This window comes from Streptomyces sp. NPDC029169 (assembly GCF_055563935.1).
The window spans coordinates 56,266-152,101 of sequence record NZ_JBVHXA010000021.1; the positions used below are offsets into that span (position 1 = coordinate 56,266).

Sequence of the window (95,836 nt, forward strand, 5' to 3'; positions counted from 1 at the left end):
AGGCCATGGTGGCCGTCACCGCCGGGGATCTCTCGCCCATCGTCACCGGGGTGATCTACTGCGCCGTGATCGACGCCTGCCGTGCGGTGTACGAGCTCCGCCGCGCCCAGGAGTGGACCGAGGCGCTGACGTCGTGGTGCCGGCAGCAGCCCGACCTGGTGGCCTTCAGCGGTGAGTGCCACCTCCGCCGCGCCGAGATCATGGAGCTGCACGGTGCGTGGCGGGACGCGCTGGCGGAGGCGGAACGGGCGGGCGAGCGGTTCCGGCAGGAGATGATCCAGGGGCGGACCGCTCCGTCCTCCTACCGGCAGGCGGAGATCCACCGCCTGCAAGGGGCGTTCGCGGCGGCCGAGGAGGCGTACCGGGAAGCCAGCCGGTGCGGAGGGGATCCGCAGCCGGGTCTTGCCCTGCTGCGGCTGGCCCAGGGGAACGAGGGCGCCGCGGTCGCCGCGATCCGCCGGGTGAGCGAGGAGACCACCGAGCCCTTGGCGCGGGCGAGGCTGCTGCCCGCCTGCGTCGAGATCATGCTGGCCGTGGGAGACACGCAGGCCGCGCGAAGCGCCTGCGACGAGCTCGGGGCGATCGCCGAGAGGTACCGGGGCGGCGTACTGCCTCTGATCGCGACGGCCGCCCGCGGCACGGTCGAGCTGGCGGCGGGTGACGCACGGTCCGCCCTGATCGCGCTCCGTAAGGCGGAGCAAGGGTGGCAGGAACACGACGCCCCGTACGAGACCGCACGGACGCGCATGGTCATCGGCAGGGCCTGCCGTGCGCTGGGCGACGACGAGACGGCGGAGCTTGAACTCGAGGCGGCCCGCGCCGAGTTCGAGCGTCTCGGAGCCGTACCGGACGTCGCCCGGGTCGACGCGATCACCCGGGGCGCCGGAGCCGAGGAGGCGCCCGGGAGCATCGCCGGACTGACCCAGCGGGAGCAGGCGGTCCTGCGCCTGGTCGCCGCCGGGAAGCACAACCGGGAGATCGCGTCCGCCCTGGTCATCAGCGAGCACACCGTCGCCCGACACATCCAGAACATCTTCGCCAAGCTCGACGTGTCGTCGCGGACCGCGGCGAGCGCCTTCGCGTACGAGCACCACCTCGTCTGACGTGGTGAGAACGGACCACGCCCCCCTTCCGGGGCGAATTGGTGAATCCGGGCGATGCCCGCCATCCCTCCCGGCGAGGACGCTGAGAGCGGATGGAGGTGGCGACGATGAACAAGTCCCCTGCCGACAGCGGCATCCGCGAACGGCTCCTCGCCGGGTTCCCCGCCACGGAACGACGCATCGACCTTGCCGGAATCCCGACCGCCGTACTGGAAGGCGGTGACGGCCCCCCACTCGTACTCCTGCACGGCGCCGGGGAGTTCGCCGCGACCTGGATGCGCGTGATGCCGGAGCTGATGCAGACGCATCGGGTGATCGCTCCCGACCTGCCCGGCCACGGCGCCTCGGAGGTGGGCGAAGGCCCGCTGAAGGCCGATCGCGTCTTCGCCTGGCTGGGCGAGCTGATCGAGCGGACCTGCCCGTCCCGGCCCGTCCTGGCGGGTCATCTGCTCGGCGGCGCCATCGCCGCCCGGTTCGCCTGCGACCACGGAGACCGGCTCGACCGGCTGGTCCTGGTGGACTCGTACGGGCTCGGCCGCTTCCGCCCCGCCCTCAAATTCGCCCTCGCGATGACCCGCTTCATGGCGCGGCCCACGGAACGAGCAGCCGACCAGCTCATGGACGCCTGCATGACCGACCTCGGCCGGCTGCGCGAACAGCTCGGCAATCGCATGGAGTTGCTGGAGGCGTATGCCCTCGACCGCGCCCGGTCACCGGGCCAGAAGGCGGCTCTGCGCAGCCTCATGCCGGAGTTCGCGATGACCCCGGTCCCGGAGGCCGACCTGGCCCGGATCGCCGTACCCACGAGCCTGATCAACGGGAGGCACGACCTCCAGGTGCGGCTGAAGGTCGCCGAGGCGGCGAGTGCTCGTTACGGCTGGCCGCTGCGCGTGATCGAGGACGCGGCCGACGACCCCGCCTTCGAGCAGCCCGCGGCCTTCCTGGAAGCGCTGCGGACGGAGATCGGACAACCCCGCGTGACGGAGAGGAGGCAGTGATGGCCATCGCCATGCTGGTGGACAATCCACACGGCTCACTGGAGATCTACGACAAGGCCCGGGAGCGGCTGGGCATGCACGAGAGGCCCTTCGGCGGCATCTTCCACGCCGCCGGGCCGAGCCCGGACGGCGGCTGGCGTGTCATCGAGATCTGGGAGTCGGAGGACGAGGCGAGGCGCTTCATCACCGAGCGTCTGGCCCCCGCCCTCCGGGCCGCCGGCGCCCAAGGGCCGCCCCCGACACCCCAGTTCTGGCCGCTCTACACCACCTACCTGGCCTAGCGAGGAGACCTCCGGCCTCCGCGGGTGAACCCCACCCACGGAGGCCGGCCTCACGCGGTCCGTCTCACGCGGTCCGCCTCATGCGGCGCGTAGCTCCTCCACCGCGTGCTTGGACAGGCTGACCCGTACGAGGGCGGCTGCCAGGCGGGCCAGATCCTTCTCGGGGACATGCCGGGCGAGGCCGGCCGGAGTGTGCGGGAGTCCGAGTTCGGCGGCCGTCTCGCGGGAGCGTTCGTCGAAGAACGGGCGCAACTCCGGCCACACCGCCTGGGCTTCCCGGCAGAAGATGTCCGCGCCCACCGGCCCGATCCTGGGCACTTCCTGGAGCAGCTCCCGCAGCTTCTCCGTGTCGCCCGCGGCCTCTTCACGGAGCTTGCGCAGATCGCCGTCGTAGCGGTCGAGCAGCAGTTCCGCGCCGTTACCGAGCGCGGTCGCGGTGCTCTCGTCGTACCGGACGTAGTGCGCCCGCCCGAGGGCGTCCACGCGCTCCTGCCAGGTGGAGTCCGCCATCGCCTGGGGCGTCCGCATGCCTGCCGTGAACAGCTCCCGGGCCGCGGCGGCGGCGATCTCCGCCTTGATCCGGATCGAGCACAGGACCGTGAGGACGAGGAGTTGGTACAGCGGGGCGGGCTTGTCGGTGAGGGTGATGCCCGCTTCGTCGGCATAGGTCTGTCCGTGCTCACGCAGCAGCTCATCGATCATCCGGGCGGTTTCCATCGGACACTCCTTCCGACTCCTCGGGCTGTGTACAACCCACGGTCGTTGATGGCTCACGCCGGGCGTTCGCGGACCACCTCCTCCGGCCGCTTGTCGTCGCGCAGCCCGAGGAAGCGCGGGTGGCGGAGCCGACCGGCCTTCGTCCACTCGGTGAAGCCGATCTGCGCGACGAGCCGCGGGCGGACCCAGACCGCATGGGACTCGCGGACCTCGTCCGCGAAGGGTGAGCCGTCCTGGCGGAGCCGGTCGAGACGGTCACGCAGATTGCGCAGGGTCGCGTCGTCGTAGCCGGTGCCGACCTTGCCGGCGTAGCGCAGGCGGCTGCCCCCGTCGGACTCGTAGTAGCCGAGCAGCAGAGCGCCGAAGCCGATCCGGCTGCCGGCCGGCTCGGTGAAGCCGCCGACGACCAGCTCCTGGCCGCCGGCGCACTTGAGCTTGAGCCAGTCGGTGGAGCGTCGGCGGACGTAGGCGCCGTCCGCACGCTTGGCGATCAGCCCCTCCCAGCCGCGGGCGCACGCCTGGTCCAGCAGGTCGTGGCCGTCCTGGTTGCGGTGCGGGGTGAAGCGCAGCGGGGCCCCGAACGTGAGCACGTCGCGGAGCAGGGCTTTGCGGGTGCGGAGCGGCAGCCGGGTGGTGTCCCGTCCGTCCAGGCGCAGCAGGTCGAAGACGTAGTAGGTGACGGTGACGCCGCTGGCCCGGGCGGCGCGCGCGTCGGTGAGCTGCATGCGCTGCTGGAGCAGGGCGAAGTCGGTGCGGCCGCGCCGCAGCGCGACCATCTCGCCGTCCACCGTGAAGTCCCGGCACGTCTGGGCAGCGAGCGCGTCCACGACCTCCGGGTACGTGGCGTTCAGCGACCTGCCGGTACGGGAGAGCAGCCGGACGTCGCCCTGCTGACGGGCCGCCAGGACGCGTACGCCGTCCAGTTTCCGCTCGAAGATCCACTTGTCGTCGAACGAGCGGCGGGAGCTCAGCGTGGCCAGCATGGGGGTGCCCGGCGCCGACGCCCGGCGCAGCAGGTCCTGCTGCTCGCTGGGCAGCCGTTCGAGCAGCCGGCTCATGACGCGTCACCCGGCCGGCTCATGACGCGTCACCGCCGGACGCCTCGTCCTGCTTCGCGACCTGCTTGAGCGTGTGCCCGCTGCGGGCCGAGCGGGCTCGCCAGGGGTCGGGGGTGCCGTCGCCGGAGGCACGTTCGTCGTCGTGCTTGACCAGCAGCCACGCCTCGCGTTCTCCGTCGCTGCCGGTGCGGATGCGGGTGAGCGAGTAACCTCCGTGCAGCTTCCGGCCGTCCAGCCAGAACGAGGCGTGGCCCTTCTCCAGGGCGTCGGAGAACGGGATCTCCTCGTCGTGGCGGTCGGTGGAGAGGTTGCGGTAGGTGCCCTCGTCCCAGACGATCACGGTGCCCGCGCCGTACTCGCCCGCCTCGATGACACCCTCGAACTCCCGGTACTCCAGCGGATGGTCCTCGGTCGGCATGGCAAGGCGTTTGTCGTGCGGGTCGCTGGACGGCCCCTTCGGGATCGCCCACGACTTCAGCACACCGTCCACCTCGAGGCGGAAGTCGAAGTGCAGCGCGCTCGCGTCATGGATCTGGACGACGAAGCAGGGCCGCTCGTCGTCCGTCTTCCCGCCGGTGCCGCCCTTCGGCTCGGCGGTCTTGGAGAAGTCACGCCGACGGCGGTACTCCGCCAGCGACTGCCTCGCTGTCATGGCCTCCTCCTGGAGTACGGCGGATCATGTGCGGAGCCGGTCCGCTGCCGCGCCGAGCGAGCGGGGCCGGGGCGCGGGGCTCCAGGGGTTCTCCTTGAGGAGCCGGTCCGCGTCGGCGAGTTTCCACCGGCGGGCGTCGAGTTCCGGGTCGTCGAGATCGCCCCAGGCGAGCGGGGCCGCGACGGGAGCGCCGGGGCGGGCGCGTACCGAGTAGGGCGCGACGGCGGTCTGGCCGTAGGCGTTGCGCTGGATGTCGAGGTAGATGCGCCCTTTGCGCTCCTTCTTGCGCACCGCGGTCGTGAGCCGGTCCGGGTGACGGTCGGCGAGGGCACCGGCGATGTCGCCCGCGACGGCGCGTACGTCGTCGAAGGCCATGTGCCGGTCCAGAGGCACGAGCACGTGCAGTCCGCGTGAGCCGGTGGTCATCAGCAGGGCCGGGAGTTCTATCTCGTCGAGGAGTTCGTGGAGCCACCGCGCGGCCTCGCGGACCCGGGCGAAGCCGTCGTCGCGGCCGTCGTCGGGCGGGTCGAGATCGAAGACCAGCCGGTCCGGATGATCGGGCCGGTCCGTCCTGGAGAGAAAACGGTGCAAGGTGATGCAGCCCTGGTCGGCGAGGAGGACCAGAGTCGCGGTGTCCTCGCACACCACGTACGTGACGGTGCCGCCCTCCTTGGGCAGTTCGGCGCGGTGGACCCAGTCCGGGAAGTGCTCGGGGATGTCCTTCTGCATGAACCCCGAATCGTCGATGCCGTCCGGATGGCGCTCCAGCATCAGCGGGTGGCCACGCAGGTGCGGCAGCATCCGCCGGGCGACGGTGCGGTAGTAGGTGGCGAGGTCGGCCTTGGTGATTCCCTGCTCGGGGAAGAGCACCTTCTCCGGCCTGCTGACCTCGACGGTGCGCCTGCCGGCCCGGACCTTGTGTGCCGCACTCATCATGTCCCCCTGTTCCGGATCTGGCCGGATCTGGACGTGAACCCCTGATCGGCGGGTGCCCGTCGGCCCCGGGCACAAACGGTCGCGAGCGGTGCGTGGCCGAGGGCCGGCCGGGTAGCCGCGCGGCAGGAACCACAGGCAGGGGGGCAGGAACCACAGACAGGGCGGGAGGCAGCGTGATCAAGCCGTCCGAGGTCGTCTCCTTTCTCGTGGCGCTGCTCGTGGTGTGGCGCCAGAGGCACGGGGGATGGCCTCCGTCGAGGCGTACGGAACCGAGCGGGCCCGCGCACGGCATGTGATCGCCGGCGGGCCGCTCACCCCGATGACAGCGTGTACGTCCGTCCCTCGCGACCCCACTCGCCCCAGCCGGGCGGCTGTCCGGCGTCCATCGCCCGCAGGCAAGGGCGGCCGATGTGCGCGTACACCAGGCGCCGTACCTGGTGCCGCGCGGCCTCGGAGCCGATCTCCTGTACGTGGGCGTGGCCGCCGACCCCGCCGCGGAAGCGGATCCGCCGGTCCCAGCCGGCCGCCTCCGCGAACATGAGGTCGGCGCCCGCCGCCCAGTCCGGGAACTCCCAGAACTCCGGCGCCCACACGGCCACCACCCCGCCGGCCTCGATCCGGTAGCCGCAGGTGGGGTGCGAGGTGTGGACCACCGGACACGCCCGGATCCGCAGCTCGCCCAGGTCCAGGTCGCCCATGCGGAGCGGCACACCACGTTCCGCCGCCATGCGGCGCATGACCGAGCGGAGCTCGGCGTGTTCGTCGGTGACCAGCCAGCCGTCCACGTGCTGCGGCGGATCCGCCCCGGGTCCCCCGTCGAGGGCGACGGAGCGGCGTCGGTAGCGGACCAGGAGCCCCGCCGGTGCGAAGCGCGGCGAGTTCATCGCGCCCACTCCCAGCAGGGTCATCCGCAGACGCCACGCCACGTGCGACACCTCCGACCGACAGGGACCCATGCCTGCCCCGTACATGCGCGCCCCGTATACGGACAGGATGACCCAAGCCGTTCCCGTACGTCCGTGTCAGCAGGCGGCGCCCGGGTAGCCGCCTGCCGAGAGCCCGTGCCTCACTACGGGCCACGGGCCGGAGCGGGACGGAGACGGTCATGGGTACTCCTCCAAACGATCCCGTACCCCCGAGTCCCACGCCGGCACCAGGACCAGGCCCTGGTCCGCAGCCGGGGCCGGTGCCAGGACCGGTCCCCTCGCCGGGCGGGCCCGACCCGACCCCACCGGCACCACCCCAACCGGAACCCGACCCCCAGCCCCCACCCGCCCCACGGCCCGAGCCGCGCCCCCACCCGGGCCCGCTGCCCGGTCCCGTACCGGCCCCTGAGCCCGTCACACGAGGAAGGAAGTCGTCATGACCATCCGTAACGATCGGAGTCCCCACGTGGTCGTGGGCGTCGACGGCTCGTCGGCCTCACAGGAGGCGTTGCGGTGGGCGGTGCGGCACGCGCGGCTGATCGGGGCGACCGTGGACGCGGTGGCGGCCTACGACGTACCCGGAGCAGCGGCATGGTCCGCTCCCGCCGTGGACGCCGCATTCGACGAGGAGAAGGCCCGGCAGGCCCTGTCGGAGGAGCTCAAGGCCGTGCTTCCCGAGGGCGGTGGGGTGCCGATCGCGGAGCACGTGGTGCGGGGCAACCCCGCCAAGGTGCTGATCGGAGCATCGGTCGGCGCCGAGCTGCTGGTCGTGGGCAACCGGGGGCGGGGCGGATTCGCGAGCCTGCTCCTTGGCTCCGTCAGTCAGCAGTGCGCGGTGCACGCGTCCTGCCCGGTCGTCATAGTCCGCCCGGAAACCGCCGACTCCTGACGCCGACTCCTGACCAAGTCTCTCTGGCTACGGGCCGGCTACGGGAAGCAGGAGCTACGGGAAATAGGATTCGAGCGTCCCGCGACGCCGGATGTCGAGCGCCGCGCAATGGAACGAGCCGCCGAACGGCGCGTAGTGCAGCAGGTCGCCGAGGATCGGCTCGAACCCCCACCGCTCGAGCGCGCGCAGCATGTCGACGTGGTGGCGCTCCGCGATCGCGTGCGTCTCGTCGATCATCAGGATGTTCATGCTGAGCCACTTGCCGCAGATCGAGGTGATCTCAAGGAGTCGCTCGTCGATCGGGTTCGGCTCGGGGGCGACCAGGACGTCCCATGACCTCAGGACGTCGGGCAGGTGGTCGACGTCGACGTACTCGGGGTTGACCAGCACCTTTCCGGGCGCGAGCGGGAGGAACGTCGTGTCGATGTGCATGGGGGTGCGGCAGCGGCTCTCGATCTCGTGGATGCGGTAGCCGGGGCCGAGGTGACGGCGCAGCCACTCGATGCCCATGCGGTTGGTGACGTTGCTCCGCGTCACGAAGAGGTCGCGCCCGGCGCGGACGAAGTCCGCCGCGTCGAACACCGGCTCGAACTCGTTGGTGATGTGACGCGGGGGTTCGCCGTCCTTGGGGACGGTGTAGTCCGCCTCGAACAGCTCGTCGGTGAGCTGCGGTTTCGGCGCCGCCGTCCAGCGCGCGCCGCGCCGGAAGTAGTCCTTGATGACCGTGCGGTAGGGGTGGGTCTCGAAGTAGCGGCACGGCCAGGCCATCGGTGTCTCGATGATCTCGTCGCCGATCACGAGCAGGCTGTCGCGGGGACAGGTGGGGCCGAAGCCGCGCGAGGACCAGTCGGGGGTGCCGAAGCGGCGCTTGTGGTCGACAGGGTCCGGGCGTCTGACGGTGACGTCGAGGGACCGCAGGAGAGCGATGAAGTCGTCGAGTTCCCGCTGGGCGGGCTCGATCAGCCGCTTCGGATACGTGGATCCGGCGGCGAACCTGTGCAGCCGCGCGGCCCAGGGCGGCAGGTTGCATGTCACGACCGGGTGGCTGGAGGGGATCGTCGCGCCCTCGAGGCGTCCGACGATGACCTCCTCCAGTGGGTCCCACTCGTTGTGCGAACTCACCGGCGACACAAGAGGCTTCGCGGCGTCGACCGCCGTGGCCGATGGCGCCGGGGTCGGCGTGACATGAGACTGTGCACGGAATTCCGGCACGGTTGGCTCCTGTCGTCACCGTCGGGGTGATCGTCAGGCGGCCTTTTCCTCGCCGCCGGAGATGGCGATCCGGCGCGGCTTGGTCACGCCCGACTTGGGGATGCGGACCCTCAGCACTCCGCTGTCGAGTCCGGCCTCGATCTTGTCGCTGTCGATGTCGCCGGACAGAGTCGTACGGTAGGAGAACTTGCCTTTGCGATGGGCGAGCACCTTGCCCTCGGACTTCTCGTCCAGCTCGCCGGTGATGCACAGATCGTTGCCCTCAAGCTCCACGGCGATGTTCTCGCGGGGAACGCCGGGCATCTCGGCCTTGATCACGTACGCGTCGTCGGTCTCCTCCTCCTCGGCCATGGGCGTCCACCCCTGAGCGGCGATCATGGGAGTGGCCATCGTGGGAGCGGCGGCCTGCTCCAGGAAGCGGCCCATCTGGTCCCACATGGTCTCGAAGTCGTGCCAGGGATCCAGCAGACCGTGCCGGCGCCACATGGGGTCACTGGTGCTACGTCGAACCGGGAAGGTCATGACGGACTCTCCTTCCTTCAGCGTGCACAGCGCGACTTCCCTGTTCCCCCGCTGCCATGCACGTGGGGACGACGGCCGGGCGATCGAAGGGGATGCCCAGGGCGGCGCAGAGACGTTGCGTACGCAGGACTGCGCTGAGCGTGGCAGGAGACGGGTCGTACGGCAGCAGCTCGACCACGACGCGCGAAGGGCGGTGCCCGTAGAGAAGATCCTGGACGTCGAGAACGGCCGCGGCACGGCTCGTGACGTCCAGCTGACAGCAGAACCTCAGGAACAGAGTGCCGCTCTTCACGGTGTGCCCGACGAGCATGACGACCTCCAACCAGGGGTGGCAGTAACCCTCCCCACCCCGGGAACAGTGTCCGCCCCGGCACGGCGACTGTCTCGTTCAGCGGATGCACACCACGAGCAGGCAGATCTCCGCCGGCGAGGTCGCGGCCGGCGCGGGGCTCGCCTCGGAGGTACCCGTACCGGTGCTGTCTGTGGGCGCGGGTGCGGGCGGCTGCGTAGCCGGCGTCTGCACCACGTCCGCGGTGTCCGGCTGCGGAGCCGACGTCTCCGTGGTACGAGGCGGGGCGTCGGCGGTCGGCTGGGCGGGCGGCGGTGTGGCGGGGAGGGGCGCGACGGCGTGGTGCCGGCGCGGACGCTCGGGCGGGAGCGACTGCGAGGGAGGAGGCGTGGGCGAGGAGCGGTGCGTGTCGGGCGGTGTCGAGGTCGGGCGGGTCTCGTGCTCCGCCTCTTCCCCGGCGGCTTGTTGCTCGGCTTGTTCCTCGGCGGCGCCCATGCCCGGGTTCTGCGGCGCCGTGGCCGCCTGTGCCTGGTCGCCGGACTGCCGGTCCATCGCGGTCACGGTCAGACCGCCGCCCACCAGTGCGAAGGCGGTCGCGACCACGGCCCGGCGCTGGTTCTTCCGCCAGCGCTCACGCTGGCGACGCCGCGCCGCCCGCCCTTCCGGCGCGGTCGGCACATCCATGAGCTCCTCGGCCGTGGCCGCCGCATTCGCCGTCGCCATGGTGGCCGAGGCCGGGGCGACGCGAATGTGGGCGATGTCCGGAGCGATGTCCGGGGCGTAGGCGCCGCATCCGGGGCACACCAGGGCGCCGTTGAGATGCCGCCGACACGAGGAGCAGTAGTCCATTTCCCGGTCTTCCTGAGTTGACATGCCGTCGACCCGCCGGGGTGGCGGTCCGGTCACGTTCGCAAAGGGAATCGAGCGGCCAGCAACGCTAACGAAGCTTTCGAAAGACTGTGCGCAGCCGGTGCGCAGCCTGTGTGAGGCTCCTGTGGGGATTGCCCCGCTCACTGAGCGGCCGGCCCCGTCAGGGGACAACCGGCCACGGGACGGCGGTCGGTGACTGCTCGAGCGTGAACAACCCGCCGTCCGGGTTTCTCGGCCGCCTCCTCGACCGGGCCGCTGTTCAGGCGGGCGACCGGCTGTCCGTCGTGGCGGAGGACGACCTGGTCCTCCTCGTACGAGACCTCGCAGCAGCCGTGGCCGGTGTCGTCCTCGTCCGCCGCCCATTCCAGGACTTCGCCGTAGAGGACGGCGGCGTCGAAGGCGTTCTTGGTGCGCAGCTCCAGCCACGCGGGCGCCTCACCGTCGCCGACCCGCCACTCGGAGAGGACGCGGCCCTCCCAGATGCCGAAGGCCGCGCCTTCGGGGTCGGTGCCGAGGGCGGCCCGCCCGCGCGGCGGGTAGGAGACGGGACCGACGCCGGATCCGCGCGACGGCCTCGTCGGCGTCGGCCACGGCGAAGTACGCGGTCCATGCGACCGGCACGGCCAGCTCACCGGCCAAGGCGCCGATACCGGCCACGGGCACGCCGTCCGACTCAGCGACGGAGAACGCCCGGCCGAGACTGCCCGCGAGGGGGCGGGCGCGCGCTCCCTGCTCAGCGCGGCTTCCCTCAGAGTCAGTCCGTATTCCGGCTGGTCGAGGCGGTGCCTCGGCGGCGACGCCAACCGCGCTGCAGGAGCCGGATCAGGCAGACCGCGGCGGCCACCCACACCGCGGCGAAGAGCCAGAGCAGCACCTGGGAGGACGTGGCGACCGTACGTACGAACAAGGTCACACAAGCGACTCCGAGACACGCCGTGCACAAGCCGAGGCGGTGCCGGAGCATCCAGCCCCAGGCGCGGGACCACGGTGTGCTTTCCAGTCCGAGGGTGCGCAATCGGTGATCAAGGGGCTCATCGCCCCGCAGGTCCTCCTCGATGCCGTCGAGGATCATCTGCTCCTTGCGGGAGAGCTTCCGACCGTCCATGACGAGCTCCCGTCTGAGGCTGCCCACGAGTTCCTTGCTGTGAGGGGGCCGGGGTCTCCTTACGGACGGGATCCCCTCACTCCCTGCCCTTGTCACGCGGGTGCGGGGGCTCGTCCACGGGTGGCTCCGGGTCGTGCCACTCCTCCGCCCTGGTCGGGTGGCCGGAGGTGACCTGTCCCCTGACCTCCTTCTTGCGCTCGTCGTCCAGCCGCGGGCCGGACTTGCTGCTGCCGCGATCCGGTTCCTTCATCGCGATCTCCGTGTGGTCGTGCGATGTCTCCGATCACCCCACCGGTGCCCGCCGGCCCCCGGCACAAACAGTCGCGAGCGGTGCGTGGCAGAGGCCCGTCCGGGTAGGCGCGCCGCAGGAACCACAGGCACGGCGGGAGGAGGTAGCCATGACCCGGCACATCAACGAGATCATGTCCGAGCGCGAACCGGACTCGCCGCTCGCGGACATCTCCGCCGCCCACGCCAACACCTGACGCGGCCCGCTCACGTCTCGGAGGCGATCGACCATGGCGATCGCGCTTTCCCTGGTATCCGCCGACGGGGCCCATCTCCTGGTCCCCGCGGACGAGGTCACCGCTCTGCTACGGCACCTCGCTGACAGCTACCTGCGTTCCCTGGACGAGAGGGGTCTGGAAGCCGAGGAGGCCAGGATGCTTGCCAGGGAGCTGCAGGCGGTCGCCGACCAGCTTGACGCGGAGTGCATCGCGTTCATGCCGTCGCGGGACGAGGAGCAGTGAGCGCCGACGGCACGGCGTACCGTGGATGACACCGCGGTGAATGCAGGCCCTGAATACAGGAACGGCGACGGCGGACGTCATTCCCACCGTGCGCCCCGGGCGAGAGGTCGTGAGTCCGATATGGCGGTCTTCGAGCTGATGGGCGTGACTCTGGTGTCGGACGAGTTCGACCGGATCACCCTTCCGTTCGACCCGGACGGGCGGGAAGCTGTCGACCTTCCGGAGGGCGCGGTGGTCAGCGTCGCCCTGACCTTCCGGGTCGGCGAGGAGCTCGAAGGGTTGACCTTCGAGGAGGAACGGCGGCGCGAGGGACACCTGATCGCCACCGGCCGTACCGCACTGGGCGGGTTCCGGCCGGGCGGGCCGTACGAGATCCAGCTGTCGGCCGAGCGGCTTCCCGTCGGGAAGGCGAGCTGCGGTACGTACGAGGTGGCGGGGCGGTTCACCGACGCCGAAGGCCGCGAACTGGCACGGGAGAGCCACCGCTTCCGGATCGTCCACGTGGGGCCACCGGAAGAGCTGAAGGGACGGCGGCGCCAACGCTCCGCGACCGCGGCCGAGGCCCCGGTGCCGCCGGGAGCTGCTCGGCGCTGACCGTTTCGTGGTGGCGGGCGACCCGGCCTGCTCCGCTCACCCGCTCGGGTCACCCCAGGTGTGGGCGGGCGGTTCCCGGTGTGGACTTGGCGCGGATCGACCAGTGATCGCGCCAGGCGGAGGAATGCACCGACCACGAAGAAGCCGAGCATCGTCTTCGCCCACGACCTGTGGGCCGACGGCTCCAGCTTCAGCAAGCTGACCCCCGCGCTGCAGCGCGAGGGCCACGAGGTGATCTCGGCCGAGGCCGTCCTCGACCTGATCCGCAAGGCGGCCGACGCGGTGGCCGCAGCGTAGATGTGGACGGTCGCACAGTGGGACCGAGGGCCCCCAGGGGAGGCATCCATCTACCACCCCGTACCCCCGGTCCCACTACGCGGCTATCCCATCCCACCTGCCGCCAAACCTCGGCGCCGACGAGCTCGACGGTGCGTGAGAGCACAGCACCAGGCGGTAGCCCTTACCTGCGGGTAGAGGTCGTTCAGCCGGACTGGGCGGGGCTGGATTCGAAGTGGAATGCGTTGATGAAGCAGTCTCTGGGCTGCTGAATCGCGAAAGTGATGCAGTCCAGCAGGGACTGGGCAGCCAGCGGGGCGTGGGAGTCGCGCGGGGTCGCCTCCCATTCCGGCGACAGGATGTCGCGGGAACTGTCGAAGTCGGGCGGGAACAGGGAGATGACGCGTACACCCTGCGGACGCAGGCGGCGGGAGAGCGCCTCGGTGAAGCCGCGCTGGGCGTTCTTGGCCGCGTAGTACGCCTCGTGGGCACGGGCGTGCTGGGAGCCGGGCACACCGCAGACGGAGACCATGGTGACGACGTCGGGCCGGTCGGAGGCCAGTAGCAGGGGCAGCACGTTCTTGGTGACCAGGATGGTGCCGGTGCCGCCGGAGGCGAGGGTGTCGACCACGTCCTCGTCGGAGACGGACAGCAGGTCGGGGGCCTCGAGCCACCGGGCGCCGTTGTTGACGAGCACGTCGATGCGGTCGGTGTGCTCGCCGAGTTCCTTGGCGAAGGCGCGGATCGAGACGGGGTCGCTCAGATCGCACGCGAAGGCCTGCACCTTGTCGTGGCCGCGGGTACGAATCTCGGCGCACGTACGCTCGGCCGCCTCGGTGGTGCGGGCAGCGAGGAAGAGTTCGGCTCCGAGGCCGGCGAAGTGGTGGGCCAGTGCGCGGCCGAAGTCACGCCCCGCACCCGTGATGACCACTCGGCGGTCGATGAGGCTCATGTCAGGGGCTTTCCATCAGGGTGAGCGGCCGGTGTGGCGGCCGTGAGCAGAGTAGTCTCACGGCGATCAGACTGTGGATGCCGGGGCCACCCGCACGCGTCCAAAGTCCCGTTGGCAGCCGTTCGTTGACGGCTGCGACGCGTACGGTCTCCGTCCCTACGGGCACGTTGTGGCACGGCCTTTCGAGGGGCCCTGTCGGGTCTGTTCGTCCGCCGGGTCACGGCTCCAGCAGTCGGCGGACGGTGTGCACGATCTTCGGAGCGTCGGCGGTGTCCTGTCGTTCGAGGGCCCAGGTCGCTGACCTGAGGCTTTGCCGTGGAGCGGATGGCGGGAATCGACAGCGCCGTGCGCGCCGGGGACGACCCGTAGCCAGTTCTTCGTGATCACCTCCAGCCGGGGGCTGGTGGTAGGGGCCAGTCGGGCGGGATCGGCCGTGGACGGTCGGACGTGAGCGGGGAGTCGGGCGCGCGGCCGCTGAGCCAGGCGAGGAGGGCGCGGCCGGAGCCGGCGATCTCGGGGCCGGTCGGGGACAGGGTCCAGGACTGGCCGAGGTCGAGGGCTTCGACCCGGGCGACGGGGAAGTCGCGTGCGGCGAGCGCCGTGAGGGTGTCGTCGAGGGCCCAGGTCACGTACGTGCTGGGCCAGTCGGTCGTGCGGTAGCCGACGTTCAGGTCGACGTGGTGCGTTTCGAGCTCGCGCCAGCAGCGGTGGAGGGTGTACCAGGCCGGGTGCCGCCAGCCCGCCAGTGCCGTGACCAGGGTGTCCAGGAGCTCCACGGGCATCGATGTGGCGTCTTCGGCCAGGCGCGCAAGGCGGCTGCGCAGGTCCGTGGCGAGCTCGGCCGCGGGGCGGTCGGCGTCTTCCCGGGCAGCACGGGCGAACGCCTCGGCATCCGTCCTCGGGGCGGGGTCGATGCCGGTGCGGGCTATGGCGAGCAGCCGCCGGTAGGCGCCGACGCTGTGAGCGACGTGCGTGATGACGTGGCCGCGGGTCCAGCCTGCCAACGCCGAGGGCGCGCGCGTCTCCGCGTCGGTCAGCGTGTCGAGGGTGGCGGTGATCCGGGCAGCGGAGCGGGTGACTTCCTCGAGTACGTCGAGCATGTTCGTACCGTAGAGGCGGGTGATCGTCGCCGAGCGTCGGACCGACATGTGACGCGGGCTACCGGCCCCTGAGCAGGCCGCCGATCGCCGCGATGCCCGCTGTGACGGTGCGTTCGCCGACGTTGCCGAACCCAAGGATCAGCTGCACCGGCTCCGTAGCGTGCGAGGAGCGGCAGGCGCTCATTCCGTACAGTCCGACGGACCGGGCTCGGGCGGCGGCGATGAGGTCCTGCTCGTCGGCCGGTCCGTCGACGTGCGCCACCGCGTGAAAGCCTGCCGCGAGGCCGGTCAACCTGACCTCGGGAGCGTGTTCGGTGAGCGCTGCCAGCAGGGCGGTACGCCGTGCCCCGTAGGTCGTCCGCATCCGGCGCAGGTGCCGGTCGAAGCGGCCTGACTCGATCAGTCTCGCGAGGGCGAGCTGATCGAGTGTGGAGGACCCGCGGTCGTTCAGCTGCTTGTGCTCGGTGATCAGCTCGGTGAGCGCCGGCGGGCAGAGCATCCACCCGATGCGCAGCGCGGGCGCGAGGGACTTGCTGACGGTGCCGATGGAGATCACGCGGTCGGCGGCGAGTCCCTGCAGTGCGCCCACCGGCTCCCGGTCGTAGCGGAATTCGGCGTCGTAGTCGTCCTCGATGACGACGGCGTCCCGCCTCCTGGCCCAGTCGATCAGTGCGAGTCGCCGCTCGGGTGCCAGGGCGACGCCGGTGGGCCACTGGTGCGCGGGGGTCAGGACGACCGCGCGGGCGTCGGTCGCGGCGAGTGCGCGCACGTCGATCCCGCGCTCGTCGACCGGTACAGGGGTGGCCGACATGCCGACCGAGGCCGCGGTGGAAGAGATCGTGGCCGGTGAGCCGGGGTCCTCGTACGCCACCGTACGGACACCTGTCCTGGACAGGGCGGCCAGGGCCAGGCCGAGTCCCTGCGCGTAGCCGGAGCAGATCACGATCCGTTCCGGTTCCGCCGCGGCGGCGCGCACCCGCCGCACGTATCCGGCCAGGACCTCGCGTAGTGCCGTACTGCCGCGTGGGTCTCCGTAGTCGAGCGCCGTCGTCGGCATGGTGCGTGCCGCCTCGCGGGTGGCCCACAGCCAGTCGGCGAGCGGGAAGCTGCTCAGGTCGGGGACGCCGTACCTGAAGTCGGCCACGAGGCGTGACGGCGCCGGATGCGGTGACGTGGGCACCGGCGGTACGCCCGCCCCGGCGGCGACCCGGGTGGCCGAACCGACGCGCGTCACGAGGTATCCCTCGGCCTGGAGCTGTGCGTAACAGTCCTGCACAAGGCCGCGTGACAGGCCGAGCGCCCGGGCGAGTTCACGGGAGGACGGCAGCCGTTCACCGATCTGCAGCCGCCCGGTACGGATCGCGTCCCGCAGCCGGAGTTCCAGCTGGGATCGCAGCGGCTCGCCGCTGTCCCGGTCGATGACCAGCAGCAGATCGGGGGACAGACCGGACCACTCGAGCGGCATGGAATTGGAGCTTACTGGCGATCCGCTCGGCCCTTAGCTTCCTCGTGTGACCAGGATGAGCAACTCTCAAGCCGACGGCGCCGGTTCGCGGCCGGGACTGGTGACGCGGCCCCTGCTGCTGCGCTTCGTCTCGGTCATCGGTGCCTCGACGAGCTTCTACCTGCTGTTGTCGGTCGTCCCCCTCTACGCCGAGGCGTACGGAGGCGGTCATGCCGCGGGCCTGGCCTCGGGTGCGCTGATGCTGGCGACGGTCGGAGGCGGCCTGGCCACTCCCCGGCTCGTCGCACGCTTCGGTTACCGTCTGCCGCTGGTGGCAGGGCTGGTCCTGCTCGGTACGCCCGCGCTCGTGCTGACCGCGTCCGGGGGCACGGTGTGGATCACGGCGGTCTGTGCCGTGCGCGGTCTGGGCTTCGGGGTCACGGTCGTCGCGGGTGGCGCTCTGACGGCGTCGCTGATCCCGCCCGAGCGCCGTGGTGAAGGCCTGGCGCTGGTCGGCATCGTGTCCGGGGTTCCGTCGCTGGTGGCCCTGCCGCTGGGGGTGTGGTGGGCAGCGCACGTCGGGTACGGACCGGTGTGCGCCGCCGGCGCGGTGGCCGCGCTGGCCGCCATCGTCTCGGTGCCGGGCATGCCGGACCGAGAGCCGGCCTCGGGGCGGTCGATCGGGGTCCTGGCCGGGTTCCGGACGGCCGCTCTTCTGCGGCCCGTCATCGTCTTCTCGGCTACCGCGCTCGCCGCCGGAATCATCGTCACCTTCCTGCCCCTTGCCGTCCCGTCGGCTTCCACCGGAGTCGTCGCCGCGGCCCTGTTCGTCCAGTCAGCCGCATCGACCGCGGCGCGCTGGGTCGCGGGCCGGCACGGCGACCGGCGCGGACCGGCCTCACTCGTCGTGCCCGGCCTGGTCGTCTCGGCCGCAGGGACGCTGCTGACCGCTCTGACCCACAGCCCGGTCGCCGTCGTCGTGGGCGTTGCCCTGTTCGGGGTCGGATTCGGAGCCACCCAGAACGCGACGCTGACGCTGATGTACGCGCGTGTCCCCGAATCCGGCTACGGCACCGTCAGCGCCCTGTGGAACGTCGCCTACGACGCGGGCATGGGCGTCGGCGCCGTCGGCTTCGGGATGCTCGCCGGCCGGACCGGCTACCCATGGGCCTTCGCCCTTACCGCCGCACTGATGCTCACCGCCCTCGCCCCGGCCAGGCGCGACCGCTTCCTACAGCGAGTCAGCAGTGACACCGGCGGCCGCACCGACGACGGGTGAGGCACGAGAGGCCTGGACAACGACGAAGGCCCAGGTCGCCGACATGGGCCTTCGTTCAAGAGTCAGAGCGGAGGCGTCGGGCAGGCCTCCGGCCCGTCGATGCATTCCTCACCGAAGTGCTCGACCAGGTAGCCGTTGTCCGCGAAGTCGGCACCGCCCCGCCCGCACGGTCGACGTGACCCAACAACCGTTGCCCCACTGCCGCTTCGCAGCCTGCTCTCGGTTCATGGAGCCGAGCGAGATCGCTCGTACCTGGATCAGCCGGCGAGCCGCCTGAGATCGGCCACTAGGGCGTGACGGCGGACTGACGTACGGGGTCGCGTCCAGCTGGTCCTGCGGTGTCCCGAATGCGGGTCCTGGAGCGTACAACCATTTGGCTGCTCGGGGGTCTCAACCGGAGAGGCGCATGGTGCGCCTGATGTTTCGGGAGGAATGCCTGTGCCTCTGGTCCGTTCGGCGCGACGGCGGCTCGCCGGCGCCGTCACCACCGTTCTCGTCGTCACGCTCGGGGCGACCGCGCTGACCGCTCCCGCGTACGCCGCTCCGGTCGCGGGCGGGGTGCTCGCGGCGGACGCGACGACGACCGCGGACCCGATCGCGTACCCCAAGAGCAGCAAGCTCGTCGGGGCCGGTGTGACCGGCTTCCTGACGACCTCCAGCACCGGCATCACGGCCTTCCGGCGCTACTCGGACGGCACCGGGCAGGGGTACGACGGCGCCGTGTACCTGCGGTCGACGCCGACGACCGACTTCCTGGTCTTCAGAGGCGCGTACCAGATCACGCAGCGGAACCTGGCGACGTACGGTTCCCTCGACGTCCCCGTCGGTTCCATGACGGGTGACGCGAGGTGGGCGGGCGCGGCGGGTGACGCCGTCTTCACGACCGTCGTGACCGAGGCGGGCACGGTGCTCCGCAAGCACGTCGACGAGGCCCCCACTGTGACGGTCACCGGGCTCCCCACCGACGCGACCTCCGTCATGGTCATGCCCGCCACGCCCGCCCACGCCAAGGTCACCTTCACGCAGAACTCGTTCGGCAAGTGGGGCCTCCTCGACCTCGCCACCGGCGACCTGACTCTTGGCACTCCCGGGATCGGCGCGCAGGCGGTCTCCGCGACCCACACTGCGTGGTCCGCTGCCACGGCGACGGACCAGGGCCCCCGGGTCTTCGTCGCGGACCGGGCCACCGGCGCCGTGCAGGAGGCCCCGGTGCCCCCGGTGCCGTCGGTCGGCAACCTCCAGGTCGGCCTGGTCGGCGACTGGGTCGTGTACGGACAGAAGGGCGGCATGGGATTCGCCCAGCCGAGCGTCCACCACGCCATCACCGCCTACAACCTCACCACCAAGACGACGGTGAAGGTGCTCGACCACGCCTACGAGCTCACGTCCGCCCCCGACGGCAGCCTGTACGCGCGCGGCGGCCTCGTCGGCCAGGGCGAGGGCATGTACCGGATCGCGGCCACGGGCGGCGACACCCTGAAGGCCGAGTTGGTCGCGGCGACCGGCGAGCCCACCGAGGTCGTCGCCACGGACTCCACCGTGCCCCCGGCGGTGCTCGACCTCGACCAGGTCAACGGGTTCACCTTCAGGTGGACGCTGTCCCGTGAGGTGCGGGACCCGAAGGTCACCGTCCGCCATGTGCCGACCGGGAAGACCCACACCCTGACCGTGGCATCCAGCACCAGCACGCCGGTGTTCGCCTGGGTCGACAACAACTGGGAAGAGAACGCCCCCAACGGCGACTTCACCTGGGAGCTGACCGGCGAGCCGGTCAACGGCATCGGCCCGGCCGTCACCGCCAAGGGCACGTTCACGGTCGTCCGCAAGGTCCAGCCGCACGACTTCAACGACAACGGCAGCCCCGACCTGCTCAGCCGGGACTCCGCCGGCCGCCTGTGGCGCACGGACCTCTTCTACCGTCCGATCGACGAGTGGCGCGGCATCAACGAGGCGGGGGCCAGGACCTACCTCGGTTCGGGCTGGGGCGTCTACGACCGGATCGAGGCCGCCGGCAACCTGGGCGGCACGCCGGTCGGCGACCTCTTGGCCCGCGACAAGTCCGGCGTGCTCTGGCTGTACCAGGGCAAGGGCACCGGCAACTTCGCCACCCGGGTCCAGGTCGGCGGCGGCTGGCAGGTCTACGACAAGATCACGTCCGGCAGCGACCTGACCAACGACGGCCGCGTCGACGCGCTCGCCACCGACAGGTCCGGCGGGCTCTGGCTCTACCCCGGCACCGGCAGCGCCACGAAGCCATTCCTACCCCGCCAGAAGATCGGCACCGGCTGGGGGATCTACAACGACATCACGGCCGTCGGCAACATCGCGGGCGGCACCGCCGACGATCTCGTCGCCCGTGACAAGGACGGCGTCCTCTGGCTCTACCTGGGCAAGGGCGACGGCACGTTCGCGCCGCGCACGAAGATCGGCGGCGGCTGGAACGCGTTCCGTCCACTGATCGCCGCCGGTGACGCGGACGGCGACGGGCGCCCCGACCTCATGGGTCTCGGCGTGACCTACCAGACGCCGAAGCTGTACAAGAGCACCGGCGACTGGAAGGTCCCGTTCCGGACCGGCGAGGTAATGCACCTGGAGCAGGTCGACGCGAACACGTCGGACCTCGTGTTCTGACCTCGCCGCACCGCGGAGGGGGGAGGCCGCCGAAACAACAGGCGCCTCCCCAGGTGCGGTAGAGGATCGCGTAGCGATTCGGGCGGTCGAGGGTCTCGAAGAAGGCCGCTGCGGCCGGGTCGGTGGCCAGGGCGGCGGCGAGGTCGTTCGGCACGGATGCCGGGGGATTCGGCGTGGTGCTCCCCGACCTGGGCTGCAGCCCGCCGGTTACAGGCCGCCGGTGAACAGCAGCTTGTTGGGGGTGCCGGTGCTGAGGTTGGTCAGGAGGCCCTTGGTGGAGTTGCCGTCGAGCCACTGGCTGATCTCGGCCGGGCTCGCCGTGGGGTGTTCGGCCTTGTAGAGCGCGGCGACGCCGGCGACATGCGGGGCGGCCATGGAGGTGCCGCTCAGGGCGACGGCTCCGCCGCCGAGCTTTGCCGACAGGATGTCCTGACCGGGCGCGAAGAGTTCGACGCACCGGCCGTAGTTGGAGAAGGACGTCTCCTCGTCCCACCGGTTGGAGGCCGCGACGGTGACCGTGCCCGCCGCCGACGCGGGCGAGACGTCGCAGGCGTCCTTCGCGGAGTTGCCGGCCGCGATGACGGGCAGTACACGCGCGGAGGCAAGGGCCGTGGCTGCGTTGTTGACGGCCACGGACTTGTCCCCGCCGAGGGAGCCGTTCAGGACCGCGGGCTGTCTGGCGTTCCTGGCGACCCAGTCGATTCCGGCGATGATGCCCGAGTACGAGCCCTGGCCGTCGCAGCCCAGCACGCGGACGCTCACCAGGCTGGCCTTGCGGGCGACCCCGTACGTCATTCCGGCGACCGTGCCCGCGACGTGCGTGCCGTGGCCGTTGCAGTCCTGGCCATTACGCCCGTCGCCCACCGCGTCGAAGCCGAACGTGGCCCGGCCGCCGAACTCATCGTGCTTGTAGTCGATGCCGGTGTCGAGGATGTACGCGGTCACCCCGGCGCCGCTGCCCCGGGTGGTGAAGTCGTTGTCGAGCGGCAGGTTCCACTGGTTGATCCGGTCCTGGCCCCAGGAGGCGGCCGGGCTTCGGGTGGCGGCGGGTGCGGACGGCTGGGGCTTGGCGAGGGCCACCGCGTCCTCCTCGACCGACGTCACCCCCGGCGTCTGCCTGATGGTCGCCAGCTGAAGCGCGGTCAACGGTGCCGCGAACCCGTTGATGGCCTTCTCGTAGACGAACGTGGGCTTCAGGTTCAGCTTCTCCGCGACCTTGGCCGCGTCGGCCGCCTTGTCGAGGGTCACGATGTACTTGCCGGGCACCGCGTTGGCGGCGGTGACGAGCGGCGCCGGGGTCGGCTCCGGACCGGCGACGGCCTCGGACGCGGTCGCCGTCGGGACGGTGAGGGCCAAGGCGGTCATGGCGACGCTCGCGAGAGCGAGTCGGGTACGCGTGTTCATGTCGGTGAGGGCATCATGCAGAAACGATCAACCTCTACGACATTCGCGACCGATTCAGACGGATGCCTGAAGCGTCACCGTAATGCGCTCCGCCGAAGCGGTGTCATGAGCCCGAACGGGTTGGTGCCACCACCCGAGGGTGCCGGCCGACTTCTGGTCGACGGGCGCGCGTCGCCGAGGGCGGCACGGGTGACGCGCTCGGCTCCGCTGTCAGCGGACCCGAGCGGCCGTCGCCTGGGTGAGGACGGTGCCCGGTCGGTGGCCGCGATCTCCGCCTCGGCGAGGGCTGCCGAGAGGGCAGCCCATGCGGGGTCATCGAGGACCGGCTGGGCGTGGGCCGGTACGGCTGCTCAGGGCAGCGCGGTGGGCTTGCGCGGCGGGGGTACGGCGACGCGCTGATCACGTGGAACCTCGCCGACTTCCCTGAAGGCGACTGGCTGAGCGTGGGGTGCGGGTGGTCGATCCGGATTCGTACCTGTGCGGGCTGTATGACGAGTTGCCGCATGAGGTGGTGGAGACGGTGGTCAGGCTCGCCGGAGAGAAGCGCAACCCGCCCGTCACGGTCGCCGATGCCCTCGCCCGACTTGCCAAGGCCGGCCTACCCGGCTTCGCTGACCTCCTGACGCAGCACCTCGGACCCGAATGAGGCGATGTGATGGCGGGTGGCGCGAAGGTGGCGCGCGGCACCTGAGGGGAAGGTACCTGGGAGCTCGTACTGACCACTGTGCACCCCTCTCGAGGGCACGGATGGCACTTGCTCTGGGGATGCTGACACCGGATCAGGTGGTGACTGCCAGGTCAGCGTCCCAGCCTGGTCCGTCGGTGACCAGTGAGCCGGCGAGGACGTGGCCCCGCCGAATGCGTAGAAGTCTTCCCCACCAGCTCCTCCTCGGGCCGGGGCATCCGGACGGGCCCGAGGGTGGCCCGGTCGTCCCTCTTGTGTCAGGAGCTGGCCTGACCCCCGACCGGTTCGGGCTTGGCCGCCCCCGGAGGGGGCGGTCAGCCCTTCCCGTCAGAGACCGAGGGCTTCGGCGGCCATGGCAGTCCCCCTCACACAGGCCTCGATCGTGGCGAAGGCGAGATCACGTGAGGCGGAAGTGTGGTGGCGCAGGGCGAGAATCCACTGTCGTCACAGGAGTCCACCGGGTCCACCGGGAGTTGGGCGCTACCTCCAAGCCCAGCCCTGTGGGGCCGGGGCACGTTCATTCGAGATCGCCGACGATGCCCAGTACCAGTGCCAGGCGCCGCTTGGGTACCGAGCCGAACTTCCGGCGGACGTTCATCACGTAGTTGCGCGCGGTGCCGACCGAGATGCCCAACTGGTCGGCGATCTCCACAGCGGTGAACCCCTGGGCCGCGAGTAGTGCGACGTCGCGCTCGCGAGGGGTGAGGCCGGCGTTCACCTGATAGCGCTGGTTCTCCGGTACGTGGAGCAGGCCGTGATGGAGGGAGCGGTCGCGGGCGAGCGCGGCGAGGGATCTGTCGGCTCCCGTCGAGGTGAGGAGTTCGGCGGCGCGGTCGCGGGCGCGGGTGCGTTCGGGCAGGGAGGGGGCGACCTTGGCGGCGGCGTGGTAGGCGCGGCCGGCGGTGATGGGCTCGCCCAGGTCGGCGAGGGCGTCCGCGCCCTCGATCAGCGAGATCCAGCCGCGCTTGCCGGCGATGTGCCCCTCGACGATCGAACGGATGGCGGCGGCGCGCGGGTAGGGCGACCAGAACCGGGCCATGGCGGCGGCCTCGTCCCGCGCCGCGCCGGGTGCGATTTCGGTCAGCGCCAGCAGGGCGTCCTCCCAACCGACGTGGTGCTCGGCGTCGCGTGCGAGCCGCAGGATCCGGGGGAGCCCGCGCGCCGGGCGCGGCTCTCGGCGCGCATGACGTATGTACGCGAGGGTCGCCGCCGCGCTCGCGCCGTACGGAGGCGATGTCGCGTATGCCACCTCGACGACCGCCTCCAGGTCGTCGTGCCGGAGGCGGCGGGCCGTCTCGAACGTCACCGCGGCGGCGACCGTACGGCCGAGTTCGCGGATGCCCGGGGCGGCGCCCGTCATCGCGATCGCGGCCTGCTCCTTCGCGGTGTCCAGGTGTCCCGTACGGTGCCGCACGAGCGCCTCGACCGCGGCGAACTTGTTGACCCAGGGCCCGCGGCCCACCACCCGGCCGCGGGCGACGGCCTCCAGGGCGGTTTGATAGTCCCCGAAGTAGGCACAGGTCAGCGCCCAGTTCAGGTAGTTGAGCGAGGCGATCTCCCCGGTGACCGCATCGAGGTCGGCCGGCAGAAGGGAGGCGGCCTGGCGCCAGCGCTTGGGCGCGCGCTTGCGTCCCTGGTAGGTCTCCCCGGCGGCAAGCATGCCGGCGACGAGGGCGATGATCCACGGTTCGCCGGACTGCTGAGCCAGGGCCAGGCCCCGGCGCGCTAGTTTTCGCCGGTAGGAGGGGCTGAGACCGGCGTCGGCGGGAAAGGACATGCGGCTCAGCGCGAGGGCCTGTCCCCCGATGTCTCCTACCGCGGTGAACTCGAAGAGGGCCCGGGTGCCGTACTCTGCCATCGCCTTGCCCCGGGCGGCCCGTGCCTGCGCGAGAAACACCGCACCGCGTGCACGGGGGGTGTGGCTTGCGGCGGCCAACTCGTCGAGGAATTCCCAGGGGGCGGCTCCGGGTGCTCCCCACCGGGTGAGCAGCGAGACCATCTCGGCGAGGGCGACCCGGTCGTCGTCGGTGAGCCGCGGCAGTTCCGCCAGGAAGTTCCTGAGTGTTGCGAAACCGAGGTCGGCTCGGCCGCTGAGCGCGGCCGACTCGGCGTTCCGGAGCTGTTCCTGGACGGCGATCGACACGTTCTCGGCGAAGTACGCATGGGACTGGACCGGCAGGAGCGGGCGTGCTCCGGACGCGTTGTCGTTCATGGTGGCAGCAAGAATAGGTGCAGTTTTTGGATTGTCCAGGGGGCTGAGCCAGGGCTTTCATGACCGCTTACGGGGGCATCCCTTCCAGCTGAGGAGTGCCCATGAACGGATCCCGCAAGTTGGTCGCGTCGGCGCTCACCGCAGCGCTGATCGCGACGCCGGCGGTCGCCCACTCGGCGACCGATGACCAGTTGTCCGTACCGGCGTCGATCATCGCCGGTGACGAACCGCAGGACTCCATGGACGTGCGGCGTGACCTGCCGCCCCTGTCGCCCACGGAGGCGCAGCTCGCCGCCGTCTCGGCGCTGCAGACATCCGTACCCGGCGGCAGATCGCCGCGAATAACCTGGAACACCGCCTATGGCACACCTCGGACCGTGCGAGCGCCCGGCGGTTATCTCACCGGTCCTCAGAGCGGCGAACCGCTAGCCATCGCGAAGGGGTGGCTGCAGGCGAACCGCGAGGCGTTCGGCCTGTCGGCCGCGGACGTCGAGGCGCTGGCGGTGCGGCGTAACCACGAACTCCCCGGCATCGGCGCCCGGGTGGTGAGCTTCACGCAGACCTTCGGCGGCGTCGAGGCCGTGCACGGCGGCGTGCTGACGGTGACCGTGGCCAAGGACGGCCGCGTGCTGTCCTACGCCGGCGATCCGGTACGGAGCGGCGGCCTGCTCGCCGGGTACGACAGGTCCCCGGCCGACGCACTCGCCGCTGCCGTGTCGTCCCTGTCTCCTTCGTCGGTCTTCGTCCCTCTGCCGACGGGTGAGACCCAGGCGGGGTACCAGGTGTTCGCGGCCGGGCCGTTCGCACAGGTGCAGCGGGTCCGCAAGGTCGCGTTCCCGACGGCCGCTGGTGCCCGCCCGGCGTACAGCGTGCTGTTCGTCAAGAGCCTCGACGAGGCATGGGACGTGGTCGTCGACGCGGCGACCAGCAAGACACTGGCCAGGCACTCCCTGGTGCAGCACGAAGGCCCCTTGGAGCCCGAGGGCACGGTCTACGAGAACTTCCCGGGCGCCACGCAGGGCGGCGGGCCGGTCATCAAGAGCTTCGGCCCGAACGCCTCGTCGCCCGGCGGCTGGGTCGACCCGACCGGGGCCCTGGGCCTGCCTGGCCCCACCACGCTTGGCAACAACGCCAACACCTTCGCGCAGTACACGGCCCCGCTGGCGCCGACCGACGAGCACAACCGGCCGGTCAGCCCGACGGCGCAGTTCAACTACGCGTACGGCGCCAACTGGGCGCGCACCAAGGGCCAGACGCTGCCGCCGTCGTACGTCCTCGACCGCGATCCGGCGGTGACCAACCTCTTCTTCCACCACAACCGGATCCACGACGAGTACTACCAGTTCGGCTTCACCGAGACCGCGGGCAATTTCCAGGTCAACAACTTCGGCAAGGGTGGCCAGGGCGGCGACCCGATCAGCGGCCTCGCGCACTCCGGCGCCGCGAGCGGTGGCGCGCCGACGTACCTCGGCCGGGACAACGCCAACATGCTGACCCTGCCCGACGGCATCCCGTCGTTCTCCAGCATGTACCTGTGGGAGCCGATCAACGACGCCTTCGAGGGCCCGTACGCCGACGGCAACTTCGACCAGACGGTGATCCAGCACGAGTACAGCCACGGTCTGTCCAACCGGTACGTCGGCGGCGGCGGGCTCGGCTCGCTCGGCGGCGAGCAGTCCGGCGCGATGGGCGAGGGCTGGGGCGATTGGTACGCCATCAACCACCTGGGCCGCGAGGGGCTGTACGACAAGGCCGTGGTCGGCGAGTACGCCGTGGGGAACGCCGAGCGGGGCATCCGCAACTGGGCGTACGACAAGAGCCCGTTGACGTACGGCGACTACGGCTACGACATCACGGGCCCCGAGGTCCACGCGGACGGCGAGATCTGGACCGCCATGCTGTGGGACCTACGCCGCGCACTGGTCCAGCGGTACGGGAACAAGGCGGGCAGCGACATCGCCGAACACCTGGTGACCGACGCCATGCCGCTGTCCCCGCCGTCGCCGTCGTTCCTCGACATGCGTGACGCGATCCTCGACGCGGACACCCTGCGCTTCCACGGTGACAACACGGACGCCATCTGGACGACGTTCGCCCGCCGCGGCGCGGGTCTCTCGGCCTCTACGTCGGGATCCGAGGACACCGACCCGAAGCCGGGCTTCGACCACGCGGCCCCGTCGCGCAACGGTCTGCTCGCCGTCAAGCTGGTCAACGCCTCCACCGGCCGGCCCATCCCCGACGCCCGGGTGATCATCGGTGAGTTCGAGGCCAGGGTGACGCCGCTCGGCATATCGGGCCCCAGCGGTGCCGTGTCGGCGCCGATGGTCGACGGCACGTACACGATCACCGTGCAGGCGCGCGGCTTCGGCATCCAGAAGTTCCGGGGCCTGTCGGTGCAGTCGGGCAAGACGACCGGGCGGACGCTCAAGCTGGCGCCGAACCTCGCCTCGAAGCACAACGGCGCGACCGTCGTGAAGACCTCCAGCCAGGACGAGGGCCTTCCCGCGAGCTTCCTGATCGACGACACAGAGGCGACCGCGTGGAAGACCAAGGACGCGGGCACGCCGTACAACGCCGGAGCGAACCAGGTGGCCGAGGTGAAGCTGGCCAAGGAGGCGCAGGTCTCCAGCATCGCGGTCAGCACGCTCAAGCCGACGACGGCCGGACGGTTCAACGTGACGAAGGACTTCACGGTCCAGGTCTCGACCGACGGTGTGCTGTGGCAGACCGTCAAGGCGGGCACGTTCGGTGCTTCGGCTCCGCGGCCGACGGCGCCGGACATGCTGATCCAGACCCTCGAGCTGGACATACAGGTCAGGGCGAGCCATGTCCGGGTCTTCATCGATTCCATCCAGGGGGAGACGAAGACGTACGCCGTGCTCTCCGAACTGGAGGTGTTCGGCAACGCCTCCGGTGTCGAGCCGCTGCCGTTCACGCCGGACGAGCCGGTCAGCGAGTCGGGAACGATCCAGGCCGGTGAGCCGCAGGGGCTGTGGTACCTCCCGGGCACCGAGCCCTACCGTCCCGGCGTGACTGTGGCGTCGTGGCAGGCCGCCTGCGGCACGACGCCGACAGCTCAGGGTGTCGACGCGTGGATCACGAAGCTGCCGGCCGGCTGGGGTGACGGGCTGCATGTGGCGTCCTACATCGCGCCGGAGGGCCAACTCGGCGAGATGCAGATGTTCTTCTACGACTCGACGTGCAAACCGATCGCCGGCGACTTCGCGGTTCCGGGCCAGAAGCTCGTGATCGCGCCGGGCGCGGCCTACATCGGACTGCTCTACCTGTACGGCACGGACTACAAGTTCACCCTCACCGCGCAGCAGGCCGGCTGAGCATCGGCGCTCAGGGCCGTCAACCAGGAGAGGAACGCATGTATCGCAACAGCAAGCTTGTCATGGTCGCGTCGTTCATCGGTGCCGCCGCCCTGTTGAGCACCTCGGCCGGACTCGCGCATGCCGGCACCAACGACCCCTTGAGGGCCGACCAGTGGGGCCTGACCCAGGTCCATGCCGAACAGGCCTGGGCGACCAGCACCGGCACGGGTGCCGTGGTCGCCGTCGTCGACACCGGTGTGGACCTGAATCACCCCGATCTCAAGGCCAACCTGGTGGCCGGCGCCACGTTCACGGACTGCGGCCAGGCGGGCGGGCCGTGCGGGAACGGCGACTTCCGCGGCCCCGACGGGCAGAACAACGGTGACGAGCACGGCACCCATGTCGCCGGCATCGTGGCCGCCGTCGCGAACAACGGCACCGGAGTCGCCGGGGTCGCGCCGAACGCCAGGATCATGCCGGTCAAGGTCCTGGAGAACGGCAGCGGCACCTTCGAGGACATCGCCGCCGGCATACGGTGGTCGGTGGACCACGGCGCCGACGTGATCAACATGAGCCTCGGCGGGCTGGCCGGAACGCAGGCCCTCACCTTGACGGGCCTGGAGACCTCGGTCACGGAAGCGATCGCGTACGCCAACGCGCAGGGCACCTCGGTCATCGTCGCCGCTGGGAACTCCGCCACCGCACTCTGCAACACCCCGGCGTGGGAGCCCGGCGCCATCTGTGTGGCGTCCACCGACCGCAACGAGCTGAAGAGCTGGTTCTCCGAACTACCGAACAAGCCCGACCTGAAGGCCGTGGCAGCGCCCGGCGGCGCGGGACTGACCTCCTGTCAGGACGACATCGTGTCCACCGTGCCCGTCGGCACCGGGGCCGCGTCCTGTGGCCAGAAGGACTACGACTACTACGCCGGCACGTCCATGGCCACCCCGCACGTGGCAGGCGTCGCCGCCCTCCTCTTCGCACAGGGCCGGACTCTGGCCAACGTCGAGGACGCCCTCCTCGACACGGCCCGCCAGCCGGTCACCGGCCTGACGGGCATCTACTCCCCGGCCTACGGCTGGGGCGTCGTGGACGCCGCCGCCGCGGTGGAAATTGCCGGTGCGACCGCAGCCAAGGGACGTAAGGGCGGCACCGAGAAGCGTTGATCCGATCGGACTGCCTGGACCGTCGGGCGGCCACCCAGGCGTCCCATGACGAAGCCCCAGGTCGCTGACCTGGGGCTTCGTCATGGAGCGGATGACGGGAATCGGACCCGCGCTATAAGCGAAGGTGGCGTTGCCCTCGTCGATGCCTGCCTGGTAGATCGCAACGACCTCTTCGGCGTGTGCCGCGGTCAGGGGCACGACGACGGCGGTCGCTACGGTCACGCGGCAGACGCCTGGGTGAGGAGCGCGCCCATGGCCGCGAGGACGGCGGGCTCCACGCGGTAGTACACCCAGGTCCCGCGCCGCTCCGAGGAGAGCAGACCCGCCTCCTTCAGCTTCTTCAGGTGATGGGAGACAGTCGGCTGCGAGACCCCGACGTCGGAGATGTCGCAGACGCACGCCTCGCCGCCCACGTGTGAGGCGACCGCCGAGAACAGGCGCAGCCGGACCGGATCGCCGAGGGCCTTGAACATCTTCGCAGTCCGCTCGGCCTCCTCGGCGTTCAGCGGGCGCTCGGTGAGCGGCGGGCAGCAGCGGACGACCTCGGGCTCAAGCAGCGGCAGCGCGGTGACATTCGACATGCATCTATGTTGACACATGTCGAACCAGGCGCCCAGGCCGCGGGCCGCCTCAGGCGCGTTCATTTCGATGAATGTCTATGTTGACGAGTGTCGATTCAGGTGCCATGCTGGCGGCACAAGAGATCGACGGATGTCGAAACAAAGGGGAATCGTCGTGAACACCACCGCCACCGACCAGCTGCCCGTCGTGGTCATCGGGGCCGGGCCCGCCGGCCTCGCCGCCGCCGCGAACCTCGTCGAGCGCGGCCTCGAACCGCTGGTCCTGGAGGCCGGGCCGACGGCTGGTGCGGCGGTACGCGAGTGGGCACACGTCCGTCTCTTCTCCACGTGGGGCGAGGTCACCGACCCGGCCGCCGAGAAGCTCCTGGCCCCCACCGGCTGGGTAAAGCCCGACGCGAAGACGTACCCGACCGGTGGCGACTGGGCGGCCGACTACCTCCAGCCGCTCGCCGACGTCCTCGGCGACCGCGTTCGCACCGGCGCCACGGTCACCGGTGTGTCGCGCGCGGGCCGCGACCGGATCGTGGACGCGGACCGCGAGGCCCAGCCTTTCGTCGTCCACGTCGCGTACGCCGACGGCCGCGAGGAGCGGCTGTTCGCCCGCTCGGTCATCGACGCCTCCGGCACGTGGGCCACCCCGAGCCCGGCCGGTGCGTCCGGCCTCACCGCCCTTGGGGAGAAGGCCGCAGCCGACCGCGTCACCTACCGCGTCCCCGACCTCAAGGACCCCTCCGTCCGAGCCCGATACGCGGGCAAGCGCACCGCCGTCATCGGCTCCGGCGCCTCCGCCTTCACCGCTCTTGCCTCCCTTGCCGAGCTGGCCGAGGCAGAGGACGGCGCGGGGGCGAAGGCCGTATGGATCCTGCGCCGCGGCATCTCCGGCTCCACCTTCGGCGGCGGCACGGCCGACCAGCTCCCCGCCCGCGGCGCACTGGGTCTTGCCGCGAAGGCAGCGGTGGACGAGGGCCATGCCGACGCCGTGACCGGCTTCCGTACGGAGGCGATCGAGCGCGACGGCGACCGCCTGGTCCTCGTGGCCGAGGACGGCCGCCGGCTCGACCCGGTCGACGAGGTCATCGTCCTCACGGGCTTCCGCCCCGACCTCTCCTTCCTCTCCGAGCTCCGCCTCGGTCTCGACGAGCGCCTCCAGGCCCCGGTCGAGCTGGCCCCGCTGATCGACCCCAACCAGCACTCCTGCGGCACCGTCTACCCCCACGGCGTGAACGAGCTCTCCCACCCCGAACAGGGCGTCTACCTCGTCGGCATGAAGTCCTACGGCCGCGCCCCGACCTTCCTTGCCCTCACCGGATACGAGCAGGTCCGCTCCGTCGTCGCCGCCATCGCGGGCGACCGGGAGTCGGCCGAGCGCGTCGAGCTGGTCCTCCCTGAAACGGGCGTCTGCGGCGGCGCGGGCCTCTTCGATCAGCCGCAGGCCGACGAGGCGGACGGCGGAGGCTGCTGCGCTCCCGCCCCCGCGCTGATCCAGCTCGGCACCACGACCTCCGCGCCCTCCTGCGGCTCGTGACCGACCTCAACACCCGCACGGACGGGGTCGCGACCGGAACGGGGGACCGGTCGCGGCCCCGCGCCGTGCTCCCCGCCCTCTGCCTGACGCAGATCACCGGCTGGGGGATCGTCTACTACGCCTTCCCCGTTCTGCTCTCCCGCATCACAGCCGACACCGGCTGGTCCCTCGGCGCGACAACAGGTGCGTTCTCGCTGGCCCTTCTCGTCTCGGCGGCAGCAAGTGTGCCCATAGGCCGGATCCTGGACCGGCGCGGCCCGCACCTCGTCATGACGGCCGGCTCCATCCTCGCCGTCGTTGCCGTGCTGGCCGTGGCGGCAGCCCCCAACCTGCCTGCCTTCTACGCCGCCTGGGCCCTCGCGGGCGTCGCGATGGCCGCCACGTTCTACCACCCCGCCTTCGCCGCCCTCACGCGGTGGTGGGGTCCCGACCGCGTCCGCGCCCTGACGATCGTCACCCTCGCCGGCGGCCTGGCCTCCACCGTCTTCGCCCCGCTCACGGCCGCCCTCGCCGAACACCTCACCTGGCGCACCACGTACGTCATCCTGGCGGGCATCCTCGCCCTCGTCACCATCCCCGCCCACGCCCTCGCCCTACGAGCCCCCTGGCCACCCCTGCCGCCGGGTCCCGGCCCTGAACAGCCGACCGGGAAAGACGAGACCGCCCGCAGCCGCCCCTTCGTCCTGCTCGCCATCGCGTTCACGCTCTCCGGCTTCGCCATGTACGCGGTCGTCCTCGGCCTCGTGCCCCTCCTCGAAGAACGCGGAGCGAGCCCGACCGCCGCCGCCTGGGCCCTCGGTCTCGGCGGTGCCGGCCAGACCCTCGGCCGCACGCTCTACGCGGCCCTCGCCGCTCGCACCACCGTCACCACCCGCACCGCCACGCTGATCGCCCTCGGCGGCGCCACCACCTCAGCCCTGGCCTTGGTCCCCGGCCCCATCCCGCTCCTTGTCCTGCTCTCCGTCCTCGCCGGCGTCGTCCGCGGCAACCTCACCCTCCTCCAGGCCACCGCGGTCACCGACCGATGGGGCGCCGGCCGATACGGCCACCTCTCCGCCCTCCTCACGGCCCCTGCCACCATCGCCGCCGCCCTTGCTCCCTGGGCCGGCGCCACCCTCGCCGGACCCCTCGGCGGCTACAGCGGCCTCTTCCTCGCCCTGGCCGGAAGCTCCGTCGTAGCAACCCTCCTGGCGATGAGAACGGGTCCGCGACGCCCTGTCGGGACTACGGGGGACTGACGTCCACCAGCGCTCGACAGAGGGCGGTGGCGTCCGCGATCGCCTCCCGGCAGTCGGCGTCCAAGAGCACCGGCCGTTGCCCGACTCGGCGCAGGTACCTCTCGTCGACGACGTCCGTCGTTGTGGGTGAAGACATGGCGCGCTGCCCACGACCGCGTCAATCCGGTGGAGGGCGCCGGCGTCGACCCAACGGACCTGGGCGTGCTTTCGGGGTTCGCGGTTCTCGGGTTCGCCGGCTTGTGCCCGATGGAAGCTCGTACTAGATCCTGAACGACATCTTCCGGCTCAACTACGGCGCCTGAGGCGATCCGAGGCCCCTGAGCGGGCGCCACGAAGGTGGCGTGAACTGCTCGAACAGCGGACACATGCAGTTGTACTGCTGCTTGTGGCGGATCAGAAGCAATGCGCAGTGGTGCGGACCGGGCGCTACCAAGGGGTCTAGGGGTGGCACGTTCGGAGCAGGTATCAGTGCGCGTGATGGCCACCGGCAGCCGGGGCCGCCCTCACCTGCACGAGGGTCACGAGTCGGCCATCTTCACCCAGTCCGGGCAGGCAGAGGTATGGCACGGTGAGGGCCTGGCCGAGCACGTGGTCCTCCACGCCGGTCACTACATCCACATCCCTGCCGACACCCCGCACCTGCCGGTGAACACCGGCACCGAGGAGATGGTGTGCCTGGCCGCGCGGACGGACCCCGACGAGCAGGAAGGGGTCCGGCTCCTGGACCTGCCGGCCTGGCTGGAGACCCGAGTCGGCCCCCTGTCCATCGGGGCCGGCTGAGCCCCGCCGGGGCGTCCTGTGGAACGGTTTCGGCCCCGGACCGTCTCCACGACGCTCTCGTTGGCCTGGGTCGCCTCCGGCAAACACGGGGATCGACGGCGCCCCGATCGGACAGGCGGGCGGCGGACTCGTCGTTGCCGTCGATGGCGGCACCCACCAACTGCTGATGTCGGTGATCCGCATCCGAAGCCAGCGGCGTCTGAGAGGTCGCCCTGTGCCGACCTCGAACGAGCGTCCGCCCGGGTGCGGGGGCCGACTCGTTCAGGCGGCCCCCGCTGTCGGCAACAGCTTCTCAGCCTCCCAGAGTGTGGTCGATCACGTTGCCGAGGCTGCAGTTGTTGACGTGGTTGCCGGCCCAGTCGCCGAGGACGGGCACGACGGCCAGTTCCTGCAGGCAGACCGCGGCTGCGGCGAAGTTCCAGTTGTTGGCGGCGTTGACACCGCCGCCGAAGTTGCTGTCGTTGTCTGCCTGTGCCGGGGCGGCCATGCCGATGATCACGAGGGGCAGGGCGGCGAGCATGATGATCTTCTTCATGTCGTGAGCAACGAGTGCCTCCGCCACAGGATGCGCCGGTCATCGTGGACTCACTCACTGAGCGGTCGCTCGTGTGGGCGCGCGACGCAGGGCCAATGCGGCTGCGTTTGTAGGGAGCGAATTCGCGGGAGGTGAGCCGAGTGCGGCGGGTCACGCAGAGCGTCTCGTGATTCGAGACGACTCGGCTGCCAGATGGTGCAAGTGGTGCGCCGTGTGCCCTCCGAGCAGGGCATTCCTGCGAGTTGGGGCGGGGGACGCTTGGCGACTCGGAGCCTTCCGGCCGACTTGGCGGCGGGCCGTACCGCTATGCGCCTTCAAGGATGCTCCTCGGTGACCGGGTACGCCATACGGTGACCGTGCGTGCGGACGGCCGTGCCGAGGGCGGCCGACTCCAGGCCGGCGGTCAGCCGCGTTCTTCCTCTTCGGCCTCCATCCGCCTGATGCCCTGGTGGGTCAGGGAGACCATCGCGGGTGTGTTGCCCGGATCCCAGTCGACGGTGATCAGGCCCTCGCCGGCCAGGTACGTGCAGGCCGCCGCCAGGTCCTCCTCCGGGATGCGCAGGTCGTTCCGCAGCTTTCGCCCAGGGACTCCGAGAAGGCGGTTGCCTTCGGTGGCTTCGTAGAGGGCGGTCAGAACCCGTTCACGGTAGACCTGTCGCTCGCGGAGTGTCGCCATGGCCGAGTCCTTTCGTGCGTATGGGTCTGATTGCTCCTCAGACCTCGTCCACGTGGGTGCCGACGCCGGTGAGCGGCCTGCTGGTGGTCAGCCAGGACCGTGCGGGTCCGGCAGCGGATTCGGTGTCGACGGTGAGGTGGAGCCGGGTGCCGCCGTCGGGGGCCGGGTAGCTGCGCTGTTCCGGTCCGTCGAAAGAGCGGCGGATTGCTTCGGCGACCGCGCGGGCGGCCTCGGGGGAAGCGGCGACGATGCGGATCTCGGCGCGTCCTGCCTGCGGCAGGGTCTCGTGCTCGGTGGGGTACAAGGTGTGGGGTCCCTTCAGAGGACGGGCGAGAGGCCGGCGGGTGGGTTGTCCCGGGTGTCGGGTGCCCCACCCGCGGCCTTCGGTCGGAGGAGTGGTCTGGGTTCAGGGCCAGGTGCCCGTGCTCCTGCGGCTGGGGGCTTGCCCTGTCGGCCTGTGGTGGCTGTGGCCGGGTGGACGGGCGATGGCCGGGTAGGGGTCGCTGAAGAGGTACGCCGCGATGCGTGCGTCGTGCTGGGCGTTGAGCCGGTGGATCAGTGCCATGCCGAGGGCGGTCATGGAGACGATCGCGGCGATGAGGATGACGGTCGCCATGTCGTCACCTCCACCTGTTCCCCGGAAGGGGGATCATCCGCGCGCCGATGACGGGATGCCGGACGGGCGGCGGGATGGCCCCGCCATCGGTCTCCCAGACGTCCTCCCTGCCTCGGACGTCCCGCAGGCGGAGGCCGATCGCGGTTTCGTCGGACATGAGGGAGTCGGCGGTGAGGCGGCTGCCGGGGGTCGCGGCGGCGGTCATCAGCCGGGCGGCTGCGGCGGGTTCGGTCTCGGGCGGGATCACCAGCAGATCGCAGCGGCCGACGGTGTAGGAGAGCAGGATCATCTTGTCGGGATCCTGTTCGGTGAACCAGCCGACATGCACGGTGTGCCCGGAGACGGGAACCTTGTGTGGGACGACGGGCCAACGGGTGGGGTTCACCGTGACGCGTGTGATGCGTCCGAAGCGGCCCTCCAGCGCGTCGATCAGTGGCGGAAGTTCGGCTGCGAGATCGCGTGAGAACGGCCACCAGGCGCCGTCCAACAGGCCGGCGCGTGTGGTCTTAGGCGTCAGCGCCAGGCGCGCCAAAAGCGGGGAAGCGATGGTGGTCATGATCGCGGACCCGTCTCCGGGCCGCCCTGCAGGGCGGCCCAGTGTCTTGATCGCCGGAAACGACGTCCGCGTGGGAGCGGGTGTTCGAGTTACTCCCGGTACTTGAAGCCTACTCCGCCCCGTGCTCGGACGAGCGGTTTCTGACCAGGTGGTTTCCGACTGGGAACACCGCCCGGCCGATGCTCGCGGGCGTGGTCGCAGGCGCGCGGAGTACCGTGAGACCACGGCGGTTTCTCGCCGGCCATGAGGTGTCGGCGGCCCCGCGCAGGCAGGCGGACCACCATGGCCGAATCTGACGCTCCCACCCCTCAGAAGCTCCTCCCGGACGAGATCCACCGAGCGGTGAAGCCCGGCACGGCCGTGCTCCGACTGCAGACGACGCACTCCCGCGAAGGCGTCCTCGACGGCGCGTGGTGGCCCCGCTCCCGGGACGTCGTGACCGAGCTGCCCGCCCTGATCCAGGCGCTCACCGCACACCTCGGCCCCATCACGAGGGTCGGCCTGGACACCGCCGCCTGGGAGGAGGTTCCGACTCGTGTGGTCGTCGACGACCGTGTGGTGCACCTCGACTCCTTCCCCGTCGGCGACGACACCGTCCTCATCACCCGTGGCGACAACGACCACTTCGCCCTGATGGTGGTACCGCCGGACACGGCACCCGATGCGGCACGTGACGCCATGGCCCGCGCGGTCCGCGCCGACAACGTCACCCAGGCCGCCGAGATCCTTGTCGCCCCGCTTCCCGAACCGGTCACCGACCACGAGGAGTTGGGATGATCCACATGGCCGACATCCGTGAGTGGCGAACCTACGACGTGGTGGACACGCGGGGCCGCAGGATCGGAGAGCTGGAGGCGATCTACGTCGACACCAGCACTGACGAGCCCTCCATGGCCACGATCCGGGTCGGCCTGCCCACCCGCCACCGTCTGGTGTTCGTTCCCCTGGACGGTGCGACGGTGGGGCCGGGCTATGTGAAGGTCGCCCACGACAAGGCGCTGGTGAAGCAGTGCCCTTCGATCGGCACCGACGACGTACTTCCCGCCGGGGACGAGGAAGCGGTCTTCGGACACTACGGCCTCGCGTACAAGCCCGGGGCGAACGGTGAACGGCAGCTGGCCCGCCGCTGAGCCCCCGCCCGACCGAGGAGGCAGCACTCATGTCGGTCTTCCTGGCCTTGATCATCGTCGCGATCGTGCTGGGCATGATCGGCGCCACCGCCGACGGACTCCTCTTCCTTCTGTTCATCGGCATCGCGGTGTTCGTGGCAGCCCTCCTCTACGCCGCCATGCGCACAGGACGACGCTCTCCGCGCCGCCGCCCAGTCCGGTGACCGACCGAGCATCTCGGCTACGAGAAGGGCGACAAGGCCGGGGCGGGCTCGGGTAACTCCCGCAACGGCAGCTCGCGCAAGCGGGTGGGTGCGGTCGCCAACCGGCCGGTCTGCATCGCCGTCGGGATCAACCTCGAAGGCGAGCGTGACGTGCAGCATGGGGGTAGGCGCCGGAGGCGAGGGCGCCAAGCGGCGGTCCCCGGGCCGCAGCGTGGGCCGTACACTCGGCCCATGGGTCGCACACGTTCCTCGAGGCAGTGCCTGCAGCAGGCCGCCTCCGGGATGCGCCCGGCTGCCGGGGTTCCGACCGTCGTCGACCCGGCCGGCGCGGCCCTCGCAGCGGCGCCCAAGACCCGCCGTACCGCCCTGCACGGCCACGGCTAGCGCTTCGCGCCTCCGGCTCCTCCGCTCCACATCACCACAGCAGCTTCCCGGCATGCCGCCGGCGCTGCCGCCTGGCTACGGCCGCACGCCCGGGCCCGAGCCCCCTCGAAGGGATCATTGTGAAGCTGAGCGAATTGCTGGCCGGGCAGGAGCACCACGTTCTCCAGGGTGATCCGGACACGACGCTGATCACCGCGGGACCCACCTTCGACGCCGACCGGGTAACGCCTGGCTCGCTCTTCATCGCCGTACCCGGACACCGGGAGGGCGGCCTCGGCTCCGTCTCGCCGGCCTTGGCCCTGGGCGCCGCCGCCGTACTCGTCGACGGCAGTGAACCCGCCCTGCCGGCCGGGGTATGGCCCCCGGGCATCTGCGCCGTCCGGGTACCCGACACGCGGACGGCCGCCGCGGTGGTGACCTCCCGTTACTTCGGCGAGCCCGGGCGGCAGATGGACATGGTGGCGATCACCGGCACCAACGGGAAGACCTCCGTCTCGTACATGGTCGAGTCCGTCCTGCGGATCGCCGAGGGCTCCAGGGTGGGGGTGATCGGAACCGCCGGAAGCAGGATCGGCGACGAGCCGATCCCCATGCCGCCATCAGTGCTGACCACGCCGGAATCCCCCGACCTGCAGTACCTACTGGGGTACATGCGCGACCGCGGGGCCGCCGGCGTGGTGCTGGAGGCCACCTCGATGGCGCTGCTGACGCACCGGGTGGACCGTACGTTCATCGACGTCGGGGTCTTCACCAACCTGACGCAGGACCATCTGGACGACCACGGGACGATGGCGAACTACCGGGACGCCAAGCTGCGGCTCTTTCAGGGCCTGTGCCGGCATGCGGTGGTCAACACCGACGACCCGGTGGGCGCGGGCATCGTGTCGATGATGCCGGGTGCGGTGACCACCTACGCCCTGGACCGCCCGGCTGACTACCGGGCCACCGACCTCGTGGTGAGCGCCTCGGGTACGCGGTTCACCCTTCACCACGACGGACGCGCCTACCCGGCCTCGATCCCCGTCCCCGGCCGGTTCTCGGTGGCCAACGCGCTGGCCACCGTGGCAGCCTGCCACGTGCTGGGGCACCAGCTGGGCCCCCTGGTCGACGCGCTCGACCGGATGCCGCCGGTCCCGGGCCGACTGGAACGCTTCCGGACCCCGATGGGCACGTCGGTGATCGTGGACTACGCCCACTCGCCGGACTCCCTGGACAAGGTCCTGACCACCATCCGGGGCTTCGCCCACGGCCGGGTGATCACGGTCTTCGGCTGCGGCGGAGACCGCGACACCACCAAACGGGCCGCGATGGGCCAGATCGCCGGGACCCATTCCGACCTCTGTGTCCTGACCTCGGACAACCCCCGCAACGAGGACCCCGAGGCCATCCTGGACCAGGTCACCCCCGGCCTCACGGCGACCGGCACCCCCTTCCGGCGCTACACCGACCGCCGCCAGGCGATCGCCTTCGCCCTGACCGCGGCGGGCCCCGACGACACGGTCCTGATCGCCGGCAAGGGCAGCGAACCACACCAGATCGTCGGCGAGGAGCTGCTCCCCTTCAGCGATATGGCCACGGCGCGCGAACTGGCCCAGACCTAGGCAACGAAGAAGGCCCAGGTCGTTGACCGGGGCCTTCTTGGAAGAGCGGATGACGGGAATCGAACCCGCGCTATAAGCTCGGGAATCACTCGGCACCAGGGCGCCTGTAGGCCTTTGACCTGCTGGAACATTCCCCGAGAGGTCCGCGCTGGCGGTTGGGCCAGGCCCTCTGGTGACCGCTGATCACCGTCCTACTGGCACCCAGTGGCACGGGCCCCGTGCGGCTCAGCCCCCCCGTAACTAACTGCTACGCCTTCCGCGCGGACGTCCAGCCCTGGCGGCGGAGGTTTTCGAAGCCGTCCAGGAGGAGGTCCAGGGCGAATTCGAACTCGAACTGGTCGTCGCAGCCGCCACCGACCGTGGAGCCCCTGTCGTGTGCGGCCGTCGCGGCCAGTTCCGCGATGTTCGGGTAGCGCGCCGCCAGCCCGGGGTCCGGTGGTCCGGAGGGGCCCGAGGTGTCGAACAGTTCCTGGCTGAAGCCGAGGAGGCGGCTGCCCATCGCGTGCATGACGTGGTGCGTGAGGTCGGCGGAGAGGCCGCCGTCCCGGAAGCTCCCGGCCATCGAGTCCAGGTACGCAAGCACGGCTGGGGTGGGGCTGGTCCGCGACTCGATGACCCGGACCGCCCAGGGGTGGCGCAGCAGGACCCGCCGGGCCGAGAGGATCCGCCCGCGGACCACGTGCCGCCAGTCGGGGCCCCCGGCCGGCGGGTCGATCTCGCCGACGACGGCGTCGGCCATGCCGTCGAGCAGCTCCTCCTTGTTGGCCACGTGCTTGTAGAGGGCCATCGGTACGACGTCCAGCTCCTGTGCGAGCCTGCGCATGCTGAGCGCGTCGATGCCGGTGACGTCGGCGAGCGCGACGGCGGCGCGCAGGACGCGGTCCCTGTTCAGGGGGATCCGTTGCGTGCGCGTGGCTTCCTGCCGGGTCATTCCGGTTCGGCCCCTTCCCTCCTCGACGGCGCCCCCTCCTTGACGAGTGTACGCCGTACACCTTTGGTCGCCGTCAGGTGTACGGCGTACACCTCCACCGAGCGAGGGGTACAAAAATGAGTCCGGACCGGAGAACCGCAGTAGCCGCCGGGTCGCTGTTCCTGCTGACCGAGGCCGCCGCGATAGCCGGGGCGGTTCTGTACCGCCCCCTGCTGGGCGCGGCGGACGGCCGGCTCGCGCAGGGCGTCGACACGCGGGCACTGCTCGGGGTGCTCTGCGAGGTGGTGCTGGTGGTGGCGGTGGCCGGTACCGGGGCGGCGCTGTTCCCCGTCCTGCGGCGCCACGGCGAGGGGCTCGCGCTCGGGTACGCCTTCGGGCGGCTGCTGGAGGCGGCCGTCATCGCCCTCGGGATCGTCGCGGTCCTGGCGCTCGTCACCCTGCGGCGGGACGCGGGGGCGGCGGACGGCGCCGATGCCGCGCTGGTGGCCCTGCACGACTGGACATTCCTGCTCGGGCCCAATATCGCCCTCGGCCTGAACACCGTCCTGCTCGCGTACCTGGCGTACCGTGCACGGCTCGTACCGCGCTTCATCGCCGTGCTCGGGCTGGTCGGCGGACCGCTGATCTGCGCCTCGGCCGTCGCCGTGATGTTCGGGGCCTACACGCAGCTCTCCGTGGCGGGGTCGGCCGCCGCGCTCCCGGTGTTCGCCTGGGAGCTGGGGCTGGCCGGGTGGCTGATCGTCAGGGGGTTCGGGCCCGGCTCAGACGCCGCGTCCCGGGCAGACGGAGAAGTGGCTGATCCGGCAGGTGTCCGTCGGTGAGGCCGACCCGAGCTTGACGGCCGTGCCGTCCGCCAGGAAGCGACCGTGCTCTCGTTATCGCCGCCATCGCCGTGAAGGACTGAGAGATCTGGACAACAAACAAGCCCCAGGTCGCTGACCTGGGGCTTTTGCTATGGAGCGGATGACGGGAATCGAACCCGCGCCACAAGCTTGACCGCTGTTCACCGCACTGAAGCGCACGGATGGGGCACGCGCCTGGGTAATGAAGGCCAGCTCGCCACCTTCGTTCGGCGCGCCGAGCATGACGGCTTCGCGAAGCTTCGTTTTGGTGATCGGGAGGTCCTCGATGTCTGGGGGAGCCGGCCGGTCGGCGCCTGCGGCGCGTGACGCGGCGCCGTGACCCCTCGTCCTTGCCGGACGTTCTCTGGGCAATGGCGTAGATCGAGAAGAGGTCGCCTTGAGCAGCTACAGCGGTGGGGCTGCGGCGGCCCCGACAGTCGGGGTCGTGGTCGCCCGGACCGGACGGCTGGCAAGTCTGGGAGACCCGCTGGCCTTCGCGATGTCGCTCGTGGCACGTGGTCCGGCCGGGCGCTGGGTGCGGCTGGTGAGCCGGGACAGCCGGTCGAGCGCGGAGGGCGCTCGGCAGGCGGTACGGGAGCTGGCGCGGGACGAAAACGCCTCCGTCATCGTGACCCTCGCGGGGACGGAGGTCCTGCCGGCCGTGGCGGATGCCTGTGAGAGAGAAGGCGTCGCCTGCGTGTCGAGCACCTTCCCCTGGCAGGTGTACTACTACGGGCGAGGGGCGGACGACGACAGCCCCTTCCGCTGGACGTACCACTTCTGCTGGGGGCTGGACGACATCGCGGAAACCTTCGCCGACCTGTGGGAGTGCGTCGGTGGTTCGGAGGGGGCGGTCGGCTGCCTGTGGAACGAGGGACCGCAGGGCATGTGGTCGCGACACGGTACGAGGGGATTCGCGCCGAGGGCTCGCGCCCGGGGCCACCGTCTGGTCGACCCGGGCGGATACGCGGAGCCGGCCGGCGACTTCGGCCGCGACATCGCGGTCTTCCGCGCCGAGGGTGCCGACATCGTCACGAGCGCGGCGACCGCGCGCGACCTGGCATTGTTCCGCCGACAGCTCGCGGAGGCCGCCTGGCGCCCCCGGTTGATCACCTGCTCCCGGTGGCTGGCCTACCCGCCTGTGGTGGCGGACGACGGCGCGCGCCCGGCCCACGCGAACATCGCGACCCTGGTCTACTGGACGCCTGCCGTCCCCTACCGGTCCTCGATCGACGGGATGAGCGCGGCGGAGCTGGCCGAGGTGTACGAACAGAGCACCGGCAGGCAGTGGTTGCAGCCGCTCGGACTCGCCCACGCGCTGTTCGAGGTCGCGCTCCATGCCCTGGCGACGGCGGAGGACCCGGCCGACCGGGGCGCCGTGGCCGCCGCCGTGGGCAGAACCCGCCTGGACACGATCGCGGGACCCCTCGACTGGACGACCGGCCCCGTTCCCAACGTCGCCACCGTCCCGCTCGCGGGCGGACAGTGGCAGCCGGGCCGACGGCACGACTACGAGCTCGCGGTCGTGACCGACCGGCGGGCGTGCGGGCTTCCGCCGAATGCCGATCTGCTGCCTCTGTGACCCGCGCGCCTCGCCCGCGCCGCGCGCGCTCCGGCATCCGACGGACCTTCCCGCGACGCCTCCCGGAATTCCACTGCGTGTGGCAGATGCTGGGGCGCGGACCGCATTTCAACGAACGAAGGAGACCCTCGATGAGTGAGGCCGCCTACCAGGAGAAGATCGCAGCCCGTTTCAGCCGGTTCGATCGCGACGGTGACGGTGTGGTGACCGAGGCCGACTTCCACGAACTCGCCGGGGACATCCTGGCCGAGTTCGGCCTGTCGCGGAACTCGGCCAAGGGCAGCGCGGTGACAGCCGGCGCGCGGCACCTCTGGACTGCCTTCGCCGAACTCGCGGACAGGGACGGCGACGGGAAGATCACCAAGGACGAGTTCGTCCAGGCGGCCAGCGCTCATCTCCGCAACAACCGCGCGGCGTTCACCCGCATGGTGGAGCCCTGGGCCAAGGCCGTCATCGAGGCTGCGGACGCCGATGGCGACGGCACCGTGACCGTCGACGAATGGGCGCGCATGCTCCAAGCGATGCGGGCAACGCCGGAGATGGCCCGGGCCAAGGCGGCGGCCCTCGACACGGACGGCAGCGGCAGCATCGAGCTGGAGGAGGTCCTGGACTCCGCGGTCAAGTTGTACGCCACGGACGATCCGACCCCGGATCTCGCGGCGACCCGCTGACGCCTGCTCCCAGGTCGCGAGCGTCTCCTCGCCCCGCACCCACTCGACCTTCGTCGGCGCACGCCGACGGCTGAGAGGTCTGGCATAACAAACAGCCCCAGGTCTCTGACCTGGGGCTTTGTTATGGAGCGGATGACGGGAATCGAACCCGCGCTATAAGCTTGGGAAGCTCATGTTCTACCATTAAACTACATCCGCCTGGCGGTCCGTTGATCGGTACCGCAGACTCGGACACTGTACCCCATCCCTGAAGTCGAGGCGTACCTCCCCGTGACGGAGTGCCGCCTGGAGACGTGTCCCCTTGATCCCCTAATGTGGCTCTCTCGTCCACCACTTGTCGGGGAAGGGACTTGATGGGTTCGATGGAGCGCACCGTCGTCCGATGTGCCGAAGGGCATGTGTTCAGTACCACCTCGTTCCCGTTGCAGCAGCTCGGGGCCGGGCGGATCGGACCAGGGCGGCTCGTCCGGTGTCCGCGGTGTGCGCGGTTGCGGCACGCGGTGCCTGTGGAGCTTGAGCAGCGCTGAGGGGTGGAGGGGCGCGGAGCCTTCCCGATTGGGGCAGGTCCGCGCCCTCTGCGTATCGTGGGGGCGTGCTTCTCTCAGACAAGGACATCCGGGCCGAGATCGATGCCGGGCGGGTGCGCATCGACCCGTACGACGAATCCATGGTGCAGCCCTCGAGCATCGACGTGAGGCTTGACCGCTTCTTCCGGGTGTTCGAGAACCACCGCTACCCCCACATCGACCCCGCCGTCGAGCAGCTCGACCTGACCCGCGAGGTCGAGCCGGAGGGCGACGAGGCGTTCATCCTGCACCCCGGCGAGTTCGTGCTCGCCTCGACCTACGAGGTCATCTCGCTGCCGGACGACATCGCGTCCCGGCTGGAGGGGAAGAGCTCCCTCGGGCGGCTCGGGCTCGTCACGCACTCCACCGCCGGGTTCATCGACCCCGGCTTCTCCGGGCACGTGACCCTGGAGCTGTCGAACCTCGCCACCCTGCCGATCAAGCTGTGGCCGGGCATGAAGATCGGGCAGCTGTGCATGTTCCGGCTGAGCTCGCCCGCCGAGTTCCCGTACGGCAGCGAGCGCTACGGCTCGCGCTACCAGGGGCAGCGGGGGCCGACGGCCTCCCGTTCGTACATGAACTTCCATCGGACCCAGGTGTGACAGCAATGAGTGACGTACGGGAGAACCTCACCTACGAGGGCTTCGGGCGCGCGATCCGCGAGCTCGCGCAGACCATCGCCGACGACGGCTACGAGCCCGACATCGTCCTCTCCATCGCCCGCGGCGGCGTCTTCGTCGCCGGCGGTCTGGCCTACGCCCTCGACTGCAAGAACATCCACCTCGTGAACGTGGAGTTCTACACCGGTGTGGGGACGACGCTTGAGATGCCCGTCATGCTCGCGCCCGTTCCCAACGCGATCGATTTCAGCGACAAGAAGGTCCTGATCGCCGACGACGTCGCCGACACCGGCAAGACCCTCAAGCTCGTCCACGACTTCTGCGTCGACCACGTCGCCGAGGTCCGCTCCGCCGTCATCTACGAGAAGTCGCACTCCCTCGTGAAGTGCGAGTACGTGTGGAAGAAGACCGACGAGTGGATCAACTTCCCCTGGTCCGTCGAGCCGCCCGTCGTCCGGCGCGAAGGTCAGGTTCTCGACGCCTGACGATTTCGAAGACTGAATGAGAAAGGCCCCCGCCTTCCGGTGGGGGCCTTTCCTTCTGCGTACGTACGTGACTACAGCGTGCCCAGCTTGATCAGCGACAGCAGCGCCACCAGCTGGATCGCCGAGGCGCCCAGCGCCTTCGGCCACGGCAGGTCGTGCGAGCGGCTCACCATCAGTGTGAAGAGCGCGCCCGCCGCCAGCCAGGTGACCCAGCCGACGACCTGCACCAGGCCGTTCTCGCCGCCCAGGAAGAGCGCGAAGAGCAGCCGCGGCGCGTCCGTGATCGACATGATCAGCATCGACAGGCCCACCGTCGGCTGCCAGCTGCCGTCACCGCCGAGCTGGCGCGCCAGCGTGTGCGTGACCGCGCCCAGGATCAGACCGCCGACGACGAAGCCCGCGCCCGTCATCAGGACGTACGGGATCGCCGTCGACAGCGTCGCGTTGATCGCCTCGTCGCGCGCCTTGTCGAAGCCGAAGATCGCGAGCAGTCCGTAGAGGAACGTGACGATCAGCGCCGGGCCCCACACCGCGTGGTCCCGCATCTGCAGGAACGTCGGCGCCGGGCGCAGCACGATGCCGCTCAGCAGGGCCTTCCAGGGCAGGCGCGGGCCCGTCGGGGCGGGCGACGCGGCGCCCGCGTTGTACGTGGCCGCGTCGCCGTAGGGGTCCTCGTTCACGCTGAACATCTGCGTGTGCCCCGGCGTGTTCGCCGCGTAGTGCTGCTGCTGATGGTGTTGCTGCTGCGCCCCGTACGGGTCCCCGAAGTACTCCGGCTCGCCGTACCCGCCGCCGCCGGCCTGAGGGCCCTGTTGGGGCCACTGCTGCTGCGGGTGGGGCGGCGGGGCCGCGTTGTACCCGTACGGCGCCTGCTGCGGTTGTTGTTGCGGGGGGCGGTTGTCCCGGCCGCGTCCGTTCCTGAATCCAGCCACGTCCACGAACGTACCCGTTCCCGGCTGTACGGCGCTCATTTGCCCTTAGCTGCCACGGAGCTGTGACATGCCCCAGCCACGTCCACCTACGTACGAAGGGCCGCCCCCGCGAACCTTCCGCGGGGGCGGCCCCTTTCGTACGTACGGGCTACCGAGTCACTCGGCCGACACCGGCTCCGGCTCCGCCTCGACGTCCTCCGGCTTCGTCTTCACCGAGTCGAGCAGCAGCTGCGCCACGTCCACCACCTGGACGGACTCCTTCGCCTTGCCCTCGTTCTTCTTGCCGTTGACCGAGTCGGTCAGCATGACCAGGCAGAACGGGCAGGCCGTCGACACGATGTCCGGGTTCAGCGAGAGAGCCTCGTCCACGCGCTCGTTGTTGATGCGCTTGCCGATCCGCTCCTCCATCCACATGCGCGCGCCGCCGGCGCCGCAGCAGAAGCCGCGCTCCTTGTGGCGGTGCATCTCCTGCTGGCGCAGGCCGGGGACGGCCGACATGATCTCGCGCGGGGGCGTGTAGACCTTGTTGTGGCGGCCCAGGTAGCACGGGTCGTGGTACGTGATCAGACCGTCGACCGGCGTCACCGGGATCAGCTTGCCCTCGTCGATGAGGTGCTGGAGCAGCTGCGTGTGGTGGATGACCTCGAACTCGCCGCCCAGCTGCGGGTACTCGTTCGCGATCGTGTTGAAGCAGTGCGGGCAGGTCGCGACGATCTTCTTCGCGGACTTGGGCTTCTTCGTCTCAGGATCGTCGTCGTCCTCGCCGAACGCCATGTTCAGCATCGCGACGTTCTCGGCACCCAGCTGCTGGAACAGCGGCTCGTTGCCCAGACGGCGCGGCGAGTCACCGGTGCACTTCTCCTCGCCGCCCATGATCGCGAACTTGACGCCCGCCATGTGCAGCAGCTCGGCGAAGGCCTTCGTGGTCTTCTTGGCCCGGTCCTCCAGGGCGCCCGCGCAGCCGACCCAGTACAGGTAGTCGACCTCGGTGAGGTCCTCGACGTCCTTGCCGACGATCGGGACCTCGAAGTCGACCTCCTTGGTCCACTCGACGCGCTGCTTCTTGGCCAGGCCCCAGGGGTTGCCCTTCTTCTCCAGGTTCTTGAGCATCGTGCCGGCCTCGGACGGGAAGGCGGACTCGATCATCACCTGGTAGCGGCGCATGTCGACGATGTGGTCGATGTGCTCGATGTCGACCGGGCACTGCTCCACGCACGCACCGCAGGTGGTGCAGGACCACAGGACGTCCGGGTCGATGACGCCGTTCTCCTCGACGGTGCCGATCAGCGGGCGTTCGGCCTCCGCCAGGGCGGAGGCGGGCACCGAGGCGAGAGCCTCCGCCGACGCCTTCTCGTTGCCTTCCATGTCCTTGCCGCCGCCTGCCAGCAGGTAGGGCGCCTTGGCGTGCGCGTGGTCGCGCAGCGACATGATCAGGAGCTTGGGGGAGAGCGGCTTGCCCGTGTTCCAGGCGGGGCACTGCGACTGGCAGCGGCCGCACTCGGTGCAGGTGGAGAAGTCGAGGATGCCCTTCCAGGAGAACTGCTCGACCTGGGAGACACCGAAGACGGCGTCCTCGGCCGGGTCCTCCCAGTCGATCTCCTTGCCGGCCGTCGTCATCGGCTGGAGCGCGCCGAGGGCGGTGGAGCCGTCGGCGTTCCGCTTGAACCAGATGTTCGGGAAGCCGAGGAAGCGGTGCCAGGCGACGCCCATGTTGGTGTTGAGCGAGACCGTGATCATCCAGGTGAAGGACGTGACGATCTTGAGCGCCGCGAAGAAGTAGGTGAGGTGCTGGATCGTGCTCAGGTCGAGGCCGTCGAGCAGCGCGATCAGCGGGTACGAGGCGAAGAAGCCGGGCTCCCAGCTGGTCACGTGGTGCTGGACGCCTTCGAGGGCGCGCAGCGTCATGATGCAGACGCCGACGATCAGGATGACGGCCTCGACGAAGTACGCCTGGCCCGTCTTGGAACCCGCGAAGCGCGACTTGCGGCCCGCCCTGCCCGGCCGGCTGAGCTGCCGGATGACGATCAGGGTGAGGATGCCGAGAACGGTCATCAGGCCGAGGAACTCGGTGAAGACCTCGTACGGCAGCCAGTCGCCGATGATCGGGATCAGCCAGTCGGCCTGGAAGAGCTGGCCGAAGGCGTTGACGATCGTGAGCAGCAGCGCGAAGAAGCCGATCGCCACGAACCAGTGCGCCACGCCGACGACGCCCCAGCGGTTCATCCTGGTGTGGCCGAGGAACTCCTTGGCCAGCGTGAGGGTGCGCTGCGTGGGGTCACCGGTGCGCGTGCCGGCGGGTACCGGCTGACCGAGCATCACGAAGCGGTAGATCTGCGCGATGGCGCGGCCGAACAGCGCGACGGCCACCACCGTGATGGCGATCGACACGATGATCGCGGCGAGTTGCATGAGGGGCTCCTCGGGCGGGCCTGCGAGGCGGAGTGCCGCCACTTCGAGTGTGGCACTACTAAGCGGTAACTTATTCAGTCCGTGCTGAGATTACCCGTCGGGTCGCCACCCTGTAAGCGACCCCTGCGGTGATCTGTGTCGCTCAGGCAAGCCTTGCCGCGCGGCGTCTACGGACTGCTGGAAGCGTACGCGCCAGGATGGCCAGGTCCATTCCCAGCCAGTGATGGTCCACATAGTGGAGATCGAGCAGCTCGCGCTCCTCCCAGGGCAGCTCCGTCCGCCCGCTGATCTGCCACAGCCCGGTCATGCCCGGCCGTACCGACAGCCGGCGGCGCGACTCGCCCACGCACTCCCGGTGTCCGGGGGTGAGCGGACACGGGCCGACCAGCGACATCTGCCCCCGTACGACATGGAGCAGCAGCGGCAGCGCGGCCAGCGGGCTCCTCGTGCGGAACGTCAGCATCGTGAAGGACCGCCCGCCCTGGCCGGCGACCGTCCGGCGGCGCAGCACGCCGCCCGGCCCGGCCGTGGCGAGCGCGACGGAGAGGGCGACGGCCGCGAGCAGTGGGGACAGGACGGCCAGCAGGAGGAGTCCGCCGAAGAGGTCGAGTGCGCGCTTGGCTGTCATGAAAGCTTCCTCACACCCTTTCCGAGGGACATCCACTCCGAGGGACATTCATGGGATATTCAGGGTGTATGCCTGCTACGCCCGCTTTGCCCGACAGGGCATCCGGACTCTCTCATGGCGGAGGGGTCAGAGCCCGGGAATGACGCGCCCCGGGCTGCCACCGGCCGCCTATGTGAGTGGAGCTCGTAGCGAAGAGTTGAGTCGCCTCCACTCAGCTCTGTTGACGCGTCGATCGCCGTCGTGCATCCTTGAGTGAGTTCCACTCAAGTCAGTCAGCTGGAGGAATTGAAATGGCACGTGCGGTCGGCATCGACCTGGGCACGACTAACTCCGTCGTCAGCGTTCTGGAAGGCGGCGAGCCCACCGTCATCACCAACGCCGAGGGCGCCAGGACCACGCCGTCCGTCGTCGCATTCGCGAAGAACGGTGAGGTGCTCGTCGGCGAGGTCGCCAAGCGCCAGGCGGTCACCAACGTCGACAGGACCATCCGGTCGGTCAAGCGTCACATGGGCACTGACTGGCACATCGAGATCGACGGCAAGAACTTCAACCCGCAGCAGATGAGCGCCTTCATCCTGCAGAAGCTGAAGCGCGACGCCGAGGCGTACCTGGGCGAGAAGGTCGTCGACGCGGTCATCACCGTCCCCGCGTACTTCAACGACTCCGAGCGTCAGGCCACCAAGGAGGCCGGTGAGATCGCGGGCCTCAACGTCCTGCGTATCGTCAACGAGCCGACCGCGGCCGCCCTGGCCTACGGCCTGGACAAGGACGACCAGACGATCCTCGTCTTCGACCTCGGTGGCGGCACCTTCGACGTGTCCCTCCTGGAGATCGGCGACGGCGTCGTCGAGGTGAAGGCCACCAACGGTGACAACCACCTCGGTGGTGACGACTGGGACCAGCGCGTCGTCGACTACCTGGTGAAGCAGTTCGCCAACGGCCACGGCGTCGACCTGGCCAAGGACAAGATGGCTCTCCAGCGTCTCCGCGAGGCCGCGGAGAAGGCGAAGATCGAGCTGTCGTCCTCCACCGAGACGTCGATCAACCTGCCGTACATCACCGCCTCCGCCGAGGGTCCGCTGCACCTGGAGGAGAAGCTCACCCGGGCTCAGTTCCAGCAGCTCACGGCCGACCTTCTGGAGCGCTGCAAGACGCCGTTCCACAACGTCATCAAGGACGCGGGCATCAACCTGTCCGAGATCGACCACGTCGTTCTCGTCGGTGGCTCCACCCGTATGCCGGCCGTCGCCGAGCTCGTCAAGGAGCTGACCGGTGGCCAGGAGGCCAACAAGGGTGTGAACCCGGACGAGGTCGTCGCCATCGGCGCCGCCCTCCAGGCAGGCGTCCTCAAGGGTGAGGTCAAGGACGTCCTGCTCCTCGACGTGACCCCGCTGTCCCTCGGTATCGAGACCAAGGGCGGCATCATGACCAAGCTCATCGAGCGCAACACCACGATCCCGACCAAGCGGTCCGAGATCTTCACGACGGCCGAGGACAACCAGCCGTCGGTGCAGATCCAGGTCTACCAGGGTGAGCGCGAGATCGCGGCGTACAACAAGAAGCTCGGCATGTTCGAGCTGACCGGTCTGCCGCCGGCCCCGCGTGGCGTCCCGCAGATCGAGGTCGCCTTCGACATCGACGCCAACGGCATCATGCACGTGACCGCGAAGGACCTGGGCACGGGCAAGGAGCAGAAGATGACCGTCACCGGCGGCTCCTCGCTGCCGAAGGACGAAGTCGACCGGATGCGCCAGGAGGCCGAGCAGTACGCGGACGAGGACCACCGCCGTCGCGAGGCCGCCGAGACCCGCAACCAGGGCGAGCAGCTGGTCTACCAGACGGAGAAGTTCCTCAAGGACAACGAGGACAAGGTCCCCGGTGAGGTCAAGACCGAGGTCGAGACCGCCGTCGCCGAGCTGAAGGAGAAGCTCAAGGGCGAGGACACCGCGGAGATCCGTACCGCCACCGAGAAGGTCGCGGCCGTCTCCCAGAAGCTCGGCCAGGCCATGTACGCCGACGCCCAGGCCGCGCAGGCCGCCAGCGGCGAGGGTGCCGAGGCTCCGAACATGTCCAAGGAAGACGACGTGGTCGACGCCGAGATCGTCGACGACGAGAAGCCCGGAGACGCGAAGGGTGGCGCTGCCTGATGACGGAGGAGACCCCGGGCTTCGAGGAGAAGCCTGACGTCCCCTCCGGCGCCGACGACGCCGCCGAAGCCGCCGAGACCCCCTCCGCGGAGGAGGGCTCGGCGGCCCCGGCCGGGGACGCCGCACAGACGGCCGGTCTGACGGCGCAGCTGGACCAGCTCCGCAGCGCGCTCGGCGAGCGCACCGCGGACCTCCAGCGGCTCCAGGCCGAGTACCAGAACTACCGCCGACGGGTGGAGCGTGACCGGGTCACCGTCAAGGAGATCGCGGTCGCGGGCCTCCTGACGGAGCTGCTGCCCGTGCTCGACGACATCGGCCGGGCCCGGGACCACGGCGAGCTGGTGGGCGGCTTCAAGTCGGTCGCCGAGTCGCTGGAGACGGTGGCCGCCAAGATGGGGCTGCAGCAGTTCGGCAAGGAGGGCGAGCCCTTCGACCCGACGATCCACGAGGCCCTGATGCACTCGTACGCGCCGGACGTCACCGAGACGACCTGCGTGGCGATCCTGCAGCCGGGGTACCGGATCGGCGAGCGGACCATCCGGCCCGCGCGCGTGGCGGTGGCCGAGCCCCAGCCCGGGGCGACGCCGGCCGCGAAGGAAGAGAAGCCGGCAGACGAGGAGAGCGGTGGCCCCGAGGAGGGCTAGCGCGAGGATCGTCCGAGAGGAGGGACGTCGATGAGCACGAAGGACTTCGTCGAGAAGGACTACTACAAGGTTCTCGGCGTCCCCAAGGACGCCACCGACGCCGAGATCAAGAAGGCGTACCGGAAGCTCGCCCGCGAGAACCACCCGGACGCCAACAAGGGCGACGCGAGCGCCGAGGCGCGCTTCAAGGAGATCTCCGAGGCGAACGACATCCTCGGCGACCCCAAGAAGCGCAAGGAGTACGACGACGCCCGCGCGCTCTTCGGCAACGGCGGCTTCCGGGCCGGCGGCCCGGGCGGCGGCTCGTTCAACTTTGACCTCGGCGACCTGTTCGGCGGCGCCCAGGGTCCCGGCGGAGCGGGCGGGGCGGGCGGCTTCGGCGGCGGCCTCGGCGACGTCTTCGGCGGACTGTTCGGCCGGGGCGCGGGCGGCGGCGCGGGCACGCGCACGCAGCCGCGCCGCGGCCAGGACATCGAGTCCGAGGTGACGCTCAGCTTCACCGAGGCCGTGGACGGCGCCACCGTGCCCCTGCGGATGTCCTCCCAGGCGCCCTGCAAGGCCTGTTCGGGCACCGGAGACAAGAACGGCACACCCCGGGTGTGCCCGACCTGTGTCGGCACCGGCCAGGTCTCGCGCGGTGGCAGCGGCTCCTTCTCGCTCACCGACCCGTGCGTGGACTGCAAGGGCCGCGGCCTGATCGCCGAGACCCCCTGCGAGGTCTGCAGGGGCAGCGGGCGGGCCAAGTCCTCCCGCACCATGCAGGTCCGCATCCCCGCCGGCGTCTCCGACGGGCAGCGGATCCGGCTGCGCGGCAAGGGCACGCCCGGCGAGCGCGGCGGGCCGAGCGGTGACCTGTACGTCGTCGTCCATGTCGACGCCCACCCGGTCTTCGGCCGCAAGGACGACAACCTGACCGTCACCGTGCCCGTCACGTTCGACGAGGCGGCGCTCGGCGGCGAGATCAAGGTGCCGACGCTCGGCGGCCCGGCGGTGACCCTGAAGCTTCCGGCCGGCACGCCCAACGGCCGGACGATGCGCGCCCGCGGCAAGGGCGCGGTCCGCAAGGACGGCACGCGCGGCGATCTGCTGGTGACGGTGGAGGTCGCGGTGCCCAAGGAGCTCGACGACAAGGCCCGCGAGGCCCTCGAGACCTACCGTCAGGCGACGGCGGGCGAGGACCCCAGGGCAGAGTTGTTCCAGGCCGCGAAGGGAGCTTGACCCGATGGACCCTCGACCGGGACGCAGCCGTAATCCGTACGAACTGACCGACGAGACGCCGGTGTACGTCATCTCGGTGGCGGCCCAGCTCTCGGGCCTGCACCCGCAGACGCTCCGGCAGTACGACCGACTCGGCCTGGTCTCGCCCGACCGCACGGCGGGCCGGGGCCGGCGCTACTCGGCCCGCGACATCGAACTGCTGCGCACCGTCCAGCAGTTGTCGCAGGACGAGGGCATCAACCTGGCGGGCATCAAGCGCATCATCGAGCTGGAGAACCAGGTCGCGGCGCTGCAACAGCGCGTCGCCGAACTGTCGGCGGCGGTCGAGGGCGCGGCGTCGGCGATGCGCCAGCGCGAGGCCCAGGTGCACGCCTCGTACCGGCGCGATCTGGTGCCGTACCAGGACGTGCAGCAGGCGAGCGCGCTGGTGGTGTGGCGCCCGAAGCGGCCCGGCGCCGAGTAGCCGACCGGCTGTTCTCGTACGCGAACGAGGCCCCCTCCGCGGCAGGCGGAGGGGGCCTCGTCGGCTGTACACCGCTTTACGGGATGAGTTCGCCGACGATGTCGCCCACCGTCTCCCACCACGGCGAGGCCCCGGTCCCGAACGCGGCGGCCAGCGCGGTGCCGACGGCGCGGTCGCGGGGCGTGAGCTCGACAGCGGGCTTCCAGTCCGTCTCGACCCGGCCGTCGCCGGAGGACTCCAGGGTGCCGATCCGCCGGCCGTCGCGGACGAGCCGGCTCTCCTTCCAGGAGCACGGCACCAGGCGGTAGCGGGTCCCGTCGACGCGGGCGTCGACTCGGTAAGACCATCGCAGCAGCCGCCCCCGGGCCGGCCGGATGCGGGCGGGCTGTCCGTCCACGGTGAGGGTGAGGAGGGCGGCCTTGCGGGTCCCGATGGGGACATGCCGGTTCACCGGGGCCCCCGGGGCCCGTACGAGCTCCACGGTGGGCATTCCGTACCCGGAGACCCGCAGGGTCCCGGCGGGGCCGTCCAGGTCGATCTGTACGTACACGGTCAGTTTTCCTGCTCCAGGATGCCGGACTGGGCGATGAGGTAGCCGAGTTGCGCGCGGCTGCCGCTGCCGAGGGCGGAGGCGAGCTTGGCGATGTGGGCCCGGCAGGTCCGGACGTTCATGCCGAGCCGCCGGGCGATGGCCTCGTCGACGTGGCCCTCGACGAGGAGTTTGGCGATGGAGCGCTGGATGCCGCTGATGCCGTCCAGCGGGGGCTCGTAGGTGACCGGGTTGTCCAGGGGGATCGCCTGGAGCCAGAACTGCTCGAAGACGCCGACGAGATACTCGACCAGACCGGTGTGGCGCAGTTCCAGGGCGACCAGCCGGTCCCGGCTGGCGGGCACGAACGCGACCTTGCGGTCCACGATGATGAGGCGGTCGATGATCTCCTCGAGCGTGCGGACCTCGACCTCGGGCCCTATGCGTTCGAGGTAGGCCAGGGTGATCGGCTGGTGCCGGGCGGTGTGCTGGTAGAGCGTGCGCATGCGAATGCCGCGGCCGAGCAGGGGTCTGACGCGGCGGAGGGCCTCGCCGAAGGTGTGGGCGCTGCGGCCGCTGCCGGGCTGCACGGTCAGCAGTTCCGAGGAGCACTCGGCCACCACGCGGTCCAGGGAGGTGTTGATTCTGGTGAGGCCTTCCAGGACGGTGATCGCGTGTGTCGTGGAGGGGTCCTGGGCGCTCACGGACATGAATGGCTCGAACGCGTCGGAGAGTTCGATGCTGAGCCGTCTACGCTCCTGGATCTCCTTCTCGATCGGGAGCAGGAGCCGGGCCAGGGCGGCCGAGGGGGGAACCGGCCGGAGCCACTGCACGTCGTCGGGGTCGGGGCGGAGGAGGTCGAGGTCCATCAGACAGGGCGTCGACTCGATGTCCGACCGGGCGATCCGTCCGGTTCGCAGGGCCTCTTTATAGACCCGTGTGCCCGCTTCGCACAGCTCGGCGTGCGTATGAGGATGCCCAGTTTTATCCGGTTCTATTTGCATATGTACACCCCCAGGCTTTTCCGATACAGGAACATGATGCATTGAGCCAGTGGTGGAAACGTGAGGAGTGAGCCATCGTCGTGCCTGCGGGGGAGCAGGAGATACACACCAAGTGAGGTTGCTCGGTCATGGCCAAGAAGCTCATACGCACCGTAGTTGGTGTCGCGTTCATAGCTGCTGCCGCGGTCGGCGCGGTGGCCGCTACCGAGGATCCGGGCTGGGGCCTCGCTCCGCAGCAGGTCGTCGCCAAGGGCAGCGACCCGGGCTGGGGCGCAGCGCCGGCAGCCGACTCCGACCCTGGTTGGGAGTCCGTGCGGGCATGACGGTTCCCGAAGATCCTCGATTCCGGCGTGAGATGGCCGCTGCCTACCGCTCCGGGTGGCATTTCATCGACCTCGTCACAGCCGTGCCGCACGGTGGCGATTCGTTGATGGTCACCCTCTTCGGTGAGCCGATCATCATCAGACGCGGGGACGATGAGGATATTCGCGCCTACCGATGTCTCCGGAAGCCCCGTGGCGCTCCGCAGCCCGTCCGCTGTGCCATCCGGTACGGCATGATCTTCGTCAATCTCGACCAGCGTGACCACCAGCTCGTCGAGTCCGAGACCATCACCGCCACCCCCCGCAGTGCCTGAGCGGTTCCCCCGTCGTTGTAGATCGCTCAGGTGCTTCCCCCACACAGCGGCGCCATCGCGGACCTGAAACGCGATGGCGCCGCTGTGCTGTGCGCGTAAGCCCACCGGTCAGGCCCGGCCCATGGCCCGCGTCAGCGCGATCTCGATGACCACCCGGTCCGGGTTCGGCGCCGGGGTCCGCCCGTACCGTGCCGCGTAGCGGTCCACGGCGTCCGCGACGACATCCGCCTCCGTACGGATACGGGCCACGCCCTCCAGCGTCGCCCAGCGCCCCTTGTCCACCTGGCAGACCGCGACGCGCGCGCCCTCCGGGCCCGCGGCCAGGACGTTGGCGACCTTGTGGCTGTGCTTGTTGGTGATGACCCTCGCCAGTCCGTTCTCGGGGTCGTACGTCACGCCCACCGCCACCACGTGCGGCGTGCCGTCCGCGCGCGGGGTCGTCAGGGTGCACATGTGGTACTCGCGCCAGAAGCTCAGATACGAGTCGTCCGGGTTCCTCGGGTCAGTCGCCATGCCCGGAACCTACCCGTGGCAGGAGTACGGCCGACACCTTGAGCGGAATAGACTCAACTTTGTGTACGCTATATGAGTCATAAACCGGGTAGGAGTGCAGCACAGCCGGATGCCGAGGAGGAGACAGCGCACGTGGACGCCGAACTGACCAACAGGAGCCGGGACGCGATCAACGCGGCCACCAGCCGCGCCGTGTCCGGCGGGCACGCCGACCTGACCCCCGCCCATCTCGTGCTCGCGCTGCTGGAGGGTCAGGACAACGAGAACATCATCGACCTGCTTGCGGCCGTCGAGGCCGACCAGGCCGCTGTACGGTCCGGGGCGGAGCGTCTTCTCGCCGCCCTGCCCAGCGTGACCGGATCCACGGTCGCGCCGCCGCAGCCGAACCGTGAGCTGCTCGCCGTGATCGCCGAGGCCGACAAGCAGGCCAAGGAGCTCGGGGACGAGTACCTCTCGACCGAGCACCTGCTCATCGGGATCGCGGCGAAGGGCGGACAGGCCGGCGAGGTGCTGGCCCAGCAGGGGGCGAGCGCGAAGAGGCTGCTCGACGCGTTCGAGAAGAGCAGGGGAGGGCGCCGGGTGACCACACCCGACCCGGAGGGTCAGTACAAGGCACTGGAGAAGTTCGGCACGGACTTCACGGCCGCCGCGCGGGAAGGAAAGCTGGACCCGGTCATCGGGCGCGACCAGGAGATCCGGCGCGTCGTCCAGGTCCTCTCCCGCCGCACCAAGAACAACCCGGTCCTCATCGGCGAGCCCGGCGTCGGCAAGACCGCCGTCGTCGAGGGCCTCGCCCAGCGGATCGTGAAGGGCGACGTCCCCGAGTCCCTCCGCAACAAGCGCCTGGTCGCCCTCGACCTCGGCGCGATGGTCGCGGGCGCCAAGTACCGCGGCGAGTTCGAGGAGCGCCTGAAGACCGTCCTCTCCGAGATCAAGGCCAGCGACGGCCAGATCATCACCTTCATCGACGAGCTGCATACCGTCGTCGGCGCGGGCGCAGGCGGCGACTCCGCCATGGACGCCGGCAACATGCTCAAGCCGATGCTGGCGCGTGGCGAGCTGCGCATGGTCGGCGCGACGACGCTCGACGAGTACCGCGAGCGGATCGAGAAGGACCCCGCCCTGGAGCGTCGCTTCCAGCAGGTCATGGTCGCCGAGCCGAGCGTCGAGGACACCATCGCGATCCTGCGCGGACTCAAGGGCCGGTACGAGGCCCACCACAAGGTCCAGATCGCCGACTCCGCCCTCGTGGCCGCCGCGACCCTCTCCGACCGGTACATCACCTCCCGCTTCCTGCCCGACAAGGCCATCGACCTCGTCGACGAGGCCGCCTCCCGGCTCCGTATGGAGATCGACTCCTCGCCCGTCGAGATCGACGAGCTCCAGCGCTCCGTGGACCGGCTGCGCATGGAGGAGCTGGCGCTCAAGAACGAGACCGACGAGGCGAGCCGGCAGCGCCTGGAGAAGCTCCGCCGCGACCTCGCCGACCGCGAGGAGGAGCTGCGCGGCCTGACCGCCCGCTGGGAGAAGGAGAAGCAGTCCCTCAACCGCGTCGGTGAGCTCAAGGAACAGCTCGACGCCCTGCGCGGCCAGGCCGAGCGGGCGCAGCGCGACGGCGACTTCGACACCGCCTCCAAGCTGCTGTACGGCGAGATCCCGACGCTCGAACGGGAGCTGGAGGAGGCCTCCGAGGCCGAGCAGGAGGTCTCCAAGGACACGATGGTCAAGGAGGAGGTCGGCCCCGACGACATCGCGGACGTGGTCGGCTCCTGGACCGGCATCCCCGCCGGCCGCCTCCTGGAGGGCGAGACGCAGAAGCTGCTGCGCATGGAGGACGAGATCGGCAAGCGGCTGATCGGCCAGACCGAGGCCGTCCGGGCCGTCTCCGACGCCGTGCGCCGTACGCGCGCCGGGATCGCCGACCCCGACCGTCCCACCGGCTCCTTCCTGTTCCTCGGCCCGACCGGTGTCGGCAAGACCGAGCTGGCGAAGGCGCTCGCGGACTTCCTCTTCGACGACGAGCGGGCCATGGTCCGCATCGACATGTCGGAGTACGGCGAGAAGCACTCCGTCGCCCGCCTCGTCGGCGCGCCCCCCGGCTACGTCGGCTACGAGGAGGGCGGCCAGCTCACGGAGGCGGTGCGCCGCCGGCCGTACAGCGTCATCCTGCTCGACGAGGTGGAGAAGGCCCACCCGGAGGTCTTCGACATCCTGCTCCAGGTCCTGGACGACGGCCGGCTGACCGACGGGCAGGGCCGGACGGTGGACTTCCGCAACACCATCCTGATCCTGACGTCCAACCTGGGCAGCCAGTACCTGATGGATCCCCTCACCTCCGCGGAGACGAAGCAGGAGCAGGTCCTGGAGGTGGTGAGGGCCTCCTTCAAGCCGGAGTTCCTCAACCGGCTCGACGACCTGGTGGTCTTCTCGGCCCTCTCCGGCCAGGAGCTCGGCCGGATCGCCCAGCTCCAGATCGACCGCCTCGCGCAGCGGCTCGCCGAGCGGCAGCTCACCCTGGAAGTCACCCCGGCCGCGCTGGCCTGGCTCGCCGACGAGGGCATGGACCCGGCCTACGGCGCCCGCCCGCTGCGCCGCCTGATCCAGACCGCGATCGGCGACCGGCTCGCGAAGGAGATCCTCGCGGGCGAGGTCCGCGACGGCGACACGGTCCGCGTGGACCGCTTCGAGGACGGGCTGATCGTGGGGCCGGCGCAGTAGACCGGCGTCAGAGGTCGAAGGCCTTGAGGCGTACGAGGGCGGTGTCGCCGCCCTCGTACGTCACGCCCAGGTCCACGAACAGGGTCTCGTCGTACGACACCTCCGAGCAGGAGCTGAGCCCGTGATCGCAGGACATGGCCGGCTTCCGGTCCGGATAGACGGCCGCGAGCCACGGCTCGTACGCGGCGCGCGGCATCCGGAACTCCACCGTGACGATCGTGTCCTGCCAGTGGGCCTCCGTGCACACAGGGTCCTGGGCGCTCGCCGGCAGCGACCCGCGCGCGAACTCCATCGCCTCCGCGCAGTCGACCGGCTCCGCCTCGCCGATCGAGTCCCAGGCCATCGCGCCCCAGACCAGTAGGGCAAGCGGCCCCCCGCAGAAGAACGACACGAGCACCGTCACCCAGATCCAGGTCGACGCGCGCGGCCGTACCGGCTTCACTTTGTCCCCCATAGGCACCAGATCTTGTCAGCCCGCAGCGGATCGCGGGAGGTGGGGCTTGCGCCGTACCGCCCGGGATGGGAGAGGATGGCGGCAACCGTACGAAGGGATATTCACGGTGAGCATCGACCCGTCCTCGATTCCGAATTTCGGGGGCCAGCCCCAGCCTCAGGCCGCAGGACCGGCGGGCCCCGTCGTCCCCGACCAGGACCTGGTCAAGCAGCTCCTCGACCAGATGGAGCTGAAGTACGTCGTCGACGACGAGGGTGACCTCGCGGCGCCGTGGGAGGAATTCCGGACGTACTTCATGTTCCGCGGCGAGGAGGACCAGCGTGTCTTCTCCGTGCGGACGTTCTACGACCGCCCGCACTCCGCCGACGACCGCGCCAAGGTTCTCGACGCGATCGACGACTGGAACCGCCGCACCCTGTGGCCCAAGGTCTACACGCACCTGCACGAGGAGGAGGACGGCTCCGCCACCCTCCGCCTCATCGGCGAGGCGCAGATGCTGATCGGCACCGGCGTCGCGCTGGAGCACTTCGTCTCCTCCACCGTCAGCTGGGTCCGCGCCTCGATCGAGTTCGACAAGTGGCTCGTGGAGCAGTTCGGCCTGGAGGCCCCTGAGGACAAGTCCTCCTCCGACGGCGACGAGGCCTGAGCCTCACCCCGAAGCCGAACGACAGCCCGGCCGGCGCCGCGATCACCACGATCGCGGCCCTCGGCCGGGCTTTCGTCAGTGGGCGTGGGTCAGCCCGCGAGGCCCTTCAGCCGGGAGACGGCCTCCTCAAGGACATCGGTGCGCTTGCAGAACGCGAAGCGGACGAAGGGCTCGCCCGCCGCGCGGTGGTCGTAGAAGACGGCGTTGGGGATCGCGACCACGCCCGCGCGTTCGGGGAGGGCGCGGCAGAAGGCGAAGCCGTCGGATGCGCCGAGAGGGCGGATGTCGGTGGTGACGAAGTACGTGCCGGACGGGCGGTAGACGTCGAAGCCCGCCTGGGCGAGGCCGTCGCACAGCAGGTCGCGCTTGGCCAGCAGGTCGGCGCGCAGGGAGTCGACGTACGCGTCGGGCAGGCGCAGAGCCTCGGCGACGGCGTACTGGAACGGGCCGGAGGCCACGTAGGTGAGGAACTGCTTGGCGGACCGGACGGCGGTGGTGAGCTCGGGGGTCGCGGTGATCCAGCCGACCTTCCAGCCGGTGAAGGAGTAGGTCTTGCCGGCCGAGCCGATGGTGACCGTGCGCTCCCGCATCCCCGGGAGGCTCGCGATCGGCACGTGCTCGGCGTCGTCGAAGACCAGGTGTTCGTACACCTCGTCGGTGACGACGAGCAGGTCGCGGTCGACGGCGAGCTCGGCGATCGCGGTCAGTTCCGCGCGGGAGAGGACCGTGCCGGTGGGGTTGTGCGGGGTGTTGAGCAGGATCAGCCGGGTCCGGTCGGTGACGGCGGCCCGCAGCTCGTCCAGGTCCAGCACGTACCGATTTTCGTACGGGCGGAGGGTGACGGGGACGCGGGTGCCGCCCGCCATCGCGATGCAGGCGGCGTACGAGTCGTAGTACGGCTCCAGGGCGATCACCTCGTCGCCCGGCTCGACGAGCGCGAGCAGCGCGGCGGCGATCGCCTCGGTCGCGCCCGCCGTGACCAGGACCTCGGTGTCGGGGTCGTAGCTGAGGCCGTACCGCTTCAGCTGGTGCTCGGCGACGGCCGTGCGCAGCTCGGGGACGCCGGGGCCGGGCGGGTACTGGTTGCCGCGCCCGTCGCGCAGCGCCCGGACCGCGGCCTCCCGGATCTCCTCGGGGCCGTCGGTGTCGGGGAAGCCCTGCCCCAGGTTGATCGCCCCCGTCCGGGCGGCCAGTGCGGACATCTCGGCGAAGATCGTCGTTCCGAACTCGGCGAGCCGGCGATTGAGCAGCGGTCGTGTCATGTCCGTCATCCTGGGCCGAAGCTCTGGGCTTCCTCAAGTGCGCTTTGGCATGGCCACGGCCGGGGGATCCCCCGGTCATGGGAATCCTTCTCTTCACGGCCGGCATCGCGGCCGTCATCGGGATCGTGGTGTGGGTGGTGGCCCGCGGGCTGAGGAGCACCCCGAAGGCCGGTGCCGACAGCTGGTGGGCCGGTCCGGGCAGGGGCTCGTCGTCCTCGTCCTCGTCGTCTTCGTCTTCGTCTTCGTATTCGTATTCGTCGTGCTCGACGTCGACGTCGTCGTGTTCGAGCTCGTCGTGTTCGAGCTCGTCCTGCTCGTCCTGCTCCAGCTCGTCCTCGTGCAGCTGACCGGCGGCCGGTCGGGCTCGAAGCTCTGGAGTTCCTCAAGTCGGATTTGGATGTGAGTCGTGCGGGGCATCCCCCTCGCACAGACCTACGGGGGTGTCACAGATGGAAGTAGTCATCGCGTTCATCGTGCTGATGGTGGTCATGGGCCTGGCGTCCGCCGTCGGCGGCTCGCGGCGCGGCGGCCGGCGCCGGCGTCGGGGCGGCTGGGCGGACGGCGGCGGGGGCGGTTGCGGCTCGGACGGCGGCTCGTCCTGCGGCGGCGGTGGCGGCTGCGGCGGTGGTGGTGGCGGGGGCGACTGACACGGGGCAGTCGTCCACGCGAACACACAGGTGCCCGGAAGTCCAACATCCGCCGGGCACCTTCGTGTTGGAGCCCATGCCGCGAGTTTGTTTGAACAATTGAACTGTGGGGTCCCCGAAGGGGATGGAAACCACGGCAAGTTGGGTAAAAACGCTGCGAGTCGCTCGAAGTCCGTGGTTCCCTCGCTGTTGATAAGAGACAGCCCTCGGACCGTGTGTGGACCCGAGCCGGCGATCCCCCACTCCCGTTGAACCCTTTCTCCGGGGCGCCCCCGGCCCACCCGTCAAACCGTGTTTGCGGAGCCGACCCATGCTCACGACCCTGAAGACCTCCTACACCGACACGCGTGCGGCCGATCTGGCCTGGGCGCTCGGGCGCGAGCCGCTGCCCGCCCTCGCTGTGCTCGACCTCGAACTGACTGGCGCCAAGCTTCAGTTGCGACTCCTCGGCGCCTCCCATCAGGTGCTTCTGGAGGAAGAGGAGCGCAGCTGCTCGGAGACCGTCGCCTGTATGCCCGGCAGCAGTACGCCCCTGCCGCTGGGCGTCTCCAAGCGCATCGGCGGATGGGAGTACGAATTCGCCGCCCGCGTCGAGAAGCTCTCGCACGGCTCGTTCGCGGGCCGCGCCCAGGAGTTGCTCGCCCTCGTCGCCGACCATCCCAACGGCCTCGCGGGGACGTTCCCCGGCTCCCCGCACGCCTTCACGGCGATGCTGGCGCAGCGCCACGAGGGTCAGGTGCGGTGGCGTACCTGGCACGCGTACCCGCAGGAAGGGCAGTTGGTGGTCACCAGGACGCAGATCGGCGCTCGTATGCCCGCGACGCTGTAATGCGCCGCCCCTTAGCCTCAGGTGCACTCGTGTGGGTGACAAGCGGCGACAGATGTGTGACGTAGCGTTACGAACATGATCGATCCGACCCTGACCATGCCACCCAAGAGAGTGACGCGGCTGCCTGTGCGGCCGAGCGCGGTGCGGTATCCGGTCCTGGTCGTCGTCTTCGTCTGCGCCGCGTGCGGTCTCGTCTACGAGCTGGAACTGGTCGCCCTCGCCTCGTACTTGATCGGCGACTCGGTCACCCAGGCCTCCGTCGTGCTGTCCGTCATGGTCTTCGCGATGGGCGTCGGGTCGCTGCTCGCCAAGCGGCTGCGCTGTCGCGCCGCCGTCGGCTTCGGCCTGGTCGAGGGCGGGCTCGCGCTGATCGGCGGCTGCTCCGCCCTCGTGCTGTACGCGGCCTTCGCCTGGCTGGGCGAGGCGCGGTACGTCCTGGTGGCGTTCTCCCTCGCCATCGGGGTGCTCATCGGGGCGGAGATCCCGCTCCTCATGTCGCTGATCCAGCGGGCGGAGTCGGCGCGTCCTCCTGGCGTACGGGAGTCCGGCGCGTGGGAGTCCGGCGTACGGGATTCCGGCGCGCGGGATTCCGGCGGGCGGGATTCCGGCGTGCGGGAGAAGGAGAGCGCCGCGGATCCGGCCGGTACCGTCGCCGACCTCTTCGCCGCCGACTACGTGGGCGCGCTGGTCGGCGGCCTCGCCTTCCCGTTCCTGCTGCTGCCCTGGCTCGGCCAGCTGACCGGCGCGCTCGTCACCGGCGCGGTGAACGCCGTAGCGGGCGGCGGGCTCGTGCTGTGGCTGTTCCGGCGCGACCTGACCGGCCGCTCGCGGGCGCTGCTGATCGGCACGAACCTGGCGGTCCTCGCCGTCCTCGCCACCGCCACCGTCCTCGTCGACGACTTCGAACGGGCCGCGCGCCGCGCGGTGTACGGCGACAGTGTGCGGGTCGCCGTCCGGACCGACCTCCAGGAAGTGGTGGTGACGGGGGAGAGCGGCAGCCCGCCCGACCTCTTCGTGGACGGCCGGCTGCGGGCCGGCGGCGAGGACGCGTCCCGGTACCACGAATCGCTGGTGCACCCCGCGATGAACGGGCCGCACGCGCGCGTGCTGATCGTCGGCGGCGGCGACGGGCTCGCCGCGCGGGAGGTGCTGCGCTATCCCGGAGTCCGGTCGGTGACGGTCGTCGAGCTCGACCCCGGAGTCGTACGGCTCGCCCGGGACCACCCCGAACTCGCCGCGCTCAACGGCCATGCCTTCCAGGACCCGCGCGTCCGGGTCGCCTACGCGGACGCGTTCCGCTGGCTGCGCGGGGAGGCGGCGGCGGGGGCGACGGGGGCGACGGGGGCGGGCGAGGGGCCGCGCGAGCGGTACGACGTGGTGATCTCGGACCTGCCCGATCCGGGGATCTCGGCCGGCGCCAAGCTGTACTCCGAGGAGTTCTACGGCCTCGCCGCCCGGGTCCTCGCCGACGACGGACGGCTCGTCGTCCACGCCGGCTCCGCCTCCGCCCGCCCCCACACGTTCTGGACGGTCGACTCCACCCTCCGCGCGGCCGGCTTCGCGACCCGGCCCTACAGCGCGCACGGCCGCGGTGCGCATCTCGCCGCGGGCCCGGACCGGGCCGACCGCTCGGGCGGTACGGGTGCGGGGACGGGCACGGGCGACTGGGGATACCTCCTCGCGGCCCCGGGCACCTACCCGCCCGAGCTGGGCCTCGCGGCCGACGCGCCCCGGCTGCGGTCCCTGACGGCCGGCGCCCTCGTCTCGGGGGCGCGGGCCGTGGAGCGGACCCGGGACGAGCGGGGCGCCGTACCGCCGCCCTCGACGCTGGTCCACCCGCGCTACGGCGGCTGAGCGCGTACGGGCCCGCCGGCCGATCGCCCTGGGAAACAGGCGACGACGACGCCCCGGCTGAGTAGGCTCGGCTTCCATGGAGCATGAGGTGTTCGTTCCGGTACCGGCCGAGGCCCTCCGCGAGGCCCTGACGGACCCCGCACGGGTGGCGCGCTGCGTCCCCGGCCTCCAGCAGGACGCCGACGCGGAGGCGGGTCCGCTCTCGGGCCGGCTGAGGATCCGGGCCGGCGGCCACACGATCACCTACCAGGGCGCGCTGCGGCTGGCCGAGCGCGATGGTGTCGTCGCCGTCGAGGGCAAGGGCAGCGAGGTCCGCGGCAAGGGCTCGGTGCAGCTCTCCCTGGCGATCGCGCTCACCCCGTTGGCCGACGGCACGACGCTCACGTTCACCGGCAACGTGAAGCCGGAGGGCAGGCTCGCGGACCTCCCCGAGGAGGCCCGTGAGTCGGCGGCCCAGCGGCTGATCGAGAAGTTCGTGTCCGTCCTGGCCACCGCCGCGGAGAACGACCGCGCGGCGCTGGCTGAAGCGCCGGAGGCGCCGGAGAGCGGGCCCGTGGAGGGAATGGCGGCTGAGGCAGGGGCCGGGTCCGTGGACGGTGCCGGGGCCGAGGCCGGGACGGACGCCGACGCCGGGGACGTGGACCGGGCCGTGAACAGGTCCGTGGACGGGGTCGAGGACAACACAGACGACGACGAGGCCGACAGCGACAGTGACGGGGTCGATGACGGCGTCGAGGAGCCTCACCGCCCGTCCGTCTTCGAGACGCCCGTCCCCCCGCCCTCCCTCGACCCCTTCCAGGGCTCCGACTTCGAGGACGCGCCCGTCGAGTACCCCGCCGAGCCCCCGGCCGCAGAGGCCGCCCACGCGCGACGGACGATGATCGGACGGAGCGCCGAGGAGGTCGACCACGCCCCGCCGCGCGGCCGGTACGCCCCCGTCCCGGCCGCCGAGTCCACCAGCGCGGGCGCCACCCTGCGCTGGATCGCCCCCGCCGCCGCCCTCGCGATCGCGTCCGCCGTGGTCGTCGGCCGGGCGCTGCGCCGCCGGCGCTGATCCCCGTCTACTGTCGGGGCGTGAGCAAGCAGACGCGACTGACGGCGGGCGACGCCGAGTTGACCATCAACCCCGACAACGGCTGCCGTATCGAGAGCCTGCGCATCGGCGGCACGGAGCTGCTGCGCCAGGGCGAGCGGTACGGCTGCTTCCCGATGGTGCCCTGGTGCGGGCGGATCGAGCTGGGCCAGTTCCGCAACGGCGACGTGAAGCACCAGCTGCCCCTCAACTCGCCGCCGCACGCCATCCACGGCACCGGCCGCGACACCGCGTGGACGCCCGCCCGGACGGCGGACACGAGCGGACGCACGGCGGCGTTCACGTACGAGCTGGGGGACCCCTGGCCGTACGCCGGCCGGGTCACCCAGACCTTCGAGCTCACCGAGGACGGGCTCACGCTCCAGCTCGGTGTCGAGACCCTCGCCGACTCCTTCCCGGCGCAGGCCGGCTGGCACCCCTGGTTCAACCGGAGCCTCGACGACGGCGCTCCCGTACGCATCGACTTCACGCCCGACTGGCAGGAGGAGCGCGGCGCGGACCACCTCCCCACCGGGCGGCGGATCGGCCCCACCCCCGGCCCCTGGGACGACTGCTTCGGCATGCCCGACGGCGTCGACGTCACCCTCACCTGGCCGGAGCAGCTGGAGCTGAAGGTGACCAGCCGCGCCGAGTGGGTCGTGATCTACGACAAGCAGGAGGAGGCGGTCTGCGTGGAGCCGCAGTCCGGCCCCCCGAACGGCCTGAACACCCTCCCGCACTACGTGACCCCGATCGAGCCGCTGGAGATCGCGGCGACCTTCGCCTGGCGGCGGCTTTAAGCTCATGAGCATGACTGACGTACGCGCTGACCTGCTCCAGCAGATCAAGGACAAGGCCGTGGTGCACGGCAAGGTGACCCTCTCCTCGGGTCTGGAGGCCGACTACTACGTCGATCTGCGCCGGATCACGCTGGACGGCGCGGCCTCGCCGCTCGTCGGCCAGGTCATGCTCGACCTGACCGCCGACCTGGAGTTCGACGCCGTGGGCGGTCTGACGCTGGGCGCCGACCCGGTCGCGACCGCGATGCTGCACGCCTCCGCCGCCCACGGCAAGCGCCTGGACGCCTTCGTCGTCCGCAAGGCCGCGAAGGCCCACGGGATGCAGCGCCAGGTCGAGGGCCCGGACATCAAGGGCCGCCGCGTCCTGATCGTCGAGGACACCTCCACCACCGGCGGCTCCCCGCTCACCGCGGTCGAGGCGGCGCGCGCGGCCGGTGCCGAGGTCGTCGCGGTCGCCACGATCGTGGACCGGGCGACGGGCGCGGGCGAGAAGATCAGCACCACGGCGGGCGTGCCGTATCTGTACGCCTACGCGCTGGACGAGCTGGGTCTCGCCTGACCGACGCGAAGTCGTGACTTAGGTCCGGGGCGGCCCCCGACGGCATCCTGACCTGCGGCTTTGACCAGGGGCGGAGTGTTTCACGTGAAACGCTCCGCCCCTTAGCCATGGTGTCCGCGGAAGAGTCTGGAAAGATGGGCCCCGACGATGACGTCGCCCCAGGTCAGGGTCTAGTAACGCACCCACCCGCACATCACAAGGAGCGGACGAATGCCCATCGCAACCCCCGAGGTCTACAACGAGATGCTCGACCGGGCGAAGGCAGGCAAGTTCGCCTACCCGGCCATCAACGTGACCTCCTCCCAGACCCTGCACGCCGCGCTGCGCGGCTTCGCGGAGGCCGAGAGCGACGGCATCATCCAGATCTCGACCGGTGGCGCCGAGTTCCTGGGCGGCCAGCACAACAAGGACATGGTCACGGGCGCCGTCGCCCTGGCCGAGTTCGCGCACATCGTCGCCGCGAAGTACGACATCACGGTCGCGCTGCACACCGACCACTGCCCGAAGGACAAGCTGGACGGCTATGTCCGTCCGCTGCTCGACATCTCCGCCGAGCGCGTCAAGGCCGGTCAGAACCCGCTCTTCCAGTCGCACATGTGGGACGGCTCCGCCGAGACTCTCGCCGACAACCTGGCCATCGGCCAGGAGCTGCTCGCCAAGGCCGCCGCCGCCAAGATCATCCTCGAGGTCGAGATCACCCCGACCGGTGGCGAGGAGGACGGCGTCAGCCACGAGATCAACGACGAGCTGTACACCACCGTCGACGACGCGATCCGCACCGCCGAGGCCCTCGGCCTGGGCGAGAAGGGCCGCTACCTGCTCGCTGCCTCCTTCGGCAACGTGCACGGCGTCTACAAGCCGGGCAACGTCGTCCTCCGCCCCGAGCTCCTCAAGGACCTCCAGGCGGGCGTCGCCGAGCGCTTCGGCAAGGCCAGCCCGTTCGACTTCGTCTTCCACGGCGGATCCGGCTCCACCGCCGAGGAGATCGCCACCGCGCTGGAGAACGGCGTCGTGAAGATGAACCTGGACACCGACACCCAGTACGCCTTCACGCGTCCGGTCGCCGACCACATGTTCAAGAACTACGACGGCGTCCTGAAGGTCGACGGCGAGGTCGGCAAGAAGTCCACCTACGACCCGCGCACCTGGGGCAAGCTCGCCGAGGCCGGCATGGCCGTCCGCGTGACCGAGGCGTGCGCCGCGCTGCGCTCGACCGGCACGAAGCTGAAGTAGGACACGTTGTGACCGAAGGGCCCGGCACCAAGTGGTGCCGGGCCCCTCGCGTATCCGGGAGGTCTGGGTGACGACGACGTACGACTTCGACCGTGAGATAGACCGGCAGGGCACGTGGTCGGTCCAGTGGGACGGCATGGCGGACCGCTTCGGGGCCGGCGAACTGCTCCCCTTCACCATCTCCGACATGGACTTCGCCTCCCCGCCAGAGGTGCTCCGGGCGTTGCGCGAGCGGGTGGAGCACGGGGTCTTCGGCTACACGGACTGGCGGCTCGGTGAGTTCCGGGAGGCGGTACGGGACTGGTACGCGATCCGCCACGACACCGCGCTCGACGTCTCGACGCTCGTCTACGCCCCGTCCGTACTGAGCCAGCTCTCGCAGCTGCTCCAGATGTGGACCGGGCCCGGCGACGGGGTCGTCGTGCACACCCCGACGTACGACGGGTTCCGCAAGGCCGTCACCGGTCTCGGGCGCGAACTGCGCGGCGTACCGGTCGGGGACACCGAGGCGCTGGAGGCGGAGCTGGCACGGCCGGACAGCCGGATGCTGCTGCTCTGCTCGCCGCACAACCCGACCGGCCGGGTGTGGCGGGAGGAGGAGCTCGCGGAGTTCGCGCGGCTCGCCGAGCGCCACGGGGCCGCCGTCGTCAGCGACGAGATCCACGCGGACCTGGTGGCGGACGGCCACCGGCACGTGCCGTGGAGCCGGATCGCGGAGGCGGGGCGCGGCCGGCGGTGGGCGCTGATCACCTCGGGCACGAAGGCGTTCAACTTCCCGGCGCTGACCGGCTCGTACGGGATCATCGGCGACCCCGACGAGCGGGCGGCGTTCGTCCGCCGGATGGAGACGGGCGAGGGGCTCGCCTCCCCGGCGGTGCTCTCCTTGACCGCCCACATCGCCGCGTACCGGCAGGGCGGGCCGTGGCTGGACGAGCTGCGGGCGTATGTGGCGGGCACGATGCGGCTGGTCGCGGAGCGGCTGGCGGCGGGGCTGCCGGGGCTGCCGGGGGTGAGCTGGACGCCGCCGCAGGCCGGGTATCTGGCCTGGATCGATCTGCGGCCGCTCGGAATCGACGAGAGCGCGCTCCAGCGCGAGCTGGTGGAGACGGAGAAGGTCGCGATCATGCCGGGCGGGGTGTACGGCACGCCGGGCTTCGTCCGCCTGAACGTCGGCTGCCCACGGAAGAAGGCCGAACGGGGCGTGGACGCGCTGGTGCGGGCGGCGGGGCGGCTGCGGACGCGGTGAGGAGCCGTGGACGGATACCGGGGAGCGCGGTGTCGGCGGGATGATCTAGTCTGCGCTCACCCGGCCGCTGAAGCAACGCGGCGGGAGGCCATTGGGGGGTCACATCATCGTGCGCAAGCGCACTCTCTCGGCCGCGACGTCGCTCGCGGTCCTCTTCAGCTCCGCGGCACTGGTCGCGGGTACGGCGGGTACGGCTGCTGCCGACAGCAGCAAGGTCCTGCCGGTGTCGTCCGTGGGCGACATGGTGGTGGACGGCGTCCACCAGAAGATCTTCATCAGCGACCCGTACCTCGGGAAGGTCGTCGCGACCGACTACGCCGGTACGGTCCTGGCCACGGCCACCGGCCTGCCGGGCGTCACCGGCCTGGCGCTCTCCGGGGACGCGGGAAGCCTGTATGCCGCGGTTCCGGGTGACGACGCCGTCGTCTCCCTGGAGACGCAGACGGTCACCGAGACCGCCCGGTACGCGATCGGCGAGGGCACCGACCCGCAGCACCTCGCCCTCGCGGGCGGCAAGATCTGGTTCGGCTACGGCAACGGCGACCACGGCGACATCGGCTCGCTGGACGTCTCCGGCGCCGAGCCCGTGGTGACCCTGGCGCAGGACGCCGAGACGAACTACTCGGGCGCCCCGAGGCTCGCCGCCTCGCCGACGAACCCGAACAGCATCGCCGCCGCGTCGTCCTACTACCACCGGTTCAAGGTGGGCGTGTACGACGTGACCGCGGGCGCGGCGAGCCGCACCGCGCGGACCGCCGACAGCGTGAGCAATCGCAGCGTGATCAACGATCTCGCGTACACCTCGGACGGCAGCCGTCTCATCACGGCCGGCGCCGGGAACCAGCACGTCGTGTGGCAGACCGCGGACCTCGCCGAGGTCGGCGGCTACGCCAGCGACTACCACGGCGCAGCCGTGGCCGTCGCACCCGACGGCACCGTCGCCGCGGGCTCCGACTCGTCGTACGGCAAGGACGTCTTCGTCTACCGGCCCGGCGAGACCACCTCCGTGCGGCAGTACGACTTCCCCGGCACCGGCACCTCCAGCGGCGGGGACGACCTCGCCAACGGCGGCCTGGCCTGGGAGCCGGGCGGCAGCCGGCTCTTCGCGGTCACCACCGCCTATGGGGCGAGCGCCCGCCTGCACGTCCTGGACACGCCGACCATGTCCGCGCCGGCCATCACGGTCAAGGTTCCCGCGACCGCGCCCCTGCTCAAGGCGCTCACCGTCACCGGTACGGTCACGGCGTCCCTGCCCTTCCCGGCCGGCACGCCGCTCACCGTCACTCGGTACGACGTCGAGGCCCCGCAGGGCAAGGCGCTCGGGACCAAGGCGCTCGGGGCGAACGGGGCCTTCTCGTTCACGGACACGCCGACCGCGGGCGGCGGCGTGACCTACAAGGTCGCGTACGCCGGTGACGCCACGCACAACGGTGCTTCCGCGCAGGCCCGGGTCGAGGTCTCGCGGAACAAGACCGCGCTGACGCTGGACCGCCACGGGCTCACCGTCGACTTCAACACCCCCGTCTGGTACACGGCCACGCTCGGCCCGACGTACAAGAACCGCGTGGTGGAGATCTATGCCGACCCGTACGGCTCGGAGCCCAAGCGGCTGCTCCGGCGCGGCACGGTCAACTCGGAGGGCAAGCTGGCGGTCCAGCTGAAGATGACCCGTGACACCCGTGTGGGCGCGTGGTTCGCCGGTGACGCGCGCTCCGCCTCGGCCGTCGCCTGGTCCACCGTGTACACGCGGGCGGGGGTGGCGACCTCGATGTCCCGGCACTACACGTGGACGAAGATCGGCACCACCGGGTACCGGACCTACCACCAGACGACCGACCCGCTGATCAGCGCGTGGCACAACGCCTACCCGGGCCGCAAGACCCGGCTCGATCTCCAGATCTGGTACGCCGGCGCGTGGCAGAACGTCGGCTCGGAGTACTTCCAGCTGAACGCCAATGGCATGGCGTACGTGACGGTGGACGGCGACGGGGCGGCCGGCTACCGGTTCCGGGTCCGCGCCGCCTACATCGACGGCTCTGCCGGCGACTACGTGAACACCACGGCCTACGGCTCGTGGCAGTACTTCAACTTCACCCGCTGAGGCGCTCCCGAGCGACCCGACGAGCCCCGTTCGCCGTTCCGGCGGGCGGGGCTCCGCCGTTCGCGGGACCATGCAGGCATGGACATCCGGCTGAGCTCCGGGACGGGGCGGTGGATCGTCTTCACCACCGTCCTCGCGTCCGGGATGGCACTGCTGGACTCCACCGTCGTCAACATCGCCCTGCCGCACATCGGCGAGGACCTCGGCGCCGACATGGCCGCGCTCCAGTGGACCGTCAACGCCTACATGCTCACGCTCGCCGGTCTGATCCTGCTCGGCGGGGCGCTCGGTGACCGGTACGGGCGGCGGAAGGTCTTCGTCGTCGGGGTCGTGTGGTTCGCGATCGCGTCGCTGCTGTGCGGGCTCGCGCCGAACGCCGGGGTGCTGATCGCCGCCCGCGCCCTCCAGGGCGTCGGAGGCGCGCTGCTCACCCCCGGGTCGCTCGCGCTGATCCAGGCGAGCTTCCACCCGGACGACCGGGCGAAGGCCGTCGGGCTGTGGTCCGGGTTCGGCGGGGTCGGCGCGGCGATCGGGCCGTTCGTCGGGGGGTGGCTGGTGGACGGGCCCGGCTGGCGCTGGGTGTTCCTGCTGAACGTGCCGCTGGCCGCGCTGTGCGTGCCGGTCGCGCTGCGGCATGTGCCCGAGTCGCGCGACGAGTCCGCGCACGGCCGTTTCGACGTGCTCGGCGCCTTCCTGGGGGCGGCCGGGCTCGGCCTCGTCACGTACGCGCTGATCGCCGAGACGTGGTGGCCGGGGGCCCTCGGGCTCGCGGTCGGGGCGGTGTTCGTCCTCGTGGAGCGGCGGCGGGGCGAGACCGCGATGGTGCCGCCGTCGGTCTTCGCGTCCCGGCTGTTCACCACGGTCAATCTGGTGACGCTGTGCCTGTACGCGGCGATCGGCGGCTTCTTCTTCCTGGCCGCGCTCCAGCTCCAGGTGGTGTCCGGCTACTCGGCGCTCGCGGCGGGGGCGGCGCTGCTGCCGACCACCGTGCTGATGCTGCTGCTCTCGGCGCAGGCGGGCGAGCTGGGCGAGAAGATCGGGCCGCGGATCCCGCTGACTGTGGGGCCGCTGCTGTGCGCCGGGGGGATGGTCCTGATGCTGCGGGTGGGCGAGGACGCCTCGTACGCAGGGGACGTGCTGCCGGCGATGGTGGTGCTCGGTCTCGGTCTGACCGTCCTGGTGGCCCCGCTGACGGCGACCGTCCTGGCCTCGGTGGACGTGGCGCGATCCGGCCTGGCGAGCGGGATCAACAACGCGGCGGCCCGCGCGGCCGGTCTGCTCGCGGTCGCGGCGCTGCCCGCGCTGGCGGGCATGGGACCCGAGGCGTACCGCTCGGCGGAGGAGTTCGGCGAGACCTTCCGCCGGGCGATGCCGATGTGCGCGGGACTGATGGTGGCGGGGGCGGCCCTGGCCTGGGCGACGGTGCGCCGCCCTGCCCTGCTGACCTGTCACCCGGAGTGCCGCTACTACTGCGCGGTGGCGTCACCGCCGTTGGACCCGGGCGAACGGTCGGAGCCGGGGGAATGGTCGGGGTCCGGTGAGCGGTCGGGGCGGGGTGAACGGTCGGGATCCGGTGAGCGGTCGGGATCCGGCGAGCCGTCGGCGCCCGGCGAGCGGTCGGGCGGCCCGGGGGAAGCGGCAGGGGGCCCGCCGGGGGCGTGAGGCCGGGGGCCGGGCGGGCCGGTGGGCCGGGCGCCTGAGCGTGCCGAAGTCGGCCGGGGCGTGAGGCCGGGTGCCGGGCGGGCCGGTGGGCCGGGAGCCTGAGCGGGCCGAAGTCGGCCGGGGGGCCCGAGCGGCCGGGGTGTCTGTGTCTCGGGTGCTCTGCGTCCGGGCGTCCGGGCGGCCCGGCATCCCAGGCGGTCGGGAGGCCGCGGGCGGGCCAGTGGGCCCCGGGCCCGAGGGAGCCGGAGGCTGTCACAGGCGTGAGGCAGACTGGCCCCATGGCCATCCACGAGAACCTGCTGGGGGGACCCGCCCCCACCCACCTGCCCGACGACCCTGAGCCGCGCGAGCTGCTCGCGGCAGGCACGGCGCCGGCGGACGTCGCCGCGAAGTACCCGACGTCCTCGCTGGCCTGGGCCCAGCTCGCCGACGAGGCGTACGAGGCCGGTCGCGTCATCGAGTCGTACGCGTACGCCCGTACCGGCTACCACCGCGGCCTGGACGCGCTGCGGCGCAGCGGCTGGAAGGGCCACGGCCCGGTGCCGTGGGAGCACGAGCCGAACCGCGGCTTCCTGCGGGCCCTGCACGCGCTGGCGCGCGCTGCCGGGGAGATCGGCGAGAAGGACGAGTACGAGCGCTGCTCGACGTTCCTGCGGGACTCGTCGGAGACGGCGGCGGAGACGCTCGGCTGACGTTCACGGACGTACCCCGGCCCGCGGGGCGCGGAGCCTCCTGAAGGCACCGCCCCCATGGGCCCCGCCGAGGGCTGTTCGATGGTGTTCGAAGGGGCCGGTACGATCCTTCGGACCGTTGTACCGAGATCCGCCGGCGCAGAGGCCCTCACCCTCTTCCCCCCACCCGGCCGACGCAGGGAGAAGTCTGTCTTGGGCAAGCGCGCCGCCGCACCCGCGGGACGGAGACGAAGCCAGAGCGGCCGACGGGGCCGGGGCCGGGGCCGCTCCGGGCGGAGCCCGATAGGACGCCTCGTCCTGCCCACCCTCGCGCTGATCACGCTCTCCCTCCTCGGCGGCGCCGCCCTCGCGCACTACAACAGCGCCCAGGACTCCGGCGGCGAGGCCACCGCGGCCCCCACCACCGACCGGACGACCACGCCGCCCCCTCCGCCGGCCACGACTCCTACGCCGAAGCCGAAGCAGACCACGCCCCTGCCGAAATCGACGCCGACGCCCAGGAAGACGACCGTGCCGGCCTCCGGCGCCGGTACCTTCACCACCGCCCAGTCCTCCGGCGACGCCGTCGGCACCGGTGGTTCCCTGCGCCGCTACCGCGTCCAGGTCGAGGACGGCGTCGACCTCTCCGCCCGCCAGGTCGCCGCCGAGATCCAGCAGATCCTGGCCCACCCGCGCGGCTGGGCGGCGCACGGCCGTGGCCGCTTCCAGCTGGTCTCCGAGAACGCCGACTTCGTCATCCGGATCGCGACGCCGGCCACCGCCGACAAGCTCTGCCTCGCCCAGGGGCTCAACACCCGCGGCGAGCTCAACTGCGAGACCTCGCAGGGCGTCGTCGTGAACCTCAAGCGCTGGATGCTCGGCTCCCCGACGTTCTCCGGCACCCCCGCCGAGTACCGGCACCTGATCATCAACCACGAGGTCGGGCACGAGATCGGCATCCGGACGCACATGACCTGCCCGGGCGCCGGGAAGCTCGCGCCCGTGATGATGCAGCAGATCAAGGGGCTCAAGGGCTGCCGTTCGAACGCGTATCCGTATGACGAAGACGGCAGCTACATCGAGGGTCCGATCGTGCCATGATGCGCATGGGACCGCGCGCGACGAAGCGGGCGGGCCCGAGGGGACCGGGGCTCCACTTTCTCTCACGGAAGGAGCGGACCGCTACCCGGTAGTTGCGTATCGAGGAGACAGCAATGTCCACCTTCCCCGATGCCTCCGGAGCCGGTTCGGTCGAAGACCCGAACCTCGACTTCGCGGGCACGACGCCGTACGAGGACTACGTACAGGCGGACGTTCTCACCCACCTCCAGCACCTCCGCTCGGACGACCCCGGCGAGATGGTCTTCCTGGTCACCACCCAGGTCATGGAGCTGTGGTTCACCGTCATCGTCCACGAGTGGGAGACCGCGAGCCGCGCGCTGCGCGAGGACCGGATACCCGTCGCGATGGACGCGCTCAAGCGCTCCGTGCGCGAGCTGGAGGCGCTGAACCACTCCTGGCGACCGCTGGCCCAGCTCACCCCCGCGCAGTTCAACTCCTACCGCGCGGCCCTCGGCGAGGGCTCCGGCTTCCAGTCGGCGATGTACCGGCGGATGGAGTTCCTGCTCGGCGAGAAGTCCGCGTCGATGCTGGTGCCGCACCGCGGGGCGCCCCGGGTCCACGCCGAGCTGGAGAAGGCGCTCCAGGAGCCGAGCCTGTACGACGAGGTCCTCAGGCTGCTCGCCCGGCGCGGGCTGCCCGTACCCGAGGCCGTGCTCGGCCGCGATCTGGCGAAGAAGTACGAGCCGTCGCCCGAGATCGAGGAGATCTGGGCCGGGATCTACGCCGACCCCGACCAGAACGGCGAACTCGTCCGCCTCGGCGAGGCGCTCAGCGACGTCGCCGAGCTGATCTGGCGCTGGCGCAACGACCACCTCGTCGCCACCCGGCGGGCCATGGGCTCCAAGACCGGGACCGGCGGCTCGGCGGGCGTCGCGTGGCTGGAGAAGCGGGCGCAGAAGAACGTGTTCCCCGAGCTGTGGACGGCGCGCAGCCATGTCTGACGTACTGCGCGAGAACGCGCTGCGGCTCGATGCCGAGGACCCGCTGGCCAAGCTGCGCGAGAAGTTCGCCCTCGACGACGACACGGTCTACCTGGACGGGAACTCGCTCGGCGCGCTGCCGGCGCACGTGCCCGACCGGATGGCCGACGTCATCACCCGCGAGTGGGGCCGGCTGCGCATCCGCTCCTGGGACGAGAGCGGCTGGTGGACCGCGCCCGAGCGGATCGGCGACCGGATCGCCCCGCTCGTCGGCGCCGCCCCCGGGCAGCTCGTGGTCGGCGACTCGACCAGCGTGAACGTCTTCAAGGCGGTCGTCGCGGCCACCCGGCTGAGCACGGACGACCGGGACGAGATCCTCGTCGACGCCACGACGTTTCCCACGGACGGGTACATCGCGGAGTCGGCGGCCCGGATGACCGGCCGCCGGATCGTGCCGCTCGCGCCCGCCGAGATGGCGGACGCAGCCGGGCCTCGCACGGCCGCCGCACTGGTCAACCACGTCGACTTCCGTACCGGCCGCCTCCACGACCTGCCCGGGATCACGGCCGCGCTGCACGCGGCGGGCGCGCTCGCGGTCTGGGACCTGTGCCACAGCGCGGGCGCCCTGCCGGTCGGCCTGGACGAGCACGGGGTCGACCTGGCCGTCGGCTGCACGTACAAGTACCTCAACGGCGGCCCCGGTTCGCCCGCGTACCTGTACGTCGCCGAGCGCCACCAGGCCGCCTTCGACTCGCCGCTGCCGGGCTGGAACTCGCACGCGGACCCGTTCGGGATGACCCCCGGGTACGCGGCGGCGGACGGCGCGCTGCGGGGCCGGGTCGGTACGCCCGACATCCTGTCCATGCTGGCGCTGGAGTCGGCGCTCGACGTCTGGGACGGCGTCGCCGTCGAGGACGTCCGGGCCAAGTCCCTCGCCCTGACGGACTTCTTCCTGGAGTGCGTACGGGAGTACACGCCGACCGGCCGCGTGGAGTCGCTGACGCCGGAGGCGCACGGGGAGCGCGGCAGCCAGGTCGCGCTCCGGTGCGCCGAGGCGCCCGCCGTCATGGCGGAGCTGATCCGGCGCGGGGTGGTGGGCGATCTGCGCCGCCCGGACGTGCTGCGGTTCGGCTTCACGCCGCTGTACGTCGGCTTCGCGGACGCGGAGCGTGCGGCCCGGGTCCTCGCGGAGGTCCTGGCGGAGGTCCCGGCCGACGCTTCGGGTTCGTAGGGCTGGGGTAGGTCCGATGATCGCTTGATCTGTGGGGGCGTCAGTCCTGGTACCGTCCCCGCAGGTCAGGCCAATTCGGCCCCGTCCCCGAGAGGTTGGAACAGCATGCCGGACCCCGCCGCGCGCGACGCCGCCGAAGAAGCGTCGGCGTTCTCGCACCCGGCCGTCGCCCCGGACACGTCCGCCGCGTACGGCGAACACCCCGACCAGGTCGTCGACTTCTACGCGCCGCGCGACGGCCGGCAGCGTGCGCCGCTGGTCGTCGCGCTGCACGGCGGTGCCTGGCGGGCGCCGTACGACCGGCAGCATCTGACTCCTTTCGTGGACTTTCTGGCCCGCCGTGGTTTCGCCGTCGCCAACGTCGAGTACCGGCGGGGCAGCGCCCTCCCCCGGCAGGGCGGGACGGGACCGGTTGCCGGCCGCTGGCCCGAGACCTTCGACGACGTGGCCGCCGCGCTCGACGCCGTACCGCGCCTCGCGGCCGAGCATCTGCCGCAGGCCGATCCCCGCCGGATCGTGCTGACCGGCCACTCCGCGGGCGGCCACCTGGCCCTGTGGGCCGCCGCACGGCACGTCCTCGCCCCCGACGCGCCCGCGCGCTGGCGGCTGGCCTCGCCGCCCGCGCTGCGCGGAGTGGTGGCGCTGGCCCCCATCGCGCACTTCGACCGGGCCGTGGAGCTCGGGGTGTGCGGCGACGCGGTGACCCAATTCCTGGGTGGGGACGGCGAGTTCGACGTACGGGCCCGGCATGCCGACCCGGCTCTGCTGCTCCCGACCGGGATCGCCACCACGATCGTCCAGGGCCGGGACGACGTCGTCGTCCCGCAGGCCGTCGCCGACGCCTATGTGGAGGCGGCGGCGAAGGCGGGCGAGACGGTCGGCTTCACGCTCCTCCAGGACGTCGGCCACTTCCCGCTGATCGACCCGGCGGCGGACGCCTGCGCGGTGGTCGCGGAGGAGATCGCCCAGCTGGCGTGGTGACGGCCACGTAGTACTTGGGACGGACGCGGAAGGATCCCCATCCAAGGGGACGACCGCGTCCGTGGCCCCCCGTACCGTGGCTGGCGTGACAGACACCCGTGAAACGAGCCGCAGCCCCGAGTTCCGCCTGGCCCAGGGCGCGCTCGGCGGGCTGCGCCAGGACCTCTTCCACAACGCCTTCGCGTACCGGCCGCTGCCCCCGATGACGGGTGACGGCCCGGTGACCCGGCGGCTGCCGGAGCGGATACGCGACAAGGCCCGCTGGACCCCGCACGCGATCGTGGGGGCGTTCGCGTTCTTCCTGTTTGCGGTGGGGATGGACATCGCGTCCGGCAACGGCCTGTTCGTCCTCGCGTTCGCGGGGATGCCCGCCGTGGCCGTGCTGCTGACCCTGGTCCGCCCGGTCCTCGCGTTCTGGACGTCGCTGGCCCTGACCCCCTTCGTCACCGCCCTCGGCTCGTACGGGGACGGCTGGCCGTGGGGCCCGACCGCGGGCATGGCCCACGTGGTGGTCATGACGGTGGTGGCCGCCAGGACCCGGCCCCGTACCGCCGCCTGGATGTGGGTGGTCTCCGCCGTGTACGCCTTCCTCGCCACCGGTCTCCTCGGCCGGGGCGACGGGGACGAGGCCCTCGCGGTCCTCTTCCCCTCCGCGCTCGCGCTGCTCGTCGTGACCGTCCTGCAGGTCCGCCGCGAGGCCGAGAAGACCGTCACCGCCCAGCAGACGGTGACAGCGGTGGAACGCTCCAAGCGGACGTTGCTGGAGGAGCGCACGACCATCGCCCGCGAGCTGCACGACGTGGTCGCCCACCACATGTCGGTGGTCGCCATCCAGGCGGAGGCCGCCCCCTACCGGGTCGAGAACCCGCCGCCGGAGCTGGAGCAGGCCTTCGTCACCATCCGCGAGAACGCGGTCGCCGCGCTGACCGAGCTGCGGCGCGTCCTCGGAGTCGTACGGGAGGAGGACTACGAGGCCCCCGACGCCCCGCAGCCCACGCTCGCCGATCTGGAGGGGCTGGTCGCGAACGTCCGCGAGGCCGGGCTCGACGTCGAGAAGACGGTGACCGGCGCGGTGCGGGAGCTGCCGCAGGGCGTGGAGCTGTCGGCGTACCGGATCATCCAGGAGGCGCTGAGCAACGTGCTGCGGCACGCGCCGGGCGCGGGCGCGAAGGTGGAGGTGTCGTACGTCCTGGGCGGTCTGGGCCTGCGGATCGTCAACGGTCCGGCGCGGGGCCTGGTCAAACCCTCCCCGGGGGCGGGGCACGGGATCACCGGGATGCGCGAGCGGGTGACGATGCTGAACGGCGAGATGACGGCCGAGGCGACGGAGGACGGCGGATACGAGGTGACGGCCTTCATCCCCGTGAGCCGCGAGGAGGCGGACCAGTGATCCGGGTACTGATCGTCGACGACCAGATGATGGTCCGCGAGGGCTTCTCGGTGCTGCTCGGCGCGATGCCGGACATCGAGGTCGTCGGCGAGGCCGTCAACGGACGCGAGGCGATCGCCCAGGTGGCGGCCCTGCGGCCGGACGTGGTCCTGATGGACATCCGGATGCCGGAGCTGAACGGCATCGAGGCGACGAGGGAGATCGTCGCGGCGGACGCGGACGCGAAGGTCCTGGTCCTGACGACCTTCGACCTGGACGAGTACGTGTACCAGGCGCTGCGCGCCGGGGCCTCGGGCTTCCTGCTGAAGGACGCATCGGCGCGCCAGCTGGCCGACGGGGTCCGGGTGGTGGCGGCCGGCGAGGCGCTGCTCGCGCCGACGGTGACGAAGCGGCTGATCACCGAGTTCGCGAAGGCGGCGGAGACTCCGAGGGCGCCCGCGTTGTCACAGGTGGGGGAGCTGACCGAGCGGGAGACCGAGGTCCTGGTGCTGATCGCGCAGGGCCTGTCGAACGCGGAGATCGCCGAGCATCTGGTGGTGGCCGAGTCGACGATCAAGACGCACGTGAGCCGGATCCTGGTGAAGCTGGGCCTGCGGGACCGGACGCAGGCGGCGGTGTTCGCGTACGAGGCGAGGCTGGTGCAGGTCGGCGGGTAGGCGCGGCGGGTATGCGCGGTGGACGAGGCGCGGTGGCGAGGCGCGGCGGGTAGGCGCGGCGGCGAGGTGCGGTCGCGAGGCGCGGTCGCGAAGCGCTGAGGGTAGGCCGGTCGGGGAGGAGGCGGGTAGCGTCCGGTCATGGACGTTCCCTTCGAGCCCTGGTCCCCCTCCTTCGTCGCGGACCCGTACCCCGCCTACGCCGAACTGCGCGCGACGGGCCGGGCGCACTGGTACGGCCCCACCCGCCAATGGCTGATCCCGCACTACGCGGACGTGTCGGCGCTGCTGCGGGACCGGCGCCTGGGCCGCACGTACACGCACCGCTTCACGCACGAGGAGTTCGGGCGTACGGCTCCGCCCGCGGCGCACGAGCCCTTCCACACCCTCAACGACCACGGGCTGCTCGACCTGGAGGCGGGCGACCACACGCGGATCCGGCGGCTGGTGTCGAAGGCGTTCACGCCGCGCACGGTGGAGAACCTGGCGCCGGCGGTGCGGCGGCTGGCGGCGGAGCTGGTGGGTGGCCTGGTCGAGCGGGGCGGAGGGGACCTGCTCACCGAGGTCGTCGAGCCTCTGCCGGTCGCCGTGATCGCGGAGATGCTGGGGATTCCGGAGACGGACGAGGAGCGGGGGATGCTGCGGCCGTGGTCGGCCGACATCTGCGGGATGTTCGAGCTGAACCCCTCGGAGGAGACGGCGCGGCGGGCGGTGCGGGCGTCGGTGGACTTCTCGGCGTACCTGCGGGAGCTGATCGGGCGGCGGCGGAAGGATCCGGGGGAGGACCTGATCTCGGCGCTGGTGGGCGTGGAGGAGCTGACCGAGCAGGAGATGATCTCCACGTGCGTGCTGCTGCTGAACGCGGGCCATGAGGCGACGGTCAACACGACGGTGAACGGCTGGTGGACGCTGCTGCGGCACCCGGAGGCGCTGGCGGCGCTCCGTGCGGACCCGGACGGAATGTTGTCCACAGCTGTGGAGGAACTGCTGCGGTACGACACGCCGCTGCAGATGTTCGAGCGCTGGGTCCTCGACGACATCGAGGTCGGCGGCGTCGTGATCCCGCGCGGCTCGGAGGTCGCCCTCCTCTTCGGCTCGGCCAACCGCGACCCGGCGCGCTTCACGGACCCGGACGTCCTGGACCTCTCCCGCGCGGAGAACCCCCACATCACCTTCGGCGCGGGCATCCACTACTGCCTGGGCGCCCCGCTGGCCCGCCTGGAACTGACCACCCTCTTCGCCGAACTCCTCCACCGCGCCCCGACCCTCCGCCTCTCGGCCGAGCCGAGCTGGAAGCCGGGCTACGTGATCAGAGGCGTCCACGAGCTGCTGGTAGAGCTCTGACCTTCACGCCGCCGGCCCCCGTCCGGGCCCCCGCACGGGTCCCGCGCGGGGGCGTGTACGCCGTCACGGCGACCTCGACCGGTCACGGCGGCCCTAGACCGCCTCACGCGGCAGCGTCAGCCCCCAGGCCCCCTCCCGTACCGTCCACGTCCGCCGCCGGACCGGGCCCGAGACCACCGAGTCCGCGCGGTAGCGGAAGTCCGGGCCCGAGACCGTCAGGGTGCGGGCGTCGGTGTGGAAGGGGGGTGCGGACGGGGGGTGGATCGTGATCGCGGCCAGGCCCGCCAGGGACCGTACGCTCACGCCCTCCACCGGGGCGTTCACGTCGCTGAGCAGGACGCCGTCCGCCTCCACCCGCAGGCGGTGGACGCGGGTCGCGGCCTGGGCCGGGGCCGGGCGGACCAGGGTGCGGACCAGGGACCGGCAGGTGTCCCAGACGGTCGGCGGGGTCACCGTCGGGACGCGCACCGCAGGGATGCTCAGGTCACCGAGCACGACCCCGTCGCTGTCGTCGACGAGCAGGTCCAGCCGGTGCACCACCCCGTCGAGCACCGCCCGCGCCGCCGCCACCGCACTCCGCGGCACGCCGAGCGCGTGCGCCACATCCAGGGAGCCGGGTTCCCCGATCGGTACGAGCGACAGCGCCCCGTCCGCGAGCTCACGCTCCCGGTGCAGCAGCGTCACCGTCCGTAGCAGCGCGCGGTCGTCTCCGACCACCACGGGGCGCCGGGAGCCCCGCCGGGCAAGGGCCCGGGAGAATTCCTCCGGGCCGTCCGGCAGGCAGATCTTCGCCTCTGCCCCCGCACACAACACATCCTTCGCGATCCGTACGGACTCGCCGTCACTTCGGCGGGCGACCGGGTCGATGACCACCAGCAGCTGGTCGTGAGCCGACACCTCGGTCCTTCCTCGGGTAGCATCTTTGTGCAAGAGCCCCTTGCGCTATTGCGCCAGGGGCTTCGTCTATTCCGGGGCACACCGGTGAGGCGGCCTCGGCCCCTGACCTTGGACATGCCCCACCCGGAAGGGGTGTACGCCTGTGCCCGCACTTGTGCTGCTCGGTGCTCAGTGGGGTGACGAGGGCAAGGGAAAGGCCACCGATCTCCTCGGTGGATCAGTTGACTATGTAGTGCGTTACCAGGGCGGCAACAACGCCGGCCACACCGTCGTCGTCGGCGACCAGAAGTACGCGCTGCATCTTCTCCCTTCCGGAATCCTCTCCCCGGGGTGCACCCCGGTGATCGGGAACGGTGTCGTCGTCGACCCGGCTGTCCTGCTCTCCGAGCTGAGCGGACTGAACGAGCGAGGCGTCGACACGTCCAAGCTCCTGATCAGCGGCAACGCGCATCTGATCACCCCGTACAACGTCACCCTCGACAAGGTGACGGAACGGTTCCTCGGGAAGCGCAAGATCGGCACGACGGGTCGCGGCATCGGCCCGACCTACGCCGACAAGATCAACCGCGTCGGCATCCGGGTCCAGGACCTGTACGACGAGTCGATCCTCACCCAGAAGGTGGAAGCGGCGCTGGAGGGCAAGAACCAGCTGCTCGCCAAGCTCTACAACCGCCGCGCGATCGACGCCGCCCAGATCGTCGAAGAGATGCTCCAGTACGCGGAGCAGATCAAGCCGTACGTCGCCGACACGACCCTGATCCTGAACCAGGCGCTCGACGACGACAAGGTCGTGCTCTTCGAGGGCGGCCAGGGCACGCTCCTGGACGTCGACCACGGCACGTACCCCTTCGTCACCTCCTCGAACCCGACCGCGGGCGGCGCCTGCACGGGTGCCGGCGTGGGCCCGACGAAGATCAGCCGGGTCATCGGCATCCTCAAGGCGTACACGACCCGCGTCGGCGCCGGCCCGTTCCCGACGGAGCTCTTCGACGAGGACGGCGAGGCGCTGCGCCGCATCGGCCACGAGCGCGGTGTCACCACCGGCCGTGACCGCCGCTGCGGCTGGTTCGACGCGGTCATCGCCCGCTACGCGACCCGCGTCAACGGCCTTACCGACTTCTTCCTCACCAAGCTCGACGTGCTGACGGGCTGGGAGCAGATCCCGGTCTGTGTCGCGTACGAGATCGACGGCAGGCGCGTCGAGGAGCTGCCGTACTCGCAGACGGACTTCCACCACGCGAAGCCGGTCTACGAGATGCTGCCGGGCTGGTCCGAGGACATCACCAAGGCCAAGACCTTCGCGGACCTGCCGAAGAACGCGCAGGCGTACGTGAAGGCCCTGGAGGAGATGTCGGGCGCCCCGATCTCCGCGATCGGCGTCGGCCCGGGCCGGACCGAGACGATCGAGATCAACTCGTTCCTGTAGCCGTTACGGCCGCGCTGCGCGCGCCAAGGGCCCGCACCCCGTACCCCGGGGCGCGGGCCTTCGGCTTGCGAGGCCGCCCTCCGACTCCTCGGCGCCTAGATGCGGTAGAACTCGCCGGGCTCGCCGTCGAGCATGGGGAACATGAGCAGGCGTTCCTTGCCCTCGGAGCGGTCGATCAGCAGGTAGCCGGCGACCCCGCCCGGTACGCAGTCGCGGTCCGAGGCCTGGGGGTCGGGGGTGGTCGGGCCGATGACCAGCGGGGTGCCGCTGCCGGCGAGGAGCGCCGTGGAGGTGCAGCTGACCGCGTCACCGGTGAGGTTGCCCTCGTCGTCCTGGCGGGGGTAACCGCTGTGGTACCGGAAGAGCGGGGCGCCGATGGGGCCCTGGCTGATGGTCACCTCGTCGGTGTAGCGCTCGGCGTTCTCGCCGTAGACCAGTCGGTTGGCCTTGGTCCTCCAGGTGCCGACGAAGGCCTTCGGGACGACGGCCGTGCCGGTGGGGGCCTTGCGGAAGGTGGCCTTCGCGGCGCCCGAGGTCCATTCCAGGACGTCGGGGGAGCGCAGAGCGAGCCTTTGGTGCGCGGCGGGGGTGCAGCGCTGGGCGGGCACGCTGGTGGTCACGTCGGACTCGCCGAGCACCACCTTGTCCTCGTCGGCCGAGACGAGCCGGGAGCGGCCCATGCACAGCCGATTCTCGCTCACCTGGACGTAGACGGCGGCCTTGGCGCCTGCCTCGCCCTGGGTGAGCTCGATCCGCATGGTCTCGCGCGGGTGGTCCGGGGCTCCTTGCAGGACGCCTTCCCAGGCGCCGAGGAAGGTTGCCGGCACGATCCCGGCGGGGCGGGCGGCCACGCTGCTTGTGCTGCCGCGGGGACGGTTCTTCTGGCCGTCGGCGCCTGTGTCCGTGTCCGGGTCCGGCCACAACGTGTACGCGACGGTGGCGGCCGCCGCGAGGACGAGCGCGGTGGCCGCGGCGACCAAGGCCGTACGACGTCGGCGTGGCGGCCTCGGAGCCGGTACGGGTGTGGGGTCGTCCGGAGAGGAGGAGGCCGTGCCCGTGGTCCGGGACTCCGCCTCGGCCTCCAGGAGCTGGGCCGCGTGGCGCCCGAGGCGGGCCAGCACCTCCGCGGGCAGCCACGGGTCGGCGACCGTGATCGTCTCCACCAGCTCGGTGGCCGAGGGCCGCGCGGCCGGGTCCTTGCTCAGGCAGGCCCGGACCAGACCGGCCAGTTCGGCCGGGAGGTCCGTCAGGTCGGGCTCGTCGTGGGCGATGCGGAACATCGTGGCGTGGACGCCGCTGTCCGCCGTACCGAACGGGGAGCGGCCGGTCGCCGCGTAGACGAGGACCGAGCCGAGGCAGAAGACGTCCGAGGCCGCGGTCAGCTTCTCGCCGCGCACCTGCTCGGGGGACATGAAGCCCGGGGAACCGACCACCGCGCCCGTGCTGGTGAGTCCGCCGTCGGTGATCGTCTCGACGGCGCGGGCGATGCCGAAGTCGATGATCTGCGGGCCGTCGACGGTGAGCAGCACGTTGGACGGCTTCAGGTCGCGGTGGACGAGTCCGGCGGCGTGCACATGGGTGAGCGCGCGGGCGAGCCCGGCCGCGAGCGCCCGTACGGTCGCGGGCGGCAGCGGCCCGAACTCGTCGCCCACCACGGCCCGCAGCGACGGCCCCGGGACGTAGCCGACGGCCACCCAGGGGGACTCGGCTGCCGTGTCGGAGCCGAGGACCGGGGCCGTGCCCGTGCCGCCGACCCGCTCAAGCGCGGCGACCTCACGGGCGAACCGGCGCCGGAACTCGTCCTGCGCGGCCAGCTCCGCGTGCACGACCTTCACCGCGACCGTGCGGCCGCCTGCCGAACGGGCCAGGAACACCCGGCCCATCCCACCGGCGCCAAGGCGTCCGAGCAGGCGGAACGGGCCGATGCTGACCGGGTCTTCCGCGTTCAATGGTTCCACGTCGAAAGAGGATGCCAGACCGCCCGGCGGGGGTGTCCTCATCCTTCGCCGCAGATCCGCAGACCCTTGGGTGTCGCGCACGGCAGGTGCCCGTGGGTGCGGATGACGTCCTGGCCGCTGCCCCGGCTCAGGTAGGTGAGAAAACTCGAGGTCAGCGAGTCGGCCGGCGGCTCGCCCCAGGTGTAGGCGTACTCGATCTCCCGGTACGGGTACGTCGACTCGCCTATCTCGTCCACGTTCGGCACCCGGCCATCGATGGCCACCCGGTGCAGGCCCTTCAGCCCGCTCGCGGCGCGGAGTTCGGCGTAGCCGATGGCCCCAGGCAGCTTGGCCACGGTCGACAACACCTGGTCCGTGCTGTCCAGTTCGCAGCGGACCACCCGGGCCCCCAGGTCGTCCTGGTGCTCGCAGTCCCGTGAGGAGTTCGCGGGCTCGTTGCGGCCGAGGACCCGGCGCTGGAAGACCTCGCGCGTACCGGAGTTGGCGTCCCGGCTGACCAGGAGCACCCGCTTGTCGGGGCCGCCCTCGATCTGGTTCCAGTTGGTGATCTCCCCGTTGTAGATGCCGCGGACCTGGTCGAGGGTGAGGTTCTGGACCGGTATCTCGTCGTTGAGGACGAGGGTGAAGAGGGAGACGGCGACCATGCTCTCGCGCAGCTGCGGAAAGCCGCCGGGCTTGCGGCCGTCGGAGAGCGCGACGACGGGCGGGGAGCCCTTGCCGCTCGCGGCGCCGGCCGCGGCCAGTTCCCGTATCCCCGCCGTCGAACCGTGCGCGTCCACCACGACGGTGGACCCCTCGCAGTCGTTCTCGTACTTCCTCGCCAGCTCCCGCACCGCCGGGGCGAAGGCGGTGGAGCCGGTGACCGTGAGGGTGCCCCGGGCACAGCCGATGGGCGGCGGGGTCTCCCTGCCGACGATCATGGCGGCGAGGGTGACCACACAGGCGGCGAGGACGAGGGCGATGTTCCGCGCGGCGGGGCTGAAGGTCGGTGTCTTCTCGTCGACGCTCCGGCTGTGGTTGCGGTGGATCTCGGTGTCCTTGAGCGTCCTGTCGAACTCGATCTCGTCCTCGGCCACCCGGTCCGAGAGCAGCACGAGCAGCTTGAAGTACTGCCTGCGCGCGAGGGACACCTTGGGCATCAGGACAGCGTCGCCCTCCTTGCGCAGCCCCGGGGGCGCTGCCAGGTGGCGTCTGACCCGGGGGAATTCCGGGGGGACGGTGGCGACGACGGCCTGGACGGTCTTGCCGTCGAACGTGACCTTCAGCCCCTCGAACACGTCGGACTGCTCGTAGTCCGCCTGGCCGATGTCGCGGGCGCCGTCGTTCTCGATCCGGATCAGGACGAGAGTGGAGCCGTTGGCGTCGCCGATGTCGCCGTCCCGCAGGGTCAGGTCGCCGACGGTCGCGTCCCCCTCGCGCAGGGGCGTGTTCAGCTGCACGCGGTATCCGAGCCTCCTGCCCCGCTGCAGGAACCGCTCGATCAGGACCACGCCGGCGGAGACGAGGACACCGAGGAGCGCGGTGACCACGGCGATGACGTTCTCAGCGGTAAGCCAGTCCACGGGACGAGACGGTACGGACGTGTGTGCGGTTCGGTGCGGAAGGTCGCGGCTCGCCACCAGGAGTTCTCCCTTCGTTCAGTCTCGGATGAGTTGGCGGAGTATCGGTTGCCGGGGGTGTGGACCGTGGGTGTAATGGGCCACGAGGGGGGGCCGTCGGAGAGGAACCCCATGCGTGTCGTCGAAGTGACCGCCTACGGCGGCCCTGAGGTCCTGAGGATGGCCCGCCGGCCCGAGCCCGAGGCCGGTGACGTCCCCGGCCGCGTACGCGTTCGTCTGAGGGCCGCCGGTGTGACCCAGGCCGATCTGCGGATCCGCGCGGGTGTGTACGCCGACAAGGTCGGCGATCTCAGGCCTCCTTTCGTCCTCGGGACGGACTTCGCGGGCAAGTTGCTCGATCCCGTGCCCGGCATGGCGGAAGGGACCCGCGTGGCCGGTTTTGTGCCCTGGTTCGAGGAGCTGACGGGCGAGGGCACGTACGCCGAGGTCGTACAGGTCGACCCGGCGTGGCTGGCACCCATTCCGGACGACGTGGACTTCACCGTGGCCGCCTCCGTCCCGCTGGCCGCGATCACCGCCCACCAGGCCCTCGAACGGCTCGCGCTCCCGGAGGGGGCGACGGTGCTCGTCACTGGCGCCAGCGGGGTCGTGGGCCGGTTCGCGGTCCAGTTCGCGGCGGCCGGGCCACTACGGGTGGTGGCGGTCGCGCACGAGGGCGACGAACGCGAGCTGAAGGTCCTCGGCGCCGAGCACAGCATCCCGCGCGGCGAGCTGCGGGAGGTGCTCGAGAAGCTGCGGGAGTTCGCCCCGGAGGGGGTGGACGGTGTCTTCGACGGGGCCCTCGTCGGTCCCCCCGCCCTCGCGGCCGTGAAGGACGGCGGCGCCTTCGTCGCCCTCGCCGCAGACCTGACGCCGACGGCCGAACGGAACATCCGCGTCGAGACCGTCTTCGGCAGGCCGGACGCCGCCCGGCTGAAGGAGATCCTGGAGAAGGTGGCTGCCCGGGAGCTGATCACCCGGGTGGCCGACGTCATGCCTCTGGAGGAGGTCGCGGAGGCCCACCGCAGGGCGGAGGCGGGCCACCGGCCGGGCCGCGTCGTGCTGATGATCTGAGCGCGGGGTGCGGGGCGCGGGGCGCGGGGCCCGGGGTGCGGGTCGCGGGGCGCGCGGCGCCCGCGTTGACGTCCTCGCCCTAGACGCCCAGGCCGTGGTGGTCCGCCCAGGTCGTGATCGCCGCGGCTATCTCCTCGGGGCGGTCCTCCGGGGCCTGGTGGCCGGCGGGCCCGCAGTAGACCGTCTCCAGCGCGGATATGTGCGCCTCGCACCAGGCCGCCATGGGCTGATCCACCATCAAGGTCGGCGAGCCGTCGAACGTCAGCAACAGCTTCGGCACCTCCGGGCTGTCGGCCAGCCACGCGTCGTACGCCTCGATGCGGGCGATGACCTCGGCCGGCTCGCCGTCCAGGGGCATCGCGCGCGGCCACGCGAGCAACGGCCGCCGGGACTCGGGCGTCGGGTACGGCGCCCGGTAGACGTCGAGGTCCGTCTCGCTCAGGCCGGTGAGGACGGTCTGCGAGAAGGAGTCCAGGAAGACGTTCTTCTCCAGCACCAGTTCCTCTCCCAAGCCGGGCGTCCTGAACGCCCGGAACCGGTCCCGTGCCTTCTCCGGATACTCCTCCCAGGTCATCGGCCGCAGGATCGTCTCCATGAAGGCCACGCCCCGCACCCCCTCCGGATGCCGGGCGGCCCGGTCGAAGGCGAGGGACCCGCCCCAGTCGGTCCCGATGAGCACGACCTCCTCCAGCCCCAGCGCCTCGAACCACGCGTCCAGATACCGCGCTTGGTCCGCGTACGAGTACGCGATGTCCGGCTTCCCCGAGCGCCCCATCCCGATCAGGTCCGGGGCGAGGAGCCGCCGCCCGCCTCCGACGGCCGGGAGGACGTGACGCCACAGGTGGGAGGAGGTCGGGTTGCCGTGCAGGAAGACGAGGGGGGCGGCGCCCGCGGGGGCGTCGGCGCCCGACTCCTCGTAGTACATCGTCGAATCGAGGACATTGATCGTAGGCATGGTCTGTTCACTCCTCTAACGTTGGTCCTGCTAACGTTTGTGGCACTAACGAAGCTATATCGTTCGGACCACTAACGCAAGAGGTAATCTGCGGGCATGACGACGGAGCATGGAGGCGACGCCTCCGAGATGGACGAGACGGGCGCGGAGGGCGAGCCGGGCGAGACGGACGAGATGGGCAGCCCGGCCCCGGCCCGCCTCCGCGGCCTGCCCAGCCGCCTCCTGGCCCTGACCGCCGCCCGTGCGGACCGCCTGGTCAGTGCGGGCCTCGCCGAGCAGGACGCCCGCAAGTGGCACTACGCCGTGCTCGCCGCCCTCGACGACGGCGGCCCGACGAGCCAGGCCGGCCTGAGCCGCCGCACCGGGATCTACCGCAGCGATCTCGTCGCCGTCATCAACGAACTCGCCGAACGCGGACACGTCGAGCGGACCCCCGACCCCGAAGACCGCCGACGCAACGTCATCACCCTGACCGAGCAGGGCCGCAGGCACCTGGAGCGCCTGGACGAGGTGCTGGCCGGAGTGCAGGACGAGCTGATGGAAGGGCTGACGAAGCTCGAACGAGAGCTGCTGACAAGCCTGTTGGAGCGCATGCTCAAGAACTGAGGGGCGGGGCCGGGAGTAGACCAATCACCGTCACGAGTGTTGGTCTAGACCTTGACAGGTTCAGACCAACAGCGCTTCGCTGGCCTTCCCCCACGGAAGGGCGAGCGCATGTTGCGACGTCTGCTCATTCTCCTGTCCGCACTCTGTACGGCCGTCGGACTGGCCGTGTTCCTCCCCGCCGCCACGGCCGGCGCGGCACCCGCCTGCGTGACCGCCTGGAACTCCGGGAGCGTCTACACCGGCGGCATGACCGCCTCGTACAACGGCCACAACTGGTACGCCAAGTGGTGGACCCAGAACGAACGCCCCGGCACGACGGACGTCTGGCGCGACGAGGGCGCGTGCGGCGGTGACGGCGGTACGACTCCGCCGCCGTCGCCGTCCGGATTCGTCGTCTCCGAGGCCCAGTTCAACCAGATGTTCCCGAGCCGGAACTCCTTCTACACGTACAGCGGGCTGGCGGCGGCCCTCAGCGCCTACCCCGCCTTCGCGACCACCGGCAGCGACACCGTGAAGAAGCAGGAGGCCGCGGCCTTCCTCGCCAACGTCAGCCACGAGACGGGCGGCCTGGTCCACATCGTGGAGCAGAACACCGCCAACTACCCCCACTACTGCGACAGCAGCCAGCCCTACGGCTGCCCCGCCGGCCAGGCCGCCTACTACGGCCGCGGCCCCATCCAGCTCTCCTGGAACTTCAACTACAAGGCCGCCGGCGACGCCCTGGGCATCAACCTCCTCAACGACCCCTGGCGGGTCGAGCGCGAGGCGGCCGTCGCCTGGAAGACCGGCCTCTGGTACTGGAACACCCAGAACGGCCCCGGCACGATGACCGGCCACAACGCGATGGTCAACGGCGCGGGCTTCGGCGAGACGATCCGCTCCATCAACGGCGCGATCGAGTGCAACGGCGGCAACCCGGCCCAGGTCCAGAGCCGGGTGACCAAGTACCAGCAGTTCGCCCAGATCCTGGGCGTCCCGACGGGCGCGAACCTGTACTGCTAGATCCGCTAGTTCTGCCAGGCGACGAACGCACCCCAGGCGGCGGGCTCCACGGCGAACGTGGGCCCGTCGCTGACCTTGGAGTCGCGGAGGTGGACGGAGGTGTCGGCGCCGCCGTTGTCGAAGGCCACTTCGACGCAGCTACCGCCGCCGCTGTCGCTGTAGCTGGACTTGAACCAGTGCAGGGTGTCGCTCATCTCTGTTCTCCTGCCAACCGCTCGATGAGGCCCAGTGACTCGCGGGGGTCCAGGGCCTGTGCCCGGATCTTCGCATACCGCTGCATGTGCGTACTGACCTTTGCCCGGTCGGTGATCAGCAGGCTCTCGCCGTGGACTTCCAGGAACGTCACCCGGTCGTGGGCAGGGGTTTCGGCGATCTCCAGCGTGCCTCGATCGCCCGCGTACTCGCCGCCCAGAGCCGCGTCCAGCGGCAGCACCTGGAGATTCACGTTCCTCCTCCGCGCGCACTCCGCCAGATGCGCGAGTTGCTCGCACATGATCTCCTCGCTACCGATGGGGCGTCGCAGCACCGACTCATCGAGTACCAACTCGATCTCGCACGGCGGTTTGCGGTCGAAGAGTGCCTTGCGCGCCATGCGCGCGACCACCAACTCCTCGACCCGCTCCGGCGATGGCTCCGGGAACCCACCCGCGATCAGCGCCCTGGCGTACGCCTCCGTCTGGAAAAGGCCATGCACGACGTGGTTCGCGTACAGCCACAGTGCCACCGCCTTCTGCTCGATCGGCGCGTAGCCGCGGAACTGCAGCGGCAGCTTCTCCAGCCGTACGAGCTCCCGCATCTCCTCGAAGATGCCGGTGCCCCCGCCCAGTACCTCCTCCAGCTTGACGAGCATCTCGTCGCTGACGGGGTGAATCAGGCGCTCCATGGCGCTGATCGCCGCGCCGGTGTAACCCATCTGCACCCCCAGCTGGTCCTGCGTCAGGCCTTTCTTCACCCGCAGCCGTTTCGCCACCACGGCCGCCATCCGTGCGGCCGGTCCGACCATTTCCTTGTTTTCCGCTCGCGTCATCGCGATCCCCATTCGAACTCAACCGATCTCAAACGGTCTCAACTGCTCCCCGCCGAATTCGACTGTCTGTGAGGTGCGTTGGCGCAGGTCAAGGGGTTGCCGACGCGCTCTCCTCAGTCGTGGAAAACGCTAGCGGCGACGCGGGAACATGTCCTTGTGAATGCAGAGAATCGACAGGTAAACATGGATTGGATTCCAGTTTCCGGATTCCAACTCCGCAAGGCAGGCGTGCAATTCGACGCCGTACGCGTCGACGGCATCGACGGCCGTCGGCTGGCCGACTGGATGGAGGAGCTGACGGGCGGCGATCCCGGGCCGGTCGTCACCGAGGCGAACGGGCGGCAGGGCGTCTACTTCCTCGTACCGCCCGGCACGACCGCCCGTCGCTCCTGGCCGCGTGGCGTCACCCGGTTCAATGCCGGCCCCGCCCACGTGAGTTACGTACCGGTCCCGGCGCTCACGGGAAGGACCTGGCCGCTCGCGTGGAGGTGTCCGCCGAGCGGGCACGACCGCTTCGTACACCCGCTGCTCCTGCGCAGCGCGGTCGTGGAGCTGTTCGCCTCTGGAGGGGACAACCCAGGCGCGACTGATCAAGCCTTTCCTGATCAAGCCCTGCCCGATCAAGAAGAACTGATCAGGAAGAACCGATCGCAGAAATGATCAGGCCGCCGTGACCATCGCATTCCCGCCGTGGCCAGGTGGCGACCCTGCCGTGGACCGTACAAGCGGAATGTAGGATTCCCCGACGCGTGAAGGAAGGAACGACGTGTTCGACTCCATGTTCTCCGGCCGTGACCTCGGTCGGTTCCAGGCCGCCTCGGGCGCCCGTCCCGGCTCTCCGGCGGGTCTCATGCCGCGTTGCGCCGCAACTGTCATCGACTTGGCCATTGCCGTCGCGGTCATTCTCGTTCCGCTGGTCGGCCTCGACCGGACTCTCACGGCCGCCGATGTCGCCGACGGTGAAGCCCGTGCGATCTGGCGCACAACCGCCGCACTTTGGGTCGCGGTCTTCTTCCTGCTCTACTCCCCGCTGAGCGTGTCGCGCTGGGGCGCGACTCCGGGCAAGCGGGCCCTGCGCCTCGAAGTGGTGCATTTCGAGACCGGTGAGCGCATCGGCTACGGCTCGGCCGTCGCCCGGCACCTCACGAACCTCGTGGTGGCCGGCATCCCGGTGCTGTGTGTCGCCAACGTCTCGTGGATCAATCTCAGCAAGGACTGCCGTGGCATGCACGACAGGGTTTCGGGCGGCGCGGTGATCCACCGCCGGTGACGGTGCGGTCAGGGCCGGTTCAAGGGCCAGGTCCATCGGCAGCCGGGCCGCATCGGTGTGGCGTCGGCGCAAGGATGCGTCATGCCTCTGCGGTGCCCCCTTTCTCACCCACCGCAAGCGTGGCGTCCCCCGTTCACCACCAGGCCGGCCTCGTTCGCGACCGCCTGACCCTGACGCGCCCTAGGGCTGTGCGGTCGTCGTCGCGGCCGGCGCCGGGTACGGGTCGCGGAACGTGAAGGCGAGCGGGCCCGGTCCCTGGTCGCGCACCATCGCGACCCGTTCCATCGCTTCGGCGATGCTCGGCCGATGGCCGGCCGGGACCCACCACAGGGCCTGATGGGCCTCCATCATGCGGTGGAACCACTCGCGACGGCGGGCGAGCACGCGCAGGTGGTCGGACTGGTACGTGTAGGCCCGCAGGGCCTCGACGGACTCCCAGACCGAGCAGTTGATGAGGAGTGTGTCGTCGTGCTCGTCGGGGCGGAAGCCGGTCGCGTCCTGTCCTTCGTCGTCGACCATGCGCCAGACGAATCCGGGGCTGTTGTCGGCGAGGGCGTTGATCTCGGGGAGTTGGGAGACGAAGCCGGCCAACTCGGGGCTGTCCAGCGGGGCGATGATGCGGCCGATGTTGACCTGTGCGAGGTGAAAGCCAGTCATGGGCCCAGGATGGCCCCGCCTAGCTTCTATCGTCAACAGATTCATTTTTAGACTTCAGTGCCACGCAACACCCGCCGGGGGAGGGGTCCATGGCTGGTGACCAGTGCTCCGTCGACGCCAGGCCCTCGATGAGCGCGAGGTTCATCCCGCAGATCAGGGCGGGAAACTGCTCGGCCAGCGTGTGGAAGGGGCAGTTGCTCAGCCGCAGCGTCTCCCCGTCCCAGAAGGGCTGGTACCCGCGGGCGCGCAGCGCCTCCACCAGCTCACCGGCGGCCGCATCCGGATCCGCGGCCGCCGTCGCGCCCATAGCCCTCGCCGCGGCCTGCAACTCCCGGTCCAGGCCCGCGTTCTCGACCACCTCGGCGAGCAACTGTCCGACCGAGTCGTACGACCGGGGCGGTACTGACACGGCGTGCTCGCCCTCGGCGCGCCGGTACACCTTCGCCGGCCGCCCGGCCCCCGGTCCCGTGCGACCGGACAGCCGCCGGAACGACACGGTCAGCAGCCCGGCCTCGACCAGTTTGTCCAGGTGGAACGCGGCCAGCGACCGGGATATCCCGACCGCTTCCGCGGCCGCGTCGCGTCCTACGTCACCCGGGGTGGCGGCGACGTGCCGGTAGAGCCTCCGGCGGACGGGATCGGCCAGCGCGCCGAGTGCGGCGAATGCGGAGTCTTCGGTGGTCACTCCGGAATTCTAAGACCAGCGATTGCTGCGAAAACGGGACGTCAGGCCCCGCCCTCCGCCTCGATCGCGTCCAGCGCCGCCGACAGCCGGTGGAGCACCCGTACCGTCTCCTCGAACGCCTCCAGGCCGCCCAGCTCGTGCGTGAGGCGGGCCGCCAGTTCCGCGTGGCCGGGGTCGATGCGGCGGATCGCCGCGCGGCCTTCCTCGGTCGGGGAGAGGAGTTTGGCGCGGCGGTGGGCCGGGTTCGGTTCGTACGCGGCGAGGCCCTTGGTCACCAGGAGGTCCGCGATCCGCTGGACGCTCTGGCGGGTGATGCCCATGACCCGGGCGATCCCGGCGACCGGGAGCGGCTCGGGCAGGACCGCGCCCAGGACCTGCCACCAGGCGGCGGTCAGGCCGGCCGGCTCGGCCAGTTTCTCGGAGACGGCGAGGAACTGGCCGTTCAGGCGGAAGACGCCGAGGGCCGTACGGGACAGGGCGTCCTGCTCTTCGCGGCTCACGCGTTGAGCTCTTCGTACGCCGCCGGGTCCGAGTCGTGGAAGAGGCGGTACCAGGCGTCCAGCTTGGCGCCCTCGAAGGCGCCCATCTTCCCGAGCACCTCGCGGGCGAACGCGACCGGCTCGGTCGGTCCGGCGGTGATCAGGTCGCCGTCGGTGACGGCGTCCGTGTCGACGTAGTGCTCGCCGCCCTTGTAGCCGGTGGCGGCCAGGTAGAACGAGACGGCGCTGGTGTGCGCGCGGCCGTCGAGCAGGCCCTCGCGGGCCAGTCCGGCCGTGGCGCCGCAGATGGCGGCGACGGGGACGCCCGCGTCGAGGAAGCGGCGGGCTGCGGCCGCGAACGGGGCGAGGTCGTCGCTCGTGTCCCAGAGGTCGCCGCCGGGGAGGATCAGGAGCGCGCTGTCCTCCGGGCGGAGGTCCTCGAGGGCGAGGTTGGGGGTGATGCGGAGGCCGCCGATGGACGTGACGGGGTCGGTGGTCGGTCCGACCGTACGGATCTCGTGGCCGGTCCTTGCCAGCCAGGCGGTGGCGTGGCCTGTCTCCCAGTCGGCGAGGGCGTTGTAGACGGCGAGGTGGACGGTGCGGGTCATGTGGGCCTCCTCGGAGTGGCTATGACAGCAGACTGTCATGTCGACAGCCTACTGTCAAGGTGTGCTGCCGCCCCACCCCCCGTGTGGGCAGTCGTCCCGCTGGGGCGGGACGGGTGGGCACACGGGACGGCGCCCATGCGGGCGCGTTCCGCTCATGGGCCCGACCCGCACCCCGAGGCCGTTGCG

Annotated in this window: 98 protein-coding genes, 1 tRNA gene and 3 pseudogenes (1 of these 102 cut by a window edge); 59 read left to right on the forward strand and 43 right to left on the reverse strand. The window is 70.9% G+C overall.

Annotated features, from left to right (window positions below):
• The 3 genes from ACZ4VI_RS30790 to ACZ4VI_RS30800 form a co-directional block, all read left to right on the forward strand.
• Window positions 1-1,103, forward strand: partial view of a LuxR C-terminal-related transcriptional regulator gene (locus ACZ4VI_RS30790; RefSeq protein ID WP_468004534.1) — the 3' portion only. It extends 547 nt beyond the left edge of the window; the window shows 1,103 of its 1,650 coding nt (coding positions 548-1,650); its start codon lies off the left edge, out of view; its stop codon occupies window positions 1,101-1,103.
• A 107-nt stretch (window positions 1,104-1,210) separates the two neighbouring features.
• A complete protein-coding gene (locus tag ACZ4VI_RS30795) occupies window positions 1,211-2,101 on the forward strand; it encodes an alpha/beta fold hydrolase (RefSeq protein ID WP_468004536.1) in 891 nt (296 codons plus the stop codon).
• Window positions 2,101-2,382, forward strand: coding sequence for a hypothetical protein (locus ACZ4VI_RS30800; RefSeq protein WP_468004538.1), 282 nt, complete (start codon window positions 2,101-2,103; stop codon window positions 2,380-2,382). Before ACZ4VI_RS30795 ends, ACZ4VI_RS30800 begins: the two co-directional genes overlap by 1 nt.
• A gap of 78 nt (window positions 2,383-2,460) precedes the next feature.
• Here the strand turns inward: ACZ4VI_RS30800 and ACZ4VI_RS30805 are convergent, their stop codons facing one another.
• The 5 genes from ACZ4VI_RS30805 to ACZ4VI_RS30825 form a co-directional block, all read right to left on the reverse strand.
• Window positions 2,461-3,099 (reverse strand): endonuclease, encoded by a 639-nt coding sequence (locus ACZ4VI_RS30805; RefSeq protein WP_468004540.1) that lies wholly within the window; start codon window positions 3,097-3,099, stop codon window positions 2,461-2,463.
• Between the two features lie 53 nt (window positions 3,100-3,152).
• On the reverse strand, window positions 3,153-4,157 hold the full coding sequence (ligD, locus tag ACZ4VI_RS30810) for a non-homologous end-joining DNA ligase (RefSeq protein ID WP_468004542.1): 1,005 nt from the start codon (window positions 4,155-4,157) through the stop codon (window positions 3,153-3,155).
• A 19-nt stretch (window positions 4,158-4,176) separates the two neighbouring features.
• The gene (locus ACZ4VI_RS30815; protein ID WP_468004544.1) at window positions 4,177-4,809 is read right to left on the reverse strand and encodes a DNA polymerase ligase N-terminal domain-containing protein; all 633 of its coding nucleotides are present in this window, start codon (window positions 4,807-4,809) and stop codon (window positions 4,177-4,179) included.
• Between the two features lie 24 nt (window positions 4,810-4,833).
• Complete coding sequence (gene ligD / locus ACZ4VI_RS30820) at window positions 4,834-5,742, reverse strand: non-homologous end-joining DNA ligase (protein ID WP_468004546.1); 909 nt, start codon at window positions 5,740-5,742, stop codon at window positions 4,834-4,836.
• 314 nt (window positions 5,743-6,056) lie between these two features.
• Window positions 6,057-6,671: an MBL fold metallo-hydrolase gene (locus ACZ4VI_RS30825; RefSeq protein ID WP_468004548.1), complete on the reverse strand. Its 615-nt coding sequence runs from the start codon at window positions 6,669-6,671 to the stop codon at window positions 6,057-6,059.
• 436 nt (window positions 6,672-7,107) lie between these two features.
• Between ACZ4VI_RS30825 and ACZ4VI_RS30830 the strand changes: the two genes are divergently transcribed.
• The gene (locus ACZ4VI_RS30830; protein ID WP_468004550.1) at window positions 7,108-7,560 is read left to right on the forward strand and encodes a universal stress protein; all 453 of its coding nucleotides are present in this window, start codon (window positions 7,108-7,110) and stop codon (window positions 7,558-7,560) included.
• 54 nt (window positions 7,561-7,614) lie between these two features.
• Here ACZ4VI_RS30830 and ACZ4VI_RS30835 read toward each other — a convergent pair whose 3' ends face one another.
• The 6 genes from ACZ4VI_RS30835 to ACZ4VI_RS30860 form a co-directional block, all read right to left on the reverse strand.
• Entirely contained in the window at window positions 7,615-8,691 is a 1,077-nt protein-coding gene (locus ACZ4VI_RS30835) for an amidinotransferase (RefSeq protein WP_468004736.1), read from the reverse strand.
• 114 nt (window positions 8,692-8,805) lie between these two features.
• Window positions 8,806-9,294, reverse strand: coding sequence for an Hsp20/alpha crystallin family protein (locus ACZ4VI_RS30840; RefSeq protein ID WP_468004552.1), 489 nt, complete (start codon window positions 9,292-9,294; stop codon window positions 8,806-8,808).
• Window positions 9,295-9,682: 388 nt separating this feature from the next.
• A complete protein-coding gene (locus ACZ4VI_RS30845; protein WP_468004554.1) occupies window positions 9,683-10,456 on the reverse strand; it encodes an SCO2400 family protein in 774 nt (257 codons plus the stop codon).
• Window positions 10,457-10,593: 137 nt separating this feature from the next.
• On the reverse strand, window positions 10,594-11,085 hold the full coding sequence (locus ACZ4VI_RS30850; protein ID WP_468004556.1) for a hypothetical protein: 492 nt from the start codon (window positions 11,083-11,085) through the stop codon (window positions 10,594-10,596).
• Window positions 11,086-11,207: 122 nt separating this feature from the next.
• A complete protein-coding gene (locus ACZ4VI_RS30855; RefSeq protein WP_468004558.1) occupies window positions 11,208-11,558 on the reverse strand; it encodes a hypothetical protein in 351 nt (116 codons plus the stop codon).
• 76 nt (window positions 11,559-11,634) lie between these two features.
• Window positions 11,635-11,808 (reverse strand): hypothetical protein, encoded by a 174-nt coding sequence (locus ACZ4VI_RS30860; protein WP_468004560.1) that lies wholly within the window; start codon window positions 11,806-11,808, stop codon window positions 11,635-11,637.
• A 268-nt stretch (window positions 11,809-12,076) separates the two neighbouring features.
• Between ACZ4VI_RS30860 and ACZ4VI_RS30865 the strand changes: the two genes are divergently transcribed.
• From ACZ4VI_RS30865 to ACZ4VI_RS30875, 3 genes are all read left to right on the forward strand, one after another.
• Window positions 12,077-12,307: a DUF6213 family protein gene (locus ACZ4VI_RS30865; RefSeq protein ID WP_468004562.1), complete on the forward strand. Its 231-nt coding sequence runs from the start codon at window positions 12,077-12,079 to the stop codon at window positions 12,305-12,307.
• A gap of 120 nt (window positions 12,308-12,427) precedes the next feature.
• Window positions 12,428-12,901, forward strand: coding sequence for a hypothetical protein (locus ACZ4VI_RS30870; protein ID WP_468004564.1), 474 nt, complete (start codon window positions 12,428-12,430; stop codon window positions 12,899-12,901).
• A gap of 78 nt (window positions 12,902-12,979) precedes the next feature.
• Entirely contained in the window at window positions 12,980-13,198 is a 219-nt protein-coding gene (locus ACZ4VI_RS30875) for a hypothetical protein (protein ID WP_468004566.1), read from the forward strand.
• Window positions 13,199-13,382: 184 nt separating this feature from the next.
• Here the strand turns inward: ACZ4VI_RS30875 and ACZ4VI_RS30880 are convergent, their stop codons facing one another.
• From ACZ4VI_RS30880 to pdxR, 3 genes are all read right to left on the reverse strand, one after another.
• Window positions 13,383-14,129, reverse strand: coding sequence for an SDR family oxidoreductase (locus ACZ4VI_RS30880; RefSeq protein WP_468004568.1), 747 nt, complete (start codon window positions 14,127-14,129; stop codon window positions 13,383-13,385).
• Between the two features lie 383 nt (window positions 14,130-14,512).
• Window positions 14,513-15,277 (reverse strand): maleylpyruvate isomerase family mycothiol-dependent enzyme, encoded by a 765-nt coding sequence (locus ACZ4VI_RS30885; protein WP_468004570.1) that lies wholly within the window; start codon window positions 15,275-15,277, stop codon window positions 14,513-14,515.
• A gap of 10 nt (window positions 15,278-15,287) precedes the next feature.
• A complete protein-coding gene (pdxR, locus tag ACZ4VI_RS30890; RefSeq protein ID WP_468004572.1) occupies window positions 15,288-16,694 on the reverse strand; it encodes a MocR-like pyridoxine biosynthesis transcription factor PdxR in 1,407 nt (468 codons plus the stop codon).
• Between the two features lie 55 nt (window positions 16,695-16,749).
• Here pdxR and ACZ4VI_RS30895 point away from each other — a divergent pair, with 55 nt between their 5' ends.
• Both ACZ4VI_RS30895 and ACZ4VI_RS30900 read left to right on the forward strand, forming a co-directional pair.
• Window positions 16,750-17,952: an MFS transporter gene (locus tag ACZ4VI_RS30895; protein WP_468004574.1), complete on the forward strand. Its 1,203-nt coding sequence runs from the start codon at window positions 16,750-16,752 to the stop codon at window positions 17,950-17,952.
• A 432-nt stretch (window positions 17,953-18,384) separates the two neighbouring features.
• A complete protein-coding gene (locus ACZ4VI_RS30900; protein WP_468004576.1) occupies window positions 18,385-20,583 on the forward strand; it encodes an FG-GAP repeat domain-containing protein in 2,199 nt (732 codons plus the stop codon).
• A gap of 67 nt (window positions 20,584-20,650) precedes the next feature.
• On the opposite strand, the pseudogene ACZ4VI_RS30905 reads toward ACZ4VI_RS30900, so the two are convergent.
• Window positions 20,651-20,878: pseudogene (locus ACZ4VI_RS30905) on the reverse strand (YdeI/OmpD-associated family protein); the annotation flags it as partial.
• Window positions 20,791-21,987: a S8 family peptidase gene (locus ACZ4VI_RS30910; protein WP_468004578.1), complete on the reverse strand. Its 1,197-nt coding sequence runs from the start codon at window positions 21,985-21,987 to the stop codon at window positions 20,791-20,793. The pseudogene ACZ4VI_RS30905 and the gene ACZ4VI_RS30910, both read right to left, overlap by 88 nt.
• 454 nt (window positions 21,988-22,441) lie before the next feature.
• Here ACZ4VI_RS30910 and ACZ4VI_RS30915 point away from each other — a divergent pair, with 454 nt between their 5' ends.
• Window positions 22,442-22,633, forward strand: a complete 192-nt coding sequence (locus ACZ4VI_RS30915) for a VapC50 family PIN domain-containing toxin (protein WP_468004580.1) — start codon at window positions 22,442-22,444, stop codon at window positions 22,631-22,633.
• Between the two features lie 556 nt (window positions 22,634-23,189).
• On the opposite strand, the gene ACZ4VI_RS30920 is transcribed toward ACZ4VI_RS30915, so the two are convergent.
• Entirely contained in the window at window positions 23,190-24,884 is a 1,695-nt protein-coding gene (locus tag ACZ4VI_RS30920) for a helix-turn-helix transcriptional regulator (protein WP_468004582.1), read from the reverse strand.
• A gap of 101 nt (window positions 24,885-24,985) precedes the next feature.
• Here ACZ4VI_RS30920 and ACZ4VI_RS30925 point away from each other — a divergent pair, with 101 nt between their 5' ends.
• Both ACZ4VI_RS30925 and ACZ4VI_RS30930 read left to right on the forward strand, forming a co-directional pair.
• Window positions 24,986-28,219: a M36 family metallopeptidase gene (locus ACZ4VI_RS30925; RefSeq protein ID WP_468004584.1), complete on the forward strand. Its 3,234-nt coding sequence runs from the start codon at window positions 24,986-24,988 to the stop codon at window positions 28,217-28,219.
• A 38-nt stretch (window positions 28,220-28,257) separates the two neighbouring features.
• Window positions 28,258-29,367: a S8 family peptidase gene (locus ACZ4VI_RS30930; RefSeq protein WP_468004586.1), complete on the forward strand. Its 1,110-nt coding sequence runs from the start codon at window positions 28,258-28,260 to the stop codon at window positions 29,365-29,367.
• A 218-nt stretch (window positions 29,368-29,585) separates the two neighbouring features.
• On the opposite strand, the gene ACZ4VI_RS30935 is transcribed toward ACZ4VI_RS30930, so the two are convergent.
• Window positions 29,586-29,948 carry an ArsR/SmtB family transcription factor gene (locus ACZ4VI_RS30935; RefSeq protein ID WP_468004588.1) on the reverse strand — a complete coding sequence of 121 codons (363 nt, stop codon included), beginning with the start codon at window positions 29,946-29,948 and terminating at the stop codon, window positions 29,586-29,588.
• Window positions 29,949-30,078: 130 nt separating this feature from the next.
• Here ACZ4VI_RS30935 and ACZ4VI_RS30940 point away from each other — a divergent pair, with 130 nt between their 5' ends.
• The 4 genes and pseudogenes from ACZ4VI_RS30940 to ACZ4VI_RS30955 form a co-directional block, all read left to right on the forward strand.
• Complete coding sequence (locus ACZ4VI_RS30940) at window positions 30,079-31,473, forward strand: NAD(P)-binding domain-containing protein (protein WP_468004590.1); 1,395 nt, start codon at window positions 30,079-30,081, stop codon at window positions 31,471-31,473.
• Window positions 31,470-32,711, forward strand: coding sequence for an MFS transporter (locus tag ACZ4VI_RS30945; protein WP_468004592.1), 1,242 nt, complete (start codon window positions 31,470-31,472; stop codon window positions 32,709-32,711). Before ACZ4VI_RS30940 ends, ACZ4VI_RS30945 begins: the two co-directional genes overlap by 4 nt.
• A gap of 444 nt (window positions 32,712-33,155) precedes the next feature.
• Entirely contained in the window at window positions 33,156-33,491 is a 336-nt protein-coding gene (locus tag ACZ4VI_RS30950; protein ID WP_468004594.1) for a cupin domain-containing protein, read from the forward strand.
• Between the two features lie 18 nt (window positions 33,492-33,509).
• Window positions 33,510-33,672 (forward strand): annotated as a pseudogene (locus tag ACZ4VI_RS30955) (inositol monophosphatase family protein); the annotation flags it as partial.
• A gap of 111 nt (window positions 33,673-33,783) precedes the next feature.
• On the opposite strand, the gene ACZ4VI_RS30960 reads toward ACZ4VI_RS30955, so the two are convergent.
• The 5 genes from ACZ4VI_RS30960 to ACZ4VI_RS30980 all read right to left on the reverse strand — a co-directional run bounded on the left by ACZ4VI_RS30960 (window position 33,784) and on the right by ACZ4VI_RS30980 (window position 35,874).
• Window positions 33,784-34,026: a hypothetical protein gene (locus tag ACZ4VI_RS30960; RefSeq protein ID WP_468004596.1), complete on the reverse strand. Its 243-nt coding sequence runs from the start codon at window positions 34,024-34,026 to the stop codon at window positions 33,784-33,786.
• 403 nt (window positions 34,027-34,429) lie between these two features.
• Window positions 34,430-34,702, reverse strand: a complete 273-nt coding sequence (locus ACZ4VI_RS30965; protein WP_468004597.1) for a hypothetical protein — start codon at window positions 34,700-34,702, stop codon at window positions 34,430-34,432.
• Between the two features lie 37 nt (window positions 34,703-34,739).
• Window positions 34,740-35,006 carry a hypothetical protein gene (locus ACZ4VI_RS30970; RefSeq protein ID WP_468004599.1) on the reverse strand — a complete coding sequence of 89 codons (267 nt, stop codon included), beginning with the start codon at window positions 35,004-35,006 and terminating at the stop codon, window positions 34,740-34,742.
• Between the two features lie 102 nt (window positions 35,007-35,108).
• A complete protein-coding gene (locus tag ACZ4VI_RS30975) occupies window positions 35,109-35,318 on the reverse strand; it encodes a hypothetical protein (RefSeq protein WP_468004600.1) in 210 nt (69 codons plus the stop codon).
• 4 nt (window positions 35,319-35,322) lie between these two features.
• The gene (locus tag ACZ4VI_RS30980) at window positions 35,323-35,874 is read right to left on the reverse strand and encodes a DUF5994 family protein (RefSeq protein WP_468004602.1); all 552 of its coding nucleotides are present in this window, start codon (window positions 35,872-35,874) and stop codon (window positions 35,323-35,325) included.
• A 282-nt stretch (window positions 35,875-36,156) separates the two neighbouring features.
• Between ACZ4VI_RS30980 and ACZ4VI_RS30985 the strand changes: the two genes are divergently transcribed.
• The 5 genes from ACZ4VI_RS30985 (at window position 36,157) to ACZ4VI_RS31005 (ending at window position 39,192) form a co-directional block, all read left to right on the forward strand.
• On the forward strand, window positions 36,157-36,651 hold the full coding sequence (locus tag ACZ4VI_RS30985) for a DUF5994 family protein (protein ID WP_468004604.1): 495 nt from the start codon (window positions 36,157-36,159) through the stop codon (window positions 36,649-36,651).
• On the forward strand, window positions 36,648-37,004 hold the full coding sequence (locus ACZ4VI_RS30990; protein WP_468004606.1) for a PRC-barrel domain-containing protein: 357 nt from the start codon (window positions 36,648-36,650) through the stop codon (window positions 37,002-37,004). The genes ACZ4VI_RS30985 and ACZ4VI_RS30990 overlap by 4 nt, the downstream gene beginning before the upstream one ends.
• 29 nt (window positions 37,005-37,033) lie before the next feature.
• Window positions 37,034-37,207 carry a hypothetical protein gene (locus tag ACZ4VI_RS30995; protein WP_468004608.1) on the forward strand — a complete coding sequence of 58 codons (174 nt, stop codon included), beginning with the start codon at window positions 37,034-37,036 and terminating at the stop codon, window positions 37,205-37,207.
• Window positions 37,208-37,438: 231 nt separating this feature from the next.
• Window positions 37,439-37,591, forward strand: coding sequence for a hypothetical protein (locus ACZ4VI_RS31000; protein ID WP_468004610.1), 153 nt, complete (start codon window positions 37,439-37,441; stop codon window positions 37,589-37,591).
• A gap of 119 nt (window positions 37,592-37,710) precedes the next feature.
• The gene (locus ACZ4VI_RS31005) at window positions 37,711-39,192 is read left to right on the forward strand and encodes a UDP-N-acetylmuramoyl-L-alanyl-D-glutamate--2,6-diaminopimelate ligase (protein ID WP_468004612.1); all 1,482 of its coding nucleotides are present in this window, start codon (window positions 37,711-37,713) and stop codon (window positions 39,190-39,192) included.
• 247 nt (window positions 39,193-39,439) lie between these two features.
• Here the strand turns inward: ACZ4VI_RS31005 and ACZ4VI_RS31010 are convergent, their stop codons facing one another.
• Window positions 39,440-40,123 carry a TetR/AcrR family transcriptional regulator gene (locus ACZ4VI_RS31010; protein ID WP_468004614.1) on the reverse strand — a complete coding sequence of 228 codons (684 nt, stop codon included), beginning with the start codon at window positions 40,121-40,123 and terminating at the stop codon, window positions 39,440-39,442.
• Window positions 40,124-40,239: 116 nt separating this feature from the next.
• Here ACZ4VI_RS31010 and ACZ4VI_RS31015 point away from each other — a divergent pair, with 116 nt between their 5' ends.
• From ACZ4VI_RS31015 to ACZ4VI_RS31025, 3 genes are all read left to right on the forward strand, one after another.
• Window positions 40,240-40,944, forward strand: coding sequence for a DUF4386 domain-containing protein (locus ACZ4VI_RS31015; protein WP_468004616.1), 705 nt, complete (start codon window positions 40,240-40,242; stop codon window positions 40,942-40,944).
• A gap of 418 nt (window positions 40,945-41,362) precedes the next feature.
• A complete protein-coding gene (locus tag ACZ4VI_RS31020) occupies window positions 41,363-42,547 on the forward strand; it encodes an ABC transporter substrate-binding protein (protein WP_468004618.1) in 1,185 nt (394 codons plus the stop codon).
• A gap of 131 nt (window positions 42,548-42,678) precedes the next feature.
• Complete coding sequence (locus ACZ4VI_RS31025) at window positions 42,679-43,218, forward strand: EF-hand domain-containing protein (protein ID WP_468004620.1); 540 nt, start codon at window positions 42,679-42,681, stop codon at window positions 43,216-43,218.
• Window positions 43,219-43,342: 124 nt separating this feature from the next.
• On the opposite strand, the gene ACZ4VI_RS31030 is transcribed toward ACZ4VI_RS31025, so the two are convergent.
• Window positions 43,343-43,416 (reverse strand) — tRNA-Gly (locus tag ACZ4VI_RS31030).
• Window positions 43,417-43,810: 394 nt separating this feature from the next.
• Here ACZ4VI_RS31030 and dcd point away from each other — a divergent pair.
• Both dcd and ACZ4VI_RS31040 read left to right on the forward strand, forming a co-directional pair.
• Window positions 43,811-44,386 (forward strand): dCTP deaminase, encoded by a 576-nt coding sequence (gene dcd / locus ACZ4VI_RS31035; RefSeq protein ID WP_365229171.1) that lies wholly within the window; start codon window positions 43,811-43,813, stop codon window positions 44,384-44,386.
• Window positions 44,387-44,391: 5 nt separating this feature from the next.
• Window positions 44,392-44,889 (forward strand): phosphoribosyltransferase, encoded by a 498-nt coding sequence (locus ACZ4VI_RS31040; protein ID WP_352187362.1) that lies wholly within the window; start codon window positions 44,392-44,394, stop codon window positions 44,887-44,889.
• Between the two features lie 71 nt (window positions 44,890-44,960).
• Here the strand turns inward: ACZ4VI_RS31040 and ACZ4VI_RS31045 are convergent, their stop codons facing one another.
• From ACZ4VI_RS31045 to ACZ4VI_RS31055, 3 genes are all read right to left on the reverse strand, one after another.
• Window positions 44,961-45,821 carry a Yip1 family protein gene (locus ACZ4VI_RS31045; RefSeq protein WP_468004623.1) on the reverse strand — a complete coding sequence of 287 codons (861 nt, stop codon included), beginning with the start codon at window positions 45,819-45,821 and terminating at the stop codon, window positions 44,961-44,963.
• Window positions 45,822-45,977: 156 nt separating this feature from the next.
• Window positions 45,978-48,230: a (Fe-S)-binding protein gene (locus ACZ4VI_RS31050; protein ID WP_468004625.1), complete on the reverse strand. Its 2,253-nt coding sequence runs from the start codon at window positions 48,228-48,230 to the stop codon at window positions 45,978-45,980.
• Between the two features lie 142 nt (window positions 48,231-48,372).
• The gene (locus ACZ4VI_RS31055) at window positions 48,373-48,858 is read right to left on the reverse strand and encodes a sugar transferase (RefSeq protein ID WP_468004627.1); all 486 of its coding nucleotides are present in this window, start codon (window positions 48,856-48,858) and stop codon (window positions 48,373-48,375) included.
• A 290-nt stretch (window positions 48,859-49,148) separates the two neighbouring features.
• Between ACZ4VI_RS31055 and dnaK the strand changes: the two genes are divergently transcribed.
• Genes dnaK through ACZ4VI_RS31075 form a run of 4 tightly spaced genes read left to right on the forward strand, consistent with a single transcriptional unit; the run spans window position 49,149 to window position 53,330 of the window.
• A complete protein-coding gene (gene dnaK / locus ACZ4VI_RS31060) occupies window positions 49,149-51,005 on the forward strand; it encodes a molecular chaperone DnaK (protein ID WP_468004629.1) in 1,857 nt (618 codons plus the stop codon).
• Window positions 51,005-51,649, forward strand: a complete 645-nt coding sequence (gene grpE, locus ACZ4VI_RS31065) for a nucleotide exchange factor GrpE (RefSeq protein WP_468004631.1) — start codon at window positions 51,005-51,007, stop codon at window positions 51,647-51,649. The genes dnaK and grpE overlap by 1 nt, the downstream gene beginning before the upstream one ends.
• Before the next feature lie 30 nt (window positions 51,650-51,679).
• On the forward strand, window positions 51,680-52,867 hold the full coding sequence (gene dnaJ / locus ACZ4VI_RS31070; protein WP_468004633.1) for a molecular chaperone DnaJ: 1,188 nt from the start codon (window positions 51,680-51,682) through the stop codon (window positions 52,865-52,867).
• A gap of 4 nt (window positions 52,868-52,871) precedes the next feature.
• Complete coding sequence (locus ACZ4VI_RS31075; RefSeq protein WP_468004635.1) at window positions 52,872-53,330, forward strand: heat shock protein transcriptional repressor HspR; 459 nt, start codon at window positions 52,872-52,874, stop codon at window positions 53,328-53,330.
• Between the two features lie 76 nt (window positions 53,331-53,406).
• Here the strand turns inward: ACZ4VI_RS31075 and ACZ4VI_RS31080 are convergent, their stop codons facing one another.
• Window positions 53,407-53,880 (reverse strand): hypothetical protein, encoded by a 474-nt coding sequence (locus tag ACZ4VI_RS31080; protein ID WP_468004637.1) that lies wholly within the window; start codon window positions 53,878-53,880, stop codon window positions 53,407-53,409.
• A 2-nt stretch (window positions 53,881-53,882) separates the two neighbouring features.
• Window positions 53,883-54,863, reverse strand: a complete 981-nt coding sequence (locus tag ACZ4VI_RS31085; protein WP_468004639.1) for a helix-turn-helix transcriptional regulator — start codon at window positions 54,861-54,863, stop codon at window positions 53,883-53,885.
• Between the two features lie 128 nt (window positions 54,864-54,991).
• Here ACZ4VI_RS31085 and ACZ4VI_RS31090 point away from each other — a divergent pair, with 128 nt between their 5' ends.
• Together ACZ4VI_RS31090 and ACZ4VI_RS31095 are read left to right on the forward strand one after the other, a co-directional pair.
• The gene (locus ACZ4VI_RS31090) at window positions 54,992-55,186 is read left to right on the forward strand and encodes a hypothetical protein (protein WP_468004641.1); all 195 of its coding nucleotides are present in this window, start codon (window positions 54,992-54,994) and stop codon (window positions 55,184-55,186) included.
• Entirely contained in the window at window positions 55,183-55,500 is a 318-nt protein-coding gene (locus tag ACZ4VI_RS31095) for a (2Fe-2S)-binding protein (RefSeq protein WP_468004643.1), read from the forward strand. The genes ACZ4VI_RS31090 and ACZ4VI_RS31095 overlap by 4 nt, the downstream gene beginning before the upstream one ends.
• A 108-nt stretch (window positions 55,501-55,608) precedes the next feature.
• Here the strand turns inward: ACZ4VI_RS31095 and ACZ4VI_RS31100 are convergent, their stop codons facing one another.
• The gene (locus tag ACZ4VI_RS31100; RefSeq protein WP_468004645.1) at window positions 55,609-56,013 is read right to left on the reverse strand and encodes a pyridoxamine 5'-phosphate oxidase family protein; all 405 of its coding nucleotides are present in this window, start codon (window positions 56,011-56,013) and stop codon (window positions 55,609-55,611) included.
• 132 nt (window positions 56,014-56,145) lie between these two features.
• Here ACZ4VI_RS31100 and clpB point away from each other — a divergent pair, with 132 nt between their 5' ends.
• Window positions 56,146-58,731: an ATP-dependent chaperone ClpB gene (clpB, locus tag ACZ4VI_RS31105; RefSeq protein WP_468004647.1), complete on the forward strand. Its 2,586-nt coding sequence runs from the start codon at window positions 56,146-56,148 to the stop codon at window positions 58,729-58,731.
• A gap of 7 nt (window positions 58,732-58,738) precedes the next feature.
• On the opposite strand, the gene ACZ4VI_RS31110 is transcribed toward clpB, so the two are convergent.
• A complete protein-coding gene (locus ACZ4VI_RS31110; RefSeq protein WP_468004649.1) occupies window positions 58,739-59,185 on the reverse strand; it encodes a hypothetical protein in 447 nt (148 codons plus the stop codon).
• A gap of 106 nt (window positions 59,186-59,291) precedes the next feature.
• Between ACZ4VI_RS31110 and ACZ4VI_RS31115 the strand changes: the two genes are divergently transcribed.
• On the forward strand, window positions 59,292-59,831 hold the full coding sequence (locus tag ACZ4VI_RS31115; RefSeq protein ID WP_468004651.1) for a type III secretion system chaperone family protein: 540 nt from the start codon (window positions 59,292-59,294) through the stop codon (window positions 59,829-59,831).
• An 89-nt stretch (window positions 59,832-59,920) separates the two neighbouring features.
• Here ACZ4VI_RS31115 and ACZ4VI_RS31120 read toward each other — a convergent pair whose 3' ends face one another.
• A complete protein-coding gene (locus tag ACZ4VI_RS31120) occupies window positions 59,921-61,102 on the reverse strand; it encodes a pyridoxal phosphate-dependent aminotransferase (RefSeq protein ID WP_468004653.1) in 1,182 nt (393 codons plus the stop codon).
• A gap of 175 nt (window positions 61,103-61,277) precedes the next feature.
• Here ACZ4VI_RS31120 and ACZ4VI_RS31125 point away from each other — a divergent pair, with 175 nt between their 5' ends.
• From ACZ4VI_RS31125 to ACZ4VI_RS31215, 19 genes are all read left to right on the forward strand, one after another.
• The gene (locus ACZ4VI_RS31125) at window positions 61,278-61,496 is read left to right on the forward strand and encodes a hypothetical protein (protein ID WP_468004655.1); all 219 of its coding nucleotides are present in this window, start codon (window positions 61,278-61,280) and stop codon (window positions 61,494-61,496) included.
• A gap of 46 nt (window positions 61,497-61,542) precedes the next feature.
• Window positions 61,543-61,740, forward strand: a complete 198-nt coding sequence (locus tag ACZ4VI_RS31130) for a hypothetical protein (RefSeq protein ID WP_468004657.1) — start codon at window positions 61,543-61,545, stop codon at window positions 61,738-61,740.
• A 310-nt stretch (window positions 61,741-62,050) separates the two neighbouring features.
• Complete coding sequence (locus ACZ4VI_RS31135) at window positions 62,051-62,569, forward strand: DUF2617 family protein (protein WP_468004659.1); 519 nt, start codon at window positions 62,051-62,053, stop codon at window positions 62,567-62,569.
• Between the two features lie 75 nt (window positions 62,570-62,644).
• Window positions 62,645-64,423 (forward strand): spermidine synthase, encoded by a 1,779-nt coding sequence (locus ACZ4VI_RS31140; RefSeq protein ID WP_468004661.1) that lies wholly within the window; start codon window positions 62,645-62,647, stop codon window positions 64,421-64,423.
• A gap of 76 nt (window positions 64,424-64,499) precedes the next feature.
• A complete protein-coding gene (locus ACZ4VI_RS31145) occupies window positions 64,500-65,477 on the forward strand; it encodes an SRPBCC domain-containing protein (protein WP_468004663.1) in 978 nt (325 codons plus the stop codon).
• 20 nt (window positions 65,478-65,497) lie between these two features.
• Window positions 65,498-66,295, forward strand: coding sequence for an aldose epimerase family protein (locus ACZ4VI_RS31150; RefSeq protein ID WP_468004665.1), 798 nt, complete (start codon window positions 65,498-65,500; stop codon window positions 66,293-66,295).
• Between the two features lie 10 nt (window positions 66,296-66,305).
• Window positions 66,306-66,854, forward strand: coding sequence for an orotate phosphoribosyltransferase (gene pyrE, locus ACZ4VI_RS31155; protein WP_468004667.1), 549 nt, complete (start codon window positions 66,306-66,308; stop codon window positions 66,852-66,854).
• 210 nt (window positions 66,855-67,064) lie between these two features.
• Complete coding sequence (gene fbaA / locus ACZ4VI_RS31160) at window positions 67,065-68,087, forward strand: class II fructose-bisphosphate aldolase (protein WP_468004670.1); 1,023 nt, start codon at window positions 67,065-67,067, stop codon at window positions 68,085-68,087.
• A 67-nt stretch (window positions 68,088-68,154) separates the two neighbouring features.
• Entirely contained in the window at window positions 68,155-69,333 is a 1,179-nt protein-coding gene (locus tag ACZ4VI_RS31165; RefSeq protein ID WP_468004672.1) for a MalY/PatB family protein, read from the forward strand.
• 109 nt (window positions 69,334-69,442) lie between these two features.
• Window positions 69,443-71,434, forward strand: a complete 1,992-nt coding sequence (locus ACZ4VI_RS31170) for an Ig-like domain repeat protein (protein ID WP_468004674.1) — start codon at window positions 69,443-69,445, stop codon at window positions 71,432-71,434.
• A 78-nt stretch (window positions 71,435-71,512) separates the two neighbouring features.
• A complete protein-coding gene (locus ACZ4VI_RS31175) occupies window positions 71,513-73,096 on the forward strand; it encodes an MFS transporter (protein ID WP_468004676.1) in 1,584 nt (527 codons plus the stop codon).
• Between the two features lie 278 nt (window positions 73,097-73,374).
• Window positions 73,375-73,788 (forward strand): DUF3151 domain-containing protein, encoded by a 414-nt coding sequence (locus ACZ4VI_RS31180; protein WP_468004679.1) that lies wholly within the window; start codon window positions 73,375-73,377, stop codon window positions 73,786-73,788.
• A gap of 192 nt (window positions 73,789-73,980) precedes the next feature.
• On the forward strand, window positions 73,981-74,868 hold the full coding sequence (locus tag ACZ4VI_RS31185; protein WP_468004681.1) for a DUF3152 domain-containing protein: 888 nt from the start codon (window positions 73,981-73,983) through the stop codon (window positions 74,866-74,868).
• 113 nt (window positions 74,869-74,981) lie between these two features.
• Window positions 74,982-75,830 carry a tryptophan 2,3-dioxygenase family protein gene (locus tag ACZ4VI_RS31190; protein ID WP_468004683.1) on the forward strand — a complete coding sequence of 283 codons (849 nt, stop codon included), beginning with the start codon at window positions 74,982-74,984 and terminating at the stop codon, window positions 75,828-75,830.
• On the forward strand, window positions 75,823-77,040 hold the full coding sequence (kynU, locus tag ACZ4VI_RS31195) for a kynureninase (protein ID WP_468004685.1): 1,218 nt from the start codon (window positions 75,823-75,825) through the stop codon (window positions 77,038-77,040). Before ACZ4VI_RS31190 ends, kynU begins: the two co-directional genes overlap by 8 nt.
• 105 nt (window positions 77,041-77,145) lie before the next feature.
• Window positions 77,146-78,021: an alpha/beta hydrolase gene (locus tag ACZ4VI_RS31200; RefSeq protein ID WP_468004687.1), complete on the forward strand. Its 876-nt coding sequence runs from the start codon at window positions 77,146-77,148 to the stop codon at window positions 78,019-78,021.
• Between the two features lie 76 nt (window positions 78,022-78,097).
• Window positions 78,098-79,411 carry a sensor histidine kinase gene (locus tag ACZ4VI_RS31205; RefSeq protein ID WP_468004689.1) on the forward strand — a complete coding sequence of 438 codons (1,314 nt, stop codon included), beginning with the start codon at window positions 78,098-78,100 and terminating at the stop codon, window positions 79,409-79,411.
• Window positions 79,408-80,067 carry a response regulator gene (locus tag ACZ4VI_RS31210; RefSeq protein ID WP_468004691.1) on the forward strand — a complete coding sequence of 220 codons (660 nt, stop codon included), beginning with the start codon at window positions 79,408-79,410 and terminating at the stop codon, window positions 80,065-80,067. The genes ACZ4VI_RS31205 and ACZ4VI_RS31210 overlap by 4 nt, the downstream gene beginning before the upstream one ends.
• A gap of 138 nt (window positions 80,068-80,205) precedes the next feature.
• Complete coding sequence (locus ACZ4VI_RS31215; RefSeq protein WP_468004693.1) at window positions 80,206-81,408, forward strand: cytochrome P450; 1,203 nt, start codon at window positions 80,206-80,208, stop codon at window positions 81,406-81,408.
• A gap of 93 nt (window positions 81,409-81,501) precedes the next feature.
• Here the strand turns inward: ACZ4VI_RS31215 and ACZ4VI_RS31220 are convergent, their stop codons facing one another.
• Entirely contained in the window at window positions 81,502-82,305 is an 804-nt protein-coding gene (locus ACZ4VI_RS31220) for a diacylglycerol kinase (protein ID WP_468004694.1), read from the reverse strand.
• A 142-nt stretch (window positions 82,306-82,447) separates the two neighbouring features.
• Between ACZ4VI_RS31220 and ACZ4VI_RS31225 the strand changes: the two genes are divergently transcribed.
• Window positions 82,448-83,731, forward strand: coding sequence for an adenylosuccinate synthase (locus ACZ4VI_RS31225; RefSeq protein WP_468004695.1), 1,284 nt, complete (start codon window positions 82,448-82,450; stop codon window positions 83,729-83,731).
• A 95-nt stretch (window positions 83,732-83,826) separates the two neighbouring features.
• Here ACZ4VI_RS31225 and ACZ4VI_RS31230 read toward each other — a convergent pair whose 3' ends face one another.
• Together ACZ4VI_RS31230 and ACZ4VI_RS31235 are read right to left on the reverse strand one after the other, a co-directional pair.
• A complete protein-coding gene (locus ACZ4VI_RS31230) occupies window positions 83,827-85,689 on the reverse strand; it encodes a serine/threonine-protein kinase (RefSeq protein WP_468004697.1) in 1,863 nt (620 codons plus the stop codon).
• A 38-nt stretch (window positions 85,690-85,727) separates the two neighbouring features.
• On the reverse strand, window positions 85,728-87,251 hold the full coding sequence (locus ACZ4VI_RS31235) for a substrate-binding domain-containing protein (RefSeq protein WP_468004699.1): 1,524 nt from the start codon (window positions 87,249-87,251) through the stop codon (window positions 85,728-85,730).
• 168 nt (window positions 87,252-87,419) lie between these two features.
• Here ACZ4VI_RS31235 and ACZ4VI_RS31240 point away from each other — a divergent pair, with 168 nt between their 5' ends.
• On the forward strand, window positions 87,420-88,361 hold the full coding sequence (locus tag ACZ4VI_RS31240; RefSeq protein WP_468004701.1) for an NADP-dependent oxidoreductase: 942 nt from the start codon (window positions 87,420-87,422) through the stop codon (window positions 88,359-88,361).
• A 79-nt stretch (window positions 88,362-88,440) separates the two neighbouring features.
• On the opposite strand, the gene ACZ4VI_RS31245 is transcribed toward ACZ4VI_RS31240, so the two are convergent.
• The gene (locus tag ACZ4VI_RS31245; RefSeq protein WP_468004703.1) at window positions 88,441-89,316 is read right to left on the reverse strand and encodes a haloalkane dehalogenase; all 876 of its coding nucleotides are present in this window, start codon (window positions 89,314-89,316) and stop codon (window positions 88,441-88,443) included.
• Window positions 89,317-89,412: 96 nt separating this feature from the next.
• Between ACZ4VI_RS31245 and ACZ4VI_RS31250 the strand changes: the two genes are divergently transcribed.
• Both ACZ4VI_RS31250 and ACZ4VI_RS31255 read left to right on the forward strand, forming a co-directional pair.
• Complete coding sequence (locus ACZ4VI_RS31250) at window positions 89,413-89,922, forward strand: MarR family winged helix-turn-helix transcriptional regulator (protein ID WP_468004705.1); 510 nt, start codon at window positions 89,413-89,415, stop codon at window positions 89,920-89,922.
• A gap of 108 nt (window positions 89,923-90,030) precedes the next feature.
• On the forward strand, window positions 90,031-90,924 hold the full coding sequence (locus ACZ4VI_RS31255; protein WP_468004707.1) for a glycoside hydrolase family 19 protein: 894 nt from the start codon (window positions 90,031-90,033) through the stop codon (window positions 90,922-90,924).
• A 5-nt stretch (window positions 90,925-90,929) separates the two neighbouring features.
• On the opposite strand, the gene ACZ4VI_RS31260 is transcribed toward ACZ4VI_RS31255, so the two are convergent.
• Complete coding sequence (locus tag ACZ4VI_RS31260) at window positions 90,930-91,118, reverse strand: DUF397 domain-containing protein (protein WP_468004709.1); 189 nt, start codon at window positions 91,116-91,118, stop codon at window positions 90,930-90,932.
• Window positions 91,115-91,963 (reverse strand): helix-turn-helix domain-containing protein, encoded by an 849-nt coding sequence (locus ACZ4VI_RS31265; RefSeq protein ID WP_468004711.1) that lies wholly within the window; start codon window positions 91,961-91,963, stop codon window positions 91,115-91,117. Before ACZ4VI_RS31265 ends, ACZ4VI_RS31260 begins: the two co-directional genes overlap by 4 nt.
• A 144-nt stretch (window positions 91,964-92,107) precedes the next feature.
• Between ACZ4VI_RS31265 and ACZ4VI_RS31270 the strand changes: the two are divergent.
• Both ACZ4VI_RS31270 and ACZ4VI_RS31275 read left to right on the forward strand, forming a co-directional pair.
• Window positions 92,108-92,512: pseudogene (locus tag ACZ4VI_RS31270) on the forward strand (hypothetical protein); the annotation flags it as partial.
• Window positions 92,513-92,717: 205 nt separating this feature from the next.
• Entirely contained in the window at window positions 92,718-93,221 is a 504-nt protein-coding gene (locus ACZ4VI_RS31275; RefSeq protein ID WP_468004713.1) for an RDD family protein, read from the forward strand.
• A gap of 180 nt (window positions 93,222-93,401) precedes the next feature.
• Here ACZ4VI_RS31275 and ACZ4VI_RS31280 read toward each other — a convergent pair whose 3' ends face one another.
• Genes ACZ4VI_RS31280 through ACZ4VI_RS31295 form a run of 4 tightly spaced genes read right to left on the reverse strand, consistent with a single transcriptional unit; the run spans window position 93,402 to window position 95,650 of the window.
• Window positions 93,402-93,878 (reverse strand): DUF3291 domain-containing protein, encoded by a 477-nt coding sequence (locus ACZ4VI_RS31280; protein WP_468004715.1) that lies wholly within the window; start codon window positions 93,876-93,878, stop codon window positions 93,402-93,404.
• A 19-nt stretch (window positions 93,879-93,897) separates the two neighbouring features.
• Window positions 93,898-94,563 carry a helix-turn-helix transcriptional regulator gene (locus tag ACZ4VI_RS31285; RefSeq protein WP_468004716.1) on the reverse strand — a complete coding sequence of 222 codons (666 nt, stop codon included), beginning with the start codon at window positions 94,561-94,563 and terminating at the stop codon, window positions 93,898-93,900.
• 41 nt (window positions 94,564-94,604) lie between these two features.
• Window positions 94,605-95,063, reverse strand: coding sequence for a MarR family winged helix-turn-helix transcriptional regulator (locus ACZ4VI_RS31290; RefSeq protein WP_468004718.1), 459 nt, complete (start codon window positions 95,061-95,063; stop codon window positions 94,605-94,607).
• On the reverse strand, window positions 95,060-95,650 hold the full coding sequence (locus ACZ4VI_RS31295) for a DJ-1/PfpI family protein (RefSeq protein ID WP_468004720.1): 591 nt from the start codon (window positions 95,648-95,650) through the stop codon (window positions 95,060-95,062). Before ACZ4VI_RS31295 ends, ACZ4VI_RS31290 begins: the two co-directional genes overlap by 4 nt.
• Window positions 95,651-95,836 lie beyond the last annotated feature (186 nt).

Excerpts from the sequence above, each read along its gene's own strand:
- ACZ4VI_RS30965 (WP_468004597.1), bottom strand. The coding sequence starts at position 34,702 with ATGGCGACACTCCGCGAGCGACAGGTCTACCGTGAACGGGTTCTGACC.
- ligD (WP_468004542.1), bottom strand. The coding sequence starts at position 4,157 with ATGAGCCGGCTGCTCGAACGGCTGCCCAGCGAGCAGCAGGACCTGCTG.
- ACZ4VI_RS30830 (WP_468004550.1), top strand. The coding sequence starts at position 7,108 with ATGACCATCCGTAACGATCGGAGTCCCCACGTGGTCGTGGGCGTCGAC.
- ACZ4VI_RS31000 (WP_468004610.1), top strand. The coding sequence starts at position 37,439 with ATGGGTCGCACACGTTCCTCGAGGCAGTGCCTGCAGCAGGCCGCCTCC.
- ACZ4VI_RS31010 (WP_468004614.1), bottom strand. The coding sequence starts at position 40,123 with ATGACCCGGCAGGAAGCCACGCGCACGCAACGGATCCCCCTGAACAGG.
- ACZ4VI_RS30855 (WP_468004558.1), bottom strand. The coding sequence starts at position 11,558 with ATGGACGGTCGGAAGCTCTCCCGCAAGGAGCAGATGATCCTCGACGGC.
- ACZ4VI_RS31085 (WP_468004639.1), bottom strand. The coding sequence starts at position 54,863 with ATGCAAATAGAACCGGATAAAACTGGGCATCCTCATACGCACGCCGAG.
- ACZ4VI_RS31095 (WP_468004643.1), top strand. The coding sequence starts at position 55,183 with ATGACGGTTCCCGAAGATCCTCGATTCCGGCGTGAGATGGCCGCTGCC.
- ACZ4VI_RS30990 (WP_468004606.1), top strand. The coding sequence starts at position 36,648 with ATGATCCACATGGCCGACATCCGTGAGTGGCGAACCTACGACGTGGTG.
- ACZ4VI_RS30985 (WP_468004604.1), top strand. The coding sequence starts at position 36,157 with ATGGCCGAATCTGACGCTCCCACCCCTCAGAAGCTCCTCCCGGACGAG.
- ACZ4VI_RS30895 (WP_468004574.1), top strand. The coding sequence starts at position 16,750 with ATGAGCAACTCTCAAGCCGACGGCGCCGGTTCGCGGCCGGGACTGGTG.
- ACZ4VI_RS31100 (WP_468004645.1), bottom strand. The coding sequence starts at position 56,013 with ATGGCGACTGACCCGAGGAACCCGGACGACTCGTATCTGAGCTTCTGG.
- ligD (WP_468004546.1), bottom strand. The coding sequence starts at position 5,742 with ATGAGTGCGGCACACAAGGTCCGGGCCGGCAGGCGCACCGTCGAGGTC.
- ACZ4VI_RS31120 (WP_468004653.1), bottom strand. The coding sequence starts at position 61,102 with ATGACGGACATGACACGACCGCTGCTCAATCGCCGGCTCGCCGAGTTC.
- ACZ4VI_RS30935 (WP_468004588.1), bottom strand. The coding sequence starts at position 29,948 with ATGTCGAATGTCACCGCGCTGCCGCTGCTTGAGCCCGAGGTCGTCCGC.
- pdxR (WP_468004572.1), bottom strand. The coding sequence starts at position 16,694 with ATGCCGCTCGAGTGGTCCGGTCTGTCCCCCGATCTGCTGCTGGTCATC.
- ACZ4VI_RS31135 (WP_468004659.1), top strand. The coding sequence starts at position 62,051 with ATGCTCACGACCCTGAAGACCTCCTACACCGACACGCGTGCGGCCGAT.
- ACZ4VI_RS30815 (WP_468004544.1), bottom strand. The coding sequence starts at position 4,809 with ATGACAGCGAGGCAGTCGCTGGCGGAGTACCGCCGTCGGCGTGACTTC.
- ACZ4VI_RS31175 (WP_468004676.1), top strand. The coding sequence starts at position 71,513 with ATGGACATCCGGCTGAGCTCCGGGACGGGGCGGTGGATCGTCTTCACC.
- ACZ4VI_RS30795 (WP_468004536.1), top strand. The coding sequence starts at position 1,211 with ATGAACAAGTCCCCTGCCGACAGCGGCATCCGCGAACGGCTCCTCGCC.
- ACZ4VI_RS30920 (WP_468004582.1), bottom strand. The coding sequence starts at position 24,884 with ATGAACGACAACGCGTCCGGAGCACGCCCGCTCCTGCCGGTCCAGTCC.
- ACZ4VI_RS31240 (WP_468004701.1), top strand. The coding sequence starts at position 87,420 with ATGCGTGTCGTCGAAGTGACCGCCTACGGCGGCCCTGAGGTCCTGAGG.
- ACZ4VI_RS30925 (WP_468004584.1), top strand. The coding sequence starts at position 24,986 with ATGAACGGATCCCGCAAGTTGGTCGCGTCGGCGCTCACCGCAGCGCTG.
- ACZ4VI_RS31260 (WP_468004709.1), bottom strand. The coding sequence starts at position 91,118 with ATGAGCGACACCCTGCACTGGTTCAAGTCCAGCTACAGCGACAGCGGC.
- kynU (WP_468004685.1), top strand. The coding sequence starts at position 75,823 with ATGTCTGACGTACTGCGCGAGAACGCGCTGCGGCTCGATGCCGAGGAC.
- ACZ4VI_RS30865 (WP_468004562.1), top strand. The coding sequence starts at position 12,077 with ATGGCGATCGCGCTTTCCCTGGTATCCGCCGACGGGGCCCATCTCCTG.
- ACZ4VI_RS31200 (WP_468004687.1), top strand. The coding sequence starts at position 77,146 with ATGCCGGACCCCGCCGCGCGCGACGCCGCCGAAGAAGCGTCGGCGTTC.
- ACZ4VI_RS31090 (WP_468004641.1), top strand. The coding sequence starts at position 54,992 with ATGGCCAAGAAGCTCATACGCACCGTAGTTGGTGTCGCGTTCATAGCT.
- ACZ4VI_RS30980 (WP_468004602.1), bottom strand. The coding sequence starts at position 35,874 with ATGACCACCATCGCTTCCCCGCTTTTGGCGCGCCTGGCGCTGACGCCT.
- ACZ4VI_RS30930 (WP_468004586.1), top strand. The coding sequence starts at position 28,258 with ATGTATCGCAACAGCAAGCTTGTCATGGTCGCGTCGTTCATCGGTGCC.
- fbaA (WP_468004670.1), top strand. The coding sequence starts at position 67,065 with ATGCCCATCGCAACCCCCGAGGTCTACAACGAGATGCTCGACCGGGCG.
- ACZ4VI_RS31250 (WP_468004705.1), top strand. The coding sequence starts at position 89,413 with ATGACGACGGAGCATGGAGGCGACGCCTCCGAGATGGACGAGACGGGC.
- ACZ4VI_RS31140 (WP_468004661.1), top strand. The coding sequence starts at position 62,645 with ATGATCGATCCGACCCTGACCATGCCACCCAAGAGAGTGACGCGGCTG.
- ACZ4VI_RS31055 (WP_468004627.1), bottom strand. The coding sequence starts at position 48,858 with ATGACAGCCAAGCGCGCACTCGACCTCTTCGGCGGACTCCTCCTGCTG.
- dnaK (WP_468004629.1), top strand. The coding sequence starts at position 49,149 with ATGGCACGTGCGGTCGGCATCGACCTGGGCACGACTAACTCCGTCGTC.
- ACZ4VI_RS30880 (WP_468004568.1), bottom strand. The coding sequence starts at position 14,129 with ATGAGCCTCATCGACCGCCGAGTGGTCATCACGGGTGCGGGGCGTGAC.
- ACZ4VI_RS31180 (WP_468004679.1), top strand. The coding sequence starts at position 73,375 with ATGGCCATCCACGAGAACCTGCTGGGGGGACCCGCCCCCACCCACCTG.
- ACZ4VI_RS31075 (WP_468004635.1), top strand. The coding sequence starts at position 52,872 with ATGGACCCTCGACCGGGACGCAGCCGTAATCCGTACGAACTGACCGAC.
- ACZ4VI_RS30845 (WP_468004554.1), bottom strand. The coding sequence starts at position 10,456 with ATGTCAACTCAGGAAGACCGGGAAATGGACTACTGCTCCTCGTGTCGG.
- ACZ4VI_RS31265 (WP_468004711.1), bottom strand. The coding sequence starts at position 91,963 with ATGGGGATCGCGATGACGCGAGCGGAAAACAAGGAAATGGTCGGACCG.
- ACZ4VI_RS30975 (WP_468004600.1), bottom strand. The coding sequence starts at position 35,318 with ATGGCGACCGTCATCCTCATCGCCGCGATCGTCTCCATGACCGCCCTC.
- ACZ4VI_RS31015 (WP_468004616.1), top strand. The coding sequence starts at position 40,240 with ATGAGTCCGGACCGGAGAACCGCAGTAGCCGCCGGGTCGCTGTTCCTG.
- ACZ4VI_RS31245 (WP_468004703.1), bottom strand. The coding sequence starts at position 89,316 with ATGCCTACGATCAATGTCCTCGATTCGACGATGTACTACGAGGAGTCG.
- ACZ4VI_RS31110 (WP_468004649.1), bottom strand. The coding sequence starts at position 59,185 with ATGGGGGACAAAGTGAAGCCGGTACGGCCGCGCGCGTCGACCTGGATC.
- ACZ4VI_RS30940 (WP_468004590.1), top strand. The coding sequence starts at position 30,079 with ATGTCGAAACAAAGGGGAATCGTCGTGAACACCACCGCCACCGACCAG.
- ACZ4VI_RS31025 (WP_468004620.1), top strand. The coding sequence starts at position 42,679 with ATGAGTGAGGCCGCCTACCAGGAGAAGATCGCAGCCCGTTTCAGCCGG.
- ACZ4VI_RS31130 (WP_468004657.1), top strand. The coding sequence starts at position 61,543 with ATGGAAGTAGTCATCGCGTTCATCGTGCTGATGGTGGTCATGGGCCTG.
- ACZ4VI_RS31040 (WP_352187362.1), top strand. The coding sequence starts at position 44,392 with ATGAGTGACGTACGGGAGAACCTCACCTACGAGGGCTTCGGGCGCGCG.
- ACZ4VI_RS30805 (WP_468004540.1), bottom strand. The coding sequence starts at position 3,099 with ATGGAAACCGCCCGGATGATCGATGAGCTGCTGCGTGAGCACGGACAG.
- grpE (WP_468004631.1), top strand. The coding sequence starts at position 51,005 with ATGACGGAGGAGACCCCGGGCTTCGAGGAGAAGCCTGACGTCCCCTCC.
- ACZ4VI_RS30840 (WP_468004552.1), bottom strand. The coding sequence starts at position 9,294 with ATGACCTTCCCGGTTCGACGTAGCACCAGTGACCCCATGTGGCGCCGG.
- ACZ4VI_RS31190 (WP_468004683.1), top strand. The coding sequence starts at position 74,982 with ATGTCCACCTTCCCCGATGCCTCCGGAGCCGGTTCGGTCGAAGACCCG.
- pyrE (WP_468004667.1), top strand. The coding sequence starts at position 66,306 with ATGACTGACGTACGCGCTGACCTGCTCCAGCAGATCAAGGACAAGGCC.
- ACZ4VI_RS30960 (WP_468004596.1), bottom strand. The coding sequence starts at position 34,026 with ATGAAGAAGATCATCATGCTCGCCGCCCTGCCCCTCGTGATCATCGGC.
- ACZ4VI_RS31050 (WP_468004625.1), bottom strand. The coding sequence starts at position 48,230 with ATGCAACTCGCCGCGATCATCGTGTCGATCGCCATCACGGTGGTGGCC.
- ACZ4VI_RS30910 (WP_468004578.1), bottom strand. The coding sequence starts at position 21,987 with ATGAACACGCGTACCCGACTCGCTCTCGCGAGCGTCGCCATGACCGCC.
- ACZ4VI_RS30900 (WP_468004576.1), top strand. The coding sequence starts at position 18,385 with ATGCCTGTGCCTCTGGTCCGTTCGGCGCGACGGCGGCTCGCCGGCGCC.
- ACZ4VI_RS30995 (WP_468004608.1), top strand. The coding sequence starts at position 37,034 with ATGTCGGTCTTCCTGGCCTTGATCATCGTCGCGATCGTGCTGGGCATG.
- ACZ4VI_RS31295 (WP_468004720.1), bottom strand. The coding sequence starts at position 95,650 with ATGACCCGCACCGTCCACCTCGCCGTCTACAACGCCCTCGCCGACTGG.
- ACZ4VI_RS30885 (WP_468004570.1), bottom strand. The coding sequence starts at position 15,277 with ATGTCGGTCCGACGCTCGGCGACGATCACCCGCCTCTACGGTACGAAC.
- ACZ4VI_RS31145 (WP_468004663.1), top strand. The coding sequence starts at position 64,500 with ATGGAGCATGAGGTGTTCGTTCCGGTACCGGCCGAGGCCCTCCGCGAG.
- ACZ4VI_RS30800 (WP_468004538.1), top strand. The coding sequence starts at position 2,101 with ATGGCCATCGCCATGCTGGTGGACAATCCACACGGCTCACTGGAGATC.
- ACZ4VI_RS30870 (WP_468004564.1), top strand. The coding sequence starts at position 12,428 with ATGGCGGTCTTCGAGCTGATGGGCGTGACTCTGGTGTCGGACGAGTTC.
- dnaJ (WP_468004633.1), top strand. The coding sequence starts at position 51,680 with ATGAGCACGAAGGACTTCGTCGAGAAGGACTACTACAAGGTTCTCGGC.
- ACZ4VI_RS30860 (WP_468004560.1), bottom strand. The coding sequence starts at position 11,808 with ATGAAGGAACCGGATCGCGGCAGCAGCAAGTCCGGCCCGCGGCTGGAC.
- ACZ4VI_RS31215 (WP_468004693.1), top strand. The coding sequence starts at position 80,206 with ATGGACGTTCCCTTCGAGCCCTGGTCCCCCTCCTTCGTCGCGGACCCG.
- ACZ4VI_RS31280 (WP_468004715.1), bottom strand. The coding sequence starts at position 93,878 with ATGACTGGCTTTCACCTCGCACAGGTCAACATCGGCCGCATCATCGCC.
- ACZ4VI_RS31255 (WP_468004707.1), top strand. The coding sequence starts at position 90,031 with ATGTTGCGACGTCTGCTCATTCTCCTGTCCGCACTCTGTACGGCCGTC.